61 protein-coding genes, 2 pseudogenes and 2 riboswitches (1 of these 65 cut by a window edge) are annotated in these 82,077 nt (G+C 71.4%); of the genes and pseudogenes, 23 read left to right on the top strand and 40 right to left on the bottom strand.

The features are described from left to right. The coding region (locus tag IE264_RS20345) for an electron transfer flavoprotein subunit alpha/FixB family protein (protein WP_190167672.1) at window positions 1–588 on the top strand (588 nt) is incomplete at its 5' end. A gap of 61 nt (window positions 589–649) precedes the next feature. Here IE264_RS20345 and IE264_RS20340 read toward each other — a convergent pair. From IE264_RS20340 to metE, 3 genes are all read right to left on the bottom strand, one after another. Beyond that, window positions 650–2,035 carry a lysine N(6)-hydroxylase/L-ornithine N(5)-oxygenase family protein gene (locus tag IE264_RS20340; RefSeq protein ID WP_015612449.1) on the bottom strand — a complete coding sequence of 462 codons (1,386 nt, stop codon included), beginning with the start codon at window positions 2,033–2,035 and terminating at the stop codon, window positions 650–652. Between the two features lie 37 nt (window positions 2,036–2,072). Beyond that, the gene (locus IE264_RS20335) at window positions 2,073–3,581 is read right to left on the bottom strand and encodes a pyridoxal phosphate-dependent decarboxylase family protein (protein WP_032753914.1); all 1,509 of its coding nucleotides are present in this window, start codon (window positions 3,579–3,581) and stop codon (window positions 2,073–2,075) included. Between the two features lie 255 nt (window positions 3,582–3,836). Beyond that, window positions 3,837–6,161, bottom strand: a complete 2,325-nt coding sequence (gene metE / locus IE264_RS20330; protein ID WP_032753913.1) for a 5-methyltetrahydropteroyltriglutamate--homocysteine S-methyltransferase — start codon at window positions 6,159–6,161, stop codon at window positions 3,837–3,839. Window positions 6,162–6,321: 160 nt separating this feature from the next. Beyond that, window positions 6,322–6,536: riboswitch (cobalamin riboswitch) on the bottom strand. Window positions 6,537–6,984: 448 nt separating this feature from the next. Between metE and IE264_RS20325 the strand changes: the two genes are divergently transcribed. After that, entirely contained in the window at window positions 6,985–7,182 is a 198-nt protein-coding gene (locus IE264_RS20325) for a hypothetical protein (RefSeq protein WP_015612446.1), read from the top strand. 133 nt (window positions 7,183–7,315) lie between these two features. On the opposite strand, the gene cobF is transcribed toward IE264_RS20325, so the two are convergent. Then, complete coding sequence (gene cobF, locus IE264_RS20320; protein WP_032753911.1) at window positions 7,316–8,143, bottom strand: precorrin-6A synthase (deacetylating); 828 nt, start codon at window positions 8,141–8,143, stop codon at window positions 7,316–7,318. Between the two features lie 164 nt (window positions 8,144–8,307). Beyond that, window positions 8,308–8,487: riboswitch (cobalamin riboswitch) on the top strand. Window positions 8,488–8,717: 230 nt separating this feature from the next. On the opposite strand from cobF, the gene IE264_RS20315 reads away from it, so the two are divergent. From IE264_RS20315 to IE264_RS20295, 5 genes are read left to right on the top strand one after another with little or no spacing between them, the layout of a single operon-like run. Further along, window positions 8,718–10,220: a CoA-acylating methylmalonate-semialdehyde dehydrogenase gene (locus IE264_RS20315; RefSeq protein ID WP_032753909.1), complete on the top strand. Its 1,503-nt coding sequence runs from the start codon at window positions 8,718–8,720 to the stop codon at window positions 10,218–10,220. Then, a complete protein-coding gene (locus IE264_RS20310) occupies window positions 10,217–11,371 on the top strand; it encodes an acyl-CoA dehydrogenase family protein (protein WP_032753908.1) in 1,155 nt (384 codons plus the stop codon). The genes IE264_RS20315 and IE264_RS20310 overlap by 4 nt, the downstream gene beginning before the upstream one ends. Then, window positions 11,368–12,435 (top strand): enoyl-CoA hydratase/isomerase family protein, encoded by a 1,068-nt coding sequence (locus tag IE264_RS20305; protein ID WP_032753907.1) that lies wholly within the window; start codon window positions 11,368–11,370, stop codon window positions 12,433–12,435. Before IE264_RS20310 ends, IE264_RS20305 begins: the two co-directional genes overlap by 4 nt. After that, window positions 12,432–13,358: a 3-hydroxyisobutyrate dehydrogenase gene (mmsB, locus tag IE264_RS20300; protein ID WP_032753906.1), complete on the top strand. Its 927-nt coding sequence runs from the start codon at window positions 12,432–12,434 to the stop codon at window positions 13,356–13,358. Before IE264_RS20305 ends, mmsB begins: the two co-directional genes overlap by 4 nt. Beyond that, on the top strand, window positions 13,355–14,164 hold the full coding sequence (locus tag IE264_RS20295) for an enoyl-CoA hydratase (RefSeq protein ID WP_032753905.1): 810 nt from the start codon (window positions 13,355–13,357) through the stop codon (window positions 14,162–14,164). The genes mmsB and IE264_RS20295 overlap by 4 nt, the downstream gene beginning before the upstream one ends. Here IE264_RS20295 and IE264_RS20290 read toward each other — a convergent pair. After that, a pseudogene (locus IE264_RS20290) lies at window positions 14,151–14,366 on the bottom strand (short-chain fatty acyl-CoA regulator family protein); the annotation flags it as partial. The gene IE264_RS20295 and the pseudogene IE264_RS20290 overlap by 14 nt on opposite strands. Before the next feature lie 106 nt (window positions 14,367–14,472). Here IE264_RS20290 and lplAB point away from each other — a divergent pair. Beyond that, entirely contained in the window at window positions 14,473–15,537 is a 1,065-nt protein-coding gene (gene lplAB, locus IE264_RS20285) for a lipoate-protein ligase LplAB (RefSeq protein ID WP_032753901.1), read from the top strand. 109 nt (window positions 15,538–15,646) lie between these two features. Next, the gene (locus tag IE264_RS20280; protein WP_032753900.1) at window positions 15,647–17,287 is read left to right on the top strand and encodes an FAD-dependent monooxygenase; all 1,641 of its coding nucleotides are present in this window, start codon (window positions 15,647–15,649) and stop codon (window positions 17,285–17,287) included. A gap of 91 nt (window positions 17,288–17,378) precedes the next feature. On the opposite strand, the gene IE264_RS20275 is transcribed toward IE264_RS20280, so the two are convergent. From IE264_RS20275 to IE264_RS20255, 5 genes are all read right to left on the bottom strand, one after another. After that, window positions 17,379–18,026, bottom strand: coding sequence for a fasciclin domain-containing protein (locus IE264_RS20275; protein WP_015612436.1), 648 nt, complete (start codon window positions 18,024–18,026; stop codon window positions 17,379–17,381). A gap of 71 nt (window positions 18,027–18,097) precedes the next feature. Beyond that, window positions 18,098–19,690: a molybdopterin-dependent oxidoreductase gene (locus IE264_RS20270; RefSeq protein WP_032753898.1), complete on the bottom strand. Its 1,593-nt coding sequence runs from the start codon at window positions 19,688–19,690 to the stop codon at window positions 18,098–18,100. A 193-nt stretch (window positions 19,691–19,883) separates the two neighbouring features. After that, entirely contained in the window at window positions 19,884–22,106 is a 2,223-nt protein-coding gene (locus IE264_RS20265; protein WP_015612434.1) for an NADP-dependent isocitrate dehydrogenase, read from the bottom strand. A 129-nt stretch (window positions 22,107–22,235) separates the two neighbouring features. Beyond that, window positions 22,236–23,705, bottom strand: a complete 1,470-nt coding sequence (locus IE264_RS20260) for an amidase (protein ID WP_032753896.1) — start codon at window positions 23,703–23,705, stop codon at window positions 22,236–22,238. Window positions 23,706–23,856: 151 nt separating this feature from the next. Beyond that, window positions 23,857–24,270, bottom strand: coding sequence for a hypothetical protein (locus IE264_RS20255; protein ID WP_032753894.1), 414 nt, complete (start codon window positions 24,268–24,270; stop codon window positions 23,857–23,859). 200 nt (window positions 24,271–24,470) lie between these two features. Between IE264_RS20255 and IE264_RS20250 the strand changes: the two genes are divergently transcribed. After that, complete coding sequence (locus IE264_RS20250; RefSeq protein ID WP_032753893.1) at window positions 24,471–25,232, top strand: lipoprotein; 762 nt, start codon at window positions 24,471–24,473, stop codon at window positions 25,230–25,232. 39 nt (window positions 25,233–25,271) lie between these two features. On the opposite strand, the gene IE264_RS20245 is transcribed toward IE264_RS20250, so the two are convergent. Further along, entirely contained in the window at window positions 25,272–27,500 is a 2,229-nt protein-coding gene (locus tag IE264_RS20245; protein ID WP_229887650.1) for an RICIN domain-containing protein, read from the bottom strand. Window positions 27,501–27,769: 269 nt separating this feature from the next. Here IE264_RS20245 and IE264_RS20240 point away from each other — a divergent pair, with 269 nt between their 5' ends. Beyond that, complete coding sequence (locus IE264_RS20240) at window positions 27,770–29,074, top strand: ThuA domain-containing protein (RefSeq protein ID WP_032753891.1); 1,305 nt, start codon at window positions 27,770–27,772, stop codon at window positions 29,072–29,074. A gap of 69 nt (window positions 29,075–29,143) precedes the next feature. On the opposite strand, the gene IE264_RS20235 is transcribed toward IE264_RS20240, so the two are convergent. From IE264_RS20235 to IE264_RS20210, 6 genes are all read right to left on the bottom strand, one after another. Beyond that, window positions 29,144–30,688, bottom strand: coding sequence for an NCS1 family nucleobase:cation symporter-1 (locus IE264_RS20235; protein ID WP_032753889.1), 1,545 nt, complete (start codon window positions 30,686–30,688; stop codon window positions 29,144–29,146). Window positions 30,689–30,809: 121 nt separating this feature from the next. Beyond that, window positions 30,810–31,163 (bottom strand): Imm10 family immunity protein, encoded by a 354-nt coding sequence (locus tag IE264_RS20230; RefSeq protein ID WP_158706484.1) that lies wholly within the window; start codon window positions 31,161–31,163, stop codon window positions 30,810–30,812. A 144-nt stretch (window positions 31,164–31,307) separates the two neighbouring features. Next, on the bottom strand, window positions 31,308–32,321 hold the full coding sequence (locus IE264_RS20225) for a TIGR03842 family LLM class F420-dependent oxidoreductase (RefSeq protein ID WP_032753885.1): 1,014 nt from the start codon (window positions 32,319–32,321) through the stop codon (window positions 31,308–31,310). Window positions 32,322–32,332: 11 nt separating this feature from the next. Next, on the bottom strand, window positions 32,333–33,733 hold the full coding sequence (gene hydA, locus IE264_RS20220; RefSeq protein ID WP_032753884.1) for a dihydropyrimidinase: 1,401 nt from the start codon (window positions 33,731–33,733) through the stop codon (window positions 32,333–32,335). Between the two features lie 103 nt (window positions 33,734–33,836). Further along, entirely contained in the window at window positions 33,837–35,120 is a 1,284-nt protein-coding gene (locus IE264_RS20215) for an aspartate aminotransferase family protein (RefSeq protein ID WP_015612424.1), read from the bottom strand. Continuing rightward, window positions 35,117–35,959 (bottom strand): nitrilase-related carbon-nitrogen hydrolase, encoded by an 843-nt coding sequence (locus IE264_RS20210; RefSeq protein WP_032753882.1) that lies wholly within the window; start codon window positions 35,957–35,959, stop codon window positions 35,117–35,119. Before IE264_RS20210 ends, IE264_RS20215 begins: the two co-directional genes overlap by 4 nt. Before the next feature lie 318 nt (window positions 35,960–36,277). Between IE264_RS20210 and IE264_RS20205 the strand changes: the two genes are divergently transcribed. Beyond that, entirely contained in the window at window positions 36,278–37,321 is a 1,044-nt protein-coding gene (locus IE264_RS20205; RefSeq protein WP_015612422.1) for an aldo/keto reductase, read from the top strand. A 28-nt stretch (window positions 37,322–37,349) separates the two neighbouring features. Here IE264_RS20205 and IE264_RS20200 read toward each other — a convergent pair whose 3' ends face one another. From IE264_RS20200 to IE264_RS20190, 3 genes are all read right to left on the bottom strand, one after another. Then, the gene (locus tag IE264_RS20200; RefSeq protein ID WP_032753880.1) at window positions 37,350–38,729 is read right to left on the bottom strand and encodes a hypothetical protein; all 1,380 of its coding nucleotides are present in this window, start codon (window positions 38,727–38,729) and stop codon (window positions 37,350–37,352) included. 154 nt (window positions 38,730–38,883) lie between these two features. After that, window positions 38,884–39,264: a PPOX class F420-dependent oxidoreductase gene (locus IE264_RS20195; protein ID WP_032753879.1), complete on the bottom strand. Its 381-nt coding sequence runs from the start codon at window positions 39,262–39,264 to the stop codon at window positions 38,884–38,886. 29 nt (window positions 39,265–39,293) lie between these two features. Continuing rightward, entirely contained in the window at window positions 39,294–39,563 is a 270-nt protein-coding gene (locus tag IE264_RS20190) for a helix-turn-helix domain-containing protein (RefSeq protein ID WP_015612419.1), read from the bottom strand. A gap of 67 nt (window positions 39,564–39,630) precedes the next feature. Between IE264_RS20190 and map the strand changes: the two genes are divergently transcribed. Further along, window positions 39,631–40,404 (top strand): type I methionyl aminopeptidase, encoded by a 774-nt coding sequence (gene map, locus IE264_RS20185; RefSeq protein WP_180288790.1) that lies wholly within the window; start codon window positions 39,631–39,633, stop codon window positions 40,402–40,404. A gap of 24 nt (window positions 40,405–40,428) precedes the next feature. Here the strand turns inward: map and IE264_RS20180 are convergent, their stop codons facing one another. Further along, window positions 40,429–41,169: a glycoside hydrolase family 75 protein gene (locus IE264_RS20180; RefSeq protein ID WP_032753877.1), complete on the bottom strand. Its 741-nt coding sequence runs from the start codon at window positions 41,167–41,169 to the stop codon at window positions 40,429–40,431. A 160-nt stretch (window positions 41,170–41,329) separates the two neighbouring features. Continuing rightward, window positions 41,330–43,147 carry a gamma-glutamyltransferase gene (gene ggt / locus IE264_RS20175; RefSeq protein WP_032753875.1) on the bottom strand — a complete coding sequence of 606 codons (1,818 nt, stop codon included), beginning with the start codon at window positions 43,145–43,147 and terminating at the stop codon, window positions 41,330–41,332. 104 nt (window positions 43,148–43,251) lie between these two features. Here ggt and IE264_RS20170 point away from each other — a divergent pair, with 104 nt between their 5' ends. Beyond that, window positions 43,252–43,998: a hypothetical protein gene (locus tag IE264_RS20170; RefSeq protein WP_032753873.1), complete on the top strand. Its 747-nt coding sequence runs from the start codon at window positions 43,252–43,254 to the stop codon at window positions 43,996–43,998. A gap of 35 nt (window positions 43,999–44,033) precedes the next feature. On the opposite strand, the gene fabG is transcribed toward IE264_RS20170, so the two are convergent. The 5 genes from fabG to IE264_RS20145 are packed head-to-tail and all read right to left on the bottom strand — an operon-like array spanning window position 44,034 to window position 49,210. Then, window positions 44,034–44,822, bottom strand: a complete 789-nt coding sequence (gene fabG / locus IE264_RS20165; protein WP_015612414.1) for a 3-oxoacyl-[acyl-carrier-protein] reductase — start codon at window positions 44,820–44,822, stop codon at window positions 44,034–44,036. After that, window positions 44,819–45,088, bottom strand: coding sequence for an acyl carrier protein (locus tag IE264_RS20160; RefSeq protein ID WP_015612413.1), 270 nt, complete (start codon window positions 45,086–45,088; stop codon window positions 44,819–44,821). Before IE264_RS20160 ends, fabG begins: the two co-directional genes overlap by 4 nt. A 32-nt stretch (window positions 45,089–45,120) precedes the next feature. After that, a complete protein-coding gene (locus tag IE264_RS20155) occupies window positions 45,121–46,077 on the bottom strand; it encodes a beta-ketoacyl synthase N-terminal-like domain-containing protein (protein WP_051821685.1) in 957 nt (318 codons plus the stop codon). After that, complete coding sequence (locus IE264_RS20150) at window positions 46,074–47,210, bottom strand: beta-ketoacyl synthase N-terminal-like domain-containing protein (RefSeq protein ID WP_032753871.1); 1,137 nt, start codon at window positions 47,208–47,210, stop codon at window positions 46,074–46,076. Before IE264_RS20150 ends, IE264_RS20155 begins: the two co-directional genes overlap by 4 nt. Next, window positions 47,207–49,210: an AMP-binding protein gene (locus tag IE264_RS20145; protein WP_229887648.1), complete on the bottom strand. Its 2,004-nt coding sequence runs from the start codon at window positions 49,208–49,210 to the stop codon at window positions 47,207–47,209. The genes IE264_RS20150 and IE264_RS20145 overlap by 4 nt, the downstream gene beginning before the upstream one ends. Before the next feature lie 430 nt (window positions 49,211–49,640). Here IE264_RS20145 and IE264_RS20140 point away from each other — a divergent pair, with 430 nt between their 5' ends. The 4 genes from IE264_RS20140 to asnB all read left to right on the top strand — a co-directional run bounded on the left by IE264_RS20140 (window position 49,641) and on the right by asnB (window position 55,352). Beyond that, the gene (locus IE264_RS20140) at window positions 49,641–51,356 is read left to right on the top strand and encodes a class I adenylate-forming enzyme family protein (protein ID WP_032753868.1); all 1,716 of its coding nucleotides are present in this window, start codon (window positions 49,641–49,643) and stop codon (window positions 51,354–51,356) included. Then, the gene (locus tag IE264_RS20135; protein WP_032753867.1) at window positions 51,353–51,805 is read left to right on the top strand and encodes a hotdog fold thioesterase; all 453 of its coding nucleotides are present in this window, start codon (window positions 51,353–51,355) and stop codon (window positions 51,803–51,805) included. The genes IE264_RS20140 and IE264_RS20135 overlap by 4 nt, the downstream gene beginning before the upstream one ends. 166 nt (window positions 51,806–51,971) lie before the next feature. Further along, window positions 51,972–53,444 carry an MFS transporter gene (locus tag IE264_RS20130; RefSeq protein WP_015612407.1) on the top strand — a complete coding sequence of 491 codons (1,473 nt, stop codon included), beginning with the start codon at window positions 51,972–51,974 and terminating at the stop codon, window positions 53,442–53,444. Between the two features lie 42 nt (window positions 53,445–53,486). Beyond that, complete coding sequence (gene asnB, locus IE264_RS20125) at window positions 53,487–55,352, top strand: asparagine synthase (glutamine-hydrolyzing) (protein ID WP_032753865.1); 1,866 nt, start codon at window positions 53,487–53,489, stop codon at window positions 55,350–55,352. A gap of 45 nt (window positions 55,353–55,397) precedes the next feature. On the opposite strand, the gene murJ is transcribed toward asnB, so the two are convergent. Beyond that, the gene (murJ, locus tag IE264_RS20120) at window positions 55,398–57,044 is read right to left on the bottom strand and encodes a murein biosynthesis integral membrane protein MurJ (protein WP_032753863.1); all 1,647 of its coding nucleotides are present in this window, start codon (window positions 57,042–57,044) and stop codon (window positions 55,398–55,400) included. A 178-nt stretch (window positions 57,045–57,222) separates the two neighbouring features. Between murJ and IE264_RS20115 the strand changes: the two genes are divergently transcribed. Together IE264_RS20115 and IE264_RS20110 are read left to right on the top strand one after the other, a co-directional pair. Continuing rightward, the gene (locus IE264_RS20115) at window positions 57,223–58,437 is read left to right on the top strand and encodes a L,D-transpeptidase (protein WP_015612404.1); all 1,215 of its coding nucleotides are present in this window, start codon (window positions 57,223–57,225) and stop codon (window positions 58,435–58,437) included. 122 nt (window positions 58,438–58,559) lie between these two features. After that, a complete protein-coding gene (locus IE264_RS20110; RefSeq protein WP_032753861.1) occupies window positions 58,560–60,161 on the top strand; it encodes a CocE/NonD family hydrolase in 1,602 nt (533 codons plus the stop codon). A gap of 32 nt (window positions 60,162–60,193) precedes the next feature. Here the strand turns inward: IE264_RS20110 and IE264_RS20105 are convergent, their stop codons facing one another. The 6 genes from IE264_RS20105 to IE264_RS20080 form a co-directional block, all read right to left on the bottom strand. Next, complete coding sequence (locus IE264_RS20105; RefSeq protein WP_032753860.1) at window positions 60,194–61,060, bottom strand: amino acid ABC transporter permease; 867 nt, start codon at window positions 61,058–61,060, stop codon at window positions 60,194–60,196. Next, window positions 61,057–61,701 (bottom strand): amino acid ABC transporter permease, encoded by a 645-nt coding sequence (locus tag IE264_RS20100; protein ID WP_032753858.1) that lies wholly within the window; start codon window positions 61,699–61,701, stop codon window positions 61,057–61,059. The genes IE264_RS20105 and IE264_RS20100 overlap by 4 nt, the downstream gene beginning before the upstream one ends. Window positions 61,702–61,717: 16 nt before the next feature. After that, complete coding sequence (locus IE264_RS20095) at window positions 61,718–62,650, bottom strand: glutamate ABC transporter substrate-binding protein (RefSeq protein ID WP_015612400.1); 933 nt, start codon at window positions 62,648–62,650, stop codon at window positions 61,718–61,720. 13 nt (window positions 62,651–62,663) lie between these two features. Further along, on the bottom strand, window positions 62,664–63,407 hold the full coding sequence (locus IE264_RS20090; protein ID WP_015612399.1) for an amino acid ABC transporter ATP-binding protein: 744 nt from the start codon (window positions 63,405–63,407) through the stop codon (window positions 62,664–62,666). A 134-nt stretch (window positions 63,408–63,541) separates the two neighbouring features. Then, window positions 63,542–63,982 carry a DUF6278 family protein gene (locus tag IE264_RS20085; protein WP_015612398.1) on the bottom strand — a complete coding sequence of 147 codons (441 nt, stop codon included), beginning with the start codon at window positions 63,980–63,982 and terminating at the stop codon, window positions 63,542–63,544. A 135-nt stretch (window positions 63,983–64,117) separates the two neighbouring features. Then, complete coding sequence (locus IE264_RS20080) at window positions 64,118–67,315, bottom strand: DNRLRE domain-containing protein (protein WP_032753856.1); 3,198 nt, start codon at window positions 67,313–67,315, stop codon at window positions 64,118–64,120. Window positions 67,316–67,890: 575 nt separating this feature from the next. On the opposite strand from IE264_RS20080, the gene IE264_RS20075 reads away from it, so the two are divergent. Continuing rightward, window positions 67,891–75,690 (top strand): ricin-type beta-trefoil lectin domain protein, encoded by a 7,800-nt coding sequence (locus IE264_RS20075; RefSeq protein ID WP_229887647.1) that lies wholly within the window; start codon window positions 67,891–67,893, stop codon window positions 75,688–75,690. Then, window positions 75,681–75,956, top strand: coding sequence for a hypothetical protein (locus IE264_RS20070; RefSeq protein WP_032753854.1), 276 nt, complete (start codon window positions 75,681–75,683; stop codon window positions 75,954–75,956). The genes IE264_RS20075 and IE264_RS20070 overlap by 10 nt, the downstream gene beginning before the upstream one ends. A gap of 83 nt (window positions 75,957–76,039) precedes the next feature. On the opposite strand, the pseudogene IE264_RS20065 reads toward IE264_RS20070, so the two are convergent. Continuing rightward, a pseudogene (locus IE264_RS20065) lies at window positions 76,040–76,779 on the bottom strand (IS5 family transposase). Between the two features lie 100 nt (window positions 76,780–76,879). Here IE264_RS20065 and IE264_RS20060 point away from each other — a divergent pair. Further along, a complete protein-coding gene (locus IE264_RS20060; protein ID WP_032753852.1) occupies window positions 76,880–77,659 on the top strand; it encodes an SDR family NAD(P)-dependent oxidoreductase in 780 nt (259 codons plus the stop codon). A gap of 72 nt (window positions 77,660–77,731) precedes the next feature. Here the strand turns inward: IE264_RS20060 and IE264_RS20055 are convergent, their stop codons facing one another. The 5 genes from IE264_RS20055 to IE264_RS20035 all read right to left on the bottom strand — a co-directional run. Next, on the bottom strand, window positions 77,732–78,478 hold the full coding sequence (locus IE264_RS20055; protein ID WP_032753850.1) for a Clp protease N-terminal domain-containing protein: 747 nt from the start codon (window positions 78,476–78,478) through the stop codon (window positions 77,732–77,734). A gap of 78 nt (window positions 78,479–78,556) precedes the next feature. Continuing rightward, window positions 78,557–79,336, bottom strand: coding sequence for an exodeoxyribonuclease III (locus IE264_RS20050; RefSeq protein ID WP_015612392.1), 780 nt, complete (start codon window positions 79,334–79,336; stop codon window positions 78,557–78,559). Between the two features lie 42 nt (window positions 79,337–79,378). Further along, window positions 79,379–80,032 carry an MBL fold metallo-hydrolase gene (locus IE264_RS20045; protein WP_032753848.1) on the bottom strand — a complete coding sequence of 218 codons (654 nt, stop codon included), beginning with the start codon at window positions 80,030–80,032 and terminating at the stop codon, window positions 79,379–79,381. Window positions 80,033–80,044: 12 nt separating this feature from the next. Further along, window positions 80,045–81,562, bottom strand: a complete 1,518-nt coding sequence (pcaDC, locus tag IE264_RS38000) for a bifunctional 3-oxoadipate enol-lactonase/4-carboxymuconolactone decarboxylase PcaDC (protein ID WP_434099274.1) — start codon at window positions 81,560–81,562, stop codon at window positions 80,045–80,047. Window positions 81,563–82,030: 468 nt separating this feature from the next. Further along, window positions 82,031–82,077, bottom strand: the end of a protein-coding gene (locus tag IE264_RS20035; protein ID WP_032753846.1) for a hypothetical protein. The gene runs 550 nt beyond the window's last position; 47 of the gene's 597 nt are visible here — the last part of the coding sequence; its start codon lies beyond the right edge, outside the window; it ends in the stop codon at window positions 82,031–82,033.

Genomic DNA, 82,077 nt, shown 5'->3' with positions numbered 1-82,077 from the left:
GTCGCGACGCAGGCCGCGTTCGCCGCCTCGTACACCACGAAGTCCCGGGTCTCCAAGGGTGTCCCGGTCATCACGGTCAAGCCGAACTCGGCCCCCGTCGAGCCGGCCGCCGCCGCCGGCACCGTCGAGGCCCTGCCGGTGTCGTTCAGTGCGACCGCGACGGGCACGAAGGTCACCGCACGCACGCCGCGTGAGTCGACCGGGCGCCCCGAGCTGACCGAGGCCGCGATCGTCGTCTCCGGCGGCCGTGGCGTCAACGGTGCGGAGAACTTCCCCCTCATCGAGGCCCTCGCGGACTCCCTCGGTGCAGCGGTGGGTGCCTCGCGTGCGGCGGTCGACGCGGGCTGGTACCCGCACACCTCCCAGGTCGGCCAGACCGGCAAGTCCGTCTCCCCGCAGCTGTACATCGCCTCGGGCATCTCGGGTGCGATCCAGCACCGGGCCGGGATGCAGACCTCGAAGACGATCGTCGCGATCAACAAGGACGCCGAGGCCCCGATCTTCGACCTCGTCGACTACGGCGTCGTCGGCGACCTCTTCGCCGTCGTCCCCCAGCTCACCGAAGAGATCAACACCCGCAAGGGCTGAACCCCCAGCAATACCCGTCCTGGGCCGCACGGTGCACCCCACCGCGCGGCCCAGCGCCGTACTACCGCCGCTCTTCGGCTATACGGCCCGGCACCCCGGCCCGGTCCTCCGCGCCGATGCCGAAGGTGGTGAAGGCGGTCCGGTCCGGCAGTGGGTAGGTCTCCTTGCCCGTCAGCGCGTTGATGATGACGGCGGAGCGCCAGGCGGCCAGGCCCAGGTCGGGGGCGCCGACCCCGTGGGTGTGCCGTTCCGCGTTCTGCACGAAGACCGAGCCGCCGATCCCCGGGGCGAGGACGAGTCGTTGGGCCTCGTCGACCTGCGCTCGCCCGGAGTCGTCGCGGACGATGTACGGGTCCAGGGCGGCGAGCAGCGTATCGACGGGGCGTTCCCGGTACCCGGTGGCGAGGACGACCGCGTCGGTGGTGAGTCTGCCCCGGGACTCCTGCTGGCCGTGCTCGACGGTCAGTTCGATGCGGCCCCCGTCCGTGGTGGCGGCGCCGGTGACCTCGATGCCGGGGGTGAGGGTGACGTCGGGCCAGTCGCCGCCGAGGCTGCGCCGGTACAGCTCGTCGTGGATGTCCCCGAGGGTGTCCCCGCTGACCCCCTTGTAGAGCTGCCACTGGCTGGGCAGCAGCCGGTCCCGGGTGGCCTGCGGGAGCCCGTGGAAGTAGCGCGTGTAGTCCGGCGTGAACTGCTCCAGGCCGATCTTGCTGTACTCCATGGGCGCGAAGGCCGGGGTACGGGCGAGCCAGGTGAGCCCTTCGGCGCCCTCGGGCCGCAACCGCAGCAGGTCCAGGAGGACTTCGGCGCCCGACTGCCCCGAGCCGACGACGGTGACGTGCCGGGCGGCGAGCAGCCGGTCCCGCTGGGCGAGGTAGTCGGCGGAGTGCAGGACCAGGGGTACGGGGTCCGCCGCCAGGTCCCGGAGCGGTTCGGGGACGTAGGGCGCGGTGCCGACGCCGAGGGCGAGGTTACGGGCGTGGGTGAGCCCGCTCCCGAGGGTCTCGCCGTCCGGGCCGAGCCGGGTGGAGTCGACGGCGAACGCGCCCTCCCCCGCGTCCCAGGCGATCGCGTCGACGCGATGGCCGAAATGGGTGGAGGGCAGTTCGGTGCTCACCCAGCGCAGGTAGTTGTCGAATTCGGAGCGGTGGATGTGGAAGCGCTCGGCGAAGTAGAACGGGAAGAGCCTGCGGCGGGTCTTGAGGTAATTGAGGTAGCACCAGGGGCTTGTGGGCTCGACCAGGCTCACCAGGTCGGCCAGGAAGGGGACTTGGAGGGTTGCTCCCTCGATGAGCAGTCCGGGGTGCCAGTGGAAGGCGGTGCGCTGTTCGTGGAAGGCGCTGCGCAGGCCGGGCACGCCGTCGGCGAGTGCGGCGAGCGAGAGGTTGAAGGGCCCTGCGCCCACCCCCAGCAGATCGAGGGGCGGGTTTCGCGGTCCGGGCGTCATCGGGTTCCTCCCACGGGGTTCGTGCGCGTCGGCAACGTCATGGCGACAGCCTTTCCGCCGCCGGGGCGTCGGTATCGCCCCGGCCGACTCCATCGCCGCCTCCGGCGGCCGCCCGCTCCGCCGCCTCCGTCACCAGGTCGAGCAGCGGGGCCAGGTCGGCCGTCGCCGCGTTCGGGTGCAGCAGGGTGGCCTTGAGCCACAGCCGGCGCCTCCCGTCGCCGTCCTCGGCCACCGCTCGTCCGAGGACGGCCCGGCCGCCCATGAGCAGCGTGCGGCGGACCTCGGCGACCACGGCGTCCCCGGCCGCCGGTTCCAGCTCGTCGGCCACCACCGGGCGGAACAGCACGGTGCTGATCCCGATCCCGCCGGGCCGGCGGCGCAGTGCGGGCCGCGCGTCGACGGCCCGGCCGAACTCCTCCGCCGTACGTACGCAGTGCTCGACCAGTTCGCTCAGCCCACGGCGTCCCAGCGCCCGGAAGGTGACGGCGATCTTCAGAGCGTCGGGGCGCCGGGTCGTACGGATCGAGCGGCCGAGCAGGTCGGGGAGCCCGGCCTCGGTGTCGTCGTCGGCGTTGAGGTAGTCGGTGCGCAGCGACAGCGGGGCGAGCAGGGCGGTGTCCGCGACGGCCAGCACCCCGGCGGCGACCGGCTGCCAGCCGAGCTTGTGCAGGTCGAACGTTACGGAGACGGCGCGGTCGAGCCCCGCGAGCTGGGGCGCCAGGCGCTCGCTGAACAGCAGGGGCCCGCCGTACGCGGCGTCGACGTGGAGTTCGGCGCCGTACCGTTCCGCGATCCGGGCGATCTCGGGAAGCGGGTCGATGCGCCCCTCGTCGGTGGTCCCGGCGGTGGCGACGACCAGGGCCGGTCCGCCGCCGAGTCCGGCCAGGGTGCCTTCGAGGGCGGCGGGGTCGATCCGGCCGTCGTGGCAGGCGACGACGGCCGGGGCGGGGAGGCCGAGCGTCCAGGCGGCCCGGTGCACGCTGTGGTGGGCGTTGACCCCGGTCACCACGCGCAGGGGGCCCTTCCCCGCGGCCGCTCGTTCCCGGGCGAGGAGCAGCGCCACCAGGTTGGACTCGGTGCCGCCGCTGGTGATCAGGGCGTCGGGCGTGGCGGCTTCCGGGTGGACGAGCCGGGCCAGTGCCGCCGTGGTCAGCTCCTCGATGACCCCGGCGGCGGGCGCCTGGTCCCAGGAGTCCATCGACGGATTCAGTGCTGCCCCCGCCAGTTCCGCCGCGACCGCCACGGCCAGGGGCGGGCAGTGCAGATGGGCGACGCACGCGGGGTCGGCCGGGTCGGCGGCCCCCTCGGCGACCGCGCGCACCAGGTCCGCGAGCGCGGCCTCGGCCCCGATGCCCTCCTCGGGCAGCACCGGGGCGGCCAGGGCGGTGGTCCGCCGGGCCACGGCGTCCGGTCCTCCGGCGGGCAGCGGTCCGCCCCGGGTCCGGGCGGCGGTCTCCAGGGTGTCCAGGACGACCGCGGTCAGGGCGCGCAGGTGGCCCGGTCCGTGCACACCGCCCGCGAGAGAGGCTCCCGTACCGGCGCTCACACCGCACGCCGCAGGGGGAGTTCGGCGAACAGCAGGCCCTGAGCACGCTCCATGGCGAAGCCCTTCGATCGGAGTGCATGATCCACAACCGGGATTCGCTGGTTAGGCTAACCTAACTCCTCCGCTGGGGGAGAACGCACTCCGTCCGGCCGGGCCTCCGAACCGGCCCTGCCCCGAACCGATTCGGGAGAGCCGGGCCTCGGAACGCATGTCCCGGTGCGGGAGCGGCGGTCGCCGCTCCCGCACCGGGCCGGATCACGACGCTTCGGTGGGCAGCTCCGCGCGGAGCTCCCGCGCGGCGGCGACCAGGTTCTCCAGGGAGGCCCGGGTCTCTGGCCAGCCGCGGGTCTTCAGGCCGCAGTCGGGATTCACCCACAGCCGATCGGCCGGGATGGCCTCAAGTCCCTTGCGCAGCAAGGCGGCTGCCTCCTCGACGCTCGGGATGCGCGGGGAGTGGATGTCGTAGACGCCGGGTCCGGCCTCACGCGGGTAGCCGTGGGCGGCCAGTTCGCGGGCGACCTGCATGTGGGAGCGGGCGGCCTCCAGGCTGATGACGTCGGCGTCGAGGTCGTCGATGGCCTGGACGATGTCACCGAACTCCGCGTAGCACATGTGGGTGTGGATCTGGGTGTCCGGCCGCACCCCGGAGGTGGCGAGGCGGAAGGACTCCGTCGCCCACTCCAGGTACGCGGCGTGCTCGTCGGCCCGCAGCGGCAGCGTCTCGCGGAGCGCGGGCTCGTCGACCTGGATCACCGAAGTTCCGTTCGCCTCCAGGTCGTTCACCTCGTCGCGCAGGGCGAGCGCCACCTGGCGGGCGGTCTCGCCGAGCGGCTGGTCGTCGCGGACGAAGGACCAGGCGAGCATGGTGACCGGGCCGGTGAGCATGCCCTTGACGGGGCGTTCGGTCAGCGACTGCGCGTACGTCGTCCAGCGCACCGTCATCGGCTCGGGGCGCGAGATGTCCCCGGCCAGGACCGGCGGCCGGACGTAGCGGGTGCCGTAGGACTGCACCCAGCCGTGCTGGGTGGCGAGGTAGCCGGTGAGCTGCTCGGCGAAGTACTGCACCATGTCGTTGCGTTCGGGCTCGCCGTGCACCAGGACGTCGATCCCGGCCTTCTCCTGGAAGGAGAGCACCTCGCGGATCTCGTCCTTGATGCGCTCCTCGTACCCGGCCTCATGGATCCGCCCCGCCCTCAAGTCGGCGCGCGCGGTGCGCAGTTCGGTGGTCTGCGGGAACGAGCCGATCGTGGTCGTCGGCAGCAGCGGCAGACCCAGGTGGGCGCGCTGGGCCACGGTCCGCTCGGCGTACGGCTGGGAGCGGCGGCCGTCCGCGTCCGTGATCGCCGCCGTGCGGGCCCGGACGGCCGGGTCGCGGGTGATGGCGGCGTCGGCGCGGGAGGCCAGGTCGGCCCGGTTGGCGGCGAGTTCGGCGGCGATGGCGTCGGTGCCGCCGGACAGGCCGCGCGCCAGGACGACGATCTCCTGGGTCTTCTGCTTGGCAAAGGCGAGCCAGCGGGCGATCTGCGGGTCGATGTCGTGCTCGGCCCCGGCGTCCAGCGGGACGTGCAGGAGCGAGCTGGAGGCGGAGACGTCGACGTGGTCGGCGAGGCCGAGGAGGGTGCCGAGGGTGGCGAGGGACTTCTCGTAGTCGTTGATCCAGATGTTGCGGCCGTTGACGACGCCCGCGACCAGCCGCTTGCCGGGCAGTCCGCCCGCCGCCGCGAGGTCGGCGAGGTTCCCGGCGCCCGACTCGGTGAAGTCCAGCGCGAGTCCCTCGACCGGGGACTTGGCCAGCACCGCCAGCGCCTCGCCGAGCCGCCCGAAGTAGGAGGCGACCAGCAGCTTGGACCGGTCGGTGAGTGAGCCGAGCTCGCGGTAGGCGCGGGCGGCGGCGTTCAGCTCGGCCGGGGTGCGGTCCTGGACGAGCGCGGGCTCGTCCAGCTGCACCCATTCGGCGCCCGCGGCCCGGAGGTCGGCGAGGACCTCGGCGTACACCGGGAGGAGCCGGTCCAGCAGGGTCAGCGGCTCGAAGTCGGCGGCCACACCGGGGGCCGCCTTGGCGAGCAGCAGGTAGGTGACGGGGCCGACGAGGACCGGGCGCGGGGTGTGGCCCAGCGCGAGGGCCTCCTTCAACTCCGCGACCTGCTTGGCGGAGTCGGCGGCGAACACCGTGTCCGGGCCCAACTCGGGAACCAGGTAGTGGTAGTTGGTGTCGAACCACTTCGTCATTTCGAGCGGCGCCACGTCCTGTGTGCCGCGGGCCATGGCGAAGTAGCCGTCGAGGGCGTCGGTGCGGACAGCCTCGCGGTGCCGCTCGGGGACAGCGCCGACCATCACACTGGTGTCCAGGACGTGGTCGTAGTACGAGAAATCACCGGTCGGCACTTCGTGGACCCCGGCCTCGGCGAGCTGCTGCCAGGTTCCCCTGCGCAGTTCGGCGGCGGTCTGCCGGAGGGTGTCCGCGTCGACGCGGCCCTTCCAGTAGCCCTCGATGGCCTTCTTCAGTTCACGCTTCTGACCCTGGCGGGGGTAGCCGTACACGGTGGCCCGTGCTGCCGCGGCTGCGGGCTTCGCTGTCACGTGACTCTCCTTCGCGAGCATGTCTCCAGCTGATCCCGGGACGGGACGCGGACGCGAAGGGGTGACGAATCGGGCGGATACGCGACACGTCGGCCGTGTCCGTCCACCCGAAGGTACGCCGACCCGCCCACGAGGTCACCGGGAACTCCGCACGCGAACGGTCGCGTGCGGGCAACGGGCAGGTCTTCGGACTCGCGGGCACGTCTGCCGGGGCAGACACCTACTGGCCGTCGCTTCCCAGACCCGGCCGGGCCCAGTGCGTATGACGGCGGTCGTTCCCACTCACCGCTGCGGGGCAGTCCCGGATTCCCACCGGGTTCCCTCTTACGACACCCTGCCTGGCGGACAGGGCGAACCAGCTGCACCGGCCAGCCTAAGGGGACGACCGCCCGGCGCACACCGTTGTTCACACTTCGGACGGTGATGTGAGACACCACCTCCGGGCACGTTCCGAACTGCCGCGGTACGTCCGCCGAACGGGTGACAGAGGGGGTCGGAACGGTCCGCGCACCAATCCGGTCCGGCGGGCGGCGCCGAATGGTGGGTGCGGGGGCGCGGAGCGGGCGCTCCCGCATCACTGCCCGGGACCGGATCGGCAGCCTGGCAAGATCCGGCCCCGGGCAGGCAGCGCGCTTCGGCCCTCTCCGCCCTGTTCCGCCGTTCGTCGCCGGTTCGCTGACTTCCGGTCAGGTCGTGCGGGCATGGTGACCCAGATGTAACCGAATGGCGTAGGCGAGCCGGAACCACAGAGCGTCACAGGCCGTTCTTCTTGCCAATACACGGCCGCCGACCCGCGGTGGCGACGAGTGAGGGAAGCGCGAATATGAAGAAGACAGTCGGGTGGGCCCAGGACGGCGACGACTGGACGATCACGGTGAACGGCACCCTGTACCGGGCCGTCGAGCGGCCCGCCGACGGGCGCGTGCACGACTATCTGGTGCGGGGGAACGACCTGACCGCCGAGTGCCCGAGCCTCGGCCACGGGCTCGGAGTGATCCGGGCGCACGAGTCCCGGAGCTGACCTCCGGCCGCCCCGACGACGAGGTGCGGCGGCCGCCCGCGCCACGACGCGACCCGCCGCCCCTGTCCGGAGCCCCGCGCCACCCCGCCGACCCGCCGCCCCCGTCCGGAGCCCCTGCTCGCGGGCCGGGGCCTCAGGCGGCCGTGCCGCCGGTGCGGTGCTCGCCGTCCGCGCCCTGCGGGCCGTCCGGCCGGTGGCGCAGCAGATACGTGTCCATGATCCAGCCGTGCCGTTCGCGGGCCTCGGCGCGCACCCGGCTGATCTGCCCGGCGACCTCGTCCAGCGGGCCGGAGACCAGGAGTTCGTCGGGGGTGCCGATGTAGGCGCCCCAGTAGATCCACAGGTCCCTGCCGGTCAGATGGGTGAAGCTCTCGTGGCCGTCGAGCATCACCACGATGTCGCCGTCGTCGTCCGGGAACCCCTCGGCGAGCCGCCTTCCGGGGGTGATGTGGATGGGGCGGCCGACCTGGTTCAGGGTGGTGCGGTGGCGGGCGGCGAGCGCGGAGACGCTGCTGATCCCGGGGATCACCTCATGGCCGAATTCCACCGTTCCACGGGCCCGGATGTCCTCCAGGATCGCCAGGGTGCTGTCGTACAGGGACGGGTCGCCCCACACCAGGAAGGCCCCGCACTCCCCCGGTGCCAGCTCCTCGGTGATCAGGCGTTCGCAGATGTCGGCGCGGCGGTGGCGCCAGTCGTGCACCGCCGAGGTGTAGCGCCCGCGGTCGTCCTGGGTCCGGTCCCGCCAGGGGTCCTCGGCCTCGACGACCCGGTAGGGGCCGGTGAGGTGCTCCGCCAGGATGTCCCGCCGCAGCCGGGTCAGGGAGTCCTTCTCCCGGCCCTTGCCGAGCACGAAGAAGACCTGGGCCCGGCGCATCGCCTTCACCGCGGCGAGCGTCAGATGGTCGGGGTCACCGGCTCCCATGCCGATGACGAGGATGTGCCGTGGTGCGTCGCTCATGTCGGCCGATCATGCCAGGAGCGGGGCGGGCGAACACGCCGGGGCAGGCCGGGCGAACATGCCGGGGGCGTGGCGGGCGATCGTGCCGGGGGGCGGGGCGGGGTGGACTTACTAGGACGTCCAACTATATGTTCGTGAGCAGCGGGGTGACCGGTGTGCAGTTGGTTGCCCTCAAGGCCCGTGGTGTCAGGGAAGCCGGTGCGAATCCGGCGCGGTCCCGCCACTGTGACCGGGGAGTTCCGTCCTCGCAGGACACGCCACTGACGGTGCAGAAGCCGTCGGGAAGGCATGAGGGCGAGCGCTGATCCGGGAGTCAGGATACCGGCCGCGGGATGTTCCGTGTTTCCACGAGGATGGAGCAGACACGCATGGCACCGGTCCGCACCCCCGGCCCCGCAGGCCCGTCCCGGCGAGCGGTTCTCCCCGCCCCCTGACGGCCCCCGCCCTTCGCGTCCCCCCGACGGCGAGCCCTGACGCGCCCACGCGCACCCGACCGGTGCGCCGTGCGGCGGCGGGGCCCGTGCGCCATCCCCGGATCTCACCTGACGATCTCACCGACGAGAGCAGGCTTTCCATGGTCCGCGAACTCACCCATTTCATCGGCGGCAAGCACACGCCCGGCACCACGGGCACATTCGGCGATGTCTACGACCCCAACACCGGCCGGGTCCAGGCCCGGGTGCCGCTGGCCGGCCGGTCCGAGACCGAGGCGGCCATCGCCGACGCCGCGGAGGCGCAGATCGAGTGGGGCGAGTGGAACCCGCAGCGCCGGGCCCGCGTCCTGCTGCGCTTCCTCCAGCTGGTCGAGAAGGAGAAGGACTCCCTGGCGCGGCTGCTCTCCTCGGAGCACGGCAAGACCGTGGCCGACGCACACGGCGACCTCGCGCGCGGTCTTGACGTGGTGGAGTTCGCGGCCGGTGTCCCGCACCTGCTGAAGGGCGAGTTCAGCGACAACGCGGGCGCCGGGATCGATGTCCACTCGCTGCGCCGGCCGCTCGGCGTGGTCGCGGGCATCACCCCGTTCAACTTCCCGGCGATGATCCCGCTGTGGAAGGCCGCTCCCGCTCTGGCCTGCGGTAACGCCTTCATCCTGAAGCCGTCGGAGCGGGATCCGTCGGTGCCGCTGCGGCTGGCCGAGCTGTTCCTGGAGGCGGGGCTTCCGCCCGGGGTGCTGAACGTCGTCAACGGCGGCAAGGAGGCCGTGGACACCCTGCTGGAGGACCCGCGCGTCAAGGCGCTCGGCTTCGTCGGCTCGACGCCGATCGCCGCGCACATCTACGCCACCGCCGCCGCCCACGGCAAGCGGGCGCAGTGCTTCGGCGGGGCGAAGAACCACATGATCGTGATGCCGGACGCCGACCTGGACCAGGCGGTGGACGCGCTGATCGGTGCCGGTTACGGCTCGGCGGGCGAGCGGTGCATGGCGATCTCGGTGGCCGTTCCGGTCGGTGAGGAGACCGCCGACGCGCTGGTGGCCAAGCTGACCGAGCGGATCGCCGGGCTGCGGATCGGCCGCTCGGACGACCCGGACGCGGACTTCGGGCCGCTGGTGGGCCGCGACGCGGTGGACCGGGTGCGCGGCTATGTCGACCTCGGTGTCGAGGAGGGCGCCGAACTGGTCGTCGACGGGCGTGACTTCATCCTGGAGGGCCACGAGGACGGGTTCTTCGCCGGGGCCTCGCTCTTCGACCGGGTCACCCCGGACATGCGGATCTACCAGGAGGAGATCTTCGGCCCGGTTGTCTCGGTGGTGCGTGCGGCGGATTACGAGGAGGCCCTGCGGCTGCCCTCGGAGCACCCGTACGGCAACGGCGTCGCCCTCTTCACCCGGGACGGCGACACCGCCCGCGACTTCACCCGCCGCGTCGACACGGGCATGGTCGGCGTCAACGTACCGATCCCGGTGCCGGTGGCGTACCACACGTTCGGCGGCTGGAAGCGGTCCGGCTTCGGGGACCTGAACCAGCACGGGCCGGACGCCATCCGCTTCTACACCCGTACCAAGACCGTCACTTCGCGCTGGCCCGCCTCCGGGATCCGGGACGGCGCGAGCTTCACGATTCCGACCATGGGATGACTGCCGTGACCACCCTGCTCAGCGACGACCAGCTCGCGGTCGTCGAGACGACACTCGACTTCGCCCAGGAACACCTGGCCCCGCACGCCGTGGGGTGGGACCAGGACAAGCACTTCCCCGTCGACGTCCTGCGGAAGGCGGCGGGGCTCGGCCTCGGAGGTGTGTACGTACGGGAGGACCTGGGCGGCTCCGGGCTGTCCCGCTCCGACGGGGTCCTCGTCTTCGAGGCCCTCGCCACCGGCTGCCCGTCGATCGCGGGCTACCTCTCGATCCACAACATGGTCGCCTGGATGGTCGACCGGTACGGGACCGAGGTCCAGCGCGGCCGGTACCTTCCGGAGCTCTGCACCATGGAGCAGCTGGGCAGTTACTGCCTGACCGAACCGGGCGCGGGCTCCGACGCGGCCGCGCTGCGCACCCGTGCGGTGCGCGACGGCGACCACTACGTCCTGACGGGGACCAAGCAGTTCATCTCCGGGGCGGGCGCCACGCACCTCTACATCGTGCTGGCCCGCACCGGAGCGGAAGGGCCCGGCGGGATCTCCGCGTTCCTCGTCGAACGGGACGACCCCGGGCTCTCCTTCGGGGCAAACGAGAAGAAGATGGGGTGGAACGCGCAGCCCACCCGGCAGGTCCTGCTGGACGGGGTGCGCATCCCGGCCGACCGGCTGCTCGGCGCGGAGGGCGAGGGCTTCCGGATCGCGATGAACGGCCTCAACGGCGGCCGGCTCGGCATCGCCGCCTGCTCGCTGGGCGGTGCGCAGAGCGCGCTGGACCGGTCGCTCACCCATCTCGCGGACCGGGAGGCGTTCGGCGGCCGGCTGCTGGACGCGCAGGCGCTGCAGTTCCGGCTGGCCGACATGGCGACCGAACTGGCCGCCGCCCGGGCGCTGGTCCGGCAGGCCGCCGAGGCGCTGGACCGGAGGGTGGGCGGGGCACCGGAGTTGTGCGCGATGGCCAAGCGCTTCGCCACCGACACCGGCTACTCCGTCGCCGACCGGGCGCTCCAACTCCACGGCGGTTACGGCTATCTGGCCGAGTACGGCATCGAGAAGATCGTGCGGGACCTGCGGGTCCACCAGATCCTTGAAGGGACCAACGAGATCATGCGCGTCATTGTGGCCCGGAGCCTGACGGGAGCCCTGCGATGACCGAGGAGCTCGTACGGGTACACACCGAGGGACGTACGGGGGTGGTGACCCTGAACCGGCCGAAGGCGCTCAACGCGCTCACCCACGCGATGGTGGAGACCATCGCGGCGGCCCTGGACCGGTGGGAGCACGACCCCGAGGTGGGAGCCGTCATCATCACCGGGGCCGGGGAGCGCGGCCTCTGCGCGGGCGGCGACATCCGGTCCATCTACGAGGACGCCCGCGTCGGCGGCAGGGCATCGGCCGCGTTCTGGCGCGACGAGTACCGGCTCAACGCCCGCATCGCCCGCTATCCGAAGCCGTACGTGGCGGTCATGGACGGCATCGTGATGGGCGGCGGGGTCGGGATCTCGGCGCACGGCAGCGTCCGGATCGTCACCGAGCGGTCCAAGGTGGCCATGCCGGAGACCGGGATCGGCTTCGTGCCGGACGTCGGCGGCACCTACCTGCTGGCGCTGGCCCCCGGGGAGCTGGGCACCCATCTCGCCCTGACGGGTGCGGTGGTGGGGGCCCGGGACGCTCTGCTGTGCGGACTGGCCGACCACTTCGTACCGGTGGACGACCTGCCCGCGTTCCTGGCCGGGCTGCGGACGGACCCGCCCGCCGAGGTGCTGCACCGCCACGTGCGGGACGCGCCTCCCGGCACCCTGGAGGCCGACCAGGCCTGGATCGACCACTGCTACGCGGCCGACACGGTCGAGGAGATCGTGGAGCGGCTGCTCGCATCGGACGTCCCGGCGGCCGGTGAGTCGGCCACCACCATCCTCGGCCGCTCCCCCACCGCACTGAAGGTCACCCTCGCCGCACTGCGCCGGGCCCGCGAACTCGGGCCGCTGGAAAGGGTGCTGGAGCAGGAGTACCGCGTCTCGTACGCGGCCCTGGCCTCGCCCGACCTGGTGGAGGGCATCCGGGCCCAGGTGATCGACAAGGACCGCTCGCCCCGCTGGACCCCGGACACACTCGTGGAGGTCACGGACGCGGACGTGGCCCGGTACTTCGCTCCGACCGGCGACGGAGAACTCTCCCTCGCCGCAGACGACTCACCGCAGGAGGTGCCCTGGTGACCACGACCGTCGCGTTCATCGGACTCGGCCACATGGGCGGTCCGATGGCCGCCAACCTCGTCCGGGCCGGGCACCGGGTGCTCGGCCACGATCTGGTGGAGGCCTCTCTGGCGGCCGCCGTGGAGAGCGGGGTGGAACGGGCGGAGTCCGCCGCCGACGCGGCCGCGGTGGCCGATGTCGTGATCACCATGCTGCCCGCCGGACGCCATGTCCTCTCGCTGTACGGGCCGGAGGGGCTGCTCGCCGCCGCGCGCCCCGGCACCCTGTTCGTCGACTGCTCGACCATCGACGTGGCCGACTCCCGCGCCGCCCACGCGGCAGCGGCGGCGGCCGGCCACCGTTCCCTGGACGCCCCGGTCTCCGGTGGGGTCGTCGGGGCCGAGGCGGGCACGCTCACCTTCATGGCCGGCGGCGAGGAGGCCGCGTTCGCGGAGGCCGAACCGCTGCTGGCCGTGATGGGCAGGAAGGCCGTGCACTGCGGCGGAGCCGGTGCCGGGCAGGCGGCGAAGATCTGCAACAACATGATCCTCGGCGTCTCGATGATCGCCGTCAGCGAGGCGTTCGTCCTCGCGGAGAGCCTCGGCCTCTCCGACCAGGCGCTGTACGACGTGGCGTCGGCGGCCTCCGGCCAGTGCTGGGCGCTCACCGTCAACTGCCCGGTCCCCGGCCCGGTCCCGACGAGCCCGGCCAACCGCGACTACCGCCCCGGGTTCGCCGCGCCGCTCATGGCCAAGGACCTCGGGCTGGCCGCCAACGCCCTGCGCGCGGGCGGCATCGACGCCGAACTGGGGCTCAGGGCAGCGGAGTTGTACGCCCGGTTCGCCGAGGGCGCCGGAGCGGACCAGGACTTCTCCGGGATCGTCCGGGCCATCCGGGCGGCCCCCTCGAACACCACCGACGCACAGAAGGGCACCACCACGTGAGCGAGAGCAGCGGGAGTCCGTCCACCCCGGGTCCGTACGGGACCATCCTGGTCGAGCGCCGGGGCCGCACCGCCCTGCTCACCCTGAACCGCCCCAAGGCCCTCAACGCGCTCAGCCTGGAGGTCATGCGGGAGACGGTCGAGGCGACCGAGGCGCTGGACCGCGACCCGGACGTCGGCTGCATCGTCATCACCGGCAGCGGGGGGAAGGCGTTCGCGGCGGGCGCGGACATCAAGGAGATGCAGCCGCAGAGCTATATGGACATGTACCTCAGCGACTGGTTCACCGCCTGGGACCGGCTGGGTCAGCTCAGGACCCCGACGATCGCGGCCATACGGGGCTACGCCCTGGGTGGCGGCTGCGAGTTGGCCATGCTCTGCGACCTGGTGATCGCCTCGGACACCGCCGTCTTCGGGCAGCCGGAGATCCGGCTCGGGGTGATCCCCGGCATCGGCGGCTCCCAGCGGCTGACCCGGGCGGTCGGCAAGGCCAAGGCGATGGACCTCTGTCTCACCGGCCGGAACATGGACGCCGAGGAGGCGGAGCGGGCCGGTCTGGTGTCCAGGATCGTCCCGGACGCGGATCTGCTGGAGGAGGCGCTCGCCGTCGCGGGGACGGTCTCCGGCATGTCGGCCCCGGTCGCGATGATGGCGAAGGAGGCGGTGAACCGCGCCTTCGAGACCACCCTCGCCGAGGGCGTCCGCTTCGAACGCCGCCTGTTCCACGCGGTGTTCGCGACGGCCGACCAGAAGGAGGGCATGAAGGCGTTCTCCGAGAAGCGGCCTGCGGAGTTCACTCACCGCTGATCCCCGAAGGCGGTGCGGACAGGCCGTCGGCGACCACCGGGTACAGCACATGGGTGCGCCGGTCGGGGTCGACGGCCGGCCGGCCCCCGGCCGGGGGCCGGGCCCGCTGGGCGCAGTCCTGCCGTTCGCAGATCCGGCAGCCGAGCCCGATGGGCGTCGCGGAGCGGGGGTCGTCCAGGGCCATGCCCTCGGCGTGCGCCAGTGACGCCCCGGGGCCCGGGATGATCCGCACCCCGATGCGTGTTACATCCGGTTGTGTCCGGCTCATCACCGAGCCGGGCGACGGAACTGGAGCTGGAGGCGGCGCTGTGCACGGTGAGTACAAGGTTCCCGGCGGCAAGCTGGTCGTGGTGGACCTGGACGTCGAGGGCGGGGCGCTGCGGAACGTCCGCGTCGCCGGGGACTTCTTCCTCGAACCCGACGAGGCGATCCTGGCGATCGACGCGGCCCTGGAGGGTGCCCCGGCCAACACGGACACAGCGGGACTCGCGGCCCGGATCGAGGCGGCGCTGCCCGGCTCCACGGTGATGCTCGGGCTGAGTGCGGAGGGCGTCGCCATCGCCGTACGCCGGGCGCTGGCGCAGGCCACGGAGTGGAGCGACTACGACTGGCAGCTGATCCACGAGGCCCCGCAGTCGCCCGCGCTGCACATGGCGCTGGACGAGGTCATCACCGCGGAGGTGGCGGCGGGGCTGCGTCCGCCGACGCTGCGGGTCTGGGAGTGGGACTCCCCCGCCGTGATCATCGGCAGCTTCCAGTCGCTGCGCAACGAGGTCGATCCGGCGGGCGTGGAGCGGCACGGGGTGAACGTCGTACGCCGGATCTCCGGTGGCGGCGCGATGTTCGCCGAGCCGAGCTCCACCATCACCTACTCGCTGGCCGTCCCGCAGTCCCTCGTCTCGGGCCTCTCCTTCGCCGACAGCTACGCCTATCTGGACGACTGGGTCCTCGAAGCCCTCGCGGACATGGGCATCAAGGCCTGGTACCAGCCGCTCAACGACATCGCCACCGAGGTCGGCAAGATCGCGGGGGCGGCGCAGAAGCGGGTGGTGGGGCCGGACGGCGGTCCCGGGGCCGTGCTGCACCACGTGACCATGGCGTACGACATCGATGCCGACAAGATGCTGGAGGTGCTGCGGATCGGCAAGGAGAAGATGTCCGACAAGGGCACCCGGTCGGCGAAGAAGCGTGTCGACCCGCTGCGCCAGCAGACCGGTCTGCCGCGCCAGGCCGTGATCGAGCGCATGATCGAGTCGTTCCGCAAGCGGCACGGGCTGACCACGGGCAGCGTGACGGACGCGGAGCTGGCCCGTGCCGAGGAGCTCGTACGCACCAAGTTCGCCACCCCGGAGTGGACGGCCCGGGTGCCGTAGCGAGGACCGCCCCCGCGCGCAGGTCTGAAACCCGCCCGGGTGCCGTACGCCGCCGATGGCAGGACGATGGAGGGGACCGTAAGCAGGGGGGCCACGGCGGGAGGCCCCGGTGGCACGCAGCGAAGTGACCGATGTGCTCGTCGCGGGCGCCGGCCCGGTCGGGCTGACGCTCGCCGCCGAGCTGCGGCGGTCGGGGGTCTCCTGCCGGATCGTGGACCGCCTCCCGGCCCGGCTGCCGTACGCCAAGGCGGTGGGGATCCAGCCGCGCACCCTGGAGCTCTTCGACCGGATGGGCCTGGTGCGGGAGGTGCTGGACGCGGCGGTCGCGATGCGTGGGCAGCTGACGTACGTGAACGGGGCCGAGCAGGGCCGGATCGAGCTCGTCCTCCCGCCCGAGGTGCCTTACGGCTTCGCCGCGCTGCCGCAGTACGAGACCGAACGCGTCCTGGAGGAGTTCCTCGGGCGGTTCGGCACCGGGATCGAGCGCTCGACCGAGCTGGTGGCGTTCGCCCAGGACCCCGCCGGGGTGACCAGCAGGCTCACCACCGCTTCCGGGGCCGAGGAGGAGGTCCGGTCCCGGTTCCTGGTGGGGTGCGACGGGGCCCACAGCGTGGTCCGCAAGGGGCTCGGGCTCACCTTCGAGGGCGGCGCGTTCCCCGAGGAGTACATGCTGGCCGATGTGGAGGTGGGCTGGGGGGTGCCGCCCGGGTACGGGGTGCGGTCCATGCACCGCGGCGAGGACGGTGCCATCGACGACCTGCTGGTCTGCATCCCGCTGCCGGGAACGGGCCGCTACCGGATGTCGATGCTGGTGCCGCCCGAGCTGTCGGCGGCGCGTCCTTCTGAGCCGTCGGCCGGGGACGGTGTGGCCCACGGCCTCGAAGGCGGTACGGCGCCCGCCCTCGCCGACATCCAGAAGGTCCTGGACCGGCTGGCTCCCGAGCCGGTCACCGCGTCCGCGCTGCGCTGGTCCTCGGTGTTCCGCATCAGCCACCGGCTGGTGGACCGGTACGGGGAGGGCCGGGTGTTCGTCGCCGGGGACGCGGCGCACATCCATCCGCCGACCGGCGCCCAGGGCATGAACACCGGGGTCCAGGACGCCTGCAATCTGGCGTGGAAGCTCGCCCTGGCCGTCGGGGGCGCCGCCCACCCGGGCCTGGTGGCGAGTTACGACGTGGAGCGGCACCCGGTGGGCGAGGAGGTGGTGGGCCGGACCGTCCGCCATGCCGCCGAGGGCGTGCAGGCCGACCCGACGGACCCGGAGACGCTGATGCTCCGCGAGGCCCAGCTGCTGATCGGCTACCGGGAGAGCCCGCTCGTGACGCCGCTGCCCCGGCCGGACGGGGCGACGCTCCGGCCCGGCGACCGGGCCCCGGACTGCGGCGGGCTCACCGGGGACATCGCCGCCTACCCGGTGCGGCTCTTCGACCTGCTGCGCGGGCGCGCCCACGTCCTGCTGGTCTACGGGCACCACCCGGCCGGTGACACACCCGCCGATCTCGCCGCTGCGGCACGGGAGTTGTCCCAAGGGCGCGTGGAGACGTGCCGGATCCTGCCCGCCGACGCCCCCTTCACGGTGGCCCCGGGCGTCTCCCATCACCACGACAGCCGGGGCGAGTTCGCCCGGCGGTACGGGGTCGAGGAGGGTGCCGCGTTCGTGGTGCGCCCGGACGGCTACCTCAGCGCCTGCCTCCGCCCGCCCACGGTAGGGGAGTTGAAGGAGGCGCTGGGGAGGGTCTTCGGCCCGTGACGGCGAAAGCCCCGCCACGGGAGGGCCCTGGGGGTTGGTAGGGGCACTTCCGCGGCGGGGCGGTCTGTCACGGCAGGCAACTGCCGTACGACTACTTCGGCATCAGGACCGTGTCGATGATGTAGACGGTGGCGTTGGCGGTCGGAACGTTGCCGCAGACCACGTTGGCGCTGTCGTTGACCTTGTACGACTCGCCGGAGCCGGCCGTGGTCAGCGTGCTCTTCTGCAGCGTGTCGAAGGTGCCGCTCTCCAGCTGCTGCGGGGTGAGCTTCTCGCCCACGACGTGGTAGGTGAGGATCTTGGTGAGCATGGCCTTGTCGTTGAGGACCGCGTCCAGGTCGGCCTTCGGGATCTTGGCGAAGGCGTCGTTGGTGGGCGCGAACACCGTGATGTTCTCGGCGTTGTTGAGGGTGTCGACGAGGCCGGCCTTCTGCACGGCGGTGACGAGCGTGGAGAGCGCGGGGTTGTTGGAGGCGGCGGTGGCGACCGGGTCCTTCGCCATGCCGTCGAAGCTGCCCGCGCCCTCGGTCGGGACGCCGGCACAGGCCGGGCCGAACGGCTTGTCGGCCGACGTGTCGTCACCGGCGGCCGGCTTCGACTCCTCGGGGGTCGAACCTGCGGCGGACGCGCTGTCGGACGCCTTGTCCGAGCTGTCCTCGGCGCAGGCGGTCAGCGACAGGGGCAGCAGGACGGCGGCGACGACGGCGACGGCTGCACGGCGGTGGCGAAGGGCGTTCATGGAATTCTCCTGAATCGTTCTTAAGGGGAAACGGGATGAAGTACTGCTGCAGGGAGGTCTGTTGTGTGGGGTCAGTCGACGGAGACCACGACGGAGTGCCAGCCACTGGCACCGTCCGGGACGGTCTTGGTCCGCTTCTCGGTCTGGACCTCGCCCGTGCCGTCGGTGGCGCGGACGGTGAGGGTGTGGCCGCCGGGGGTGGCCTTCCAGGGGTAGGACCACTGGCGCCAGGTGTCGACGGTGTCCTGCTCGGCCAGTTGGGCCGGGCGCCACGGGCCGTCGTCGACGCGGATCTCGACCTTCTCGATGCCCCGGTGCTGGGCCCAGGCCACTCCGGCGACCATGACCGTGCCGGCCTCGGGGCGGCCGAAGGGCTTGGGGGTGTCGATCCGGGACTGGGTCTTGATCGGGGCCTTGCGGGCCCACTTCCGCTTCACCCAGTACGCGTCGTAGTCGTCGAAGGTGGTGAGCTCGATGTCCTCGATCCACTTGCAGGCCGAGACGTACCCGTACAGGCCGGGGACGAGCATGCGGACGGGGAACCCGTGGACGAAGGGCAGCGGTTCGCCGTTCATGCCCACGGCGAGCATCGCGTCCCGGCCGTCCATGACGTCCTCGACGGGGGTGCCGAGCGTCATGCCGTCCACCGAGCGGGCGATGATCTGGTCGGCCCTGCCGCCCCGGGACGGCGGCTTGACGCCCGCCTCCTTGAGCAGGTCGGACAGGCGTACGCCGATCCACCTGGCGTGGCCGATGTAGGGGCCGCCGACCTCGTTGGAGACGCAGCACAGGGTGATCTCACGCTCGATCAGGGGGCGGTCCAGCAGGTCCTGGTAGGTGAGCTCCAGGTCCCGCCGTACACCCTTGCCGTGGATGCGCAGCCGCCAGGTGTTCGCGTCGACCTTGGGGACGACCAGTGCCGTGTCCACCCGGTAGAACTTGTTGTTGGGGGTGGTGAACGGGGGGAGGCCGGGTACCCGCAGCTGCGCTCCGGCCGGGATCGGCTCGGCGGGCGAGGCCGGGGCGGGCAGCCGGGCGCCCTCACGGGAGGCGACGGCGTTCTGACTGCTCCGGCCGTTGAGTGTCCGGCCGACCGCTCCCGCCACGGTGGAGGCGGCGGCCGCGGCGGTGGCGGCGATCAGGAAGCCCCGGCGGTCCCAGCCGCCCTCGTCCTCCTCCTGCTCCTCCCCCGGGATCCGGCGCGGCCGGGTGAGCCTGCCGATGAGGACGTACAGCAGGACCGCCCCGGCCACCGCTCCCACTAGCGACGGAAGTCCGTCGACCACACCGGTGGAGTCCGGGCGGCTGACGGCCGATGCGGCGCCGACCACACCGAAGGCCAGGACGGCGGCGGAGCCGGTACGCCGGTACCGCAGCGCCAGTACGCCGACGGCGAGGGCGAAGAGGGCGAGCGTCACGACGATGCCGAGCTGCAGGACGAGTTTGTCGTTCTCGCCGAAGTTCCGGATCGCGAAGTCCTTCACCGCGGCGGGCGTCCGGTCGATGGCAGCCCCGCCGACCGCTGTCACGGGACTCGCCTCGGGCCTGACGGCCGCCGAAACGAGCTCGGCGACGGTCAGTGCGGCGAATCCCGCCAGCAGCCCGCTCAGGGCTGCGAGCGTTCCGCGGGTCAGGGCTGTCCGGGTGATCCTCACGGTCATCATTCGGAGCCGTGGGACGGGCGGATTGGTCGTTCGCCCGATCAAGTGAAACTGATGGGTCCGTTGCGCGTCGGGGGCGTATGTGGGTTAGAGGGGCCGGAGAGGCTCACGGGACATCCGGAGACGCGAACCGCCCCGGCGGGCACAGGGCCGGCCGGGGCGGAACGGTGGGCGGACGGGTCCGCCCGACATCAGGTCAGGCGAGGCTCGCGATCGCCTTGTTGAACGTGGCGGACGGGCGCATGATCGCCTCGGCCTTGGCCGGGTCGGGCTGGTAGTAGCCGCCGATCTCGGCCGGGGAGCCCTGCACCGCGATCAGCTCGGCGACGATGGTCTCCTCCTGCTCGGCCAGCGTCTTGGCGAGCGGCGCGAACGCCTCGGCGAGCTTGGCGTCGTCGGTCTGCTGCGCCAGCTCCTGGGCCCAGTAGAGGGCCAGGTAGAAGTGGCTGCCGCGGTTGTCGATGCCACCGAGGCGACGGCTCGGGGACTTGTCCTCGTTGAGGAACGTGCCGGTCGCCCGGTCCAGGGTGTCGGCGAGGACCTGGGCCCGCGCGTTGTCCGTGGTGGTGGCCAGGTGCTCGAAGCTGACCGCGAGGGCCAGGAACTCGCCCAGGCTGTCCCAGCGCAGGTAGTTCTCCTTGACGAGCTGCTGGACGTGCTTGGGGGCCGAGCCGCCCGCGCCGGTCTCGAAGAGGCCGCCGCCGTTCATCAGCGGGACGACGGAGAGCATCTTCGCGCTGGTGCCGAGCTCCAGGATCGGGAAGAGGTCGGTGAGGTAGTCACGCAGCACGTTGCCGGTGACGGAGATGGTGTCCTCGCCGCGGCGGATGCGCTCCAGGGAGAAGGCGGTGGCCTCCTCCGGGGTCCGGATGGAGATGTCCAGGCCGTCGGTGTCGTGGTCGGCGAGGTACGTGGTGACCTTGGCGATCAGGTTGGCGTCGTGCGCGCGGCCCTCGTCCAGCCAGAACACGGCCGGGTTGCCGGTGGCGCGGGCGCGGGTGACGGCGAGCTTGACCCAGTCCTGGATCGGCGCGTCCTTGGTCTGGCACATCCGGAAGATGTCACCGGCGCCGACGGCCTGCTCCAGCACGACGGTGCCGTTGGTGTCGACGACGCGCACGGTGCCGGTGGCGGGGATCTCGAAGGTCTTGTCGTGGCTGCCGTACTCCTCGGCCTTCTGCGCCATCAGACCGACGTTGGGCACCGAGCCCATGGTCGACGGGTCGAAGGCGCCGTTGGCGCGGCAGTCGTCGATGACGACCTGGTAGACACCGGCGTAGCTGCTGTCCGGGAGGACGGCGATGGTGTCGGCCTCGTTGCCGTCCGGGCCCCACATGTGGCCGGAGGTGCGGATCATGGCCGGCATGGAGGCGTCGACGATGACGTCGCTGGGGACGTGCAGGTTGGTGATGCCCTTGTCGGAGTCGACCATCGCGAGGGCCGGGCCCTCGGCGAGCTCGGCCTCGAAGGACGCCTGGATCTCGGCGCCCGACTCGGGCAGCGAGTTCAGGCCCTTGAGGATGCCGCCCAGGCCGTCGTTCGGGGTGAGACCGGCGGCGGCGAGCTGGTCGCCGTACTTGGCGAAGGTGTTCGGGAAGAAGGCGCGGACCGCGTGGCCGAAGATGATCGGGTCGGAGACCTTCATCATGGTGGCCTTGAGGTGCACGGAGAACAGCACGCCCTCGGCCTTGGCGCGGGCGACCTGCGCGGTGAAGAACTCGCGCAGCGCGGCGACGCGCATGACGGCCGCGTCCACGACCTCGCCCTTCAGGACGGGTACGGACTCGCGCAGCACGGTGGTGGCGCCGTCGTCGCCGTGCAGCTCGATCCGGAGCGAGCCGTCCTCGGCGATGACCGCGGACTTCTCCGTGGAGCGGAAGTCGTCGACGCCCATGGTGGCGACGTTCGTCTTCGACTCGGCCGACCAGGCGCCCATGCGGTGCGGGTGGGCCTTGGCGTAGTTCTTGACGGAGGCGGGGGCGCGGCGGTCGGAGTTGCCCTCGCGCAGCACCGGGTTCACGGCGCTGCCCTTGATCTTGTCGTACCGGGCGCGGATGTCCTCGGCCTCATCGGTCTGCGGGTCGTCCGGGTAGTCCGGAAGCGCGTAGCCCTGCTCCTGGAGCTCGGCGATCGCGGCCTTGAGCTGCGGGATCGACGCCGAGACGTTGGGCAGCTTGATGATGTTCGCGCCGGGGGTCCTGGCCAGCGCGCCGAGCTCGGCGAGTGCGTCATCGATACGCTGCTCGGCCTTGAGGTGCTCCGGGAAGCTGGCGATGATCCGCCCCGCGAGGGAGATGTCACGGCGCTCCACCGTGACTCCTGCGGTCGAGGCGTAGGCCTCGACGACGGGCAGGAGCGAATAGGTCGCCAGGGCAGGGGCCTCGTCGGTGTGCGTATAGATGATGGTCGAGTCAGTCACCGGGTGCTCCGCTCCACGTCTGCAACATTGCTTGACATCAAGATATCTCGTCGCCGCCCGCGGCTCCACAAGGCCCCCGCACGGCTTCACAGTCCGTACGGGGTCCGGTGAGCCTGCGATCACTCCGGGTTACGGGGACGGCGGGCGGTGGTCGTGCCAGCGCAGGTCGTCCTCCAGCTGGGCGGCCAGGGCGATCAGCCGCTCCTCGCTGCGGGAGGGGCCGAGCAGCTGGGCGCCGACGGGGAGGCCGGAGCGCGTGAAGCCGGCCGGGACGTTCACGCCGGGCCAGCCGAGGACGTTCCACGGCCAGGCGTAGGGGCAGGCGGCCGCCATCGTGACGTCGGTGCGCCAGGCGCTGAGCCGGTCGAAGGTGCCGATACGGGGCGGGGGTGCGGCGGTCGTCGGGGTGAGGAGCACGTCGTACCCGTCGAAGAGGGCTCCGATGCGGTGGTGCTGGCGCACCTCTCGGGCGCGGGCGGCCCGCACCACCCGGCCGCCGAGCCGCGTCCCGGTCCGCAGGGCGCTGCGGGTGCGGGGGTCGAGGAGGGCCGGTTCGGGGTGGCGGGCGGCGAATTCGGCGATGCCGGCGGTGGCGCGGGGGACGAAGGCGAGGCCGATCAGCCCGTACCGGGGGCGGGCCTCCTCGACATGGTGGCCGAGCCGGGCCAGGGTCTCGGCGAGCGCGGCGACGGCCCGGCGCACCTCGGGGTCGGGGCCGGCGCCGGTGAGGGTGAGCGGGGGCCGCCAGGCGAGGGCGATACGGAGGCGGCCCGGGTCCCGGCGGGCGGCGTCGGAGGCGCGGACGGCGGGCGGGCGGTGGAAGTCCCCGGGGTGCGCACCCGCGGCCGCGTCCAGCAGGAGCGCGGCGTCGGCGACCGTACGGGCGAGGGGCCCATTGACGGTGAGGCCCTGGAAGGCGTCGTGGTGCGGGTGGACCGAGACGCGGCCGCGCTGGGGCTTGATGCCGACGAGGTGGGTCCAGGCGGCGGGGATGCGGACGGACCCGGCACCGTCCGAGCCGAGGGCGGCGGGGACCAGGCCCGCGGCGACGGCCGCCGCCGATCCGCCGGAGGAGCCGCCGGGGGTGTGCGCGGTGTTCCAGGGGTTGCGGGTGGCGCCGAAGGCGGGGCCCTCGGTGAACGGCCACTGGCCCAGTTCGCAGGAGTTGGTCTTGCCGACGATGACGGCTCCGGCGGCGCGCAGCCGGCGGACCGCCTCGCTGTCGGTGGTGGCCGGGGGCCGTTCGCCGTCGCAGCCGAAGTGGGTGGGCAGGCCCGCCACATCGGTGTCGTCCTTGACGGCGACCGGCACACCGAGCAGCGGCAGCCGCTCCCCCGCCGCGAGCCTGCGGTCGGCCTCGGCGGCTTCCGCGAGGGCGGCTTCGGCCCGCAGGTGGCGGAAGGCGTTGAGGGTGGGCTGCGCGGACTCGATCCGGGCGAGGGCGTCGGCGACGAGTGCGGTGGAGGTGGTGGTGGAGTCGGCGAGCAGGCGCGTGCTCTCCGCGAGTCCGGGCATCGGCGCCGGGGCGGGCGCCCGGTCCCGGTCCGTGTGCGGCCGCAGGGCCGGGCCGGTCTGCTCGGTGGGCTCCGCTGAGGACATGGGCGTGCCGCCTCCCTCGTGGCCGCGGGGCCGACCGGTCGTCCCGGCCGCAGCCCACGCGTACTTACTGGAGGGTAACGAGAGGAGGCGGCGCGCTCAACCGGTGGGGCTGATCCGGCTGCCGGGGCGATACGGGCCTACGGCCCCCGCGTCACGGGCGGACGTGGATCTCGCCGATGCCCGTGCCGAGCTTCCCGCAGTGGGCGGTGGACTGGCCCGACTCGCCGGGCCTCAGGGTGACGTGGTTGCCGTCGATGTCCGGGGCCCAGCCGCAGACCAGGTGGACCCAGAAGGTCTGCGTCTGGCTCCCGTTGTTGCGACAGAGGGCGAAGCCCGTGTACTCGTCGATGGCGTGCTTGCCGGTGTCGCAGGAGAGGCCGGGCGGAATGGCGGCCGGGGCGGCGGCCGGTTTGGCGGTCGCCGACGTGACCGGGATCGCCAGCGCGACGGCCGTCGTCACGACGGCGAGCGCCCGCAGGACGGACCGGGACCGCTTCCCCGCGGCCGTGGACCGCCTCGCCGTGGCCGTGCCGCCCGTGCTCCTCGTCCCCGTGAACAGGTTCATGGTTCTCCTTCGCGGTGTGCGTGCGTACGTGATCCCGGGTGGGATCACCGCACCCTTGCCCACGCTCCGTGTCCGAAAACACCCCCACCCCTCACGCTCCGTACGCGCGCCGGGCGGCGCCCCCTCTCCCGGCGTACGCTCGAAAGTGCCGGTCACTCTGGTTCGCACGCCCCTGACCGGGGCCTTTTCGAGGAGGCGACGTGAGCGGACACCGTTGGGCCGCACGGGCGGCGGCGGGTGCGGCGGCCGTCGCTCTCACCGTGACGGGTGGTGCGGTCGCGCAGGCTGACGACGACATCGCCTCGCTCGGCGCCGAGCAGATCGCGGACCGCTCGCGCGACGCCCTGCTGGGGGTCTCCTCCCTGCACCTGAGCGCGCGCGGCAGCCTCGACGGAAGCGGCGACCCGATGAGCGTCGACCTGACGCTCGACCGGGAGGGCAACTGCACGGGCGGCGTCGACATGGGCGAGGACGGTTCCGTGGAGATCGTGAAGCGCGTCGGCGATGTCTGGCTGAAGCCGGACAAGGCGTTCTGGGAGACCCATGTCCCGGTCGGCGGCTCCACCTTCGACGCGATCCTCGACGGCCGCTACATGAAGGCGAAGGCCGACGACCCCCGGCTGCTCACGGTGACCGAGGTGTGCGATCTCGACACCTTCCGCGAGCTGATCACGGACAACGCCGACGCCGCCGACCGGGGGACGCTGACGAAGGGGCGGGAGACCGAGGTGAACGGGGAGCCCGTCATTCCGGTGACCCGGGCGCAGGGCGACGAGCGCCTGACGGTGTACGTGGCCACCGAGGGCGAGCCGTACCCGGTGCGGATCGCCGTTCGGGGGTCGGGCGAGGAGGGGACCGTGGACTTCTCCGGCTTCGACCGGCCGGTGCCCGCGCGGACTCCGTCGGCGGACGAGACGGTGGATGTGACGGCGCTGCTGGGCCGCAGCGTCAAACCGGTCTGAGCACCGGTGTTGGGCGGCGGCCCAGCGAAGGGGTGGAACCTAGGGGTACGCCACCAGATTGGCCACGTTGGTGCTGGAGTTGGACGGTCCTCCCGAGTTGTTGATGACGCGGTTGATGGTCCCCGTTCCGCCGAGCGAGACGGTCACCATGTTGTGGAAGCGCACGCCCGGTGTGTTCGGCGCCTCGAAGGCGCGCTCGGCGACCACCGACGGGTTGGCGTTGAAGAAGCAGTAGCTGCCCAGGCCCCACGCCTCGTGGCGGGTGACGGACGGGGAGACCTTGTAGGCGTCGTAACCGCGGGTCGAACCGTTCATCCAGGCCGCCTGGTTGGGCGGGTCGTAGGGCATCTCGTTCTGGAAGAAGTACGTGCGCCCGCCGTTGCCGTTCCAGATGACCTGGTGCTGCTGGTAGTGCTCGACGAAGAGCCCGTACATCGTCACGTCGGTGCCGTTGACGATCAGTCCGGTGGCGGCGGTGTTGGTGTTCCAGCCGATGCCGCTGCCGTGGTCGCCGCGCCAGAGCCAGAGGTGGTCGCCGATGACGTCGGAGCTGTTGACGACCAGGCTCTGAGTGGCCTTGCCGACGGCCGCGCCGCCGATGCGGAAGAAGACGTCGTGCAGCGAGGTCGGGTTGGCGGTGTGCCGGGCGGTGGCCCCAGCCTGCCCGACCTGCATCAGGGTGGGGGAGTTGACGGTGCCCGCGTCGATCAGGATCCCGGCGATCTTGACGCCGTCGACGTCGGCGACATTGAGCGCGGTGATGCCGTTCTCAGGGATGACGGTGGCGAGCCCGAGGCCCAGGACGACGGTGTCGGCGCGGGTGACGTTGATGGTCTGGTTGAGGCGGTAGACCCCCGGGGTGAAGAGCAGGTTCTTGCCCTCCGCGAGCGCCGCGTTGATCTGGGACGCGGTGGCGCCGGGCTTCACGATGAAGAACTGGCTGATGGGCAGCGACTGTCCGGCGGGAGTTCCCGAACCCCAGGTGGTGCCTTGGGTGTTGGTCCGCAGGGCCGGTACGAAGACCTGGTAGGCGCCGGCCCCGTCCACGTACAGGAAGGGCTTCTCGCGGCTCACGGGTGTCTGGGCGACCGTGGTGTAGGGCGGGTTGGGGAAGCTGTTGGCGGGGGCGTTGACGTCTCCGACGAAGACCATGTTCCAGTTGGATCCGGTCCAGCTGTTCCACTGGCTGTTGCGGGAGAGCCACTGCTGCTGGGTGCCGGAGCGGACCTGTCCGTCGATCTTCGAGTCGGCCATGAAGCCACCGCTCGACCAGCCTCCGTCGTCGAGCTGGAGGTTGCCGCGGACATGCATGCGGCGGTACGGGGCGGCCTGCGACACGGCCCAACGGTCGGTTCCCGAAGGCGGGTTGACCGAGAGGTTCTCGGCGGAGCGCCAGAAGTTGTGGGTGGCGTTGCCCTGGAACCAGTCGGCCTCCACGTGTACGCCGCCGTTGATGGTGACGTCGTCGGGCGACAGGCCGAGCCCGGCGACCTGGGTGTAGAAGCCGACGTTGGCGTCGACGTCGTAGCGGCCGGGCTTGAAGAGCAGGGCCTGGCGCTGGGAGCCGAACTGGTTGGTCTCCTGCTGGGCGAAGACCTGGTTGAGCTTGTTCTGGATGGTCGCCCTCGGCGTGGACGGGTCGAAGACGGAGACGTTGGGGCCGAGGTCGGGGGTTCCGGGCGGGTTCGGTACGTCGGTGGCGCCCACCCGGAAGGACTGCGCGGCCGATCCGTTGCAGGTGTACTGCTGGACGCGGGCGCTGTCGGCGGTGGAAGCGGCCGGGATGTCGAGGCACTTGCCGCTGTTGCGGTTCACGAAGTGGAAGGCCCCACCGGGCTCCTCGACGGGCAGCCACTGCTGGTTGGCACCACCGGAGTACGACCAGAGCTGTACGGGCGCGGCGTCCGCGGTGGACACATTCGTCACGTCCCAGCTCTTCGCCGCGTCGTTGCGGTTGTCGACCCGGACGTACCCGTCGCCGACGGAGCGGAACTGCCACTGCTGGGCGGTGCTGCCGTTGCACGTGTACTGCTGCACCGCTGTGCCGTCGGCGGTGCCGGCGGCCGCCGCGTCCACGCACTTGGCGCTATGAGCTGCCGTCACTGTCACCCAGCCGCTGGGCAGTTCCGCCGCCTGGGCGGTGGGGGCCGCGGCGACGGCGGTGAGCAGGGAGGCCACCAGTCCGCCGAGGGCCAGCAGCGGGGTTCCGAGGCGCCGGGGTCTGTGTCCGTCGCGGCGCGGGCCGCGAGGCGTGATGGGGCCGGGCATTCGCATATGTGTCTCCTGCGGCGGGGGGTGGGGCTTACTTCAGGCCGTGAAGTTAGGCCCGTTCCGTGGACACGTCAAGACTGCGCGTACGGAAGGTGAATCCGGCCCAGCCATGGATCAAGGGCACCAACTCCCTTGACTCAGCCCCTTTCCGGCAAGCCAGCGGCACACGGCAACTGGTCCGGACCAAGGTCTTGACACCTTGTTCCGTTCACTTCTTAATCACATGGAAGAACGTTCGCCACATGGACGAACAAAGGATCACACCCATGTCCAAGGCCCCCCACGGCCGTCCGCGCGCCGGCCTGTCCCTGCTCGCGCTGCTGGCCCTGCTCCTCACCCTGCTCGCCTCACCGGCCGGAGCGGCACCGCAAGCGCCGGCCGCGGCTGCGCCGTTCAAGGTCATCGCGTTCTACAACGGCACCTGGGACGCGGCCCACATCAGCTTCGTGAAGGAAGCCAACGAGTGGTTCCCGAGGGCGGGCGCCGAGCACGGCTTCACGTACACCTCGACGACCAACTGGAATCTGCTGGCCGACAGCACGGCCCTCAAGCAGTACCAGGTGGTCCTCTTCCTGGACGACGCCCCGCAGGCGGCCGCACAGCGCGCGGGCTTCGAGGCGTACATGCGGGGCGGCGGGGCCTGGATGGGCTTCCATGTGGCCGCGTTCACGACCAGCGCCCAGAACTGGCCCTGGTACTACAACCAGTTCCTGGGCAGTGGGAACTTCGCCACCAACACCTGGGGCCCCACCACCGCCACCCTGCACACGGACCACCGCACCCACCCGTCGACGGGCCACCTTCCGGGGACGTTCACCTCGTCGGTGAGCGAGTGGTACAGCTGGAGCCGCAACCTGCGGACCAACCCGGACATCGATGTGCTGGCCTCGGTGGACCCGGTGAGCTTTCCCCTGGGCACCGACCCCAACCAGAGCTGGTACAGCGGTGATTACCCCATCGTGTGGACGAACAAGAACTACCGCATGCTGTACGCCAACTTCGGCCACAACGCGATGAACTACGCCACGAACACCCCGCTGTCGTCCACCTTCGCCTCCGCCACCCAGAACACCTTCCTGCTCGACGGCCTCACCTGGCTCGGCACCGGCTCGACCGGCAACCCCGGCCCCGACGACCCGATCTCGCCGACCGCCTGGTACAGCCTGACCAGCGCCGCCAACGGCCGCTGCGCCGACACCCGGGCGGCCGCCACGGCGAACGGCACAGTCGTCCAGCAGTACGCGTGCAACGGCACCACGGCCCAGCAGTTCCGGTTCCAGCCGACGGACGGCGGCTTCACCCGCATCGCCGCCCGCAACGATCCGGCGAAGGCGGTGGACGTGACGGGGGTCTCGACGGCCGACAACGCCCCGCTCCAGCTCTGGACGTACTCCGGGGGCGCCAACCAGCAGTGGAAGCCCGTCCGCGAGGCGTCCGGGCGCTACCACTTCACGGCCCGGCACAGCGGGAAGTGCCTGAGCCTGCCCGCGGGCGGCGGCGAGCAGTCCACCGCGCTCGTGCAGCGCACGTGCGACGGCTCCACGGCACAGTCCTTCGCCCTCGCCGGCTAGCGGGACGAGCCGCAGGCCGGGCCGGTGGTACCCCCAAGGGGCCAACCACCGACCCGGCCTGACGCTGTGTCACTGTCCTGCGCGACGCTCCCGGCCGGTCAGCGCCACGTACAGCAGCAGCGAGGAGGCGAGCCCGACCGCCCAGCCGTAGTCGGCGAGCGGCTTGAGGAGCGGGATCAGCCCGTCGGCCGGGAAGGGCCCCTTGCCGGGAGCCGAGTGGGAGCCGCCCACCGCCAGGACGCCGCCCACCGCGAAGGCCGCCACCGCCCGCCAGTTCCAGCCGCCCCGGTACCAGTAGCGGCCGCCGGGGCGGTAGAGGTCGGCGAGGTCCAGGACCGTGCGGCGGACGATCCAGTAGTCGGCGATCAGGATGCCCGCCACCGTACCGAGCAGCCCGCCGACCAGCCCCAGCCAGGTGAAGATGTACAGCTCGGGTGTCTCGGTCAGCTTCCACGGCATGATGACGACCCCGACCACACCCGTGATCAGCGCCCCGCCCTTGAAGCTGATGAACTTCGGCGCCAGGTTGGCCAGGTCGTACGCCGGTGAGACGACGTTCGCCGCGATGTTCACGGAGATCGTCGCGATCAGCACGGTGACCAGGCCGAAGAGGAGCCCGAAGACGTTGTCGGTACGGGCGACGAGCTGTACCGGGTCCCAGATGGCCACCCCGTACACCGCCTGCGAGCCGGAGGTGACGAAGACCGACAGCAGGGCGAAGAACGTCATCGTGGTCGGCAGCCCGAGCGACTGGCCCCAGATCTGGGCGCGTTGGCCCGCACCGAAGCGGGTGAAGTCGGGGATGTTGAGGGAGAGTGTCGCCCAGAAGGCGATCATGCCCATCAGGGACGGGAAGAAGACCGGCCAGAAGTCGGCGCCCCAGCCGAGCGCGGACGGCTGGTCCAGCAGCGGGCCGAAGCCGCCCGCCTTGACCGCGACCCACACCAGCAGCGCCACGGCCCCGACCAGGACGAAGGGCGCCGCCCAGTTCTCGAACCGGCGCAGGGCGTCCATCCCCCGGTAGATGATGGCCAGTTCGAGGGCCCAGAAGAGCGTGAAGCAGAGCCAGAGCGTCCACGGCTGCCCGCCGATCTCCCCGGCGTTCGCCCAGCCGCCGAAGACCTTGCCGAGCAGGGTGAAGATCCCGACGCCACCGATCCAGGTCTGGATGCCGAACCAGGCACAGGCGACGGCGGCCCGGATCAGGGCGGGAAGGTTGGCGCCGCGCAGCCCGAAGGAGGCGCGGGCCAGGACCGGGAAGGGGATGCCGTACTTGGGTCCGGCGTGCCCGGTGAGCAGCATCGGGGCGAGCACGATGAGATTGGCGAGCGCGATGGTGAACACGGCCTGTTTCCAGTCCATGCCGAGCGCCACCAGACCGGAGGCGAGCAGCCAGGACGGGATGTTGTGGGCCATCCCGATCCACAGGGCCGCGAAGTTGTACGTCGTCCAGGTGCGCCGCTCCACCGGGACGGGCAGCAGGTCGTCATTGGCGAAGCGAGGGTCGTCGGGGACGTATCCGTGGGCGAGTTCGACACGGCCGGACGCGGCGACCCCTCCGGGTATCGCGTCGGGTGGCGGGGGCGGTGGGGTGGGTGGGACGGTGGCGGTCATGGCGGCTGAGCCCTTCGCTCGGGAGCGGTGCCGTGCGGGGCGGTGCGGGCGGAACAGGGCGGGTGGCGGGGCGGGTTGGATTCGTGAGGGGGCGGGGCGCCGATCGGCCGGTGGCGGCTTCCTACAGGTTCAGCTGTGGCACTTTACGAGGATTCCCGTACGAGAGGACTTTCCTCAGCCCTGCCCGTACTTCATCGACATCTATGGCCGAGTCGATTCCCAGGGTGACCACACGGGAGGAGAGTTCCAGCTCCTCCGCAGCATCGTCCTGAAAACTCAGAACCAATCCGTCAGGACCCATGGTGACCTCGTCGAGACCTCCGAACTGAACCCCTCCCGCATCGTTCACGATGCAGTAACTGTCCAGTTCCAGATCGACGTCCTGCGCGGTCGGTTCACCCAGTGCGCACTGCAGGTCGAAATATCGGACGTCTTCGCTCGCGTCACTCTCGGCAACGTAGATCGTGAAGACCATTCCGGGAATGCTCTCCCCGGATTCCACGTGCCTGATGACCCAGTCGGAGGTCTGCGGCTTTTTCCGCCGGAACTTCATCGCCCATTACCCCATTTGTATCTGAAGGCCACCCCGGCACGGACACACGCTCAGCTCCGGCGAGGCTCAGCGGAGCATCGGGATGATATCCGAGCCGTAGGCGTCGATGGTGGCCTCCCGGGCGTCGTGCATGTTGTAGACGGCGAACTGGTCGACACCGAGGTCCTTCAGGTGGCGGAGCTTCTCGACGTGTGCCTCCGGCGGGCCCAGCAGACAGAAGCGGTCGACGATCTCGTCGGGGACGAAGGCGGTGTCCGGGTTGCCGGTACGGCCGTGGTGGGAGTAGTCGTAGCCCTGCCGGTTCTTGATGTACGCGGTCAGCTCCTCGGGGACCATCGACGAGTGTTCCCCGTACTTGGCGACCAGGTCGGCAACGTGGTTGCCGACCATGCCGCCGAACCAGCGGCACTGGTCCCGGGCGTGCGCGAGGGCCTCGGGTGAGTCGTCGGCGGTGACGTACGCGGGGGCGGCGACGCAGATCGTGAGCGCGTCGGGGTCCCGGCCGGCGTCCGTGGCGGCCTGCCGGACCGCCTTGACCATCCACTCCGTGAGGAAGGGGTCGGCGAGTTGGAGGATGAAGCCGTCGGCCTTCTGCCCGGCCAGAGCGAGCGCCTTCGGTCCGTACGCCGCCATCCATACGGGAAGCCTGCCGTCCTTCACCCACGGGATGCGGATCGGGTTGCCGTCGACGGTCGCCTCCCGGCCCTCGGCGAGGTCCCGGATGACGTCGATGGCCTCCCCCAGCCGGGCCAGCGTGTTGGGCCGGCGGCCCGCGACCCGCATCGCGGAGTCGCCGCGCCCGATCCCGCACACCGTGCGGTTGCCGTACATATCGTTGAGGGTGGCGAAGGTGGAGGCGGTCACCTCCCAGGTGCGGGTGCCGGGGTTGGTGACCATCGGGCCCACGGTCAGCTTCTCCGTGTGCTCCAGGATGCGGCTGTAGATGACGAACGGTTCCTGCCAGAGCACCGCCGAGTCGAAGGTCCAGCCGTAGCGGAAGCCGTTGCGCTCGGCGCGGCGCATCAGGCCGACGACGGCGGAGGCGGGCGGGTCGGTCTGGAGGACGAGTCCGAAGTCCATGGCGGGATCTCCTAGCCCAGGTACTGACAGGTGGCGCGGGGGGTGTACATGCCGTGTCCGGCGCGGCCGGTGAACTTCCGCCCTTCGATGACGGGTTCACCGCGGGAGAGGACGGTCTCGACCTGGCCGGTGATCCGCTTGCCCTCGTACGCCGAGTAGTCGACGTTCATGTGGTGGGTCTCGGCGGAGAGGATCTGCTCGGCGTGCGGGTCGTAGACGACGAGGTCGGCGTCGGCGCCCGGGGCGATGGTGCCCTTCTTCGGGTAGAGGCCGAACATCCGGGCCGGGGAGGCGCAGGCGATCTCGATCCAGCGGCGGCGGGTGATGTGCCCGTCCACGACGGCCTGGTGCAGCAGGTCCATGCGGTGCTCGACGCCCGGCATGCCGTTGGGGATCTTGGAGAAGTCGCCGCGGCCCATCTCCTTCTGGCCGGAGAAGCAGAAGGGGCAGTGGTCGGTGGAGACGACCTGGAGCTCGTTGTTCCGCAGGCCCCGCCACAGGGACTCCTGGTGCTCCTTGGGGCGCAGCGGGGTGGAGCAGACGTACTTGGCGCCCTCGAAGTCCGGCTCGGCGAGGTTGTCGGTGGAGAGGAACAGGTACTGCGGACAGGTCTCGCCGAAGACCGGGAGGCCCTTGTGGCGGGCGGCGGCGATCTCGGCGACGGCCTCGTCGGCGGAGACGTGGACGACGTAGAGGGGCGATCCCGCGACCCGGGCGAGCTGGATCGCGCGGTGGGTGGCCTCGGCCTCCAGGGCGACCTTGCGGACGTCTCCGTGGTAGCGGGGGTCGGTGCGCCCCTCGGCGAGCGCCTGTTCGACCAGGACGTCGATGGCGATGCCGTTCTCCGCGTGCATCATGATCAGGCCGCCGTTGCCGGAGGCCTGCTGCATGGCCCGCAGGATCTGGCCGTCGTCGGAGTAGAAGACGCCCGGGTAGGCCATGAACAGCTTGAAGGAGGTGACGCCTTCGGCGACGAGGCGGTCCATCTCCTTGAGTGAGGAGGGGTTCACGTCCGCGAGGATCATGTGGAAGGCGTAGTCGATGGCGCAGTTGCCGTCGGCCTTCGCGTACCAGGAGTCGAGACCCTCGCGCAGGGACTTCCCCACGCTCTGGATCGCGAAGTCCACGATGGTGGTGGTCCCGCCCCAGGCGGCGGCCCGGGTGCCGGTCTCGAAGGTGTCGGCGGCGTACGTGCCGCCGAACGGCATCTCCATGTGGGTGTGCGCGTCGACGCCGCCCGGGATCACGTACTTGCCGGTGGCGTCGATCCTCCGGTCGGCGCTCCAGCTCTCCGCGGCATCGGTGCCGTGGGCGGCGAGTGCGGCGATGCGCCCGCCCTCGACGAGGACGTCGGCGTGGATCTCGTCGGACGCGGTGATGACCAGGCCACCGTGGATGACGGTGCGGCTCATGGGTACCTCCTCACTGCGGGGCGCCCCACCGGCCCGTCGGGCGTACGGCTGGGGTCGCCCCGCGCGGCGTTGTATACGTACGGGCGGTGCCTGCGGGCCCGGGTCAGTCGGCGGCGCGCAGGGCGTCGGCGAGGACCGACGCGCCCTCCTCGGCCTCGGCGACGGTCAGGGTCAGGGGCGGGGCGATCCGCAGCACGCTGGTGTTGTGGCCGCCGCCCTTGCCGATGAGCAGTCCGCCCGCGCGTGCCGCTTCGAGGACGGCCGCGGCCGCCTCCGGGTGGGCCTCGTCCGTGCCGGGTTTCACCAGCTCGATGCCGATCATCAGGCCCCGGCCGCGCACTTCGCGTACGGCGGCGGACCCTGCGGCGATCCCCCGCAGCCGTTCGATGAGGAGCCCGCCGACGCGCCGCGCGTTGCCCTGGAGGTCGTGCTCCAGGTGGTACGAGAGGTTGGCGAGGCCGGCGGCCATGGTGACGGGTGAACCGCCGAACGTGGAGATGGAGTTGGCGTCCAGGCAGTTCATCACCTCCGCTCGGGCGACGACTCCGCCGATGGACATGCCGTTGCCGATGCCCTTGGCGAAGGTGAGGATGTCCGGCGGCCCGTGCTCGGCGTGCGCCTGCCAGCCCCAGAAGTGTTCGCCGGTACGTCCCCAGCCGGTCTGCACCTCGTCGGAGATCCACAGGATGCCGTGGCGGTCCAGGACTTCGCGGAACGCGGCGAACAGTCCGTCGGGCGGCGAGGTGAAGCCGCCGACGCCCTGGATGGGTTCCGCGATGAGCGCCGCGGCCTCCCGGGTGTGCCCGAGGAGGTCCTCCAGATCGGCGACGCACGCCCGGATGAACTGTGCGTCGCTCAGTTCCGCGTACGGCCCCCGGGTGCGGACGCCCCCGTGGACGTACAGCGTCTGCAGCGGGGAGAGGGTCGTGGGCGACCAGGCGTGGTTGCCGGTGATGGAGACGGCCGAGAAGGAGCGGCCGTGGTAGCTGTTGCGCATCGCGAGGATCTGGTTGGACCTGCGGTACGCGGTGGCGAGCAGCAGCGCGGTGTCGTTGGCCTCGGTGCCCGACGTGGTGAAGAAGACCCGGGCGTCGGGGATGCCGGAGAGGGTGGCGATCCGCTCGGCCAGCTCCACCATGGGGCGGTTGAGGTAGAGCGTGGAGGAGTGGATGATCCGGCCGGCCTGCTCGGCGATCGCCTTGGTGACCTCGGGCAGGGCGTGGGCGGTCATCGTGGTGAGGATGCCGCCGAAGAAGTCGAGGTAGCGGTTGCCGTCCGCGTCCCAGACGTACCGGCCCTCGCCATGGGTGAGTTCGATGGGGTGGCGGTAGTAGAGCGCCAGCCACTCGGGGCTGACGGCGAGGTGGCGCTCGTACAGCCCGCTCACGGCTCCACCAGCCCGTCGTAGGCGTCGGGCCTGCGGTCCCGGTAGAAGGCCCACTGCTGGCGGACCTCCTCGATCAGGCCGAAGTCCAGGTCGCGGACGAGGAGTTCCTCCTCCTTGTCGCCGGCGACCTCCCCGACGAACTGGCCTCGCGGGTCGACGAAGTAGCTGGTGCCGTAGAAGTCGTTGTCGCCGTACTCCTCCTGGCCGACCCGGTTGATCGCGGCCACGAAGTACTCGTTGGCGACGGCGGACGCGGGCTGTTCCAGCTGCCAGAGGTGGCCCGAGAGGCCACGGGAGGTGGCGGACGGGTTGTAGACCAACTGGGCTCCGTTGAGTCCGAGTTGTCGCCACCCCTCGGGGAAGTGCCGGTCGTAGCAGATGTAGACGCCGACCTTGCCGACGGCGGTGTCGAAGACCGGCCAGCCGGCGTTCCCGGGCTTGAAGTAGTACTTCTCCCAGAACCCCTTGACCTGGGGGATGTGGTGCTTGCGGTACTTGCCGAGGTACGAGCCGTCGGCGTCGATCACGGCGGCGCTGTTGTAGTAGAAGCCGGACTGCTCGATCTCGAAGACCGGGACGACGATCACCATGCCGGTCTCGCGGGCGAGGTCCTGCATCCGGCGGACGGTCGGCCCGTCCGGGACGGGTTCGGCCCAGCGGTAGTGCTCGGGCTCCTGGACCTGGCAGAAGTAGGGGGCGTTGAACACCTCCTGGAACCCGATGATCTTCGCGCCCTGCCGGGCGGCCTCGCGGGCATGGGCCTCATGCTTGGCGATCATGGATTCGGTGTCGCCGGTCCAGGTCGCCTGGACGAGTGCGGCGCGTACGACGTGGGACATGAGCTGCTCCTTCGACGCGGCGTCAGAGAGCCTCTACGTGTTTTCTACGCACGTAGATCGGTGCATGGATGGAGAACGTAAGCCCCTCCGTCCGGCGGGGCAAGACCATCGCCGTGAACCGGCGGAGTCGATCATGTTTCGCACCCGAGCGGTCCACAACAGTCACGGTACGCATTATTCCGCGCATACGCGGCGCGTCACGCGGCACCTGAGGGAGTTGCCCTGAAGTGCGCTCCAGCTCGTAGCCTGCTCGCGTCTCCGGGCGTCACCCGGCGCTCCGGGTGTCACCCGGCATCGGTCGAGCGAAAAGGATCCTTCATGCGCTGCACACTCTTCGGCAGGACCGGGCTGCGCGTCAGCGAGCTCGCGCTGGGCGCCATGACCCTGGGCCGCCACGAATCCGGCCACGCGGCCGTACGCGAGACCTCCGGACGGATCCTCGACGCCTACCTGGAGGCGGGCGGCAATTTCCTGGACACGGCCGACATCTACGCGGGCGGCACCTCCGAGACGGTCCTGGGCGAGCTGCTGGGCGACCGCCGTGACGCGCTCGTCCTCGCCAGCAAGTACACCTGTGCGACCCGGCCGGGCGACGTCAACTCCGGCGGCAACCACCGCAAGAACCTGGTGCAGTCCGTGGAGGCGAGCCTGGGGCGGCTGCGCACCGACCGGCTGGACGTCCTCTGGGTGCACGCCCGGGACAACTTCACCCCGGTCGAGGAGGTCATGCGCGCCCTCGACGACCTCGTCCGGACGGGCAAGGTGCTGTACGTGGGCGTGTCCGACTGGCCCGCCTGGGAGATCGCCCAGGCCAGTACGGTCGCCGAGCTCCGCGGCTGGACGCCGTTCACCGGTTCGCAGCTGCGCTACAGCCTGCTGGAGCGCACCCCGGAGCGTGAACTGCTCCCGCAGGCCCGCGCGTTCGACCAGGCCGTGTTCGCCTGGAGTCCGCTCGCCCGGGGCCGCCTGACCGGTCGCCAGGAGGAAGCGGCGGTGGGTGGGGCCGACGAGGCGGAGCTGCGCGCGCGGGAGACCGTGCGGGCCGTCGTCGAGATCGCCCGGGAGGGCGGCTGGAGCCCGGCCGCGGTGGCGCTCGCCTGGCTGCGCGGCCGCCCGGGCAACATCGTCCCGATCCTGGGCCCGTCCACCCCGGACCAGCTCACCGACGCCCTCGGCTGCCTGGACGTGGAGCTGGACGTGGACGCCGTGGACCGGCTGGACACGGTGAGCAGGGTGCCGCTGGGCTTCCCGCACGACTTCCTGCGGGATGAGGCGGTGCGCGAGACGGTGTACGGGGACCGCTGGGCGGCCATCCAGGACCGGCGCTCGACCTATCGGCGTACGACCTCCGAGGTGCTCTGAGCCCTCGCCGACGGACGCCCGGCCGCCCTCAGACCCCCGGCACCCCCGCCACCCGCAGCGCGTGGACCAGGTCCCACTCCCGCTCCACCGACACCTCGCGGGCCGCCGCCAGCAGGTGCGGCAGGACACGGCCCCCGCCGCCGCCCGCGAGTTCGGCCGCCTCCTGCGGCGTACGTACGCGGACGAAGGCGCCGAGCAGCGCCCGCGCCTCGCCCTCGCGGCCCGCGCCGTCCAGGGCGAGGACCGCCTCGGCGACCTCGGCGGCGGGCCTGGCCACCCCCTGGCGGAGCAGCAGCCCGCAGTCCTCGTCCCGGCCCGCCGCGGCCAGCGCTCCCGCCGCCGCGGCGAACCCGGCGGGCGGCAGCGAGGACGCCTCCCAGAGCAGGGTCGTCCAGTCGGCGGCCAGGCCGGCCCGGTACAGGGCGACCGCCAGCACCGGCAGCCGGGGCGCGGGCCAGGCCGCCACCTCGCAGAGCACGACATGGGCCTCGCCGCTGCGCCCCTCCGCGCGCAGCCGGACCAGCTGCCCGACGGCGGCGGCCACGGCCTCTGCCGCCCCCGGGTCCGGCAGCGCGACCGGGGCGGGGGCCTCCTCCTCCGCCTCCGCCGGCCCGCCGCCGAAGCGGGCGCCGCGCGGGGCGGAGCCGCCCTCCGACGTTGGCGCGGGCAGGGCGGGAACGGGCGAGGGGGCGTACGCGGTCTCCTCCTCGTCGTCCACCTCCAGACCGGCGAACCGGGCACCGCGCGGCTTCTTGCGCCGGGGCGCGGGCTCGGGGGCGGGAGCGGGAGCGGCCTTGCGGGACCGGGAACGCCCAAAGGGCTCGGGGGCCTCCGGAGCCGGAACGGACTCCGCGACGAACCCCGGCACACGCTCCGGTACGGGCTCCGGCGCACGCTCCGGGTCCGCCCCGGCGCGCGGGTGCGGAACGGTCACCGCAGCGAGCCGCTTGCGCAGCTCCGTACACCGGGCCGAGGCGCGCTGATGGTCGTCGTGGGCCCAGGCCAGCGCCTCCGGGTCGGCCGGGTCCCCGCCCGCCGCCCCGGTCGTGCGCAGCCGCTCCGCCGCCCGGCCCTGCTCGCGGATCATCAACTCCAGCCGGTGGACCAGCTCCTGGCGTCCGCCGGGCCGCCGGTCGTGGGCGGAGGCGGAGGCGGAGTACAGCGCGGCGGCCCGGACCGAGACCTGCGCGGCGAAGTGCGCGCCGTGGAGGGCGGCCAGGTCGGCGAGGAGCGACTCCACGACGTCCCAGGGCGGTATCTCCACCCCGTCGAGGCAGGACCGCATGCCCACCGGGTCGCGCCGGGTGAAGACCCCGAACCACCCTTGTCCGGGGTCGAGTCGTGCTGTCAGATCCCGTAGGTACTGCGCGAACGTGCCTACTTCCACCGCATGCTGATGCACCGTCATCGTCGCCCTCGCCGACTGTCGACTGGAGCCTTCCAGTCCGGAGGCATTCGACCGCAGGTGTGTTACGGGACGGCTACGCGGAGCTTTCGTCCGCGCTGCGTCGGGCGCACGGCCCCGGCGCCGTGCGCCCCCGTACGCGGGACGGCGGCCGGACTCAGAAGGTGACGGCGATCCCGGTGTGCGGGCGCTTGCCGAAGCGGGCGATGGTGGCGGGCCAGTCGACGAGCCAGAACTTCCAGGTGTACTTGCGGGCCAGGAGCTTGCGCACCCGGCGGGTCTCGTCCGCGTCGAGGAGCCGTGCGGTGCCCTCGGCGGTGGGGGCGCCCTCGGTGATCCGGCCGCGTACGTCGCAGACGGTGACGGCGACCCGGGTGTCGTTGCGGAGCCGCTTGACCTTCCATGAGTCGGAGCGGGTCCACACGTACAGCGCATCGCCCTCGGCCGCGGCCCAGACGGGCGTGGCGACGGGGGTGCCGTTCTTCCGGTAGGTGGTCAGGCTGACGTATTCGCTGCGGGCGAAGTCCTGGAGAGTCACAGGCGTGACCCTACGCACCGTAAGGGCTCTTACGCGATCAGGGGTACGGCGGCGGGTTCGGGGGCGCAGCGGCCGAGCAGCTCGTCCATGGAGAGGCCGAGCGCCCCGGCGAGCGCGGCGACCGTGAAGAAGGCGGGGGTGGGGGCGCGGCCGGTCTCGATCTTGCGGAGGGTCTCGGCGGAGATTCCGGCGCTCGCCGCGACGGCGACCATGCTGCGCTCGCCGCGCGCCTCGCGGAGCAGCCGGCCGAGCCGTTCGCCGCGGAGGCGCTCTTCGGGGGTGAGAGGGGTGCGGACCATGGGGCCACTCTACTACGGCCCACCATTCTTATACCGTCATTACTATACCGCTTCGACCGGTATAGTAATGGGCATGGTGCACATCAAGACAGACACATCCATCGAAGCCATGCGTGAGTCCGGACGCGTCGTCGCGCGGATCCTGGCCCGCGCCCAGGAGGTAGCGGCGGTCGGCGTGACCCCCCGCGAGCTGGACGAAGCGGCGCGCGAGGTGCTGCGCGAGGCCGGGGCCTCCTCACCGTTCCTGAACTACAAGCCGCACTTCGCGCCCACCCCGTTCCCGGCCGTCATCTGCGTCTCCGTCAACGACGCGGTCGTCCACGGCATCCCCTCCGCCGAACCGCTGCGCGACGGCGACCTGGTCAGCGTGGACGCGGGCGCCCTCCTCGGCGGCTGGGCGGGCGACGCGGCGGTCAGCTTCACCGTCGGCACGGCCCGCCCCACCGACACCGAGCTGATCGGCGCGGCCACCGCCGCCCTGGAGGCGGGCATCGGCGCGGCGGTCGTCGGCAACCGCATCGGGGACATCGCCCATGCCATCGGCACGGTCTGCCGCAAGGCGGGCTACGGCATCCTCGACGGGTACGGCGGCCACGGCATCGGCCGTTCGATGCACGAGGACCCGTCCGTGCCGAACGAGGGACGCCCGGGACGCGGCATGCCGCTGCGCCACGGGATGGTCCTCGCGATCGAGCCCATGCTGCTCGGCGGCGGCCTCGACGAGTTCCGCCACGACGAGGACGGCTGGACGCTGCGGACCACCGACGGCAGCCGGGCCGCGCACGCCGAGCACACGGTGGCCATCACCGACGACGGCCCGCGCGTCCTCACCGCCCTCTGACAGCTGGCAGCTGCCTTGAAGCCCTCAGCGTCCGACGAACGCCTTCGCCAGTGCCTCGCCCCGGCGCTCCGCCCCGGCCCGGCTCTCCAGCGGTGAGATGCGGGAGTCCTTGAACGCGATGTACGTGACGCCGGACGCGGCCCCGCCGGTCGTCGGGTGGGGGTCGATGGACAGCTCCTCCGCCAGCGCGTACGACCCCTCGCCGATGATCCCGGCGGGCCCGGTGTCGCCGATGACGGCGTACCGCACCTGGTACTTGTGGATCACGGCGACGACGCTGCCGCCGGTCAGCCCGGACTTCCGGTAGTCCCAGATCCGCCCCGGCGCCGGCACCACCACGTACGGCAGCGCGGCGGAGTCCAGGGGCTTGCCCCGGGAGGTCTGGAAGGCGGTCTGCGGCTGGAAGTAGGGGTCGGTCCCCGTGTTGCAGGCCTTGGTCTTCCGGCCGTCGCAGTCGATGTCCATGTCCGCCTTCCAGAACACGGCGTCCGTGGTGGAGCAGACGGGGACGGTGGCCTTCGAGCGGTTCGCGTCCGTGCGGTACTTCCCCCGGGAGACCTGCCGGCAGGAGCGGACCTCGGCGAGCAGCTCCTCGGCGGTGACCGGGGCGTCCGCCAGGCCGCCGGGTGCCGGACCCACCCGGGTGTCCGGCGGTGTCTCCGGTACGACAACGTCGGCGGTGGCCGGCAGCGCCGCCGGCCCGAGGAGAGCGGCGCCGCAGGCGGCGGAGGTGGCGGCGGTCAGAGCGAACGTTCGGGTGCGCATCGTGGGGGACGGCCCTTCCAGTCGACCGGAGGAACCCGTCCGGGCCCCTCCCTGGGCCGGCGCGGGATCGCCGGCACTCCCCTCCCCCGGCGGCGGACCCGGTCGCGCGCGGCGTGTGCGCGTACGGCCGGTCCCGCCGCCCCTGGTTCCTGAGGCCGGGTCAGCGCCTGCCGCCCGGCTGCACCACCATGGCCGAGCCACCGCCCCGCCGCACCTTTTCCGCCGCCGCGAGCCAGCGGCCGTCGGGCAGCCGCTGTACGCCGGTGGCGGCGCCGATCTCCGGGTTCTGCCGGAAGGCGTGGCCGAGGGCTTCGAGCTCGCCGCGGACCGGGCTGTTCCACAGGTCCGGCTCGATCTCGGTGGTGGCCGCGTTGCGCTGGCTGGCGCGCGGTGCGGCGATCGCCTCGACGAGCGGCAGGCCGCGGTCGAGGTGGCCGGTGAGGGACTGGAGCACGGTGGTGATGATCGTGGCGCCGCCCGGCGAGCCGAGGGCGAGGACCGGCTTGCCGTCCTTGAGCACGATGGTCGGGGACATCGACGAGCGGGGCCGCTTGCCCGGACCCGGCAGATTCGGGTCGTGCACCGCCGGGTTGGCCGGGGCGAAGGAGAAGTCGGTCAGCTCGTTGTTGAGGAGGAAGCCGCGGCCGGGAACCGTGATGCCGCTGCCGCCGGTGGACTCGATCGTCAGGGTGTAGGAGACGACGTTGCCCCACTTGTCGGCCGTCGTGAGGTGCGTGGTGTTCTCCCCCTCGAACGTCGTCGGCGCGGCCGTGCCGCCGCCCCCGCACCGCGCCGGGTTCCGCGGGTCGCCCGGTGCCACCGGGCTGGTCAGCACCGCGTCATCCTTGATCAGGCAGGAGCGCGCGTCGGCGAACCGCTGACTCAGCAGTTCCTTCGTGGGGACGTCCTCGAAGGCGGGGTCACCCACCCAGCGCCCCCGGTCGGCGAAGGCGATCCGGCTCGCCTCGATGAGCCGGTGGAGGTAGCGGGCCTCGCTCGCCCGCGAAAGGTCGGTGGGCTCCAGCATGTTGAGGGCCTGGGCCACCGTCGTACCGCCGGACGAGGAGGGCGCCATGCCGTACACGTCCAGGCCCCGGTAGCCGGCCTTCGTCGGGTTCTGCTGGAGCGTGCGGTAGGAGGCGAGGTCCTTGCGGGTCAGGTCGCCGGGGCGGACGGTCCGGGTGGAGCTCGGATCGACGGGCGGCTTGCGGACCGTACGGACGATGTCGTCCGCCAACTCGCCCCGGTACAGCTCCCCGACACCCTTGCGGCCGAGCTTCTCGTACGTACGGGCAAGGTCGGGGTTCTTGAACACCGAGCCGACGACGGGCAGTTCACCGCCGGGCAGGAACAGCTTCGCGGAGGCCGGGAAGTCGGCGAACCGGGCCTGGTTGGAAGCGGTCTGGGAGCGGAAGGTGCCGTCCACCACGAAGCCGTCCCGCGCCAGGCGTTCGGCCGGATTCAACAGCGTACGAAGGGACTTGGAGCCCCAGGTGTCGAGTGCCCGCTCCCAGGTGGCCGGGGTGCCGGGGGTGCCGACGCCGAGACCGCTGGTGACCCCTTCCTCGAACGGGATGGGCTTGCCGTTCTCCAGGAAGAGGGCGGCGTCCGCGCTGCGCGGTGCGGTCTCGCGGCCGTCGATCGTCTGTACCGTGCGCTTCTTGGCGTCGTAGTGGACGAAGTAGCCTCCACCGCCGATGCCCGCCGAGTACGGCTCGGTCACACCGAGCGCCGCGGCGGTCGCCACGGCCGCGTCCACCGCGTTGCCGCCCTTGCGCAGCACCTCGATCCCGGCCGCCGACGCGTCCCGGTCGACACTGGCCACCGCTCCCCCGTAACCCACCGCCACCGGGGACTTGGGTGGGGCCGGGTGCCGCTGCGCGGACTCCGCGGAACCCGCCGGGACGGCGGCCCCGAGCGAGGCGACCACGGCGAGCGCGGCCACTATCGACATGTTCCGGCCGACGGAACGGTGCATACGAACCTCCAGTCAACGGATCTCCGCGCAGGTTAGCCCCGGAGCACCCGGATCGTCAGGACCGCCTCGAACGGTTACCCGAATGACCGATAACATGCCCGGCCATGACGGACGACGTGCGCAACATCGTGCTGGGCGTGATAGCCGCCGGGGTCAGCGGATCGCTGGGCTGGCTGGCCCGTACCTACCTCCTGCGGCGCAGGCTCCACCGCAAGCAGGCGTTCTTCGGGCTGCCGGCCCATTCCGAGTGCCTGCTGGTCGTCAACCGGTACGCGGGCGCCGAGGGGTCCGTGCACCGCTACGACGTCTTCGCCCTGCTGGAACTCTCCGCGCTGATCAAGGACTGCGCGGCGCACGCCCAGATCGTGACGCACGACGTGGCGCAGCAGGGCTTCGGGGAGCGTACGGAGTTCTGCGTCGGCGGTCCGACGTCCAACCAGCGGATGGCGGCCCATCTGCGGACCCTGCTCCCCGGCGTACGGATCAACACCGAGCCGGACCCCGGCCCGGACCGGGTCGCCTTCCAGATCGGCTCGGAGCGCTACCGGCTGGAGCCGGGGACCTCGGAGTACGTCCTGCTCGCGCGGCTGACAGGCGGTCAGGACGCTCGCCCGGTCTTCCTGTTCTGCGGGCAGCGGGCCATCACCAATCAGGCGGCGACCCGTTATGTGTCGCGCCACTACGAGAAGCTGCTCCGCAAGCACGGCAACAAGTCGTTCGCGCTGCTGCTGAAGGTGGTCAACTCCCAGGCGTACGGCCCCGATGTGGTGGAGGTGGTCGGCGATGTGACCCGCGCGGCGCAGACCCCCGCACCGACGACACCCTCGGCCTCCCACCGGGCGGGCAGCTGAGCGCGCCCGGACCCGGCGCCGGGGCCTCTCGCTCATCAGCTCGGCAGGCCGCCGTTGATCTCGACGACCTGGCCGGTGATGTAGGCGGCGCGGTCCGAGACCAGGAAGGAGACCAGGTCGGCGACCTCCTGCGGGGTGCCGGCCCGGCCGAGCGGGATGCTCTTGAGGTGGCGTTCGGCGACCTCGGCGGGCAGGTCGGCCGTCATGTCGGTGGTGATCAGGCCGGGCGCGACGACGTTGGCGCGGATGCCGTAACGGCCGCACTCCCGGGCCAGGGAGCGGGTGAAGCCGATGATCCCGGCCTTGGAGGCCGCGTAGTTGGTCTGGCCCGCGCTGCCGTGCACGCCGGCGATGGAGGAGAGCGTGACGACGGCTCCACGGCGGCGGCGCATCAGCGGGTACACGGCGGCCCGGCAGACGTTGTAGGTGCCGTCGAGGTTGGTGTCGATGACCGAGCGCCACTCCTCCTCGGCCATCAGGGCGAGCGGCCGGTCCCGGGTGATGCCGGCCGAGGTGACGACGGCCGACAGCGGGCCGAGTTCGGCCTCGGCCGCGGTGACGAACTCCTTCACCTGCGTGGCGTCGGCGACGTCCACCCGCCGGTGGAGGACCCGGGCCCCCGCCTTCTCGGCGGTCAGGGCCGCCTCCTCGGCGGCCTCCACGTCTGAGCGGTAGCAGAACGCGATGTCGTACCCGTCCTCGGCAAGACGGGCGACGACGGCACGACCGATGCCTCGGGAGCCGCCGGTGACCAGGGCCACCGGGCGAGGCGTGGGGGCCTGACCGGCGGCTTCGGTGCCGCTGGCGGCTTCCGTGCCGCTCATGTGGCGGACGCGCCGTTCAGCTCGGCCTCGATCAGCTCCCGTACCAGCCGGAAGCTGCCGATCTCGGCCAGCCGCGACTCGTCGATCTTCACGCCGTACCGCTCCTCGACCCGGACGGCGATCTCCAGCGAGATCAGTGAGTCCACCTCCAGGTCCTCCTTGAAGCGGGCGTCGTCGGTGACCTCCTCGACGGGCAGTTCCAGCGCCTGGGCGACGACTGCGCGCAGCTCCTCGGCGTCGAAGGCCCGGTCGGTGTGGGCGGCCATGGGGTACTCCTCTTGTTCGAAGGGTCGGGTTTTCACGGGGTGTGGTGCGGGCCCGTGAGGAACACCGCGGCCACGCCGTCGTCCTCGGGCCCGCCGCAGGTGGCCAGGACGGTGTGGCGGCCGTGTTCGTCGAGGTGGGCGACGGCGGCGGCGGCCTGGAGCAGGCCGAGTGCACCGGAGGCGGCACCGAGGGCGGCGGCGGGGTCCAGGACGGCGTTCGCGCGCGGCCCGGCCGGGTCGTCCGCCGCCTCGGTCAGCCACAGGTCGGGCGTCAGGCCTCCGGCGCGGGCGACGGCACCGGCGAGGTCCGCCGCGCGGGCGCAGCCGGCCACGGTGGCGCGGACCGTGGCACCGCGCTCGGCGGCGCCGGCGGCCGACTCCAGGACCAGGGCGACGGCCCCGTCCAGGGCGGGGGTGCCGAGCAGCTTGGTGACGATGTCGCCGGCCGGCTCCACGCCGATCACGACGGCGGTTTCGGCGCGTCCGGTGACGATCAGGGCGCGGGCCCAGTAGAGGGCGTCGAGGCCGCTGGTGGGGCCGTTGCACAGGGTGACGTTGGGGCCGCGCAGGCCGTGGGCCATGGCGACCGAGCCGGCGATGACGTTGCTGGAGGTCTGCGGCAGTCCGAGCGGGCTGAGGCCGAGGACGGTGTCGCGGGCGATGGTGTCGGCGAAGGAGCAGACGTTCTCCAGGATGCCGACGTTGGTGCTGACCACCACGGCGGTGGTGTCCCCGGGGCCGGTGTAGCCGTCGCCGTCGAGCAGACCGGCGTCCCGCAGGGCGGGGGCGGCGGCGCGCAGCGCGAGCCGGGAGGCGCGGTCCTTGTGCCGCAGGTCGCGGCCGACGAGTCCGGTGACGGGGTCGAAGCCGCCGTCGCGGACGGTGCCGAGGAGTTCGTCGGGCAGGGTCAGGCCGGGGACGGCGAGGCCTGTGCCCGTGACGACGGCCACGCGGGGCGGCGATGTGGTGGCGGGGTGCGCCGTGCTCATCGCGCTGCCTCCAGGATCGCGGCGGCGTTGATCCCGCCGAAGCCGAACGCGTCGACCTGGGCCAGCGTCAATTGTGGTGCGGTGGCGGCGTGTTCACGTACGAGTCGCAGGCCTTCCGCCTCCTCGATCGGGTCGGTGAGGCCGAGCACGGGCGGCACCTGGCCCCGCTGGAGGGCGAGCACGGCCATCGTCAGGCTGAGCAGGCCGGAGCCTCCGAGGGTGTGGCCGGTCATCGACTTGACGGCGGTCATCAGCGGCCCGCTCCCGGGAGGGAAGATCCGGGAGAGCACGGCGGCCTCGGTGGAGTCGTTCTTCGGGGTGCCGCTGCCGTGCAGCATGACGAGGTCGATCTCCTCGGGTGCGGCCCCGGCCAGCCGGTAGGCGTCGCGCAGGACGCGGGTGATGCCCTCCGGGTCGGGGGCGGTGGAGTGCTGGGCGTCGCAGTTGACGCCGACGGAGCGCAGCCGGGCGTGGACCGGGCGGCCGGGGGCGGCGGCGCGGGTGAGTACCACGGCGACGGCGCCCTCGCCCATCAGCATGCCGCGGTGGGAGCGGTCGAAGGGGCGCAGCGCGTCGGGCACGTCGTTCTGGACCCGGTCCAGGGTGCCGAAGGCGCTCTCGCCGATGGCGTCGGTGCCCGCCACCACGACGGTGTCGGCCTCGCCGAGTTCGATCAGGTCGGTGGCCATGGCGAGCGCGTAGAGACTGGCCGCGCAGGCGTTGGCGAAGGTGTAGGTGCGGGCGGCTCCGTACTCCTCCCGCAGCGCGGTGCCGAAGTGCAGGTCGGCGGGGTCGAGGGCGGTGCCGTGGCGCCACCAGAGTTCGGCGCTGCGCTGCTCCTGGAGGGTGGTGCCGACCAGGACCGGCACCTCGGCGAGATCGCGCGGGTGGCCCGCGTCGGCGAGGGCCTGGTCGATCGCGGTGATGAGCCAGCGGGTGGCGCGGCCGGGTTCGTCGACGCCGGGGCGGGCCCGGTCGGTGATCTCGTAGGCGTTCCGGGCACGGTACTTGTCGTGGTCGAAGACCTGGAGCGGTCCTCGGCCGTCGCGGCCCGCGCAGAGCGCGTCGAAGATCTCCGACGGGGTGGTGCCGTTGCAGGCGACCGCTCCCATCCCTGTGATGTCCCACGTCATGATGCCTGCTCACGCAATCTGTAGGCGGCCACCTTGCCGGTGGCCGTGGCCGGCAGTGCGCTGACGAACTCGACCCGGGCCGGGCGTTTGTAGAGGGCGAGGTCGGCGCGGACCGCTGCCCGGAGGGCGCGGCGAATCGTTTCCTCGTCGGCTCCGGTCTCCGGGACGACGAAGGCGACGGCACATTCCAGGCCGTCGGCGTCGGGGCCGCCGACGACGGCGCAGTCGCGGATGCCGGCGACGGTACGGAGCACCGCCTCGATCTCGGCGGGCGGCACCTTGTAGCCGCCGAGGTTGAGGATGTCGTCGGCCCGGCAGAGGTGGGTCAGGGTGCCGTCGGCCTCACGGCGGACCAGATCGCCGGTGTAGGCACCGCCGTCGGCGAAGGTGGTCCGGTCGTCGTCAGGCCGGTCGAGGTAGCCGAGCGCCACGGTGGGTCCGGCGATGTGCAGGCGCCCTTCGGTGCCGTCGGGCACCGGCCGGCCGTGCTCGTCCCGGACGGTGGCGGTGGCGCCGGGGACGGCCAGACCGGCCCGGCCGGGCATCGGGCGGTCCGGTGGGGTCGCGACGACGACGTGCATGACCTCGGTGGCGCCGAGGCAGTTCATCACCGGGGCGCCGAAGACTTCCTGGATACGGTGGTTGAGGTCGGCCGGGCAGTTCTCACCGGCGGTCAGGCACAGGCGCAGCGCGGCGACCGCGTCGTCCCCGGGGTGGAGCGGGTCGAGGAGCGCCGCGTAGAGGCGGGGGACGGAGCAGAGCACGGTGGGGCGGTGGCGGCGCAGCGCGGCCCGGACGGTGTGCGGGTCGACGGCCCCGCGGATCAGTGCGGTGGTGGCCCCGGCGTCGAGGGCGCACAGGACGGAGCTGCCGAATCCGTAGCCGAAGGACATCCGGGCGGTGGAGAGCACGGTGTCGTCGGCGCGCAGGGCGAGCAGGGAGCCGAAGCCGTCCAGCATGGCGGTGATCGCGGAGGTGGCGTGCCGGACGCCCTTGGGCCGGCCGGTGCTGCCGGAGGTGTACTGGATCAGGGCGGTCCGGCCGGGGAGGTGTCCGGTGGAGGGCCGGGCGAGGTCGGGGCGGTTCGCCGCGTTGGGGTGGCCGGTGCGGATGCCGGTGCGTACGGCGTCGCCCGTGAGCAGCACCGTCCCGGCGGGCGGGTCGGCCGGCGCGGTGTCGAGGTGGATGACCTGGGCCGCGCAGTCGGCGGCGGCGAGGTGGAGGGCGGCCTCGTCGAGCATCGGGCTGACCGGGACGGGTACGCAGCCGTGCCACCAGAGGCCGAGGACCGCGGCGACGGTGGCCGCGGAGTCCTCGGCGACGACGAGGGCGCGGGCGCCGGGGGCGATGCCCTGGGCGAGCAGCGCACCGGCGTAGCCTCGGGCGGCCTCGTGCAGGGCCCGGTAGGAGACGGCGCCGAGGTCGGGGTCGAAGTAGGCCGTACGGTCTCCGCGGCCGGCGGCGAGGTGGCGGCCGGTCAGCCGGTCGACCAGGTCGATGGCGGCGGGCGGGGACGGAGCGGGGCGCCGGGCCGAGGAGGGTGCGGGCGGAGACGGGAACGGGAACGGGGCAGGCGAGGCTGGTGTCGCCCGGAGACGGGCAGCCGAGGGCGGGGTGGAGTGCTGGGCCGGGACGGTCGAGGACGGGACGGACCGGAGCGCGGCAGGCGCGGACCGGAGCGCCGCAGGCGGTCCCCCGGCGGACCGGGCAGCCTCCGGGGCCGAACCCGCGATGCCCGCCCCCGCCGGGAGCGAGAGCCGGGCGTCCAGCAGGACGGCGGCGGCGAGGGCGCTGTCGATGCCGCTCGCCTCCTCGTCGCTCAGTGCGACTCCGAAGGCCCACTCGACCCGGGCCGCGAACTCGACCTTCTCCAGCGAGTCCATCTTCAGGTCGCGGTGGAAGGAGGCCTCGGCCGGCACCTCCGCGAGGTCCAGTTCGAGGACGGATGCCACGATGTGGCGCAGCCGCTCCACGGCATCGGATATCCGTTCAGGCGACACGCGACGCGCTCCTTGTCGGGCTGCACGACGGCCGGCAGCCACGGCTTCCGGTCGGCTCCGGAGGAATTCGGCAGGAACGTAGCCGGGCGGGCCTCGGCCCGTCAGCGCCCCCGCACTGAGTTCGTCAAGTCCGTTTCAGCCGCGCACAGATACCTTTCGGCCGATCGGTCGACCACAACGGGGCTGTGGAACAAGGCATTACAAGGCATTTCCGGCACAACGCCCTTACGTGGATCTCGACCTGACGCACTTTCGACGGGCGATGGCAATGGCGGAGAGAGGCCTTGTAACTTCTGCACGCGCTGCCATGACGGACCGGCGCTCCGCAGGTCCGGCGCGTCGGCCGACGCGCGTCGCACGGCGGATTTCGCCGTCCGTCCGGAGAGCCCGTCCGTCCAGAGAGTTCGTCCGACCGAGGCCAGGGGAATCGATGCCGCTCACCTCCACAACGCTGCTGTCCCCCGAAGCACGTCTCCGGCTCGCGGAGCTCCCCGGTCTCGGCGGTGGCAACGCCTGGCGGATCGCCGCGGAGACGAACCCCGCCGCCGACCGGCCGGTGCTGCTCGCCGACCTGCCGCTGGCCGGCCTGGACGGCACCCCTCGGACGGAGTTCAGCCTCCGCGACCTGGACGCCCTGGCGGATGCCTGGTCGGCCTGGTACCTGGACCGGGGGGTGGGGCCGCGCGACCGGGTGTCGGTCTACCTGGCCGACACCTTCGCGTACCAGGTGCATCTGACCGCGCTGGCCCGCATCGGTGCGATCGGCGTACTGATCAACGGCCGGATGCGGCCCGAACTCGCCCTCGGCCTGGTCGGCCGCACCGGCTCGGTGGGCCTGTTCACGGACGGGGAGCGGCTCGCCCGGCTCGCCGGGCGTGAGCGCGGGCTTCCCGAGCTGCGGTGGACCGCCCTGGACGAGGAGGTGGGCGCCCTCGGCGCCCGCGCCCCGATCCCCTCCCAGCTGTACCGGCACGGGGACGACGACCCGGTCGTCATCTGCCACTCCTCCGGCACCACCGGCGACCCCAAGCCGGTCGTCTGGGCGCACCGGCAGAGCGTCGCGGGCGCCCGCTACCGGCTGATCAACCACCCGGAGCGGGAAGGCTCCCTCGTACTCGCCGGAGCTCCGCAGTCGCACTCCAGCGCCATCGCCTTCACCTTCTACTCGCTGCTGGCCGGGGCGCCCACGGTCGGCTGGTCCGACCCGACCGGCCCCGGCATCGCACGCGGCTGCGCCACCCACCGGCCGAACGTCGTGCTGGCCTTCAACGAGGCGCTGTCGCACCTGGCGACGCACGACCCCGATCCGGCGGACTTCGACTCCGTCGCGGTGTGGGTGAACCTCGGCGACTGCGGCCACGACGCGCACATGCGCCGGCTGATGCGGCTGGGGCACACCGCCGAGCCCGACGGCACCCGTACGCCGGGCTCGGTCGTCGACGACGGCCTGGGCTCCTCCGAGCTGGGCTGGGCGGCGCTGCGCCGCGTGCTCACCCCCGACTCCCCCGCCCTGGCCCGGCATCTCGGCACCCGGGTGCCGATCGCCGAGGTCGCGGTCCTGCGGGAGGACGGCACCGAGGCCGCGGCGGACGAGGTGGGCCTGCTCGGGGTCCGCAGCGAGGCGCTCGCGCACGGCTACTGGAACGACTCCGACACCACGTACCGCACGATGCTCGCCGGCTACTGGCTCTCCGGCGACCTCGTGCGCCGCTCGGCCGACGGTGAGTTCTTCCACGTGGACCGGGCGGTCGACCGGATCAGGACCGAGGCGGGCGACGGCTACTCGGCGCTGATGGAGGAGGAGCTGCTGCTCGCCGTCGAGGAGCTGGCGGACTGCTCGGTGGTCGCCGCCAAGGATCGCGGCCGGACCGTGGCGGCAGCCATTGTGACGCTACGTCAGGAGGCGACGGCCGAGGACCTGTTACGGCGAGCCAACGCGGCCCTGGACCGGGCCGGCCAGCCGCGACTGGCCCTGCTGGAGATCGCGCCCACTCCCGAAGCGATCCCGCTCGGCCCGACCGGCAAGGTCCTGAAGCGCCAACTGCGCGATAAGTACGCCGCCTTGGAGACGTACCGGCCGGCCGACCCGAAGGCAGTGGCCGTAACGGTGTCAGCGGATCACGACCCGACGGCGGTCCCGGCATGACCACCTTCGCCGCGCCGCCCACCCCCGAGGCGGGCCCGGAGGCCGCCGCGGCCTGGGTGAACGAGGCCGGCGCCGGCACCCTGGCCGGCCGGATGGGCATGACCTTCCTGGAGGCCGCCCCCCGGCGGGTGGTGGCGACCATGCCGGTCAGCGGCAACACCCAGTTGCAGCACATGCTGCACGGCGGCGCCTCCGCCGTCCTCGCCGAGTCGCTCGGCTCGCTGGGCGCGGCGCTGCACGCCGGGGAGGGCCGGATCGCCGTGGGGGTGGACATCAACGCCACCCACCACCTGCCGGTGCGCTCGGGCACCGTGACCGGCGTGGCGACGGCCCTGCACCTGGGTGGGACCACGGCCAGTTACGAGGTCGTCATCACCGACGAGGCGGGCCGCCGGGTCTGCACCGCACGGATCACGTGTGCGATCCACGGGAGGCGGAAGCGCGGCTGACCCGCCGGCACGACCGCCCGCGCCCCTCCTGCCCGCACCCTCGTACCGCCCCGCGCCCACCCCGCGCGGCCTCGCGCCGCTCCCGTACGAGACCCCGCTCCGCCCCCGTACAAGACCCGTCCCCGTCCGTCCCAGCCGCCGGGCCGCACTGGCCCCGAGGAGTGCCATGACCACGCTTCACGACCCGCACGAGCCCGAGACGGCGGCTCCTCCCCTCCTGCTGCGCACCGGGCCGGTGTTGCTCGTCCTGCTGTCGGCGATGTTCTTCGCCCAGTTCGACTTCTTCGTGGTGAACGTGGCCGCTCCCTCCCTGGAGAGCAGCATCAACGCCGACCCGGCGGCGCTCGAACTCATCGTCGGGGGTTACGCGTTCGCGTACGCGGGCGGGATGATCACCGCGGGCCGACTGGGTGACCGCTACGGCCACCGCCTGCTGTTCATCATCGGCACGCTCGCCTTCGGGTTCACCTCGCTGCTGTGCGGACTGGCCGTCAACCCCGGGCAGTTGATCGCCGCCCGCCTGGCCCAGGGTCTTGCCGGGGCGGTCATGGTGCCGCCGGTCCTGGCCGTCATCACCGCGTACTTCCCCAATGAGAAGAAGGGGAAGGCGATGGCCTGGTACGGCGCCGCCGCCGGTCTGGGGTCCATCGCAGGACAGGTGCTCGGCGGTGCGCTGATCTCGGCGGACTTCGCCGGGCTCGGCTGGCGCACCATCTTCCTGATCAATGTGCCGTTCTGCCTGGTCATCGCGTTCGCCGCGCTGCGGGTGCTCCCCGCGCACGTCAGCCGGATCCGGGCCGGCCTCGACCCGGTCGGCGCGGTCGGCGTCTCGTTCGCGCTCGCCCTGCTGCTGGTGCCGCTGACCATGGGCCATGTCTCCGGCTGGCCGGCCTGGACCTGGGTCAGCATGGCCCTGGCCGTACCCGTGATGGTGGCGACGCTGTACTGGGAGCGGGCGCTTGCGGCCCGCGGTGGCAATCCGGTGCTCGTCCTGTCGCTGTTCCGCAGCGACTCCTTCCGCGGCGGGGTGATCGCGGGCGCGGCGTTCATGCTCTACTTCGGCAGCTTCATGTTCACCCTGACGCTGCTCCTGCAGTCCGGGCTGAAGCTGGACCCGTTCGAGGCCGGCCTGATGTTCTCGCCGATGGGTGTGCTGTTCACCGCCACCTCGATGATCGGCGGGCGGCTCACGGCACGCTGGGGCATGAACGCCCTGGTGGTCTCCGGCGGGGTGACCGCGCTCGGACTGGCCCTGCTGGCGGTGCCGTTGGCGGTCTCGGACTCCGCTGTCGGCCTGCCGTGGGTGGTGTTCTGCCTCTGCCTGGTCGGCGCGGGCAACGGTGTCGTGCTGCCCGCACTGTTCGGCGCGGCACTCATCAACGTACCGCCGCAGGACGCCGGGACCGCCTCCGGGATCCTCACCACCACCCAGCAGTTCGCCAGCGCCGCCGGTGTCGCGGCGATCGGCGCGCTGTTCTTCACGGTGGCCGGTGACCGCCCGACCACGGCCGACTGGTCCCTCGCCATGGCCTGGGCGACCGCCGCGAGCTTCCTGCTCGTCCTCGTCGTGATGTGGACGACCTGGACGTTCAAGCGCTTCAGCCCGCCGCCGGCCAAGCGGTCCGCCGCACGGGTCTGACCCCGTACCACCACGTCCACGTCCGAGAGAGGCCACATCGTCATGTGTGGAACAGCAGGATGGGTCTCCTTCGACCCGGCAGCCCCCGTCACGGCCCCGGTGGCCGACGCGATGACCGCCACCATGGCCTGCCGGGGGCCGGACGCCCACGGTCTCTGGCTCGGCCGGTCGGTCGCTCTCGGCCACCGCAGGCTCTCCGTCATCGACCCGGCGGGCGGCAGCCAGCCGATGGTCTTCGAGCACGACGGTGAGCCGGTCGTCGCCATCAGCTACACCGGCGAGGTCTTCAACTACCGGGAGCTGCGCAAGCAGTTGCTGATCCGCGGGCACGGCTTCCGTACCGACAGCGACACCGAGGTCGTCCTGCACGCCTACCTGGAGTGGGGCGAGGACTTCACCGAACACCTCAACGGCATGTACGCCTTCGCGCTGTGGGACGTCCGTACCGAGGAACTGCTGCTGGTCCGCGACCGGTTGGGGATCAAGCCGCTCTACTACTGGCCGCTCCCCGGCGGCGTGCTGTTCGGCTCCGAGCCCAAGGCGATCCTGGCCCATCCCTCGGTGCGGCCCGCGATCGACACCGAGGGCTTCGCCGAGCTGCTCGGCTTCACCAAGACCCCCGGCCACGCGGTCTACAAGGGCATGCACGAGCTGCGCCCCGGCCACACCCTCCGGGTCGGGCGCGGCGGCAGCACCCTGCGCCGCTACTGGGCGGTGGAGTCCCACGAGCACACCGACGACCTGGACACCACGATCGGCCGGGTCCGTGAGCTGCTGGAGGACATCGTCGCCCGGCAGCTGGTGGCCGACGTCCCGGTGGGCACGCTGCTCTCCGGCGGACTGGACTCCAGCATCATCACCGCTCTCGCCGCCCGCCACCGGACCGCCCTCGGGGCCCCGCCGATCCGGTCCTTCGCCCTCGACTTCGACCGGCACGGCGACGACTTCCGGGCCGACGACTGGCGCGGTACCCCCGACGCGCCCTTCGCGGAGCTGCTGGCCCGGCACGCCGGCTCCGACCACCAGGTCGTCACGCTCTCTCCTGAGCAACTGCTCGCCCAGGACGCCCGCGAGGCCATCATGCGCGCCCGCGACCTGCCGTTCGACCTCGGTGACGGCGACACCTCGCTCTACCTGCTCTTCCAGGAGGTCCGCCGGCACTGCACGGTCGCGCTCTCCGGCGAGGCGGCCGACGAGGTCTTCGGCGGCTACCGCTGGTTCAACCACCCCGACACCCTCACGGCGGACACCTTCCCGTGGCTCGCGCCGCCGTTCGGCACCGGCATCTCCGGGCCCGGCAGCGGCCCCGGCGAATCCCTGATCGACCCCGCCCTGCTGGCCAAGATCGACCTCCAGGGCTACCGGGCCCAGCGCTACCACGAGGCGATCGCCGAAGTTCCACGGCTGACCGGCGAGTCGGCCGCCGACCGGCGGATGCGCGAGATCGGCTATCTCCACCTGACCCGGTTCCTGCCCTGGATGCTGGACCGCAAGGACCGGGCCAGCATGGCCGTCGGCCTGGAGGTGCGGGTGCCGTTCTGCGACCACCGGCTGGTGGAGTACGTCTTCAACACCCCTTGGGCGATGAAGTCGTTCGACGGCCGCGAGAAGAGCCTCCTGCGTGCCGCCACCCGGGACCTGCTCCCGCCGGAGATCGCCGACCGGGTGAAGGCCCCGTACCCGACCAGCCGGGACCGGCGCTACCTCGACGGGCTGCGGGCCTCCCTCAAGCGCGCCACCGAGGGCCCGGACTCGCCGGTACGGGAGCTGCTGGACGAGGGCGCGCTCGCCGCCGCCACCGCCGACGACCCGCGGCCCGGCTACCGCACGGGGACCGAACTGGTGCTCGCCCTCGACTTCTGGCTGCGGGGCCAGAACGTCGGCCTCGACGTCGACCTGGAGCTCTGAACCACGCCCAGGAGCACCACGAGCACCAGGCGTACGGCTTCGGGCTCAGCGCCGCAGCCGGGCCCGGCCGCCGTCCACCATCGCGGTGATCTCGCCGATCCCGAACGGCCGGGCCAGCAGCACCACGACGAGCAGCAGTGCGAGGGCCCCCGCCCCGGCGGCCGCCACGTCCCCCGCGCCCTCGGCCGCGCGGGCGGCCCCGTAGGCGAGCGCACCGGCGGGCAGGCAGGCGGCGATCAGCCGGAGGTGCGTGCCGACGGTGGGCGAGCGGAGCAGGGACCCGGTGCCGGTGGCCGAGACCCGCCGGGCCAGGACGTACCCGGTGACGGCGAAGCCGACGGTGAAGGCCACCGTGCTCGCCCCGGCCATCCCGGTCACGGCCCAGCGGGCGGGCAGCAGCCAGTAGGCGGCGGCCGAGAGGCCCGCGTTGACGGCGGCGACCACCAGGTTGAGCAGGAACGGGGTGCGGGTGTCGCTCATCGCGTAGAAGCCGCGGGAGAGGACGTACTGCCCGGAGAAGGCGATCAGCCCCGGCGCGAAGGCCACCATGATTCCGGCCATCACCGTGATGTCGGCGTCGGTGGTGCGCCCGTACCCGAAGACGGAACCCATCACCCACGGCGCGAGCACCAGCAGTGCGGTGGCGGCGGGCACCACGACGGCGGCGCTGGTCCGCAGGGCGTACGCGACATCGCGCCGCACCCCGGCGAGGTCCCCGTCGGCCGCCGCCCGGCTCATCCGGGGCATCAGCGCGGTGACGAGCGAGACGGTGATGATGCCCTGCGGGACGACCCAGAGCTGGTAGGCGTAGCTGTACGCGGTGTAGCCCGCCCCGCCCGCCACCTGCTGCTCGAACGCCTCCTGCCCGGCGGTGGTGGAGAGCCGGGTGACGACCCAGTAGGCGAGCTGGTTGGTGAGGACCAGCAGCACGAGCCAGCCGGCCGAGCGCATCGGCCGGGTCAGCCCGCTGCCGCGCCAGTCGAAGCGGGGCCGCCAGCGGAACCGGGCGGCGCGCAGCGCGGGGATCAGGGCGAGGGTCTGCACGGCTATCCCGGCGGTGGTGCCCCAGCCGAGGAGCTGGGCGTCGGTGTCCGAGAGGGTGCCCGCGGAGTTCGCGGCGACGGCGATGTAGAGCCCGAACACCCCGATGATCACTACGTTGTTGAGGACCGGGGTCCACATCATCGCGCCGAACCGGCCCCGGGCGTTGAGGACCTGGCCGAGCAGGGTGAACAGGCCGTAGAAGAGGATCTGCGGCAGGCAGTAGCGGGCCAGCGCGACCGTCAGCTCGGCCTGCCGGCCGTCGTAGTCGGTGTACACGCCGACGATCAGCGGGGCAGCGGCCACGGCGAGCCCGGTGAGTGCGAGAAGGCCGACGGCGCACAGGGTGAGCAGCCGGTCGGTGTACGCCGCTCCCCCGTCGGCGTGCTCCTTGGCGGCCCGGACCAGCTCGGGGACGAAGACCGCGTTGAGGGCGCCGCCGATGAGCAGGATGTAGAGGATGTTGGGGACGGTGTTGGCGACCGTGTAGCCGTCGGCGGTCAGCCCGGTGCCGAGCGCGGCGACGACGACCGCCGAGCGGACGAACCCGGTGGCGCGGGAGACGACGGAGCCCGCCGCCATCACGGCCCCGCTGCGCAGGACGGAGGCGGACCGGGCCGGGGGCGCATCGGGCTCGAAGGTTCTGCCCACTGGTCTCTCCCGCGTTCCGAGGTTCTGGCCGACGGTGGAGGGTACTCCGCGCGGTCGGGCGCCGGTCGGTCGGGTGGTGCGGGCAGTGCGGGCGGAACCCGACATGGGGGAAACGGAACCCGAGAGGGGGGAAAACGCCTCTCACCTGTCGAGTCTTGCTGCCCTGGAGGTTTTTCCGTTGAGTTCTGCACGCCCGCGCATCCGTCGTACCGCTCCGGCCCGCCGGAGCGCCCGGCTCGCCCTGACCGTCCCGGCGGCGCTGCTCGCCGCCGCCCTCACGGCCTGCTCGGGCGGCGGAGCGGCCGGTTCCGCCGCGCAGGCCGGCGCGGACGGCAAGGCGCCGGAGACCAGCATCTCGGTGAACCTCCGGGGCGGGGCGGCGGCCCCGGGCGGACCGGTGAAGGTCACGCTGGCACAGGGCAAGCTGAAGACGGTGTCGGTGACGGCGGGCGAGGGCGGTGCCCTGGCCGGGAAGATATCCGCCGACGGCCGGACCTGGATATCCGAGCGGGTCGCCGCGCCGGGGACCGCGTACACCGTCGAGGCGAAGGACGCGGACGGCGGCAGCGACACGGCCACGTTCACGACCGCCGATGCGGAGAAGGTCAACAAGCTGTCGCTCGCGCCGGGCAAGAACACCACGGTCGGTATCGCCCAGCCGCTATCGGTCGTCTTCGACCACCCGGTGAAGAACAAGGCGGCGGTGGAGAAGGCCCTGAAGGTGTCCACCTCGAACAGCACCGAGGGCTCCTGGGGCTGGCTGCAGGACTACTCGGGCAAGGACCGCATCGACTGGCGGCCCAAGGAGTACTGGAAGCCGGGGACGAAGGTGACCCTGGCCGCGGAGCTGAACGGCATCGACACGGGCGCGGACGGCGGCTGGTTCGTCCGTGACTACACGACCACGTTCACCATCGGAGCGGCCCAGGTGGTCAAGGTCGACCTCGACGGGCACCGGCTCTCCCTGCACCGCGACGGCAAGCAGGTGCTGGACGCCCCGATGTCGGGCGGTACGCCGGGCGGCGACAAGGCGTCCTGGCGGGGTACGGCCGTCCTGATGTCGAAGGAGGGCACGATCAACATGCGCTCCGAGACGGTGGGCCTCGGCGACGCGTACGACAAGATGGTCGACTACTCGATGCGGCTGACCTGGTCGGGGATGTACGCCCACGCCGCACCGTGGAACTCCGGCTACTTCGGCAACGCCAACCGCAGCTCGGGCTGTCTCGGCATGAGCGACGCCAACGCCTCCGCGCTCTACGGGCAGGTGCGGGTGGGCGACCCGTTCGAGATCACCGGCGCAGACGCCAAGGGCACGGTCGCCGAGGGCAACGGGTACGGCGCGTGGAACGTGTCGTGGACCGACTGGCAGACGAAGAGCGCACTGAAGTGAGCCACTGCTGACACGGCGTCCAACAATCGTTACCTTCACGCAACACACCCGGTAGTTACCAGCGGTAAACAACCGGGGTTACCGTCGGGTCACTTTGCACTGACACGCGTGAGGAGTGACCCGTGGTACGTCCGAATCCGGCACTGCGCACCACCGCTTCGATCACCACCGCCGTCGTCCTGCTGACCGGAGCCGCCCTCGGCGCGGCACCGGCGGCCGGCGCGGCGCCCGCCCCCACCTCGGCGAGCGCCTCCGCGCCGAACCTGACGTTCCACGACATCCCCGGCTCCGGCGGCATCACGCTCAAGGGCAATGTGTTCAGTCCCTCCGGAGCAGCGGCCCCGGCCGGGGCGAGGCATCCGCTGATCGTCTTCCCGACCAGCTGGGCCATGCCGCAGATCGAGTATCTGGCGCAGGCCCAGAAGCTCGCCGACTCCGGTTATGTGGTGGTGAGTTACACCTCGCGCGGCTTCTGGCTCTCCGGCGGGAAGATCGAGGTGGCGGGTCCGCCGGACATCGCGGACGCCTCCGCCGTCATCGACTGGGCGCTGGCGAACACCTCGGCCGACCCGGACCGGATCGGCATGGGCGGAGTCAGTTACGGCGCGGGCATCAGCCTGCTGGCGGCCGGTCACGACCCCCGGATCAAGGCGGTGGCGGCGCTCAGCGGCTGGGCCGACCTGATCGACTCGATCTACAGCGGCCGGACCCAGCACCTCCAGGCGGCCGCCCTGCTCGGCGGGGCCGGGCTGATCACCGGCCGCCCCAGCGACGAACTGTCGCAGACGCTCAAGGACTTCCTCGGCTCGAAGCTGGACAAGGAACCGGAGATGATCGCCTGGGGCGCCAAGCGCTCCCCCGCGACCTACCTCGACAGGATCAACGCCAACGGCGCGGCGATCATGATGGGCAACGCCTGGGGCGACACGATCTTCCCGCCCAACCAGTACGCCTCGTTCTACGAGAAGCTCGCCGGCCCCAAGCGGCTGGAGTTCCGCCCCGGCGACCACGCGACCGCCGAGCTGACCGGCCTGTTCGGGCTGCCCAACGACACCTGGACGAGCACCCGCCGCTGGTTCGACCGCTACCTCAAGGGCGAGCGCAACGGCATCGACACCGAGCAGCCCGTCCAGCTCAAGTCCCGTACCGACAAGGGGTACGAGGGCTACCCGGACTGGAAGTCGGTGGGCGCGGCGAAGAACCGTATACAGCTCGACGGCACGAAGAAGGTGTGGGCGAACGTCGACTCGGGCGCCAACGGGGGCATCACCCTGCTCTCCAACGCCCTGGACCAGTTCCTGAAGCTGCCGCCCACGGTCTCCGTACCGCTTCTGCCGCGCACCTTCGCGAGCGTCTGGCAGTCGGAGAGGTACGGCTCCGAGCAGCGCGTCCGGGGGACCGCCGAGCTGCACACCACGGTCACCAGCACCAAGTCGAGCGGCACCTTCGTCGCGTACCTCTACGACGTCGGCCCGCTCGGCGTGGGCAAGCTGGTCAGCAACGCCCCGTACACGTTCCACGGGCAGACGCCGGGCCGGCCGTTCCCCGTCGACCTGGAGCTGTTCTCCACGGCCTACGACGTCCCGGCCGGTCACCGGCTCGCCCTGGTGATCGACACCGTCGATCCGCTGTACATCGAGCACAACCCGACCGGCGCGCAGCTGACCTTCTCCTCGCCCTCCACGGACCCGAGTCATCTCTCGGTCCCGCTGCGCGAGAAGTGATCACCGACTGCTGCCGGGCGGGGCATGCTCCGCTACTGCCCTCCCGGCAGCAGCTTCCCCGACTCGGCCGGGGCCACCCCCACCGCCTCCGTCCTCGGATTGCGCCGCTGCCTTCGCGCCACCCAGGTGGCGAACCACGAGAGCAACATGCACATGCCGATGTAGATCGGAGAGATCACCATCACGACAGGGATGAAGGGAAGATCGTAGTCGAGATTCGACGCGATCAGCTTCCCCGCGTGGAGGAATTCCTCGTAGGTGATCAGGTAACCCAGTGAGGTGTCCTTGAGTGCGACCACCAGCTGACTGATGATGGTCGGCAGCATCGCGCGTACCGCCTGGGGAGCCAGGACGAACGTCGTGACCTGCGTCTTGCGCATCCCGAGGGCGTACGCGGCCTCCCGCTGGCCGCGGTCCACGGAGTTGATCCCGGTCCGGAAGACCTCCGCGAGGACCGAGCCGTTGTAGAGGGTCAGTCCGGCGACCAGGGCGGGCAGCGCCTGCACCTTCAGCGCCACGAAGATGAAGAAGATCATCACCAGCACCGGCATGGCCCGGAAGAACTCGACCAGCAGGGTGGAGATCCAGCGCACCGCGCGGTGCACGGAGAGCCGGCCGACCGCGAGGACCGCGCCCAGGGCGAGGGAGAGGACGGCGGCGTACGCGAACGCCTTGAGCGTGTTGCCGAGGCCGCGCAGGAGCAGTTCCTGGATGCCCTTGTACTGGAAGGGGCGCCACTTCTCGGCGGTGAACTGGTCGGTGTCGAAGAGCAGATAGATGATCCAGCCGACGAGCGCGAGGATCACGACGGTCGAGACGATCCCGTACAGGAGGTGTCGCTTGCGGGTCTGCGGTCCGGGGATGTCGTAGAGCGCGGTGGCCGTGGGTAGTTGGGTCATCGTGCGACTCCCCAGCGCTTCTCCATCACGTTGAAGAGCGCACTGATGGTGAGGGTGATGATCAGGTAGCCGACGGCGATCCAGATGAACGTCCAGATGATGCTGTAGCCCAGCTCGTTGAGCGTCCGGTAGGTGCCGAGGAGCTCGGTGACGCTGAACGCCCCGGCGATGGCGGAGTTCTTGGCCAGTGCGATCAGGGTCGAGCCGACCGGCGGGATCACCGAGCGGAAGGCCTGCGGCAGGACGACCTCGCTCAGGGTCTGGCCGAAGGTCATCCCGAGGCTGCGGGCGGCCTCGCCCTGGCCGGTGGGCACGGTGTTGATGCCCGAGCGCAGCACCTCGCAGATGAACGCGGAGGTGTAGCAGCCGAGCGCCAGGACCGCGAAGAGCTGGAAGGGCAGCACCAGGCCGAACCGGGGTAGGCCGAGGAGGACCGCGAAGAACAGCAGCGTCAGCGGGGTGTTGCGCAGCACGGTCACCCAGACCGTGCCCAGCACCCGCAGCGAGCCGACGGGCGCGACGCGGAAGGAGGCCATGAGGAAGCCGAGGGCGAGGGCGAGGGCCGAGGAATAGACCGTCAGCTCGACGGTGCCGAGGAAGCCCTTGCCGTAGAGGGAGAAGTTGTCTGTCAGTACGTCCATGGGTGGCGCCGTCCCCTCAGTTCGCCGGGTAGCGGTCGATGGGCGGCGGGGTCGGCGCGGGCACTCCGGAGAGCCCCAGCGTCGCTTCGAACGCCTTCTTCCAGTTGCCGTTCTTCTCGTTCGCCTCCAGCGCGTCGTCGAGGGCGAACCGCAGCGCGTTGTCGGAGCGCTGCACGCCGATGCCGTACGGCTCCTCGGAGAAGGACTTGCCGACGACCTTCATCTCGTCGGGCGCCTTGGCCGCGAAGCCCAGCAGGATGGCGTCGTCGGTGGTGACGGCGTCGACCTGGTAGGTCAGCAGGTTGTCGACGCAGACCGAGTAGGTGTCGTAGGCGACGAGGACCGCCTTCGGGTACTCCTCGGCGATGCGCTGGTAGGGGGTGGTGCCGGCGGCCGAGCAGACGGTCCTGCCGGCCAGGTCCTGGGGACCCTTGATGTCGTTCTCGTCGGTGCGCACCAGGAGCCCCTGGCCGGCCAGGTAGTACGGCCCGGCGAAGCCGACGAGCTTCTTGCGCATGTCGTTGATGGTGTAGGTGCCGACGTAGTAGTCGATCTGGCCGTTCTGGAGGGCGGTCTCGCGGTTGGCGGAGGCGATCGTCCGGAAGCGGATCGTCTTCGGTTCGAAGCCGAGCGAGGCCGCCATCATCCGGGCGATCTCGATGTCGAAGCCGGAGTAGACACCGCTGGCCGGGTCCTTCTCGCCCAGATAGGGCTGGTCCTCCTTGGCGCCGACGATCAGATGGCCGCGCCGTTCGGCCTTCCGCCAGGTGGCGGACTCGGGCAGTTCGAAGCCCTTGTCCACCTGGTAGACGGGCAGCGCCTCGGCCTTCGGACCCTTGACCGGCGGGCTGCCCTCCTTGCCGCAGGCCGCGGCGAGCACGGCGAGCAGGAGGCAGAGCGCGAGGACGGTACTGCGGCGGCCCGTACGGTCACTGTTGGTACGCAACACGGAAGCCCTCCCGTCAGTGCTTGAGGATCTTGGAGAGGAAGTCCTTGGCACGGTCGCTGTTCGGGGAGGTGAAGAACTCCTCCGGGGTGCGGTCCTCGACGACGCGTCCGTCGGACATGAAGACGACACGGTTGGCGGCGGACCGGGCGAACCCCATCTCGTGGGTGACCACGACCATGGTCATGCCGTCCTGGGCGAGCTGCTGCATCACTTCCAGCACCTCGTTGATCATCTCCGGGTCGAGCGCCGAGGTGGGCTCGTCGAAGAGCAGCGCCTTGGGGTCCATGGCCAGGGCGCGGGCGATCGCCACGCGCTGCTGCTGGCCGCCGGAGAGCTGGGCGGGGAACTTGTCGGCCTGGGAGGCGAGGCCGACCCGCTCCAGCAGTTCCCGGGAGCGCCGGTCGGCGTCCTCCTTCTTGCGCTTGCGGACCTTGAGCTGGGCCAGTGACACGTTGGCCAGCACGGTCTTGTGGGCGAAGAGGTTGAACGACTGGAAGACCATGCCGACTTCGGCGCGGAGCTGGGCCAGGCCCTTGCCCTCCTCGGGGAGGGGCTTGCCATCGATCAGGATGGAGCCGGACTCGATCGTCTCCAGCCGGTTGACCGCCCGGCAGAGCGTGGATTTCCCGGAGCCGGAGGGGCCGATGACCACCACCACCTCCCCGCGGCCGACGGTGAGATTGATGTCCTGAAGTACGTGCAACTCTCCGAAGTGTTTGTTGACGTCCCTCAGTTCGATCAACGGATCGACGGCCATGCGCTGCCCTACCCACTTGTCGCTGTGTCGAGGTCAGCGCAAACTATCCATCCCGGAAAGGGACTTCGCACCCGACACGCGCAAATGGTGCATAAGGCTGTTTATCTCCAAATGACAGCTTCCTGGCGGCGGTCTCAGTTCTCGGCCGACTCCGCGTACACCTGCGAGAGCTCGGGGCTGCCCGCCATCGCCCAGTCCAGCCCGGCGGCGACGACGTCGATCTCCCGCCCGGACTCCAGCCGCACCACGGGCTGCCCGCTCGGCCAGATGTCCCAGGCGGCACCCGGCACGGTGCGCACGATGACGGTGCCCAGGTAGAGGCCGGCGTCGTTGCCCAGCCAGGGCAGCTCCTCGGGATCGTCGCGCCAGCGGGGCGGCAGCTGGTCGAGCGCGGCCAACGAGGCTGGGGTGTCATCGAGTTCGAGCCCTTGCTGCCCCGCCCGGGCACGCAGCAGTTCGCATTCGGCGAGCAGCTCGGCCACACCGTCGGGATCTGCCTCGACGGCGGCCGCGAGCGCGTGCCCCTGCGTACCACCCTGACGCTTACGCCAGTTGTCCAAGAAAGGGATGTTCATACCACTAGGGTCCCATCCCGGCCAGGTTCCGCACCACAGGGCGCGCGGACCCTGCCGGAAGCCGGGGGCCTCGCGCCTGAAGCCGGTGAGGGCGCCGTCCTCGCGGACGGCGCCCTCACCGGTTGATCGCCTGGCTCAGGCGAATGCCTTGACCGTCTTCCAGTCGACGGACAGGACGATCTTCACCGGACCGTTGGTGTTCGTCTTCGACGGGTGGTAGACGCGTGTCTGGCCGTCCGAGGCGAAGCGGACCCACATGTCGGGGATCCGGTCACCGTTCACGTCCGGCACGCTGACGATCGCCGAGATGTTCGCCTGGGTCCAGTTGTTCCCGTACTGGACGTCCTCCCCCTCACGGGAGTTGGCCCCCGTGGTGAGCGAGAACAGGTCCACGCTGCCCGTGACCGTGCCCGGCTTGCCGTGGCGCACGTACATGTTGCCGTTGTCGCGGTTGCGCCACAGCAGGTCGGGGGTGCCGTCCAGGTCGATGTCCGCCACGTTGAGGATCTCGCGGACGGCCCAGGCGTCGTGGTTCATCCGGGTCGCCAGCTGGAAGCCGGCGCCGGTGTAGCCGGTCAGCGCCCAGAAGGCCGGCCCGGTCCGCACGAACAGCTCCGGCAACTTGTCGCCGGTCACGTCCCCGACCGCCTTGATCTCGTCCCAGGTCGCCGGGTCCGGCGTGCCCGCCGGCAGCCGCACCCGCAGCCGCTTGTCGACGTTGAAGCTGCCGTAGCCGTCGCCCGGGTAGAGCCAGAAGCCGCCGTCGGGAGTGCGGGCGAACACGTCGGTGACGCCGTCACCGGGGTAGACGTCCGAGTGCTTGGCGATCAGGGCGGCCTTACCGGTGGCGGAGTCGTACCAGTGGTCCGGCGGGTTGAGCTTGCCGTCCGATGTGTACGAGGAGGCGAGGGAGCCGTAGAGCTCACCGCCCACGTCACCGGGGAAGGTGCGCAGATTGCCGGAGGCGTCGATGATCAGCAGGTCGGAGCGGCCGTCGCCGCCCGTGTCGCCGGGTCCGTCGGCCGTGTCCCGGGGCGGCACGTAGAAGTGGTGGTCGGTGCGCTGGCTGCGGTTGCCGACCGCGTCGTAGGCGTACACCTGGAGCGTGTTGGGGCCGGAGTGCATGGGCTCCAGGGCGGGGACGGTGGCGGCTCCGGAAGAGGCCGTCACCTCCTTGAGGTTGAGCCCCCCGAAGGCGTAGCTGAACTTGGTCGCGCCGCTTGCGCTGAAGGTGATGGGGCCCTTGCCGCCGAACTTGACCGTGGCCCACGTGGCACCGTCGGAGGTGGCCTCCGGGAACACGTCGCTGGTGACGTCGGGGGCCGGCGGGGCGGAGGCGTCGATGGTGAACCGGCAGGGCTCCGACGTGCCCGCCGGGAAGAAGGTCGACACGTCCCCCGCGGTGTCCTCGGCCCGTACGTCCCACGAGTAGGTGGTCTTGTCGGCCAGGCTGGTGGTGGGGATGGTCAGCGACCCCTTGCCGCTGCTCAGGCTGGTGACGAGGGTTCCCGTGGGGGGCGTCGCGCCGAGCTTCCAGTAGCGGAAGCGCAGACCCTTGAGGTTGCCGTCGGGGTCGGTGGCGGTCGCCGCCAGGACGATGTTGGTCTTCGCGATGGTGCGGCCGGCGCCCGGGCCGGGGACGCAGGCGCCACCGGGGGACGTCGTGCCGCTCTTCGGCTCGTTGGGGGGCCGGTTGTAGTCGACTTCCAGTTCCGCGGACTTCGCCGAGAACTTCCGCCAGGTGTAGGAGTCCTTGGCCGACTCGGTGACGGACTTCATCCCGAGGGTGAGGGTCGAGTACCCCTTGTCGGCGCCTTGTTGCGCCGCGTTCTTCACGTTGTAGCTCACGTAGTCGTCGGAACAACCGGAGTTGTAACCGAAGGCGAAGGACTGCTTGCCCTGGGATGTGCTCCAGCTCGGCTGCTTGTTCCAGGTGGTGCCCGAGGAGATCGCCCCGGTCAGGGAGAGCTCGTACTCACGCTTGGTGCACGACCACGCGTAGTTGTTCAGGACCTTGAACGCCGCGCGGGTGATCGTGGCGCCCTTGAGCGAGGTGGAGTAGCCCATGCGCCAGAAGGCGCGGGCGGTGCCACCGGTGTCCTTCTCGTAGCCGACCCGGGCGTCGGAGGTTCCGGAGTTGAAGTTGGTGCCGTTGTAGAAGCTGGTGTTGGGGTACGGCTTGTAGGCGGTCGTCCACGCCTTCCAGCCGGGTTTGATGGTGGGGTCGAGGAAGACGGGGAAGCGGACGCCGTCGCCGGACAGCAGACCGCTGTCGGCGATATCCAGGCTCAGCCGGGCGGTGCCGGTGCCCTCACCGTCGAGGCGGGTCGCCAGCGGGCTCTGGCGTGCGCCCGGCTCGATGCCGCCCAGGCCGGACAGGTTCAGCACATCGGCGGGGGTGGCCACGGCGGTGCGGGGGGTGACGTCCGGGGACTCGGGGTCCTTGCCGGAGGAGTCCCAGCCGAAGGGCGTGGGGATCGCGGTGACCTCTTCGCCCGTGTCCCCGTCGAGGACCAGAACGCCGTCGGTGGCCTCATCGCGACGGAAGACCGCGGTGCTGGAACGGAGGCCGTACGCGAGGGAGTTGACGGACGCCTGCGCTGCGGCCTCCCGGTTCTTCACGATGAGCAGCTGGCCGAAGCCGCCCTCCTCGCGGGCGACGAGGAGCAGGTCCACACCGGGCAGCACCTCGGAGTACAGGGCGCGGGGGCCGTCGAGCACCGGCTCGGGCAGCAAGCCCGGCCAGGTGTACGCGATGGTGTGGCCGCCGACCTCAACCTCGGCCAGGACGCTCTCGCCGGCCGGGGCGCGGTCGGCCGGAGCGGTCAGCGGGAGCCGGGCGTACGAGCGCCCGGCCCGGCCTTCGCCCTTGTGGGCGCCGTCGGCGCTGCCGCCGGAGAACCGCACCGGGACAGGCGCGTTGACGGGGCGGACGGTCAGTCCGTCATCGGCCTTTCCGGTCCGCTCCAGGGTGGTGTCGATGTCGGCCCAGCGCCCCTCCGCGTTCTTGGCCCGCTGCGGCAGCGCGTGGAAGCTGGAGCGCCACTGCCCGTTGGGCAGCGCCCAGGTCAGGGAGGTGGCGGTGGTGGCGGTCTCGACGAGGACCTTCTTGCCGCGGCGCAGGGCCTCGGCCATGGCGGCGCTCTCGTCGCGGGGCGGGGTGGAAGCCGGCTTGGCGACGGCGGGGCCGCCCCCGCCGGGTGACGGGCGGTCGGTTCCGGGCAGCCACCAGGGCAGCAGCGCGGCGGTGAGTGCGGCCAGCAGGAGGCCGAGGGTGCACGTCAGCCTGGTGCGCGTACGCACGAAGGGGCTGAGGAGGCGAGGCGCGGACACTGCGGGCTACTCCCGTGGGGCCGGACGGAAAGAGGACAGCACAGACAGCCCCGTTCGGCGGACCGCGGGGCAGAGAGCGCCAAACGATCGCACGGGAGCTAGGAGGAGCGTCCACCATGAGAAGTTCATTAATTCGTTACAGGTGTGTGGAAGTTGAGGAGAGTGATGCCGGGCATCTCCGCTTTTGAGGGTCTCTGACGGGTGGTTATGCCCGACAGGCCCAAAAGCAGGGACATATGCCCGGTCTGATGATCTGCGCGCCGTTCTATTGGATCTTGACCTGTGGGCCAATTCACTCCTACCCGCCCGCCGTCACCTTGCGTGATCTTGATTGACCGGCCGTCCCTGTCGGAGAGTGCCGACCCATGCGCCTTTCACCGGGCGTGTGCTTTCCGGTGCTCGCGCACCTCGTTCCATTCCTCTGTTTCTTCACGCCCGGGTGGGAGTCGACGCGTATGCGTGCTGCAGGTCCGCTGTCCTGGCGGGGACGTGGCCGACTGGCCCTGACATCGTCAGGCCGTGCTCGGCGGCGTCGTGCCCGCATGTCGGTCGTCCTGTTGATGTCCTCGACATTGATGGTGACGAGTCTGTCCGCCGAGGCGTGGGCGATACCCGGCCCCGGCATGAACCGGGAGGAGTCGCAGCTCGAACTGCCGGACATTCCGGAGAGCGAGCCGATCGGCCAGGACGAGAGCGCCGAGACCAACCTGACCACCGCGGACGAGATCCCGGTGGTCCCGTACGAGCCTCAGGCCGTCACCCCGTGGCAGGCGGACAGCGGCACCGCGGACCTGACGGGCCTGGAGCCCGGCGCCACTGTGCCCGTCGCCGACCTGCCGGTGGCCCTCGGCGTCCCCGAGGACGGCGACCCGGCCGCCCTCGCCGGACAGTGGGGTGTGGCACTCGCCGCCCCCGAGACCTCCCAGGACGCGGGCGTCTCCGGCCTGATCATGCAGGTCACCCCGCCCGCCACCGCCGACCCGGAAGCCGAGGTCGCCCTCAGCGTCGACTACACGGCCTTCGCCGACCTGTACGGTCCGCAGGCCGCCGACCGCTTCGGCCTCATGCTGCTGCCCGAGTGCGTGTACACCTCGCCCGGCAGCGGCGACTGCGCCCCCGACGCGGGCGGCGAGGGTACGGAGACGATGTCCGCCCCCGCCCCCGGCCAGGACACCTTCGAGGCGCTGCCCAGCGAGGTGGAGCTGCTGCCCGCCAAGGCCGCGCCCACCCGCACCACGGCTGCCAAGAACGTCTCGACCCGTCGCATCGTCACGGGCACGGTGCCCGTGGGCCAGCTGCTCGACGAGCCGGACGCCTCCGCCACCGACGCGGACGGCGCGTCCGCGCGTTCCCGGACCGGCAAGGGCTCCTCCGCCGACGCCGGCAGCTCCTCCGTGCGCCCCGCCGCCCTGCGCGCCGCCGCCTCGTCGGGCTCGCGTGTCGTCGGCGCGCTGGACACCGGTGCCTCGGCGGCCGGTAACTACACGGCCACGCCGCTGCTGTCCTCGGGCTCCTGGTCCGCGGGCTCCTCCTCCGGCGCGTTCACCTACTCGTACCAGGTGCAGACCCCGGAGACCGGGGGCGGCCTGACGCCCCAGATCGGCCTCAACTACTCCTCGCAGGGCGTGGACGGCCGCACCTCCGCCACCAACAACCAGGCGTCGTGGATCGGCGACGGCTGGGAGTACGGCGCCGGCGCGATCACCCGGACCTACGCCGGCTGTACCCAGGACTCCAAGAAGCCGGGCTCGAACAACGCCACCCACCGGACCGGCGACCTGTGCTGGGGTTCCCAGAACGCGACGCTGTCCCTCGGCGGCATGACCACCGAACTCGTCTGGGACGAGACCGAGGAGATCTGGGTCACCGCCAACGGTGACGGCTCCAAGGTCGAGCTCAAGAAGGACACCGACCTCAAGAACGGCGACGCCGACGGCGAGTACTGGGTGGTCACCACCCGCGACGGCACCGCCCACTACTTCGGCCGCCACCGTCTGCCCGGCTGGTCCGACAAGGGCACCGCCACCACCGACGACGACGACCCGGTCACCAACTCGGTGCTGACCGTCCCGGTGTTCAGCAACCACTCCGACGAGCCCTGCTACAAGGCGGGCAACTTCGCGGGCTCCTCCTGCACCGAGGCATGGCGCTGGTCCCTCGACTACGTCGAGGACGTGCACGGCAACGCCATGTCCCTGTGGTGGGCGCGCGAGACCAACCACTACGCCAAGAACTTCAACTTCAAGGCACCGGTCTCGTACCACCGCGGTGGCTACCTCACCCGGATCGACTACGGCCAGCGCAAGAACAAGATCTTCTCCGCCCCGGCTCCGGCCCGCGTCAACTTCTCGGTCGAGGAGCGGTGTTTCAAGGAGGGCTCCCTCAGCTGCACCGAGGAGAACTTCACCGCCAAGGACCCGGGCAAGTTCCGTATCTGGTACGACACCCCGGCCGACCTCCGCTGCACCTCCGGCAAGATGTGCTGGAACGCGGCGCCCGCCTTCTTCTCCCGTAAGCGCCTCGACAAGATCACCACGTCGGCGCAGCGGCGCACGGACACCACTGCACGCCAGGTGGTGGACGAGTACCAGCTCAAGCAGCACTTCCCGACGCTGAAGACCGGGGCCAACACGGCCCTGTGGCTGGAGTCGATCACCCGTACCGGGTACGGGCGCAACGGCACCACCGACGAGAAGGTCACCCTCAACCCAGTGCGCTTCGAGTCCAACGCCGAGGACATGCCCAACCGGGTCATGCGTGGCGAGAAGGACCCCCGCCCCGGATTCTCCCGGCTGCGCGTCGCCCGTGTGATCAGCGAGTACGGCGGCGAGACCGTCGTCTCCTACAAGCAGCCCGAGGGCGCGTGCGCGACGGGCAGCGGTCTGCCCGGCAAGGGCGACACGGCCGCGCTGAAGGCCAACACGCGCCTCTGCTACCCGTCCTACTGGCACCCGGACCCGGCGAAGGAGGACATCGACTGGTTCCACAAGTACGTGGTGGGCGAGGTCGAGGAGCTCCCCAACGTCGACGGTGCGTTCTCCACGCTGACCTCCTACGCGTACAAGAACGCCGGATGGCGTCTGGCCGAGCAGGAGTTCACCAAGAAGTCCACCCGCACCTACTCCCAGTTCGCCGGCTTCGAGCAGGTGAGCACCATCACCGGGGCCGACGACCCCGAGATCGGCAGCAAGCGGTCGAAGGCGGTCACCCGGTACTTCCGCGGCATGGGCGACAACGTGTCCGTGAAGGACGCCGGCGGCGCCGAGATAGCCAAGGACGAGGAGCCCTTCGCCGGCCGGATCGCGGAGGAGCTCACCTACAGCAACGTCGGTGACGCCGACGACAACTGGCTCACCCGCTCCGTCACGTACCCGAAGGCCACCGAACTCGCCAAGCGGGAACGCGGTGACGGCCTCAGCGCACTGCGCGCCTGGCGTGTCACCGAGCCCCGGCAGGTCTCGTACACCAAGTCCTCCGGTACCGGCGACGACAAGCGCACCGAGCGCGTCATCGAGACGAAGACGTCCTACGACGCGAAGTACGGGCTGCCCACGCAGGTCGAGTTCCTCGGCGACACCGGCAAGTCCGGCGACGAGTCCTGCTCGGTCATGGAGTACCTGCACCAGGAGAAGGCCAACATCATCGGCCTGACCAAGCAGGTCAAGTCGTCGGCCACCTCCTGTGCGAACGCCTCCTTCGACAACCTGAGCAGCCTGAGCTCCGCCGGACGCACCGCCTACGACGGCCAGGCGTACGGCGCGGCCCTCCCCGAGTCCGCCCGTGGACTCGCCTCGCAGACCTGGTCGCTGAAGGCCGACGCCACCGGCTTCCAGAGCGAGGGCACCACCGGCTTCGACGAGGTCGGCCGCGTCCTCACCCAGACCGACCCGGACCTGAAGACCTCGAAGATGACCTACGACCCGCCCTCGGGGCAGGCCTTCAAGGTCACCACGCGCAACTCCCTGGGCCACGAGCAGATCGACGAGCTGGAGCCGGGCCGCGCGTCCACGGTCAAGTCGACCGACGCCAACGGGCGGGTCAGCCAGGCGGTGTACGACGCGCTCGGCCGTCTCAAGGAGGCGTGGGGCCCCGGCCGTACGCCGTCCGCCTCGGCCGTGCCCGACTTCCACGCGACATACACCACTCCGGCGGGCAAGCCGCCGTACATCACGACCTCCACGCGCGGCCACGAGAACCGCGTCGAGACCTCGGTCACCCTCTACGACGGCCTGGGCCGCGAGCGCCAGAGCCAGGAGCAGGCCACCGGCGGCGGCCGGCTGATCACGGACACGCTGTACAACAGCTCCGGCGAGGTGTGGCAGACCAACAACGCCTACTTCTCCGAGGGCAAGCCCAGCGGTGAGCTGTTCACGCCGCTCGCCGAGACGGCCGTGCCCAACGCCACCCGCTACACCTATGACGGCCTCGGCCGTGTGCTCAAGGAAACGCCGCTGCTGCGCGGCGCGGAGACGCCCGCCAGGGCCACCCAGTACTCGTACGCCGCCGATCACTCCACGGTGATCAACCCGTCGGGCTCGGCCTCCTACCGCGTCTACTCGGACGCGCTGGGCCGTACCGCCCGGGTCGACACGTTCACCAACGCCGCGCGCGACGAGTACACCTCGATGCGCTACGCCTACGACGCGCAGGGCCAGCTGTCGAAGGCGGACCACTCCGCCGACCGCGACCGGCCCTGGAGCTGGACCTATGACCGGCGGGGCCGTCTGGACACCGCCGTCGACCCCGACTCCGGCACCACCACCACCAAGTACGACAGTCGTGACCGTCCGGAGACCGTCACCAACTCCCGTGGCATCACGACCTGGACCGAGTACGACGAGCTGTCCCGGCCCAAGAAGCAGCGGCTGGGCGGCGAGAACGGAACCGTCCTCAGCGAGTACACCTACGACACGGCCGCCGGAGGCAAGGGGCTGCCCGCCTCCGTCAAGCGGTTCACCGACGGCCTGCCGTACGAGCTGAAGGTCGACGGCTTCACGTCGGACTACCAGCCCACCTCCACCACGCTCTCGCTGCCGCCGAGCATCGCCGACACGTGGGGCGTGGCCGCCTCCTACAAGTACGACTACACGTACACGGACACCGGCCAGCTGAAGGAGGCCTCGCTGCCCGCCACGGGCAACGTCGCCGCCGAGAAGCTCGTCGTCCGCTACGACAAGGACGGCCTGCCGCTCTCCGTGTCCGGCAAGGACTGGTACGGCGCCGAGGCGGTCTACTCCTCCTACGGCCAGCTGCTGCGCTCCACGCTCGGCGCGCAGCCCAACCGGGTGTGGACGCAGTCCACCTACGACGAGGCCGGTGGCGAACTCACCGACCAGCAGGTCTACCGGGAGAAGAAGGGCGACACCTCGGTCGTCGGCGGCAACCTCGTCTCGCACCGCTCCTACTGGTACAACAACGCGGGCGGCGTCACCTCCATCCGCGAGCGCTCCCTCGGCATCGAGGAGCGGCAGTGCTTCACGTACGACCCGCTGGGCCAGCTGACGAAGGCCTGGACGGCGAAGGACCAGAACTCCTGCACCGCGGGGCCGGCCGGTCCTGACGGCACGTCCAACGCGACGGCGGGCACGGACGGTTCCGGCTACTGGCAGGAGTACGAGTACGACCTGCTCGGCAACCGTAAGAAGCTGTCCGAGAAGAACCTCGCCGGTGACACCACGAAGGACGCCGTCACCACCTACGCGTACGGCAAGTCCGACGGCAGCCAGCCGCGCACCCTCACCAAGCTGACGAAGAAGTACGTCACGCCGCAGGGCGCACAGGTCACCGCCGAGGCGGAGCGGCTGTACGAGCTGACCGGTGAGACCAAGACCGTCACCTCCGTGGGGACAGGCGACAAGCAGGAGCTCACCTGGACCTACGACGGCCAGGTCGAGCGGATCACCGGTCAGGGCAGTGGCGGCAAGACCGACTACATCGGTCTGGCGGACAAGTGCCTCGACCTGCAGTCGGGCGTCGCGGCGGCCGGCCGGCCGGTGCAGCTCTACTCCTGCAACGCGACGACCGCGCAGAAGTGGAACTTCTCCGCCACGCCGAACCAGAGCGATGCCGACCTGGGTGCGATGAGCGTCCACGAGGCCTGGTGCCTGAAGCCGGCGGCCAACACGGCCGGTTCGGCCCTGCAGGTGCAGAAGTGTGACGGTTCGGCCGCCCAGCAGCTGAAGCGCAACGCGGCCGGGCAGCTCACCCACCCGGCGTCCGGCCTGTGCGTCGCCGTGAAGGACGGGGCCACGGCCAACAGCACGCCGATCGTGCTGGCGGCCTGTGCCGGCGGTTCCGCGGCGCAGCAGTGGGAGGCGCAGAACGAGACCCGTCACATCTACGGGCCCGACGGCAGCCGCCTGCTGACCGTCCAGGGGAAGCAGGCGACCCTGCACCTGGGCGACTCCGAGGTCACGGTCCAGAAGGGCGGCGTGCTGGTCAACACCCAGCGTTCCTACGCGACGCCCGGCGGCTCGGTCCTGCGCTACAGCTACGGCACCGGTGCGCAGCAACTGGTCGCCATCGCCACGGACCACCAGGGCAGCCCGTACGCCGAGGTCGCCCTGAACGAAATGAGCCCGGTCCGGATCCGCAAGCAGGACCCGTTCGGCAACCAGCGCGGCGCGGCCACGCCCACCATGCAGAACCACGCCGGGTTCCTGGGCGCGACGCGCGACGACTCCTCCGGCTACACGCCACTGGGAGCCCGCCTCTACGACCCGGTCGTCGGCCGCTTCCTCTCCGCCGACCCGGTCCTGGACCTGGCCGACCCGTTGCAGTCCAACGGCTACGCCTACGCCCACAACAACCCGGTCACCCTGTCCGACCCCACCGGCCTCTCGGTGACGCTGACCGCATCGGAGACGGCCGCGGCCCTCTCGGGTGCCGGCCTCAGCGCCGCACAGGTCTCCCAGGCCCAGGCGGCCATGGGCCGCTCGCTCACCTCGGTGATCCTCTCGGCGGCCTGGGGCGCGCTGAAGGACTTCATCGGCATCACCGATGCCATGAACTGCTTCGGCGGTGACATGTGGGCCTGCGGAAGCCTGATCATCGGGGCGATTCCCTGGACCAAGCTGGGGAAGATCCCCTCCGTCCTGAAGGCGGTCAACCGCACGATCTCCGCGATCCAGGCATGGAGAACGGCGAAGAAGGCAGCCCAGATCGTCCTCGCCGCGGCGAAGGCGGCGGAGAAGAGAGCGCTCGACGCCAAGAAGGCGGCGATCGAGAAGGCCAAGAAGGCCGCGCAGGCGGCAAAGAAGAAAGCCGCCGAAAAGGCGAATACCACTAGCAACAAGGCGGTCAACCAGACAAAGAAGACCGGAAACCCGGTCCAGAAGCAGGCGCAGGCGAAGGCAGCGCCTAAGGCCTCTTCGGCCGCCGGTGCAGGCAAGGGGGCAGGGGGCGGCGCGAAAGGCGTCTCCAAGCCCGGTGGCTCCTCCGGCGGTTCGGCCCGGTCCAAGGGCGGGACGAGCGGCAGCGGAGGGTCGGGGAAGACCGGCGAGAGTGCTGGCGGTTCCTGCTCCGTCGACAACAGTTTCACCCCTGGCACCAAGGTGCTCATGGCCGACGGTTCGGTGAAGCCGATCGAGGACGTGAAGGTCGGCGACAAGGTCAAGGCCACCGACCCCAAGACGGGCGAGACCCGAGTGGAGACGGTCACCGCCGAGATCAAGGGCGAAGGCCTCAAAGACCTGGTCAAGGTCACCATCGACACCGACGGCGACCGCGGCTCGCAGACCTCTGAAATCACGGCGACGGACGGCCACCCGTTCTGGGTCCCTGAGCTCGGCGAGTGGATCGACGCCACCGACCTCCAGTCCGGCCAGTGGCTCCACACCGGAGCCGGCACCCAGGTCCAGATCACCGCAGTCGAACGCTGGACCAGCTCGGGCACCACGGTCCACAACCTCACAGTTGGCAACACCCACACCTACCATGTGGTTGCGGGCGCCGCACCAGTACTTGTACACAACTGTGGTGGACTTGCAGATGCGACGGACCTGGATTTGAGTGCAGCGGCGCTGCGCCCCATCCCGCCGAAGGGCAACAAGACATTCCAGTATGAGTACCATATGACCGAGGCAGGAAGGGCACTGCAAAAGCACACCGACCCGGTAAAGCGGACACCGGAGCATGTGGACAAGTACGCGCCATTCCTCCGAGGTGCCAACCGTTTGACTGACAAGGGCGACGTGAACCGAGGCGGAATGGAACTCCTTGGTGAAATTCTAGGCAACCCGGGCGCCTCCCGGACCATCAGCTCTGCGTCGGCCCACTATGGCGGATCAGTGCTTGAGATCATGGATTCTGCTACAGGGCGTGGCGCGCGATGGAGCATGCGCGGCGGCGGAATTCAATTCGAGGGATGGCTATGAGAATTTTCTCCACTCAGGGCCGCGAGTTCGCCGCCCTGATCATCTTGAGTGACTACAACGACTATGAGTCGATGGAAGTCGTCGAGATGACCGAAGGGAAGCGCGGGGAACTTCTGCTCGAATTCAGGTTCGATAGCAACTCGGCTCGCCTGAGTTTCATTCGACCGGAGGTCGAAATCCCCCTCCTCAGAGCATCGCTGGAAATCTTCCGGGAAGAGTTCCTGGAGCCAAGAATTTCAGGGGGCCTTCCCTATCCCCCTTGGTAGGAAAGGAATTTTCAGCCAATATAATTAGCGCAAAGACCCTGTCAGGTTCGGACCTGACAGGGTCTTTGCGCAAGGACCGTGTCCTACGTGGTGAGTTTGAAGAGCCGTTTGTAGCAGCAGAGGGCGGCTGTGAGTCCGAGGAAGGCCAGGTAGTTGCCGGGTTGGCGCTCGTACCGGTGGCTGAGTCGCCGGTAGCCGGTCAGCCAGGACATAGTGTGCTCGATGACCCACTCGACGCCCTTGCGTGCGATCCGCACGTCAATGTGCTTATCCCAGAGCCATCGCCGCAGGTGAGGGAATGCCGTACGCCTTATCCGCGTGCAGGCGTACGGGCTTGGATTCGGTCGCGTGGGATTCGTGTCCCATGTGAAAATGGGGCAACACCGGCTTCAGCCCGAGACTGTCGTGCGTGTTGGCCGCGGAGAGCCCGACGCGTAAGGTCAGTCCGTTCGCGTCCGACAGGACGTGCATCTTGCAACCCGGCCTGCCCCGGTCCACGGGGATCGGGCCTGCAAGTTCGCCCCCTTTTTAGCCCGCACGTGAGCAGAGTCCAGGACTGCGCGGGAGAGATCGACCAAATCTCGCTCGCCCAGGCGCTGAAGGATCCGCTGGTGCAGCCGGCCCCAGACGTCGGCACGCGACCAGATGACGAACCGGCGATGCACCGTCGACTTCGACGCCCCGAAACATGGCGGCAACGCTCGCCATGCACAACCGCTGACCAACACGAGACGATCGCCGCGAAGACGGCTTCATCATCGATGTTCACGACTCCACCGCCCTGCGGCCGCACCCGCGCCGCGGGCAATAGCGCCTCCGCAATCTCCTACAACCCGACCGGAACAATCCAGCCCCACCGTCCACTCATCATGGCGAGTCGGCTACCCCAACTCACCATGCAGGACGCGATCTAAGATGCAAACATGAGTGCGCAGACGTATGTGTCGGATCTGTTCTCCCTGGCCAGCCGGGTAGCCGTAGTGACCGGCGGCAGTTCCGGTATCGGGCGGGCCATCACCGGGGCGCTTGCACGGGCCGGGGCGAGTGTGGTTGTGGTGGCTCGGCGGGAGGCCGAGTTGGAGGCGACCGTCGGGGAGTTGGAGGGCGAGGGGTGCCGGGCCGCCTGGGTGAGTGCCGATCTCGGGACCGCCGAGGGGGTGCGCGCGGCGGGCGACGGGGTTGTTGCTGCCTTTGGGGAGCCGGACATTCTCGTCAACTGTGCCGGGGTCAATCTGCGGCCGCCCCTGGGCGAACTCGATGAGGACGTCTGGGACACCACCATGGCCGTGAACCTCAAGGCGCCCTTCCTGCTGGGCCAGCGGTTCGGGCCCGGGATGGCCGAGCGGGGGTACGGGCGGATCATCCACGTCACCTCGCAGCAGGCCCACCGCGCCTTCGTGAACAGCGGTGCGTACGGGGTGTCCAAGGGCGGACTGGAGTCGCTGGCCCGGTCCCAGGCGGAGGCGTGGTCTCCTTACGGCGTCACCGTGAACACCCTGGTCCCGGGGTTCGTGCTCACCCCGCTCAACGAGCGGCTCGCCTCCGACCCGGAGAAGGTCGCCTCGCTCGCCGCCCGCACCCTCGTCGGGCGCAACGGGCTGGCGGAGGACTTCGCGGGGGCCGCGGTGTTTCTCGCGGGGCGCTCCTCCGCCTACGTCACCGGGCAGGCCCTCTTCGTGGACGGCGGGTTCTCGGTTCACTGAGCACCAGACAGAAGCGGCCGGAGGGGGCGGGCTCTCGGCTGCCGAGAGCCCGCCCCTCCCCCGAACAGGGTGTCAGGAGCTCTGCTGCCACAGCGCGGCCGCCGCTTCGGCCACCGCCGATTCGACCGCCGCCGACGTTGCCTCCTTGGCGACGCCCAGGCCGTTCAGCACTCCCGAGCCGTCCTCGAACTCCAGCAGTGCCAGCAGGATGTGCTCCGTGCCGACGTAGTTGTGGCCGAGCCGCAGCGCCTCGCGGAACGTCAGCTCCAGGACCTTGCGGGAGTCCGCGTCGTACGGGATCAGCTCCGGCACCTCGTCGGCCGCGGCCGGCAGGGCGAGGGTCGCCGCCGTGCGGAGGGCCTCCGGGGACACGCCCTGGCCGGTGAGGACCCGGGCGGCGATCGATTCGGGCTCGGCGAGGAGGCCGAGCAGCAGGTGGGCCGGGAGGATCTCGGCGTTGTGGGCGGTCTTGGCCTCGTTGTGGGAAGCCATCACGACGTTCCGGGCGCGCTGGGTGAAGCGGCCGAAGCCCTGGCTCGGGTCCAGGTCGGGCGCTTCCTCGCCCTTCTTCGCGACGAAGCGCTTCTGGGCCGCCTGACGGGTGACCCCCATGCTCCGGCCGATGTCGGTCCAGGAGGCGCCCGAGCGGCGGGCCTGGTCCACGAAGTGACCGATGAGGTGGTCGGCCACATCGCCGAGGTGATCGGCGGCGATCACCGCACCGGAGAGCTGCTCCAGCGCATCGGGGTTGGACTTCTTGATGGCCTCGATCAGGTCGTCGAGGCGCACGGTCGGGGTGGCAGGAAGTGGCTGCGTCATGCGTCAACCCTAGGTTGACACCCCTTGAGTGTCAACCTTTGGTTGTCAGTTGTGGCCGACGTCCGCACCCGCCGCCTGTCAGAGGTCGAGGTCCACCACGACCGGCGCGTGGTCGGACGCGCCCTTGCCCTTGCGCTCCTCGCGGTCCACGTAACTGTCCTTGACGGCGGCCGTGAACGGGGCGTTGCCGTAGGTCAGGTCGATCCGCATGCCCTTGTTCTTGGGGAAGCGCAGCTCCCGGTAGTCCCAGAAGGTGTACGCCCGGTCGTACTTGAGGGGGCGGGGCAGAACCTCGCCCAGCCCCTCCCCCTCCAGGGCCGAGAGAGCCGCCCGCTCGGCGGGCGTGACATGCGTGGCGCCCGCGAAGAGCGCCGGGTCCCAGACGTCCTCGTCGGTCGGGGCCACATTGAAATCACCCAGGACCGCGAACGGCAGCGTCCCCGCCGCGTCCGCCGCCACCGCCTTGCGCAGGGCCTCCAGCCAGGCCAGCTTGTACGCGTAGTGCGGGTGCTCGACCTCGCGGCCGTTGGGCACGTAGACCGACCAGAGGCGCACCGGGCCGCAGGTCGCGGAGATCGCGCGGGGCTCCTCCACCCCGTCGTACTCCGGGCCGCCGGGCAGCCCGGTGACGACATCGGTGAGGCCGACGCGGGAGAGCAGCGCGACCCCGTTCCACCGGCCGGTGGCGTTGACCGCGGATTCGTAACCCGCCTCGCGCAGGGCTTCGGCGGGGAACTGCTCCGCCGTGCACTTGGTCTCCTGGATGCACAGCACATCGGTGCCGCTGCTCTCCAGCCAGGCCAGGAGCCTCGGCAGCCGGGCGGTGATCGAATTGACGTTATAGGTGGCGATGCGCATGGCAGCCAACCTAGCGGCTCCCACTGACAACGGCCGCCGGGCTCACAGCTCGGTGGTGCCGCCCGGGGCCAGCCGACCGTGGTCCGCGCCGCCCAGGGCGCCGATCTGGTTGTCGTAGATCGGTCGCGCCAGGTCGGTCAGCAGGGCGTCGTGGACGTCGATGGCACGGCGTGGCTCGATCTCCCGTACGTAGTCGATGACCTCGGAGATCTTGTTCCACGGGGCCATCACCGGCAGCAGCAGCGTGTCCACGGAACGCCCGGGGACCGTGAGCGCGTCGCCGGGGTGGAAGACCGAACCGTCCACCAGGAAGCCGACGTTGGTGATCCTCGGGATGTCCGGGTGGATCACCGCGTGCAGCTCGCCGTGCACGGTGACGTCGAACCCGGCCGCCGAGAACGCGTCACCGTCGCCCACGGTGTGCACCCGCCCCGGGAACGCGGCCGACAGCTGCTCGGCCACGCTGCGCAGCGTCCAGATCTCCGCCGCCGGGTTGGCCTCCAGGCCCGCCCGCAGCCGCGCCTCGTTGAAGTGGTCCGGGTGCTCGTGCGTGACCAGGAGTACGTCGGCGCCGATGGCCGCGTCGTCCTCGGAGAAGCCGCCCGGGTCGATGACCAGGACGCGCCCCTCCTTCTCGATCCGCACGCAGGAGTGGGTCTTCTTGGTGAGCGTGAGTGCCAGAGGCGATGCGTTCATGGGTCCATCCTGCTACGCGGGCGGGGTCGTTTCCTCCTGGATCACGGACTGCGCGACGGAGAAGGCGGCGTCTGCTGCCGGGATGCCGCAGTAGACGGCGGTCTGGAGCAGGACCTCCTTGATCTCGGCGGGCGTCAGGCCGTTGCGCAGGGCCGCGCGGGTGTGCGCTGCCAGGCCTTCCAGGTGGCCGGAGGCGACGAGCGCGGTGAGGGTGATGCAGCTGCGGGTACGGCGGTCGAGCCCGTCCCGGTTCCAGACCTCGCCCCAGGCGTACCGGGTGACCAGCTCCTGGAAGTCCTCGGTGAACGCGTCGGCCGAGCCGTTCGCCGCGTCGACATGGGCGTCCCCCAGCACCTCGCGGCGCACCTTCGTCCCGCGCTCGTACCGGTCGTCCGGCAGTCGCCCTGCGGCCTCGGGCGCGAGGGGCGCCGCCGTGATCTCGGCGACGGGGGCGAACGGGGTGGCGGGGGTCGGCGGCCCGGGGACGAGCGGCGGCGCCGGGAGAGCCGCGGCGGGCGCGTCCTGCCAGGCGGTGGAGAAGTGCGTCAGCAGCAGGTCGCAGACGGCCGCGGGCTGCTCGACCGGGGCCAGGTGGGAGGCGCCGGGGACGAGCGCGAGGCGCGCGTCCGGTATCCCGGCGACCAGGGTGCGCGCCTCGGCGGGGCCGGTGACCTTGTCCTCGGCACCGACCAGGACCAGGGTCGGGACGCCGATCCGGCCCAGGTGGTCGCGGATGTCGAACGCGGCCAGCGCCTCGCAGGCCGCGATGTAGCAGCCGGGGTCGGTGGTGCGGACCATCTGCACGGCCCACTCCACGATGGCGGGCTGCGCGGCGGCGAAGCCGGGGGTGAACCAGCGTTCCGGCGCGGTGCGGGCCATCGGCTCCAGCCCGTTGGTGCGGACGATCACCCCGCGCTGCCGGAACTCGTCGGCCGAGCCGAACCGGGGCGAGGAGGCGACCAGCGCCAGCGAGGCCACCCGGTGCGGGTGGCGCAGGGCCAGGTCGGCCCCGACCGCCCCGCCGATCGAGCAGCCCGCGTAGCCGAACCGCTGGACGCCGAGCCCGTCCAGGGTCGCGAGCAGCCGGTCCCCCAGTTCGGCGACGGAAGGCGCCGCGTGCGCGGGGGCGCCGCCGTGACCCGGCAGGTCGTAGCGGAAGACCCGCCAGTGCTGGGCCAGCTCGGGAATCTGGCGGTCCCACATGTGCCAGGTCGTCCCGAGGGAGGGCCCGATCACCAGGACGGGGGCGTCCTCGGGGCCGTCGAAGCGGTACTGAAGGGTTCGGGGGGCCTCAGCGGCGGCCTGGGGGGCGGGGGCCTGCGGCTGGGGCTGCGGCTGGGTGGGGGCGTGACCCGCCGGTGGGGTGGGGGCGTGACCCGCCTGCGGGGCGTGGTCGTGGCCTGCCTGCGGGGCGTGCGCTGTCTGCGGGACGGGGAAATCCTGCGAGGCGAGGAGGGCCTGCGGTGCGTGGGGGGTCTGCGTGGCGTGCGTGACCTGCGGCTGTACGGGGATGGCCTGCGGCGGCGCCACGGGCTGCGGGGCTCCGGGGGCCTGGGGGAAACCGGGCGCATCGGGACCCGCAGGCTGCGGGAACCCGGGTGCTTGTAGGGAGCCCGGAGCCTGCGGGAACGCCGGGCCCTCCGGGCCCACCGCCTGCGGGAAACCAGTTCCCTGCCCGGAGCCCGGAGCCTGCGGGAAACCAGGCCCTTCCGGGCCCATCGGCTGCGGGTACCCGTAAGCCGGCGCACCCCCGGGGCCGGGCTGTGGGTACCCGTAAGCAGGCGCACCCCCCGGGCCGGGCTGCGCGGCCCCGTACGGCGGCGTCGCTCCCGGCTCCGGCGTCGTACCCGTGCCCGGCTGCGGGGACGGGGCCGCCGGGACGGGCGGGCCGGGGTGCGGGGCGGGTCCGCCGGGGTGGGGGGCCTGCGCGGGCTGTGGGGTCGTCTCGCTCACTTCGCTCACTCGCTCCAGGTTAGTGAGCGCCCCTCCGGGTCCCGGTCAGGGGGTCGCCGCCGATACGACATAGACGACAGGACTGGCCGGGT

Origin of the sequence: Streptomyces microflavus (assembly GCF_014650075.1) — a bacterium.
GTDB lineage: Bacteria > Actinomycetota > Actinomycetes > Streptomycetales > Streptomycetaceae > Streptomyces > Streptomyces microflavus.
Note: the sequence above shows the minus strand (reverse complement) of the source record. Positions and strands in the feature narration are given on the sequence as shown.

What these genes read in the sequence shown, in the direction of transcription:
- IE264_RS20340 (WP_015612449.1), bottom strand. Translation starts at nt 2,035, where the DNA reads ATGACGCCCGGACCGCGAAACCCGCCCCTCGATCTGCTGGGGGTGGGC.
- IE264_RS20325 (WP_015612446.1), top strand. Translation starts at nt 6,985, where the DNA reads ATGAAGAAGACAGTCGGGTGGGCCCAGGACGGCGACGACTGGACGATC.
- cobF (WP_032753911.1), bottom strand. Translation starts at nt 8,143, where the DNA reads ATGAGCGACGCACCACGGCACATCCTCGTCATCGGCATGGGAGCCGGT.
- IE264_RS20315 (WP_032753909.1), top strand. Translation starts at nt 8,718, where the DNA reads ATGGTCCGCGAACTCACCCATTTCATCGGCGGCAAGCACACGCCCGGC.
- IE264_RS20310 (WP_032753908.1), top strand. Translation starts at nt 10,217, where the DNA reads ATGACTGCCGTGACCACCCTGCTCAGCGACGACCAGCTCGCGGTCGTC.
- IE264_RS20305 (WP_032753907.1), top strand. Translation starts at nt 11,368, where the DNA reads ATGACCGAGGAGCTCGTACGGGTACACACCGAGGGACGTACGGGGGTG.
- IE264_RS20275 (WP_015612436.1), bottom strand. Translation starts at nt 18,026, where the DNA reads ATGAACGCCCTTCGCCACCGCCGTGCAGCCGTCGCCGTCGTCGCCGCC.
- IE264_RS20270 (WP_032753898.1), bottom strand. Translation starts at nt 19,690, where the DNA reads ATGATGACCGTGAGGATCACCCGGACAGCCCTGACCCGCGGAACGCTC.
- IE264_RS20260 (WP_032753896.1), bottom strand. Translation starts at nt 23,705, where the DNA reads ATGTCCTCAGCGGAGCCCACCGAGCAGACCGGCCCGGCCCTGCGGCCG.
- IE264_RS20255 (WP_032753894.1), bottom strand. Translation starts at nt 24,270, where the DNA reads ATGAACCTGTTCACGGGGACGAGGAGCACGGGCGGCACGGCCACGGCG.
- IE264_RS20245 (WP_229887650.1), bottom strand. Translation starts at nt 27,500, where the DNA reads ATGCCCGGCCCCATCACGCCTCGCGGCCCGCGCCGCGACGGACACAGA.
- IE264_RS20240 (WP_032753891.1), top strand. Translation starts at nt 27,770, where the DNA reads ATGTCCAAGGCCCCCCACGGCCGTCCGCGCGCCGGCCTGTCCCTGCTC.
- IE264_RS20235 (WP_032753889.1), bottom strand. Translation starts at nt 30,688, where the DNA reads ATGACCGCCACCGTCCCACCCACCCCACCGCCCCCGCCACCCGACGCG.
- IE264_RS20230 (WP_158706484.1), bottom strand. Translation starts at nt 31,163, where the DNA reads ATGGTCTTCACGATCTACGTTGCCGAGAGTGACGCGAGCGAAGACGTC.
- IE264_RS20225 (WP_032753885.1), bottom strand. Translation starts at nt 32,321, where the DNA reads ATGGACTTCGGACTCGTCCTCCAGACCGACCCGCCCGCCTCCGCCGTC.
- hydA (WP_032753884.1), bottom strand. Translation starts at nt 33,733, where the DNA reads ATGAGCCGCACCGTCATCCACGGTGGCCTGGTCATCACCGCGTCCGAC.
- IE264_RS20210 (WP_032753882.1), bottom strand. Translation starts at nt 35,959, where the DNA reads ATGTCCCACGTCGTACGCGCCGCACTCGTCCAGGCGACCTGGACCGGC.
- IE264_RS20205 (WP_015612422.1), top strand. Translation starts at nt 36,278, where the DNA reads ATGCGCTGCACACTCTTCGGCAGGACCGGGCTGCGCGTCAGCGAGCTC.
- IE264_RS20200 (WP_032753880.1), bottom strand. Translation starts at nt 38,729, where the DNA reads ATGACGGTGCATCAGCATGCGGTGGAAGTAGGCACGTTCGCGCAGTAC.
- IE264_RS20190 (WP_015612419.1), bottom strand. Translation starts at nt 39,563, where the DNA reads ATGGTCCGCACCCCTCTCACCCCCGAAGAGCGCCTCCGCGGCGAACGG.
- map (WP_180288790.1), top strand. Translation starts at nt 39,631, where the DNA reads ATGGGCATGGTGCACATCAAGACAGACACATCCATCGAAGCCATGCGT.
- IE264_RS20180 (WP_032753877.1), bottom strand. Translation starts at nt 41,169, where the DNA reads ATGCGCACCCGAACGTTCGCTCTGACCGCCGCCACCTCCGCCGCCTGC.
- ggt (WP_032753875.1), bottom strand. Translation starts at nt 43,147, where the DNA reads ATGCACCGTTCCGTCGGCCGGAACATGTCGATAGTGGCCGCGCTCGCC.
- IE264_RS20170 (WP_032753873.1), top strand. Translation starts at nt 43,252, where the DNA reads ATGACGGACGACGTGCGCAACATCGTGCTGGGCGTGATAGCCGCCGGG.
- fabG (WP_015612414.1), bottom strand. Translation starts at nt 44,822, where the DNA reads ATGAGCGGCACGGAAGCCGCCAGCGGCACCGAAGCCGCCGGTCAGGCC.
- IE264_RS20160 (WP_015612413.1), bottom strand. Translation starts at nt 45,088, where the DNA reads ATGGCCGCCCACACCGACCGGGCCTTCGACGCCGAGGAGCTGCGCGCA.
- IE264_RS20155 (WP_051821685.1), bottom strand. Translation starts at nt 46,077, where the DNA reads ATGAGCACGGCGCACCCCGCCACCACATCGCCGCCCCGCGTGGCCGTC.
- IE264_RS20150 (WP_032753871.1), bottom strand. Translation starts at nt 47,210, where the DNA reads ATGACGTGGGACATCACAGGGATGGGAGCGGTCGCCTGCAACGGCACC.
- IE264_RS20140 (WP_032753868.1), top strand. Translation starts at nt 49,641, where the DNA reads ATGCCGCTCACCTCCACAACGCTGCTGTCCCCCGAAGCACGTCTCCGG.
- IE264_RS20135 (WP_032753867.1), top strand. Translation starts at nt 51,353, where the DNA reads ATGACCACCTTCGCCGCGCCGCCCACCCCCGAGGCGGGCCCGGAGGCC.
- IE264_RS20130 (WP_015612407.1), top strand. Translation starts at nt 51,972, where the DNA reads ATGACCACGCTTCACGACCCGCACGAGCCCGAGACGGCGGCTCCTCCC.
- asnB (WP_032753865.1), top strand. Translation starts at nt 53,487, where the DNA reads ATGTGTGGAACAGCAGGATGGGTCTCCTTCGACCCGGCAGCCCCCGTC.
- IE264_RS20105 (WP_032753860.1), bottom strand. Translation starts at nt 61,060, where the DNA reads ATGACCCAACTACCCACGGCCACCGCGCTCTACGACATCCCCGGACCG.
- IE264_RS20100 (WP_032753858.1), bottom strand. Translation starts at nt 61,701, where the DNA reads ATGGACGTACTGACAGACAACTTCTCCCTCTACGGCAAGGGCTTCCTC.
- IE264_RS20090 (WP_015612399.1), bottom strand. Translation starts at nt 63,407, where the DNA reads ATGGCCGTCGATCCGTTGATCGAACTGAGGGACGTCAACAAACACTTC.
- IE264_RS20085 (WP_015612398.1), bottom strand. Translation starts at nt 63,982, where the DNA reads ATGAACATCCCTTTCTTGGACAACTGGCGTAAGCGTCAGGGTGGTACG.
- IE264_RS20075 (WP_229887647.1), top strand. Translation starts at nt 67,891, where the DNA reads ATGGTGACGAGTCTGTCCGCCGAGGCGTGGGCGATACCCGGCCCCGGC.
- IE264_RS20070 (WP_032753854.1), top strand. Translation starts at nt 75,681, where the DNA reads ATGGCTATGAGAATTTTCTCCACTCAGGGCCGCGAGTTCGCCGCCCTG.
- IE264_RS20060 (WP_032753852.1), top strand. Translation starts at nt 76,880, where the DNA reads ATGAGTGCGCAGACGTATGTGTCGGATCTGTTCTCCCTGGCCAGCCGG.
- IE264_RS20055 (WP_032753850.1), bottom strand. Translation starts at nt 78,478, where the DNA reads ATGACGCAGCCACTTCCTGCCACCCCGACCGTGCGCCTCGACGACCTG.
- IE264_RS20050 (WP_015612392.1), bottom strand. Translation starts at nt 79,336, where the DNA reads ATGCGCATCGCCACCTATAACGTCAATTCGATCACCGCCCGGCTGCCG.
- IE264_RS20045 (WP_032753848.1), bottom strand. Translation starts at nt 80,032, where the DNA reads ATGAACGCATCGCCTCTGGCACTCACGCTCACCAAGAAGACCCACTCC.